Here is a 113,041-nt window from a genome sequence, read left to right on the forward strand (position 1 = left end):
GCGGAGCGGCTGCACCTGACGCCCTCACCGGTCAGCCGCTCCGTCAAGGAGCTCGAACGTGAGCTGGGCGTCGACCTGTTCGTCCGCCGCTACCACCAGGTGGAGCTGACCTCCGACGGAGCGGTCCTGGCGGGCCGGGTACGCGACATCCTGCAGCAGCTCGACGGCCTGAGAGACGTGATCAAGGAGGCTGCCAGGAGCCGGGTGGTGCGCGTGGGCGGCACGCACCTGTGCCCGCCGACGGTGATGGACCGTTTCCTGACGCTGGCCGAGCAGGCGCTCCCCTCCCACACGGTCGAGGCGACGGTGGCGCAGTCCGCCGAGCTGCTGCCGGCCCTGGAGCGTGGCGAGCTCGACGCGGCCCTCGTCCACCTGCCGCTGGACCGGCCCCGGCTCGACAGCCTGGTGGTGGCCCGCTACCTGTTCTGGGCGGCGATGCGGGCCGACGACCCGCTGGCCGCCGCGTCCGAGCTGACCTTGAAGGACCTGGCGCACCGCACCTTGACCATCACCCCGCCCACACCCCAGCCGGTGGCGGTCAACCTGTTCCACGAGCGGCTCAAGAAGGCCGGCATCACCTCGTTCCACCAGATGCCGGACAACGACGCCGTCATGCTGGCCAGCCACATTCGCCGCCACGGCGGGGTCACGCTGACGATCGACCCGCGCAACGGCGGCAGCGCCCGCGTCTACGACGACCCGGCCTTCGCGGTCGTCCCCCTCCGCGACGACCTGGACTTCCTGCTCGGCGTGGCCTGGAACCGGTCCCGGGCGCGGCAGGACGACGTCGTACGCGAGCTCGTCCGCGTGGCGCGCCAGGAGTGGGCCGGGCGTCGCCTGACCCTCTGACCTCGGGGCACGTTGCGCTTTCGCATACGTGCACGTGCGCGAAAGCGCAATGGTCACCGGCGGCGCGGCCTGCTTACGGTTCCACGCACACCGCTATGTGAGGCCTTTCACCGCCTTCACCCCGGCCGGTGTGAGGGCCGGCGTGAAGCATTCGCCGCCCGTGCCTGCCCTGACACCGCAGCGGTGCCTTTGCGCTACCCCCTAGGAGGCCATGATGTCTCAGACACCCCCCGACGCGCCCGCCCCGGAGCCCCCCTCGCCAGGGTCCGTGTCGGCCGGCAACGTCGATGCCCGCATCGACGCCATGGCGAAGGTCGGGCTCAGCCGTGCCGCGTGGTTCGCGCTCATGCTCTGCTTCTTCTTCGCCAACTATGACATCTCCGTCCTCACCATCACGTTGCCCTCCATGCGGGACGAGCTCGGGCTGGCGGGGGCCGCGCTGGGGTACCCGGTCACGTGGAACCTCGTCGGCTACTGCGTCGGCGCGTACGCGTTCGGGCACATCGCCGACCGGCACGGCCGGCAGAAGGGCCTCGCGCTGACCATCGCCGCGCTCGGCCTCGGCGGATTCCTCACGGCGTTCTCGTGGGACGTGTGGTCGCTGACGTTCTTCCGGTTCCTGACCGGCTGCGGCATGGGCGCCGTGCTCGCGCTCTGCTCGGCCTACATCGGCGAGCTGGCGCCCAAGCATCAGCGCGGCGGCTACCTGTCACGCCTCTACATGGTGGGCACCGTACTGCTCCTGGTGATCGGGTTCGCGTCGCTGCCGGTGCTGTCCGCCTCCTCCAGCGGGTGGCGGTACCTGCTGGCCTTCGGCGGGCTGGTGCTGCTGGTGCTGCCGCTGATCAACGACAGGGCGCTGGTGGAGTCGCCGCGCTGGCTGGTCGCGATGGGCCGTTCCGCCGAGGCCGATCGCATCGTCCGCCAGATGGAGTCCCGCGTCGGCCTGCCTCCCGGCGGCGCCGTCTCCGTCCCCGACGCCGCCGAAACCGCGACGGCCACTGACGGCAGGCTGCCGGCCCGGGCCCTGTTCCGGCCCCCGTACCAGAGCCGGATGCTCATCGTGCTCGGCTTCTGGTTCGCCTTCTACATCGCCATGTACGGCTACGCCAGCTACCTGCCGCTCATCCTCGAAGGCATCGGCATCTCGACCTCCGACGCGGTCCTGGTCAGCGTGTTCACCCGCGCCATGCCGCTGGTGTCCGGGCTCGCCGCCGTGCTGCTGGTGGAGCGGATGGAACGCCGCACGATGGTCATCATCGGCACGCTGGTGTTCGCGGCCTCGCTGCTGCTCATCACCCTCAACCTGGGCGAGACGGTCGCCACCGTCGGGGCGCTGTTCAGCTCGTTCGGCATCGCCTTCATGGCCACCCCCGCCTACACCTACACGGCTGAGGTGTTCCCCACCCGGGCGCGGGGCACGGCGTCGGCCATCGCGGACGGGGTCGGCCACCTGGGCGGCGCCGTCGCACCCCTCGTGGTGCTGCCCGTACTGACCTCCTTCGGGGCACGGCCGGCGTCGTTCGTGATGGTGGGCCTGCTCCTGATCGCGGCCGGCATCATCCGCCTCGGCGTCCGGACCCGGGACCGTTCGCTGACGGAGATCGCCTCCTGATCGCATCGTGTGAGTATTCGATTACTCCCCGTGCTTTCCGAGCAGGCCGCAGGCCCGCGAATTCCCGCCGGCCGGAACGGGAAACCTCTCCTACCGAAATCACCCAGGGCGGCTGTCATGAGTCTTAGGCCACTTTACTAATTACAGCAACAGGGCTTTTCAACTAAACGACGAACATGCCGACCACACCTTCTCCGATGCAGCGCATTTCACCTGCCACCTGAGCCAGTTTCACATACGGCCTGATTTCCATTTGAGTGCGCCCCGAGATGTCGGCATGCCGTCGTTTGTGATAGAAACGTGTTCTAGCCTTGCCTTGCCGTGTCGAATACTTAAAGCGATTTAAGTCTTAATCCGGACGCCAGGATTCGTTCATATCGTTTCACCTCGTTCCACTGCGTTTCATCTCGTTTCATCAAGTTTCATTGCGTTCCGTTTCCGGTTACCACTTGCTCCCGGCGAGGAATAATCCTCTAATAGCATCCGGGACGCGGAGAGCCGTCGACCTGCGGAACCCCCGTGTAGAGCAGGCGGCCCGCCCCAGCCTGAGGGGCCCAGACCCTACGCTCCAGCAGGCGCATGTACAATAAAATAGTTTCGAACTTGCAGTTCGGCGGTCTCCACCGGCTGCAAGCAGGGGTGGCTGGTGGAGCTGTTTCCCACCTGTTGGGGCAGCGCCGCCCGTCCCCGATTCCGAGGCGACTATCTGTTGAGTCCAGGTGGGCGTCGGAAGCAAGAAGAAGAGGTCTCCCGCGGCAACGGGAGGCCTCTTTTCTTTTTAGGCCCCTCCGGAGAGCGAACGCGCGGCCTTTGGACAAGGCTTCCCCTTGATCGGTCCACCTCTTCCGTGTCTACTGTCCCGAGAGACCGGCGACCTTGACCACAGTGTCGTGAGTGGCGCACAGCGGGGTGGAGGTGCCAGACTCTTACGGGGGAACTCTTGGGCCTCAGTTTGCCGACGGGGTTGTACGCGAGGGGTCTCTCCACAGGCCAGTGCCAAACGGCTGTTTTCTCGCCGTTCAGGTGCCCACCTGGACTCGACAGTTATGCACCCGGAATTTAGGAGGCCCTTAATGACTTCGTCGGCGTCTCCTCCCCCTGCCAGGGGCGCGAACCCCAGCAGAGGGAAGAAGCAGACTCAACGTCCGGCTCAGAGGAGGCCGACCCAACCTCCGGCCCAGCCCTCCGGCGGACAATCTCCCAGGGAACAGCAGGCTCTCTGGGTGATCGTGTTCGTCGGGGTGCTCGTGACATACGTGACCTATATGGTCCTGCTGCTCCCTCAGGGATATGACCTGTGGGTGGCCTTGGCCGGTGCGACGACGACGTGTGTCGTCGCCGGCCACGTCACCCGCACGATCGTGATGGTCTCCGTCGACCAGGGCATGGTCGGCGCGACGGTTCCCCGGTCGCTCGCAGGCCGGGTCGTGGCCTTCGCGCTCAGGGCCGCCATGGCGGACGCCCCCTCTCGGGATGCCCCGTGCCAGGGCCTGAGAGGGGGAGATGAGTCGTAATGAGTCCTGGTCCGCGCATCGCCGCCATCCCGCTGCCGGGCCCGCAGATGAGGACGATCTACGGGCTCATCAACCACGGTGCTCTCGATCTTTGCGCGACCTTCCTGGTTGAGCACACCTCCTTCCCGAAGAACCTGAAGGAGGCTCAGCACCTGGTCGACTCGCTCAAGGCCGGCAGGGAGTCCCTGGGCATGAAGCAGCCGCTCAGGGTTTCCGAGGCCACGATGGCGCCGATCCGCGAGTTCGTCTCCTCGGGCAAGCGGGTCGAGAGCGAGTTCACGTCGGCCTCCTTCGCAGTGGCGATGGAGGTGTCGATCTCGTTCGAGAGCGCGACTCAGGTCATCATGGAGATGATCGGCCAGAGCCACATCATGAGTCGAGAACGCACGACGGGTCAGTCCCCGGCGGTTGATCGGCAGGCACCGGCGCGGATCGCGGCGGCCGAGCAGAAGAGCGTGCCGGCTCTCCCCGTGGTGGCCGCGCCGTCCAGGACGGTCGCTCTGCCTCCTCCTGCCATGGACACGCCTGGAGGTGATTCTCGTGCGCATCTCGCGCGCGAGCTGGCACGCGCGCATATCCGAGCCGGTGCGCCGAAGTACAAGGACCTTCAGGTGCGGCTCGCCCCTCTCGCGGCATCGCCGGGCACACTGTCGGGGATCTTCAGGGGGCACCGGCATCCCCGGTGGGAGCTCATGGAAGGCCTGCTCGTCGTCTTCGGCGCCCGCCAGGACGACATCGACGAGCTGTGGCTCCCCCTGTGGCTGAGGGCGAGGGAGTGCGTCCACCCCGTCGGCGCGCTTCCGGCCGTGCGCTTGTCGGCGGTAGCCGACCGCTATCCGGACATGCCTCCCACCCGGGCTCTCCGGCAGGCCCCAGCGGCGGGCTAGAGCCGTGCCGTTCGCCGGTTTGCCGAGGGCTATGCCGCTCGCCGCCGAACCGGCCCGGTCGCTCTTCATGCGTGATCCGCCCTCGCGCGGGAACGCCCGGCGCGCCGTGGCACGCCGGGCGGAGGGGGCCCGTCTCAGACAGCGGCCGTCTCCTCTTCGGCCACGGGCAGGTCGGCGGCGGCCGGGGCAGGACGGCGCAGGACGGTGAGCGCCACGGCGAGCGCCGCGACCAGCAGCCCGGCGGAGATGCCGAACGCCAGCCGGTATCCCCCGGTCAGCGCGGCGGCCTGGCCCGCTCCGGCGACCAGGAGCTCACCGGTGCGCGAGGCGGCCATCGTGGACAGCACCGCCACGCCGATGGCCATCCCCACCTGCTGGGTGGTGTTGAAGAAGCCGGAGGCCAGCCCGGCGTCGCTCTCCTGGGCGCCGGACATGGCCAGCGTGACCAGCGCCGGGAGCACCAGCCCGCCGCCCGAGATCAGCACCATCGCCGGGAGCAGGTGGCTGACGTAACCGGCGTCCACCGTCACCCGGGTGAGCAGGAGCATCGCCGCGATGAGCAACACCAGGCCGGTGATCAGGACGGCACGGGCGCCGAAGCGGGCGCTGAGCCGGGCCGAGACGAACAGCGAGATCGAGCCGATGCCCACCGCGGCCGGGAGCATCGCCAGCCCGGTGTCCAGCGCCCCGTAGCCCAGGACCCGCTGCATGTAGAGCGCGACGAGGACCTGGAAGGCGAACATGCCCGACAGCGCCAGCATCTGGGCGAGGTTGGCGCCGGCCACGTTGCGCGAGCGCAGGATCCGCAGCGGCATGAGCGGGGCCTTGGCCCTGGCCTGCCGCACCACGAAGCCGGCGAGCAGGGCCAGCGACAGCGCGCCGAGGCCGAGGGTGTGGGCGGCGAGCCAGCCGTACTCCTCGACCTTGACGACGGTGTAGATGCCCAGCATCAGACCGGCGGTCACCAGCACGGCACCGGCGATGTCCGCGCCGGCGGCCAGGCCGATCCCGCGGTCGGCGGGCAGCGTCGGCAGGGCGAGCGCGATGGTGATCACGCCGATCGGCACATTGATGAAGAAGATCCACGGCCAGCTCAGGCCGTCGGTGAGCACTCCGCCCAGGACCTGGCCTATCGACGCCCCGGCCGCCCCGGTGAAGCTGAAGATCGCGATGGCCTTGCCCCGCTCCCTGGCGTCGGTGAACAGCGTCACCAGGATCCCCAGGACCACGGCCGAGGCCAGCGCGCTGCCCACGCCCTGCAGGAACCGGGCGGCGATCAGCAGGCCGGGCCCGTTGGCCGCGCCGGCCAGCACGGACGCGGCGGTGAAGATCGCGTTCCCGGCCAGGAACATCGTCCGGCGCCCGATCAGATCGCCCAGCCTCCCGGCCAGGAGCAGCAACCCGCCGAAGGGGATCAGATAGGCGTTGACGATCCAGCTCAGCTCGGCGCCCGAGAAGCCCAGGTCCTGCTGGATGGCGGGCATCGCCACCGTCACGATGCTGCCGTCGAGGACCGTCATCAGTCCCGTCGCGGACAGCACGCCCAGCGCGGTCCAGCGCGAGTTACGCACGTACGACATGGTCTCTCCTGTCTCAAGTCGACAAGAGAGACCGTAGCAGATAGTTCCGTAATAGACGATCCTCTTCAGATCTAATTTGTGCGCTCCCGGGCCCGGCGGGCCTGCTGGGGCCCTTCCGCGGGGGTGGCGAGATGTCCGCCGACCAGGCGGTTCAGGGCGCGCACCAGGACCTCGCGCTCGTCGTCGGGAAGCGCGCCGAGCGCCGCCCGGTGCACGCCGTCCACGATCTCCTGGCTGCGCCTGGCGACGGCCGCGCCCGCGTCCGTGACCGCGATGATCCGCGCCCGCCGGTCGGTGCTCGACGGGCGGCGCTCGGCGTAGCCGGCCTTCTCCAGCGCGTCCACGGTGACCACCATCGTGGTCTTGTCCATGTCGCCCAGCTCGGCGAGCTGGATCTGGGTGCGCTCCTCCTCCAGGGCGTGGACCAGGACGCAGTGCATGCGCGCCGTCAGCCCGATCTCGGCGAGCGCCGCCGTCATCTGGGTCCGCAGCACGTGGCCGGTGTGGTCGAGCAGGAAGGACAGGTCGGTTTCAGTACGTGCGGGAGCCATTGCCGTCATGCCGCCAGCCTACCCAAGTCGTCCTGGAACGGATTATCTGCGAAGCGACGATTAGGATCGAGCTTCTCCGAGGCTCGCGACGGCCTCGACCACGTCAGGAAACGCGTCGATGAACACGTCGACTCGGTGAGCGGCGAAATCCCGGCGCTTCCTGACGCCGCTCTGCAGGCAGGCGATGAAGCGTAAGCCGGCGCCGTTGGCCGCCTGCGCGTCGCCCGGCGAGTCGCCCACGTAAACGCATTCGTCCGGCCGCAGCCCCGCGGCGGCGAGGAGTTCGTCGAAGGCCCGGGGGTCGGGCTTCGTGAAGCGCGTGTTCCCCTCGTGGTAGGCCGCCGCGAGCCGGCCGGCGAGCACGTGGTCGGGAGCGAGCAGGTGCGCGACCTCGATCTCGGTACGCGACGTCAGCACCATGAGGCGGTGTCCGGCCACGGCGAGCCGATCGAGCGCGGCGAGGTTCTCCGGCACGATGACATCCAGCCGTCCGGCCTCCACATACTCCCGGAGCACGACGCGATGAACAGCCGCGAAGTCCGCCACGTCCACGCCGGGGGAACGCTCGGGCATCGCCTCGAGCAACGTCCTGCCCCACGTCGACAGGTGCACCGCCCGGGACATCGGCCGGCGCCCCATCCGCGCCAGCACCTCGTTCTCCATCTCGAAACAGGCCGCCTCGGTGAGGCAGAGCGTGTCGTCCACGTCGATCACCACTGCGCCGATCACATCGCCCAAAGTAGCGCGATTCGCGTGATGGACGGGCGCTCCCGGGGGCATCGACCGACACAGGGCTATGGGTGCGGCTCACATTGACCCGCGCCTGCGGATCGGGCGAACTTGGCTCATCCGAGCTTCGTGGGAGATCTGATGGGACGACGTTCGTGGACCCGAGTGGCCGTGGCCCTCGCGTTATCAACCGGAGCGCTCTTCACGACGCCCGCCGCCGCGACCGCGACGGCGTCGGTGACGCTGGAGGCCACCTACACCTCGGGCCTGGAGAACGGCTGGGCGCTGGTCGAGCGCCTCAAGGACAACTCCACCGGGTTCCAGGCCGAGACCTACCCGTCCGACGGGCGTGGTGATCAGACGGGGCAGACCAAGCGCCTGTTCGGCGACATCGCCCGGCCGCACTCCTCGCGGTTCCTGCTGTACCACGCGCCGGGCTGGCAGACAGGAACCAAGAGCACCCCCGTACTGCTGGTGCACGGCGCCAACCAGGACGCCGATCTGGCCTGGGCCAACCCCAACGCCAGAGGCTCGTACGGCTGCGGCCAGGCCTCCTGTCCCACCACGGGACTCATGCAGCACCTCACCGGGCAGGGCTACAAGGTGTTCGCGATCGGCTTCCCGCATGTCACAGGGGACGGCTACAACTGGGCGGAGCAGATCCACGACGCCGTCGCCAGGATCCGGGCGAAGACCGGCGCGGCGCAGGTGGACGTGATCGGCTGGTCGAAGGGCGCGTTCAACGCCCGCATGTACGTCTCGTCGCTGCGCAAGTCCTGGGGCACGGCCTACGCGGGCGATGTCAGGAAGCTGGTCCTCGTCGGCGGGCCGAACAAGGGCTTCGACTGGGGGTACCGGCACGGCTGGACCCACGATTTCGCCATATTTCCGGAATGTGGGGGGTCGCTGAACGCGCCCGCGCCCCACTCCCAGATGATCTGCTACGGCCTGTGGCGCAACCATCCCGAGCTGAGCTACGAGGGCGATGCCTACCCGGGCTCTGACGACATGCTCTATCGCTGGGACGACGTCTACCCGCTGCCCGCCGCCGAGCAGGACTGGTACACCACCTATTACGGCGGCACCGGCTTCTACACCGCCGGCCGCGGGATCCAGTGGGCCATCGACAAGGGCTCGCTGGTGCGGCCTCTCATCGACGCGGGCACTCCGTCCAGCGTGCCGGTCTACCAACTGTGCGGCAACATGCCGGACATGGCGCTGCTGCACAACGAGCACACGGGGCCGTCCGACGGCGCCGTCTTCGTGGCGAGTTGCGCCGCGGGCGACGGCATCGCGAACCGGGCCGCGACCGCGACTCTCGCACTCAACCACCTCAAACTCGGCTGGTCTTCGACCGCCATGACCCAGATCACCACCTGGCTCGGCTGAGCGTCTTCCCGCCGAGGTCGGCGTGCAGGGCCGTCCGGCGGCGCAGGTGCCGCCGGACGGCCGGTCGCCGTCCGGTTGCGCATGGCGCCGCGCCGGACGGCCGGTCGCCGGTTCACCTGGTCGAGCAGCAGATCGGACGTGACACGCCCGGCAGAAGCTGTTTACCTCCACACTCTCCGCATACTCTAAGTAGTCGGACACTCACTTTCGGAGATGGGAGAGTCGTGCAGCGTCGCCTCACCACCGCCCTGGCCGCCATGCCGCTCGCCGCGACCTTCGCGGCAACCGGGCCGGCAACCGCCTCCACGGCCGCCGCCACGGACGGCTGCGGGACCTCCCGCATCGACTGGGCCGGTCACTTCGTCCAGGCCGGCGGCAAGTCAGCCGACATCAGGGCGCTCTACCCCGCCACCGTCGAAGGCCGCGAGTATCACCTCGTGCTGGTGCGGCGAGGGGAGAGCATCACGCAGCGCATGGTCGGTAACGCGGGCTTCGGGCCGACGCTCAACCTCACGCCGCAGTGCGCCGACATCACCAAACCGTCGAAGGTCACCAGCTTCACGTACACCTACCAGGGCGGTGTCAGGACCTCCCAGCCGTTCATGCGTCAGGACACCGCCGCCGCGCCCTCCGGCAGGCGTTGCCGGGCCCGGGTGAAGGAGATAACAGGCGCGCAGCTCTATCGCTACCAGGACCACGGCCTGATGGCGGGCTTCGCGATGCGACCCATCTCGGCGAAGATCGGGTACGCCACCTGCCTGACCGACCTCGGCAAGACTCTGTCGGGAGACTTCCGCTACGACCGGCCCATCGGCGATGCGAGCTCCGCACCCTTCTACAACAGGGTCAGGTCGGGTGGTGGCAGCCGGCAGGTCTTCTACCGGCTGCTGGAAGCAGGCGAGCAGGGCTACAGGGAGAACAGGCTGTTCGTCCGGAGCGGCGACCTCGTACGCTGCCCCGGCGCCGAATGCGACAAGCTCGCCGCATGGGCCGCCAGGTACGGCCAGGGCTGACGACGCGCAGGACATCAGCTCGGGGACGGGGTGGAGCCGGGAGGGCCATGTTCCTCGACCTTGCCGCCGAGCTTCCTGCTCAATTCCTGCATGAAGGACTTGGACTTGGCCGACAGCGCCCATCGGTCGCCGACGAGGTAGAGGCCGCCGTACATCTCGGCGTAGTCAAGCCACTCACGCTGGCCTTCGGCCGTGACGAAATCGAGGAACACATAGGGGATCCCGTCGCTGGTGCATTCCCCTTTCCGGTAGTCCAGTGCCTTGAGGGTGATCTGGGCGGTGCAGCCGATGGCGGCCGCCAGTTGCTCGACGGTGTACGTGCGGGGTGCGTTTCCCGCAGTCGACTTCGACCCGCTGTCCGCCTCGGCCTGTACGCCGCATGCGGTGAGGGTGAGCGCCGAGGCGATGGCCAGCGACAGGACGATGCCGCCGCGATCGCGCCTCCTGGTGACGCCGGTCAGCCGCGCGGCGCCCTGAGCGCATCGCGGTCGGGAGAAGCCAGCCATGATGTTGCCCTTTCTCGCACCTGATTTGGCCTTACTCCTGACTCCTGGCGACGAGGACGGCGTGGCCAGTCTCCTGGCCACGCCGAACCTCTCTTCTGCCAAAGGGTCAGCGGCAGCGCCTGCCGCTGTTGATGCAGTCGACCACCTGTCCCATCTGCTGCTCGTTCATCAGGTTGATGAAGTCGCTGTGGTCGGTGACCGGCTTGTGCAGCTCTTCGGGAAAGGTGTCGACGGCGAAATTGGGTCCCTGCGGCACGTTGTAGACGAGCCGGTGCTCCAGCGCGGGAATGGGCTGGAAGCCCTGCGGGCAGCCGCCGTCGGCCTGCGGGAAAGTGACATGGGTGCGGTGGTTGGCGCTGTCGACGTTCTGGCCGTCCCAGCAGCTCTGGAAATCGAAGACCCGCACCAGCCTGCTGCCTCGCGGGCAGAGCGGGTACTTGTCCGTCAACTGGCGGTTCTCGAATCCGGTGCAGGTCCATCCGGCGTTGGCCTCGGCTCCGCCGACCCGGGCGTTGCCGGTGATGATGCGCAGGAACTGCGGAGCCGCCACCACCTTGCCGGTCGGGTTGCCCTTGAAGGTGATCTGCACCGAGACCGGGGTGAGGATTTTGCCGACGTTCAGGTCGAGCCCGCCACCTCGCCGGTTGGCGTCGAATTCCTGCTGCCCCAGGGCCCTCAGCACGGGCCAGTAGTGCGTGGACTTGTCGCCGTTGCGGCAGGTGGTGCTGGCCGCCAGCAGGCTCTCGTTGGTGGACTGATTGTTGGTGGACTCGTTCCCCACGTAGTCGTGCGTGTGCTGCGCGCCGTTGGACACGCCGGGGGCCACGATGACGTTGTCGGAGTTGAAGATCCGCTTCTCGTTGCGCCCGCAGTCCACGCTGAACGTTCCTCTGGAGCCGTTCTGCTGCGTGCGGGGTGTTCTCACGTTCGGTTGTACGGAACGGATGTCGACGAAGTCCTCCGGGACGGGCCCTCTGGCCTGGGCCCCGCCGTCTCCGCCGTCGCCGTTGTCGCCGTTGTTTCCGCCGTTTCCGTTGTTCCCGTCGCCGCCGTTTCCGTTGTTCCCGTCGCCGTTGTTGCCGTTGTTCCCGTCGCCGTTGTTGCCGTTGTTGCCGTTCCCGTTGTTGCCGTTGCCCGGGTTGCCGTTCCGCAGGTCACATGACGCCAGGGTGCGGAGGCTGGTCGGAGCCTGGGCGCCGGCGCGCTGGAAGGCGATCTGGATCCGTTCAAGGGTCGCCGTCCGCTTGTCCTTCAGCGGTCCGAGAATCGCATTCTGGACGAAGTTGGGGCCGCCCTGCCCCGCCGAACTCGCCAACCGCCGATTGGCCTCAGCGATCTGGCTCTCCAACTGCTGCAGATTCCGCTGAACTTCCGCCTGAGCGCGATCGGGCACTTGACCCAGCCTGTCCGCCACCTCGGGGCAGACGATCTGACCAGCGGCTCCACCGTTGTTCTGGTTGCCGTTGTTCTGGTTGCCGTCACCCTGGTCACCGTTGTTCTGGTCACCGTTGTTCTGGTCGCCATTGCCCTGGTCACCGTTGTTCTGGTCGCCATTGCCCTGGTCACCGTTGTTCTGGTTGCCGTCGCCCTGGTCGCCATTGTTCTGGTCGCCATTGTTCTGGTCGCCGTTGTTCTGGTCGCCGTTGTTGTTCCCGGTCCCGTCGTCCTGCACAGTGCAGGTGGCCAGGCCCCGGAGGCCGGTGGGTGCTTGGGCGCCGGCGCGCTGGAAGGCGATCTGGATCCGTTCGAGAACCGCCGTCCGCTTGTCCTTCAGCGGTCCGAGAATCGCATTCTGGACGAAGTTGGGGCCGCCCTGCCCCGCCGAACTCGCCAACCGCCGATTGGCCTCAGCGATCTGGCTCTCCAACTGCTGCAGATTCCGCTGAACTTCCGCCTGAGCGCGATCGGGCACCTGGTCCAGCCTGTCCGCAACGGAGGGGCAGGAGATGGCCGGCGCGAAGGCCGTGGTACCGGATGCCCCGCTTGTCGCCGCGTCCGCGGCGCCGGCCGTGAGGCCGCTGCTCAGGACGGCCAGGGCCGTGAGCATGCCCGCCGTCCTTCGTCGGACGCGGGAGCCATGTCGATGTCTCATAATCCCTCTCTCCGTCTGCGCATGCGGCCCGGTCTTGAGGACTCATCGGGCTGCCTCCGCAAAGGGGGTCGCGACCGTCGTCAGAACGAGATACGCGCGTCCGACGCCCAGAGTTCGACATCGCGTAGAAGTTTGTGCGGTGCATTTGCGCGTCAACGTTCCCCTATGCCGCCGATTCATGGAGAATGCACAGATTCACGCAAGTCAGAGGAGTTCACATGCGCATCACCTCGCGCCGAGGTGCGTTCCGTACCCTCAGCCTGGCCACAGCGCTCGCTTTACCCCTGGCGCTCGTCCCCGCCGCAGCGCAGGCGGAACCGGCACCAAGTCCCGCACAGAAGAAGCTGGTCGACTCCGTCACCGCGCCCGCCGTCAAGAAGCACCTGCAGGCGCTGCAGACGATCGCCAACGCCAACAACGGCAACCGGGCCGCCGGCACGAGCGGACACGCGGCCTCACGCGACTACGTCGTCGGCAAGCTCAAGAAGGCCGGCTACAACGTGACGGTGCAGCCGTTCGACTTCGCCTACTTCGAGGAGAAGTCGACCGCCCTGATGGAGCGGACCTCCCCCAACCCGCGGGTCTTCGCCCCGACCCCGCCCGACGGCTCCTCGGTCGGCGACTTCGCCACCATGAACTACTCCGGCTCCGGTGAGGTGACCGCGACCCTGCAGAACGTCGACCTGGTCCTGCCGCCCGGCCCGACGCCCAGCAGCTCCAACTCCGGCTGCGAGGCCGCCGACTTCGCCGGCTTCACCCCCGGCAACATCGCCCTGCTCCAGCGCGGCACCTGCGACTTCCTCGTCAAGGCGCAGAACGCCCAGGCCGCCGGAGCCGTCGCCGCGATCATCTTCAACGAGGGCCAGCCCGGCCGTACCGACACGCTGCTCGGCAACCTCGGCGAGCCCGTCTCGATCCCCGTCCTGGGCGCCAGCTTCGCCGTCGGCCAGGAGCTGGCCTCGGCCACCAGCGTGGTGCACCTCAAGACGGACACCGTCAGCGAGATCCGCACCACCTACAACGTGATCGCCGACTCCAAGTGGGGCGACCCGAACAAGGTCGTCATGTCCGGCGCCCACCTCGACTCCGTGCCGGCCGGGCCGGGCATCAACGACGACGGCTCCGGCAGCGCCGCGACGCTCGCGGTGGCCGAGGCGCTCGGCAAGGTCCCCACTCGCAACAAGCTGCGCTTCGCCTGGTGGAGCGCCGAGGAGCTGGGCCTGCTCGGCTCCACCTTCTATGTGGACAACCCGCCGGCCGCCAACCTGGCCAAGATCAAGCTGTACCTCAACTACGACATGATCGGCTCCCCCAACTACGCGTTCAAGATCTACGACGGTGACGACAGCGACGGCGTCGGCTCCCCCGCCGGCCCGCCCGGATCCGACGAGATCGAGAAGCTCTTCGAGAAGTACTTCGACACGCTGCGCCAGGGCCACAACGGCACCGACTTCGACGGCCGCTCCGACTACGGACCGTTCATCGCGGCCGGCATCCCGGCGGGCGGGCTGTTCACCGGCGCCGAGGGCATCAAGACCGCCGAAGAGGCCGCGCTGTTCGGCGGCACCGCGGGCGAGCCCTACGACCCCTGCTACCACCAGGCCTGCGACACCACGGCCAACATCAACGACAAGGCGCTCGCGCTGAACACCGGCGCCATCGCCACAGCCGCCGTGGTCTACGCCTTCTCCTCCGACCTCCCCGGCCCCGACACCCGCGCGGCGGCCACCGTCCGGCGCGCGGCCACCGACGCCGGCATCGACATCCACGGCAGAGCCAAGAACTAGCGAAAGAGGCCGTGCGCCCGCCATGCCTCATGGCGGGCGCACGGCCCCACGGCCGCCGTCTGTCTTCACATGTAGGTGGCTGGTCATCGTCAGTTCTCCACTGTTCTCCGAAGGGTCGGTGACCCTTCAACAGGTCGTCACATCGGATCGATGAACTCATGCGGATGTATGGCGCCCTTTGGAGAGGAACTAGCCCCGATGTCCGCTTCTGAGAATCCCGAACATGTGACGCGACGGCGGTTGCTGGCCGTGACCGGTGGTCTGGTCGGTGCCGTCGCCGTCGGCGGCCTGACCGGTCCGGCCTGGGCCGATGACCGGCGACCCGGTGGTGGCGGCGGTCGCCGCCGCTGGCTGCCCGGCGACCACCATGTGCACAGCGAGTTCAGTGTCGGCTACGACAACTCCACCACCCCGCCCAAGCCGATCATCGGCGGGGACGCGATCTACCCGCTTTCGGTCAACGCCACGCACGCGCAGCAGTTCGGGCTCGCCTGGATCGTCTCCACCGACCACGGCGGCCCGCTGCACTCCAAGCTGGACGCCGAGCAGCGCTACCCCAGCCTCCTGGAGGCGCGCCGGTCCGTGCCGAAGGTACTGCAGTTCTACGGCATGGAACTGGACACCCCCGCCGCCGACCACTCCAGCCTGATCATCCCGAAGGTGTCCACCGAGCGGGACATCCTGTTCCAGCTGGAGAGCAAGTTCTCCGCGCGCGACCCGTTCCCCGCCGACCCGAGCTTCAACACCGAGCAGAAGATGCTGGAGGCTCTGCGGGTGATGCAGCAGCTGCCGCACAAGCCGCTGCTGTTCGCCAACCACCCTGCCCGCTCCGCCACCGGGCTGGGCGTCTACGGTCAGGACACCCCGGCGGAGTTCCGCAACTGGAACGACACCGCGCCGGACATCGCCCACGGCTTCGAGGGCGCTCCCGGCCACCAGGCCGGCGCGCTCAACAAGGACGGCAGCATCAAGCCGACCGGCGCGCGCGGCGGTTACGGCAACCACCCCACGATGGGCGGTTTCGACCAGATGACCGCCCGGCTGGGCGGCCTGTGGGACTCGCTGCTCGGCGAGGGGCGTCGCTGGTGGATCACCTCCACGTCCGACTCCCACGTCCACTACACCGAGGGCGGCAGCGACTTCTGGCCGGGCGAGTACTCCAAGACGTACGTGCACGCGGGCTGGGACTACGCCGACATCCTCGACGGGCTGCGCAGCGGCCGGATCTTCGTCGTCATCGGTGACCTGATCGACCAGCTCGACCTGACGGTGTCCCGCACCGGGCACGCCCAGGGCGAGGCCAACGGCAACACCGTGAGCGTCGGCGAGACCCTCCAGCTGCGCGGCCGCGACCGTGACGCCGAGGTCGAGGTCCGCTTCCGCGTGCCGCGTACGGCCAACGCCAAGGGCGAGCGCCCCCAGGTGAACCGCGTCGACATCATCACCGGCCGCGTCACCGGCCCGGCCAAGGACCGTACCTCCGACACCAACTCGACCACCAAGGTCGAGGCCCGCTACGGCCCCAAGCAGTGGCGGCGCGAGGGTGACGAGATCGTCGTCCGCCACACCCTGCGCGACATCGACGGCCCCATGTACGTCCGCGTGCGTGGCACCAACACCGACGAGCTCGAGCCCCAGCCCGACCCGAAGGGCTCCGACCCGTGGGCGGACCTGTGGTTCTACTCCAACCCGGTGTTCATCGAGCGCTGACGGAGAAATCAGCCGACGGAGAAGGCAGCTGACCAGGCGCGGCACCAGGCCGCGCCCGGTCGGCGCCGTCCGCCCCCGACCCGGCGCGGGACTACGTGCCCGTCACGTGTTCCCGTCGCGTTCGGGGTGGATGGCGTCGGTGTGCTCGGTGTGGGCGAGCGCCAGGTCGAGCAGCATCCGTACGTGCGGGTCCTCCAGCCGATAGTAGGCCATCCGCCCGGCGCGGCGCGCGGCGACGATGCGGTGCGCCCGCAGCAACCGCAGCGCGTGGGAGACCGCGGACTCGCTCTGGCCGGTCACCGCGGCCAGATCGCACACGCACAACTCGCCGTCCAGCAGCGCGACCAGCAGGCGCAGCCGGTTCGGGTCCGACAGCAGCCCGAAGATGTCCGCGGTGTCGGTCAGGTCCTCGGCGGCCGGCATCCGATCGAGCACGGCGGCCACCCGTTCACCGTCGACCACCTTGACCGTGCAGCCGTCTATCGCCAACACACCATCACCTGAAGAACCGCTCACATGAGCAAGATATACGGCGTTGCCCGAACAGCCCGTCAAGGGTGCCGGTTTTGTCCGGAAATCGCGCGCAGCGCAGCCGCGAGCCGATCCATGTCGTCCGCGGAGGTGTACAGGGCAGGCGTGACGCGAACGGCGCCGCCGCCGGACAGGCCGGTCCTGGCGACGGTGAAGATCCGGTGTTCTTTCATCAGGCGGTCGGCGATGGCGGTGTTGTCGGCTTCCGTGGTGCGGCCGGTTATGCGGAACGCGGTGATGGCGCCGTACATGCCGGGCTCGTCCGGAGTGAGGACCTCCAGGTTCGCGACGTCGCGAAGCGCGTGAACCCAGCGGTCCCGCAGGTAGCACAGGCGGGCCTGCTTGGCGCCGGCGGTGAGGGATTCGTGGAAGTCCAGAGCGGCGTCGACGGTGAGGAACGGGGCGACGTTCATGGTGCCCGAGTGGACGCGGGAGCGGATGTCGGTGGCGGGATAGGTCTCGTCGGCGTAGAGGGGGTCGATGTCGGCCAGGCGACGCTTACGGATGTAGAGGAATCCGGCGCCCAGCGGCACGCCCATCCACTTGTGCAGCGAGAAGACGGCGAAGTCCGCGTCGAGGTCGGGGAGGGTGAAGTCGAGCTGGCCCCATGAGTGCGCCGCGTCCACGATCACGTCGACACCCCGCCGGCGGGCCATGGCCACGATCTCGCGGGCGGGCGTGACCAGGCCGGTGCGGTTGTTCATATGGCTGAGCAGGAGCAGCCTGACCTCAGGGTGCTCGCGCAGGGCGCGCTCGTAGGTGTCCAGCACCGCCTGGCGCGTGGCGGGCTCGGGGATGACGACGCGTACGACCTGGACCCCGCGACGGGAGCGGAGCCAGTTCATGGCGTACTGGCCGCTGTGATAGTCGAGGTCGGCGTACATGACGCCGTCGCCGGGGCGCAGGCGGCGGTAGCCGGAGACGAGGTTCTGCAGGGCCTCGGTGCCGCCGCGGGTGAGCGCGATCTCGTCCCTGGTCACCCCGAGGAGGCCGGCGATGCGGTCGCGGATCTGGTCGGCGTCGGCCTTGTACGTGGTGCGCAGCAGCTGGGAGTTCCGTTCGTTGAGCTGGTCGACATTGCGGTGGTAGGCCCGGCGGACGGGCTCGGGCATGACCCCGTAGTAGCCGTTCTCCAGGTTGACGAAGTCCGGGCTCACGCGGAACTGCCCGGCGACGGCAGCCCAGAACCCCTCGTCTCGGGCCAGCTCTCCCACGGCTGCGCCACCGGGCACGACCGGCACCACGCCGGCGACCGCCGGACCGGCGACCAACGACGCACCAAGGCCGGCGACGATCCGGCGCCTCGACAGGACCATATGGACACCACCTGGAAAAGTGAGAGATTCGGCAGTCATATTCCCGTATGGGTAATCCTCGCCGAACGAAACGACGTCCGCGCGGATGAGAACCCCCGACAGGGCGCAGCTTTACCGGAATCTTTGACTTCTCCGAGCGCGTCTCGCAATCGTACGGGCATTATCACTCGTGATGCTCACGACACGAACCGTCCGTTCCCGGCGACCGGCCACATCCGTCGCCGGCCGGTCGCTGGCGCATGCGGCGCTCGCGCTCATCGCCTTCATCGGCGTGATATTCGCCCACGGGGGCGCGTGTGCGGCCGTGGAGATGTCGGAGCACGCCGCCCACAGGGCTCACCTGGTGGCGAGCGCCGCGCACGGCGTCGACTGCCTGCATCGCAAGCTGCCGCCGCACCACCAGCACGGCACCGAACAGGACTGCTCGGCGACCGCCCCGTCGGGCACGCCGACCATGATGATGCCGGCCGCCATGTCCGTCCCCGCCCCGACGTCCGCCGGCGAGGCCCCGTCCGCTCAGGCGGGCGCCGACCGCTTGCACGGGCCCTGCCCGGAAAATCTCTGCGTGCTGCGCATATAGGATCCGCGACTCCATAAGCCGCAATTATCCGAGCAAATTCGCGGCCGGTCAGTCGTGCCCGCGAACTGCGTCTTTCACATCGGGGATTCACCAATGTCACCACAAGTTACTTTCGCGCGCCCGAAAGAGCTCACGGGCCGTTCTTCGCTCACCCTCGCCGTCGGCAACACCCCGCTGACATACATTTCCGGGCCCTTCGTACCGGGGGGAGGAGGATTCTGGGCCAAGCTCGAAGGATTCAACCCGGGCGGGATCAAGGACCGCCCCGCACTGCACATGGTCCGCCAGGCCAGGGCACGAGGAGAGCTGCTGCCCGGCGCGACGATCGTCGAGTCGACCAGCGGCACCCTGGGACTCGGCCTGGCCCTGGCCGGCATCGCCTACGGCCACCCGATCGTGCTGGTGGGGGATCCCGGGATGGAGCCCCTCATGTGCCGGCTGCTCTCCTCCTACGGCGTCCGCCTGGAGATCGTCGCCGAGCCGCACCCCGTCGGCGGCTGGCAGCAGGCCCGCCGCGAGCGGGTGCGGCGCCTGCTGGCCGACATTCCCGGCTCCTACTGCCCCGACCAGTACAACAACCCCGACAACGTCGACGCCTACGCCGGCCTGGCGCACGAGCTGCTGGGCCGGCTTCCCCACATCGACACGCTGGTGTGCTCGGTCGGCACCGGCGGCCACAGCGCGGGGATCCACCGCGTGCTCCACCGCCACTTCCCCGATCTGAAGCTGGTGGGCGTCGACACCGTGGGCTCGACCATCTTCGGGCAGCCCGCCCGTACCCGGCTGATGCGCGGGCTCGGCTCCAGCATCCACCCGCGCAACGTCGCCTACGACGCCTTCAGCGAGGTGCACTGGGTCAGCCCCGCCGAAGCGGTCTGGGCCTGCCGCGCCCTGGCCGCCCAGCACTACGTCTCGGGCGGCTGGAGCACCGGCGCCGTCACCCTGGTGGCCCGCTGGCTGGCCCGCGCCGCCCCCGACCGGACCATCGTGGCGATCTTCCCCGACGGACCGTGGCGGTACTGGAACACCATCTTCGACGACGACTACTGCCACGCCCAGGGCCTGCTCGGCACGGTCCCGGCCGAGGAACCGGACCGGCTGTACGCCCCCGCCGAGCGGGAGGTGCACCGCTGGACGCGCTGTGCCGACGTGACGGATCCGCTGGCAGGCCGGCGATGAGGGGCACGCTCCGGGAGTTCCGGTCGTTCGACCGGCCGATCCAGCTCCTCCAGATCAACCAGGCCGGCATCAACCTGGGCTTCTACATGCTCATGCCCTACCTCGCCCAGCACCTGTCGGCCGACGCCGGCCTGGCGGTCTGGACGATCGGGCTGATCCTGGGCCTGCGCAACCTGAGCCAGCAGGGCATGTTCCTGATCGGCGGCACCTTGGCGGACCGGCTCGGCCACAAACCGATGATCATGCTCGGATGCGCTCTGCGCACGGTCGGGTTCGCGCTGTTCGGGCTGACCACCGCGCTGCCGCTGCTGATCGCGGCGGCCGTCGTGACGGGTTTGGCGGGCGCGCTGTTCAACCCGGCCGCCCGCGCCTACCTGGCCCAGGAGGCCGGGGAGCGCAAAGTCGCGGCCTTCGCCGTGTTCAACGTGTTCTACCAGGGCGGCATCCTGCTCGGCCCGCTGGTCGGCCTCGCGCTGCTGAACTCCGGCTTCGGCGTCGTCTGCCTGTCCGCTTCGGCGATCTTCGCGGTGCTGACCGTCCTTCAGGGCCTGTGCCTGCCGGCCAGGCGGGGTCCCGTACGCAAGCATCAGCCCGTACTGCGTGACTGGCGGCAGGCGTTCGGGGACCGGGCCTTCGTCTCCTTCGCCGCGGCGATGATCGCCTCGTACGCGCTGTCGTACCAGATGTATCTGGCCCTGCCGCTTGAGGTCCAACGCCTCGGCGGGGGCCAGGCGGGCGTGATGGCCCTCTACGCCGTCTCGGCGCTGCTCGGCATCGCCGGACAGGTCCGCCTGACCGACTGGTGCTCGGCCCGGTGGAGTCGTGGCCAGGCGATCAGCCGGGGCCTGGCGCTCATGGGAGTCGCGTTCCTGCCGCCGGCCGCGGCGGCCGGGCTGCCGCTCCCGCCGATGTGGGCCATCATGCCGGTGGTCGCGTGCACGCTGCTCCTCACCATGGGGACGCTGATCGCCTTTCCGTTCGAGATGGCCACCATCGCCGACATGGCCGGAGACCGGTTGATCGGCACCTATTACGGGCTGTACAACCTGCTGTCCGGCATCGGCATCCTGGCCGGGAACCTGCTGTCCGGAGCCCTGGTCGACGTGGCCCGCTCCTCCGGGCTGGCCGCCCTGCCATGGGTGCTGCTGACCGTCGCGGGGCTGGCCTCCGCGACAGCCGTCGGGCGGTTGAGCCGGCGTGGCCGGCTCACCGCCACGGGTCAGCTGCCCGTGCCCGCCTGACGCGCGGATGCCCTGGCTCGCACCAGGGCATCCGCGATCCGTGGCTACCAGCCGAGCTCGTCGCAGCCGGTGTGGTTCGCGGGCTCGACCTGCAGGGTCGCGTGGGCCACGCCGTGGCGCCGGCGTAGCACCTCGCGGGCCTGGTCCAGCACCGAGTGGCTGTCGTTCTGATCGGCGGTGACGAGGTGGGCGGTGGCGACGTTCATGCCGGAGGTGAGGGTCCACAGGTGCAGGTCGTGGACGTCGCGTACGCCGTTGATGGCGGCCAGGTCCTGCGCGACCGTGGTCGCGTCCATACCCTCGGGCACGTGCTGGCCGAGCACCGCGAAGACCTGACGGCCGAGCGAGACCGCCCGTACGGCGACGAAGACGCCGATGGCGAGGGCGACGACGGTGTCCCAGAACGTCTGGCCGGTGGCCATGACGAGCCACCCCGCGACGATGACGCCGACGGATCCGGCCGTGTCGGCCACGACCTCCAGGTAGGCGCCCTTGACGTTGAGGCTCTCATTGGCGCCCGAGCGCAGCAGCAACAGGGCCACGACGTTCGCGGCCAGGCCGATGGCGCCCACGATGAGCATGGGGCCGGAGGAGACCTCGGCGGGCTCGCCGATGCGGCCGACGGCCTCGGCGACCACGTACAGGGCGACCCCGATCATCAGCACGACGGCCAGCAGGGACGCGAACACCTCGGCCCGGTACGAGCCGTAACTGCGGCGGCCTGTGGCGTCCGGCCTGGTGGCGATCCTGGTCGCGACCAGGGCCGCGCCGAGGGTGACGACGTCGGCGGCCATGTGGCCGGCGTCGGACATCAGCGCCAGCGAGCCGGAGATCAGGCCGTAGGCGAGCTCGACGACGAAGAAGGAGCCGATCAGGGCGAAGGAGACCGCCAGGCGCCAGCGGTGACGGCTGCCCGCGTGTCCATGTCCGTGCCCGGCGCCCATCAGGTGCTCCCATCATCAATATATGAAGAGATATTCATGTGTGCAGTTTGTCAGTATTGAGGCAAATGTCAACGGCGCCGTGCTCACGCAGACACCCACATGGACGACATCGCGACGGTAGCCTTCGGCCTTGAGTAGAAAACGGCAGGAGGGCCACGGTGCAGCTCGGCAACCTGGAGCGATCGGTCATGGAAGCCCTGTGGGAGCATCCGGAGGGCATGTTCGCCCACGTCCTCGCGGCAGACCTGCCGTCCCAGCCCGCCACCACGACGGTGCTGACCGTCTTGATGCGGCTCTCCAACAAGGGCATGGTCTCCCGTGAGCGCATCGGGCGAGCACACCTCTACAAGGCCACCGCGGACAAGGACGCCTTCGTCGCCGAGGCCATGCGCGCCGCCCTGGACGAGGCGGGCGACGTCGCGGCGGCCGTACAGCGCTTCGTGGGAACGGTGACGCCGGAGGTGGCCGCCGCCTTGCGCGAGGCGCTGGGCGACCGGGACGGATCGGCGTCGTGATCGCCTGGCTGATCGTGGCCGGAATCTCCCTGCTGCCGGTGGCGCTGGGCGACCGGGCCGCGCGCAGGCTGTCCGACGCGGCGTGGACGCACCGCTACCCGCGCGCGGCGCTGGCACTGTGGCAGGCGATCGGGGTGGCCGCCGGCCTGGGCGCGGTCGGTCTCGGGCTGGTGGCCGCGGTCGCACCCCTGGCCGCGATGTTCCCGCACGGAATGCACACGCTGGCGCTCCAGATCGTCAGCGGGCACGGCCTGGACGGGCTCGGGCCGGGGCACCTGCTGGCTCTCACGTGGTCGGCGGGCCTGATGGGCTGGCTGCTCATCCACACCGTACGCACCACCACCAAGACGATCCGGGAGCGGCGCCGCCAGCGCCTGCTGGTCGACGTGGTGGCCGACCACTCCCCGGCCCACGACGTCTACGTGCTGCCGGTGGCCGAACACGTCGCCTACTGCGTGCCCGGCAGGCAACGGCGCATCGTGCTCAGCCAGGGCACCCTGGACTCGCTGACCGCCCAGGAGCTCCAGACGGTTCTCGAACACGAGCGCGCGCACGCCCGCGGCCACCACGACCTGGCGCTGCTCCCCTTCGTCGCGCTGGAGCACGCGTTCCCGTGGCTCGCCTCCGCCCGCACCGCGCGGCAGACGGTGGCCGTCCTGCTGGAGATGATCGCCGACGACCACGCCAGCCAGGCGCACGGCGAGTTGCCGCTGGCCCGCGCGCTGGTCCGCATGGCGACCTGCGCACCCGGCCCCGGCCTGGGCTCGTTCGGGCTCGCGGACGCGGGCGTCGTCGAACGGCTGCAGCGGCTGCTCGGCGAACGCCGCCACGCCCGCTGGGTCCCCGCGGCGGCCTACTCGATGGCCGGCCTGCTGCTCAGCGGGCCGCTGGCCCTGCTGATCGCTCCCGTGGTGTGCATCACCGTCTGACCTCATATCGATAACCGCAAGACAGCCCCTTTCGGGCTGATTCTCCCCATAGACTCCCCTTTACTTCTACGTACGGTAGAAGAATTTGGAGAGGGGACGTGCGGGTGGCGGCTGGACGACTACGCACCTGCAGCCTCGTGGCGATCTCGCTCATGACGTCCGTGCTACTGGCGGCTCCGGCGGCCGCCGAGCCCAAGCCCACGGCGGAGCAGCTCCGCAAGGAGCTGAGCCGGCTCCAGAAGGACTTCGACGCCGCGGCCGCCGGCTACAACGGCAACCGGGTCGCCCTGGCCGCCGCCCAACGGGCGGAGAAGGCGGCCGCGGCCCGGCTGAAGACCGCCCAGGACGACTACGAGGCCGCCCGCGAACAACTGGTCAAGCTGGTGGCGCTCAGCTACCAGAGCCCACCGGTGAGCCAGAGCGTCCCGATGGGTGCCCAAGAGCCGCACTCCGCCCTGCACGCGGCCGCGATCCTGCAGGTGCAGACCCAGAACCAGCAGGCGATCATCAGCCGCTACGCCGCCGCGCGCGACGGGCGCCAACGCGCCCAGGAGGCGGCCGCCGCCAAGACGCGGGAGCTGCGCGATCGCGATGCCCGGCTGCGCGCCGACCGCCAGAAGGCCGACAGGCTCATCGCCCGGATCACCGACCGGATCGACCGCCTGATGGTCGCTCCGGGAGTGCGCAGGTCCGACGGGAGCTGGGCGCCGGAGCTGCCGGCAGGGGCCGACAACATCACCCCTCGCACCCGGATGGTGCGGGACCAGGTGAAACGCCGGTTCACGTTGCCCAGCATCGGGTGCTTCCGCTCGCTTCAGGACGGTGGCGAGCATCCACAGGGCCGCGCCTGCGACTTCATGATCACAAGGGGCGGCACGTGGCCGTCCCCCGCGCAGGCGGCCGAGGGGGACGCGCTGGCCGCATGGGCCATCAAGAACGCCTCCCGCCTGGGCATCAAATACGTGATCTACAAGCAGCGCATCTGGCAGGGCTCCAGTTGGAAGACCATGTCCGACCGCGGCGGCATCACCGCCAACCACCAGGACCATGTGCACATCTCGATGCACTAGCGGCTCAGGCCGACGGATCCGAGGAGAACCGGCATGACCGCGCGTGCGGCCCGCATGTTCATCGCCGCGGCAGGCACTGCCGCGGCGGCCCTGGCCATCGGCCTGGCGGCGGGAGGCGCGGCCACGGTCGTCGCGATCGCCGGGCTTCCCGACGCCGGGCTCGTCACGCGGTGGGGGTTGCCGCTGGTCAAGCTCGGCGCCGACCTGTCCGCCGTGACGACCGTGGGCATGCTGCTCATGGCGGCCGTCCTGCTCCCCTCCGACAAGGGCCTGCTGTCCGCCGAGGCTCGGGGATACGCGCGCGCGGCGTCGTGGGCCGCGCTGTCCTGGGCCGGGACGACCACGCTGACCATGGTGTTCACGCTGTCGGACCTCCTCGCGGCGCCGGCCACGCGGCTGACGCCCACCGAGCTGCTCAGCTTCGTCACCGCCGTCCCGCAGGGCACGGTGCTCCTGCTGGTGCTGATCCTGGCGGTCTGCGTCGCTGGGTTCGCCAGAGGTGTGGAAACCGTGCAAGGGGCCGGCGGCCAGCTGGCCGTCGCGCTGCTGGCGCTCCTGCCGCCGCTGCTGACCGGCCACTCGGCCAGCTCACCGAATCATTCGATGGCGATCACCGGGCTGGGGCTGCACCTGGTGACTCTGGCGTTGTGGGTCGGCGGCCTGGCCGCCGTCACCGTGCACGCCCTGCGCGGCCGGGCCGACCTGACGGTGGCCGCGCACAGGTTCTCCCGGCTGGCGCTGTGGTGCCTGGTGGGCGTGGCGGTCAGCGGCGTGGCCGGTGCGGCGGCCCGCCTGACCGAGGTGGGGCAGGTGGTGTCCTCCTCCTACGGGTGGCTCATCCTGGCCAAGGCGGCGATCCTGGTCATCCTCGGCGGGTTCGGCGGGCTGCACCGCCGCCACACGCTGGTGGCGCTGAAGGCGGGCACGCCGCGCGCCTTCACCCGGCTGGCGATCGGTGAGGTGCTGGTCATGGCCGCCGCGATCGGGCTGGCGGTGGCGCTGTCGCGGACCGCGCCGCCGCCGGCGGTGCTGCCGGTCGATCCCGTACGCGATCTGCTCGGCTATGCGATGCCGCCCGAGCTCACCGCGGGACGGCTGGCGTCCCTGTGGCGGCTGGACCTGTTCTTCGCCCTGCTGGCGCTGGTCGCCACCGCGGGGTACGCGGCCGGGGTCGTCCGGCTGCGCCGCCGGGGTGATTCCTGGCCGGTGGGCCGGAGCCTCGCGTGGACGACCGGGATCGTCCTCGTCGTGGTCTTCACCCAGAGCGGGATCGCCACGTACGCGCCCGTGCTGTTCAGCGTGCACATGATCCAGCACATGGGGCTGGCCATGCTGACCCCGATCTTCCTGGTCCTGGGCGCACCCGTGACCCTCGCCCTGCGGGCGCTGAAACCGGCCGCCAGGCGTGGTGACCGCGGCCCGCGCGAGTGGCTCGTGGCGGTGCTGCACAGCCGCCTCGCCGAGATCGCCTCCCATCCGGCACTGGCGATGGTCGTCTTCATCAGCGGCTCGTACGCGCTCTACTACACCTCGCTCTTCGAGAACGCCATGCGCCAGCCGGTCGGCCACATCCTCATGAACACCCACTTCCTGCTGTCCGGCGCGCTGTTCTTCTGGGTGGTCATCGGGGTGGACCCGACGCCGCGCCGCCTGCCGTACGTCGCCAAGCTCGGCACGCTCATGATGACCATGCCCTTCCACGCCTTCTTCGGCATCTCGATGATGATGATGGGCAAGTCGATCGCCTCCTCCTGGTACGACCAGCTCGCCCGCCCCTGGGGAGCAAGCGTGCTGGAGGACCAGAGCGTCGCCGGGGGCATGGCCTGGGCGTTCGGCGAGATCCCCACGATGATCGTCGTCATCACGATCGCCGCCCAGTGGGCGCGCAGCGACCATCGCCGATCCAGGCGGCTGGACCGCCGCGGCGACGGCGAACTGACCGCCTACAACGACTACCTGGCCCGGCTGAACAGGCGAGCCCGGGATCAGTAAACTTCTACGCATAGTAGAAGTTGTTCGCCCGCCACCGTCCCGAAGAGCGGAAGATGACGACGAACCTGAAAGTGACCCTCGGCATCGGCGCGATCACCGCCCTGATCCTCGCCCTGATCGTGACGGCGGTCGTGCTGCTCGGCCCCGAACGCGCCGACCCGCCGGCGACCGCCTCCGGCTCCCGCACCACACCGGCGGAGTTCCTGGTACGAGAGGACAGCCACCGGCTCTCGACCGCCGCCGACGGCAAGGTCACCCTGGTGGAGTTCCTCGACTTCGAGTGCGAGGCCTGCGGCGCAGCCTTCCCGCACATGGAGCGCATCCGCGCCGAGTACGCCGGACGGATCAACCTGGTCGTCCGCTACTTCCCGATGCCCGGCCACCGCAACGGGGACCTCGCCGCGCGCGCCGCCGAGGCCGCGGCCGGGCAGGGCAAGTTCGCGGCGATGTACGCCAAGCTGTTCCAGACGCAGGCGCAGTGGGGCGAGGCCACCGAATCCAAGCAGGCGTTCTTCCTCGACCTCGCCGAACAGGCCGGTCTTGACCTGGCCGCATTCAAGCGCGACCTCGACGCCGCCAAGACGGCCGAGCGGGTCGAGAAGGACCAGGGCGACGGGATGGCGCTCGGCGTCCAGGGGACACCGACGGTCTTCTTCAACGGCACGCTCCTGGACGTCGAGCCCAGCTACGACAACCTCAAGGCCAAGATCGACGCGGCCCTGCGCTCATGACGGCTGTATGTTTATTCTACGCAACATAGAAGTTAGGGGATGTCGTGTTCGAGATCGTGTCCGCCCTCGTCCCTCCCCTTGTGGTGGGCGGAGCATTCGTCGCCGGCGTCGTCGCCCTGGTGCGCTCCGAAGGCCGGGCCAAAGAGGCCGAGCGGAAAGAGGCGGAGAGCCGGACGCGGCCCGATTCATGACGCCGAGCGCCTGTCCAGAAATTGGCTGTTCGGGCCGCTGGGCGCGCCGGCGATCCTGACGAGTTCCTTCACCCTGACCATCGTGCTGTGCCTGCCGCAGACCCGCAGCATCTTCAAGTGGCTCCTCGAACCCCGCCTGACCTGGCTGTACAGACGCCAGGACCGCGGGCGCGGCTGACCCGGCCCGATGAATTTCTACATGTCATAGAAGTTTTTTGCCGCCTGCTCGAACCGTCGTACGCCCCTTCCCCGTATCCCCAGACATGGGTTGCCGCGCGGCAGTGAGGCGTATCGGATGTTCGTGAAGGCGTCAGCGCAGGTCAATGCGGGTTTGGTGGTGACCGCGGGCGTCGTGGTCCTGATCGCCGCAGTGGGGTTCGGCGGCGTGGGCGCGGAGCCGGAGATCGCCGGGCTGCCCACCGCGGGATCGCTCACCGACTGGGGCCTGCCGCTGGTCCGGTTCTGCTACAACCTGTGCGCCGTCGCCACGGTGGGAACGTTGCTGGCCGCCGTGGTCCTGGCCCCGGCCGGCTCGCCCGAGAAGGCGACCTGCGTGCGCGCGGCCCGTCGGTGGGCGCTGGGATGGATGCTCACCGCTGCCCTGAGCTACCCGCTGACCATGTCGAACATCCTCCCGCTGCCGGTCACGGACCTGCTCGCCGATCCCGGCCTGCTGCGCTTCGGCCTTACCATCCCGCAGTCGCGGGCCCTGCTGCCGGTGCTGGGCGCGGCCATGATGGTGGTGCTGGCGACGCGGCTGCCGCGCCTGCCCGGGTGGGTCCCCCTCCTGGTCGCCGTGTTCGCGCTGCTGCCGCCCGCCTACGTCGGCCACGCGGCCACCGCCTCCGACCACGACATCGCGGTCTCCGCCCTGACGGCCCATCTGATCACGGTGTCGCTCTGGGTCGGCGGCCTGGGCGCGGTGCTCGTTCACTTCCGCCGCTCCGAGGATCTGCAGGTGGTGCTGTCCCGGTTCAGCACGATCGCCCTGTGCTGTTTCGCGGGAGTGGCCGTCTCCGGCCTGGCCGGGGCATGGGTCCGCCTGGACGCCCTGCCGGACCTCTGGCGGAGTGAATACGGGCAGTTCCTGCTCGCCAAGACCGCCGCACTCGCGGTTCTCGCCCTGATCGGCTGGACCCACCGCCGGCGTACGGTCGCGCAGGTCGCCGACAGGAGCGTGCGCCACGTCTTCGTCCGGCTCGCGGTGGGCGAGATGATCGTGATCATGGTGGCGATGGCCCTGGCCGTCGGCTTGTCCCGCACCCCGCCACCGGCTCCCGGGGGCGACGGCGGGCACGATCGCCTGCTGGACTACGACCTGGCGCCCTTCTCGCCGGGCGCGCTGCTCACCGAGATCCGGCCGGATGCGATGATCATGCTGCTCCTGGCGCTGCCGGCCGTCGGCTACCTGGTCGGCCTGCGCCGGGTGGAAGGCTGGCCCCCGCACCGCACGCTCGCCTGGTACGCCGGTCTGGCGCTGATGGCGCTCGCCCTGCTCAGCGGGATAGGCGGCTATGCGCGTGCGATGTTGTCGGTCCACGCTCTGCAGCAGGTCATGCTCGCCGTCCTGGCCCCGCTCCTGCTCTGTCTCGGCGCCCCGCTCACTCTCGCCTCCCGCGCCACGACGCCCTCCTCCCAGTACGGCGACCTGGGCTCCTGGCTACAGGGACGCCGGTTGAGCTTCCTCACCTTCCTCCCGGCCGCGTACCTGGTGGCCTTTCCGCTCCTGTATCGCACGGGCTGGCTGTCCTGGTCCCTGGCCGGCCACGCCGTCCATCTGATCACCGAGTTCCTGCTGTTCGGCATCGGGGTGCTGGTCTTCTGGGTGCTGGTGGGCGCGGACCCGACCTCGCGGCCGATCTCCTGGATCGTGCGGGCCGGGCTGCTGGGCGGCGTGCTGCTGGCGCAGCTCGTGGTCGGGGCCTCCCTGCTGCTCGGCTCTCCGGTCGCGGCGGACTGGTTCTACCTGGTGGGCCCCGACGACGGGCCGGACCTCGCCGTTGACCAGCGGCTGGCCGGCGCCGTCTTCCTGCTCGTCCCGCTGCTCCCGCTCGCGCTCCTGGCCGTACGGCTGGTGCGGTCAAAGGCGATCGGCTTCCGGCCGGACCTGATCGCGCCGCCCACCACTTGACTCGATCCAGGCGGCGTACTCCTGGCCTGGTCTTTCTCTCCCTGGTACCCCTAGCTGTACCTCCGTTGGCCCGTAGGCGGGAGCGACCGGGAGGGCCCGTGACTGGTGTGCTGATCACTGTCGGTCAAGCGCTCCTCTAAGGAAAACGAAATGGCAGTCGACAGCCGGCCCGAGGCCGGGCAGCAACCAGGTCAGGGCGGACTTCGAGGCTTCATCCGCCGCCGTCCGCTGATCAGCTTCTTCGTCCTGGCCAACCTGATGAGCTGGATCGCCTGGACGCCCTACATCCTCTCGGCGACCGGCCTGGGCGTCTGGGACTTCACCTTCCCCTCGCTGCTCGGGACCACGCAGTTCGCCGGCGTCCTGCCCGGCGCCTATCTCGGCCCCATCTTCGGCGCCTTCATCGTGACCGCGGCCGCGGACGGCAGGGAAGGGGTCCGGCGGTGGATCGGCCGGATGACCAAGTGGCGGGTCAACTGGGTCTGGTACGTCGCGACCGCCGTCGGCGTTCCCGCCGCCATCATCATCTCGGCCGTCGCGGTGTCCGAGGAGGACATCCACCTGCCGCCCATCGCCATGCTGGTGGCCTACGTCCCCGGACTGCTGCTCCAGATGGTCACCACCGGTCTGGCCGAAGAGCCCGGCTGGCGTGACTTCGCCCTGCACCGTCTGCAGCGCAAGTTCGGCCCGCTGGGCGGCACCCTCGTCCTCGGACCGCTGTGGGGCCTCTGGCACGTGCCGCTGTACCTGAGCGAGTGGGGCGGGTGGCCGGACGTCACCTGGATGAGGATCGCGGAGTTCATCGCCTTCGCCAGCGTCTTCAGCGTGATCGTCACCTGGGTGTTCAACCGGACCGGCCAGAGCCTGCCCCTGGTCATGCTGTTGCACGTCAGCGTCAACAACTTCATGTCGCTCGCTTACTCGGACATGTTCCCGTCCATCGCCAGCCCCGAGCAGGCGTCTCACGTCACCCTGCTCGCGAGCACCACGGTGGCGATCGTGGTGCTCATCGCGACCCGAGGCCGCCTCGGCTACCGTCCGGCCGAGGAAGCCGCACATCAGAGCTGAACCGCTGAAAGCGGGCGTGGGACCGGTCCCACGCCCGCGCTGCGTCCCGCAGTGATGCGAATCACCGTCGCCGGCTCCTCGATCGACGTCACACCCCACGGCCCGATTTCGTCTTGTGGGTGAGGCACGGTTAGGGGGCCCAAATGCGTTCGTTGTCGGTCAAGCGCCGCTCGTTTCAGTTCTCCCACTGGTCGTTCATGTTCGCGGAGATCGCCGTCTGGTCGTTCGTCGTTCTGGCGGTGACCGGGGCGGTGCTCATGTTCTTCTACGACCCCGGCATGTCCCAGGTGACGTACAACGGCTCGTACGGCCCGCTGCGCGGACTCTTCGTCAGCAAGGCCTTCGACTCGACCATGCATCTGAGCCTGGAGGTGCGCGGTGGCCTGCTCATCCGCCAGGTCCACCACTGGGCGGCGCTCGTCTTCGTGGCGGCCGTCGTGCTGCAACTGCTGCGCATATTCCTCACCGGCGCGTTCCGCCGCCCGCGCACCGGGCAGTGGCTGATCTGGGTGGCGCTGCTGGCGCTGGGCATGTTCGCGGGCGAGACCGGCAACGCCCTGCCCGACGACCTGCTGTCGGGTGGGAGCCTGTGGCTGATGAAGTCGGTCGTGCAGTCCATCCCGGTGGTGGGCACCTGGGTGCTGTCGCTGATGTTCGGCCCGGACTTCCCCGGTGACAGGGTCATTCCGGTCATGTACGGGGGCCACCTGCTGCTCGCGGTCGTCATGGCCGGGCTGCTGATCGCCCGTGAACTGCTGGTGCGGCGGCACGGCCACTCCCGCTTCGTCGCCTCGCTGCCGGTGCGGCGGAGCGCACGCCCGATGATGGCGCTCACGACGGTCGGCATGCTGATCATCCTCGGGTTCGGGTTCCAGATCGCCCCCATCTGGCTGTACGGCCCCGCGACGCCGTCGCAGATCTCGGCGGGCTCGGTCCCCGACTGGTACATGGGGTTCCTCGACGGCGCCCTCCGGATCATGCCCGCCTGGGAGCTCCCCATCGGCGACTACACGCTCAGCCTCGCGGTCATCGTCCCCACGCTGGTGGTACCCGGGGTCTTCTTCACCGCCCTGGCCGCCTACCCGATGGCCGAGCGCTTCCTCCTGTCGCGGCGCGACCGCCGCGACGCGCTGGGCCGGCCCAAGACCACGAGCCGCATGGCCCGCGAGACGCCCGCGCGCAACCTGCTCGACCGGCCCCGCGAGGCGCCGGTGAAGACGGCCATCGCGGTCACCGGTGTCACGTTCTACGGCCTGCTGTGGGCGGCCGCGGCCAACGACCAGATCGCCCACCAGTTCCACTACACCGTCGACGCGGTGACGATCTTCTTCAGGTACGCCGTGGTCATCGGTCCCATCATCGCCTTCGCCGTCACCCGGTGGATCTGCCTGGCGCTTCAGCAGGCGGATCACCACGTGGCCGAGCACGGAGTGGAGACCGGGATCATCATGCGGTCCCCGGACGGCGGATTCCACGAACGGCTGACCCCGGCGCCGCAGGAACCGGCGGTCACCTCAGGGAGATGACAGCGGCCTCGCACCGGTCACGGCGACAAGACGGCGGGGGCCATGGGGGCGAGGCCAAGGTCGGCGAGCGTGGCCGCGCCGCGCTCGCCGTGGTCGCCGCCGGCGAGCACCCAGGTCCGTGCGGACTGGTAGCGGCAGCCGGCGGCCTCGAACACCTCCGCCGTGGCGAGCAGCGACTTCCGGTCGCCGTCGAGCAGGGCCGCGGCCCGCTCGACGATGGCACCGGCGACCGGGTTGCCCGTCACGATGGTCCCGGCCTCCACCAGCCGGTCGCGAGCGTCGGGGCTCCCGGCGAGCACCGCGGCCTCGGCGCGCAGCGCGACGTACCAGTGGAGCCAGATCCAGGTGACCCACTTCCACACCTGACCGGGCTCGGGGGCCGTCCGCGCCATGGCCTCCGCCGCCTGCCCGTGGTGCAGCAGCAGCATCGCGTCGAAGACCGCCCCGTAGCCGTAGGTGCTTTCCGGCGGGGTGTCGATCCGATCCAGGACCTCCTGCCATTCGCGCCGAGCGTCATGGTCGTCGCGGAAACCGTGGATCATCGCCACAGCGGCCACCGCCGGGCGGAGGAGCGGCCGGGCGGGGCTGCCTGCCCGCTGCCACGCATCGAGGAACCGGACGCTGCCGGTGAGCACCTCGTCGACGTTGCCCGCCAGCGCATCAACCATCAGCAGCCGGCACGTAGCGCGGTGACCGACCTCCGCCAGCGATGGATGGTCGGCCAGTTGGCGCGCCCATCGGCGTGCGCCTGGCACATCCCCCGCGCCGAGGCTGGCCTCGGTGGCTATACCGAGCGCGTCGATCAGTTCGTGGGTGCCGGTCGGCGAGATCGGCAGGGATGACAGGAGCGTGATCCGGCGCCGGGCCGTGGCCGCGGTGGCGAACGTGTCGCCGGCCCAGCTCTGAGCACCGGTGAGCGCGTCAAGTGCGGCCGACTCGGCGAGCGGGTCGCCGGTGCGACGGGCGAGTTCGACCGCCCGCTCGGCGCGCGCGAGCGTCTCGGGCACGGCGTTGTCAGCCGGGCCCTGAGCGGCGCCGAACGCGTCGGTGAGCACTCCGGCCTCGGCCAGCGCCAGCGCGGCCCGCGCGGCCGGGTCGTCGCCCGCCAGCTCCCGCGCTTCGGCGATCAGGGCGATCGCCTCCTCCTCGGGCGGGATCCGCGCGAACGTGGTCGAGAACCGGTACGCGGTGGTGGCGGCGGTCGCCAGGTCGCGGGCGGCGCCGGCGGTGTCCCCGGCCCGGCGGGCGGCGTCCGCGGCGGCGCGCTGGAGGCGGTACATGTCATCACCACGTGTCCGGCAGCCGGCCACGGCCGCGGCCTGCCGGAGCATCGGCGCGGTGGCGGCGGAGCCGTCGGCGAGCGCGGCCGCCTGCTCGTACCGCTGCTGGGATTCGCCGGTCAGGTTACGGGTGAAGGTCAGCTCCGCCAGGGTCCGGGCGAGTTCGCAGGCGTCCGTACGCTGCTCCGGCCGGTCGGCCGCCCACGCCAGGGCCGCGCGGAGGTCGTCGGCCACCAGGTCGAACCGGGCCCGCCAGCCCTCCCCCACCGCCGACAGGTCGGCGCCCTTGGCCAGGCACCAGCGAAGGTGCCGGGTACGAGTGTCGGCCAGTTCGCCGGCCTCGGTGAGCCGTTCGGTCCCGTACTGGCGGATGGTCTCCAGCGCCCGGTACGCGGTGCCGTTCGGGGACGCCGTCACCGCCAGCAGGCTCTGTTCGGCGAGCCGGGCCAGCCCGTCGGCGACGATGCCGATCTCGGCCCCGGCCACCTCCGCCGCCGCGGCGGCGGTGAACGGCGCCACGAACACCGACACCCGGCGCAGCAGCTCCCGGTCGGCCGGCTCCAGCAGGGCGTGGCTCCAGTCCAGCGCCGACCGCACCGAACGGTGCCGCTCGTCGGCGCGGGAGCCGCCGGTGAGCGTCCGCAGCGGGTGGGACAGGGCGGCGGTGATGCCGTCCAGCCCGAGCGTGGGATACCGGGCGGCGGCCAGCTCGATCGCCAGCGCCATTCCGTCCAGCCGCTCGCAGATCGCGGCGATCTGGTCGCGCAGTGGCGCATCCAGCGACCGGCCGACCGCCGCCGCCCGCTCCATGAACAGCGCGACCGCGTCCGACTCGCCATCGACGGCCAGCGACAGCGGCGGCACCGAATACACCCGTTCGAACGGCACCATCAGCCGGGCCCGGCTGGTCGCCAGCACCGTCAGGCGCGGGCACGTCGCCAGCAGCCGCTCCAGGAACAGCGCCACCCCGTCCGGCACCTGCTCGCAGTTGTCGAGCACCAGCAGCGCTTGGCGGTCGGCCAGCGCGGCGACCACGGACTCGGTCATGTCGCGTCCGGGCTGCTCGCCGAGGCCGAGCTCCCCGGCGACCGCGGTCGCGATCATGCCGGGATCGGTGACCGGGACCAGGTCGACGAACCACACCCCGTCGGAGTACGCGCCGGCTGCCGCCGTGGCCACCGCCAGTGCGAGCCGGGTCTTGCCCACTCCGCCGGGCCCGACCGCGGTCACCTGACGGTGCGCCCTGATCAGCTCGGTCAGCTCGGTCAGCTCACGCGCCCGGCCGACGAACGAGGTCAGCGGGGCCGGCAGGGCCGGTGCGGGAAGGGACCGATCGGCGCCGGTCGGCGCGGCCGCGCGCTGGGCGAGCGCCCGCCGGTCCGGCACCTCCAGCTTGCGCAGCAACGAGGAGACGTGGCTCTCCACGGTCCGCACCGAGATGAACAACCGCGCCGCGATCTCGGCGTTGCTGAGATGGGCCCCGACCAGTTCCCATACCTCGGCTTCCCGAGGTGAGATGTCCCCTTCTATTACCACCGTCACATTTTGCCGCACCCCCTCCGTACACGATCCGTGGTCCGTTCCGTGGTCACCACGGATGTGGCCCGACCCGGCCCCGAGCAAAGCTGTGAACACCTACCCACGACCACAGGAGTGACCGTGACCGGCTCTTCCACCCGGGGAATCAAGACCGTGCTGCACCCCGTGTCCGACCTGGCCAGGGCCAAGGCGGTGTACGCGGCCCTGCTCGGCGTCCCGCCGCAGACCGACTCCTCCTACTACGTCGGATTCGAGACCGAGGGCCAGCACATCGGACTGGTGCCGGGCGGCGGACCGCAGGGCATGACCGAGCCGGTGGCCTACTGGCACGTGGCAGACCTCGAGGCGAAACTCGCCGAGGTGACCGCCGCGGGGGCCGTCGTCAAGGAGGCCGCGCACGACGTGGGCGGCGGGCGCCTGGTGGCCACCGTCACCGACCCCGACGGCAACGTCCTCGGGCTCCTGCAGGACCGATGAACGCCGCCCCATCCCTGTCACGCCTCCCCAAAGGACCTGCCATGACCTCCTTCGCATCCCTCATCCTCGAAGTTCCCGACCCCATCGCCGCGGAAGCCTTCTACCAGGCCTTCGGCCTGGGCCCTTACGTGAGCGTGCGCGCCTCGCAGGCGCCGACGACCGGCTTCCGCGGGTTCGCGCTGTCGCTCGTGGCCGCCCAGCCGGGCAACGTCGACGCCCTCATCGACGCCGCCCTCGACGCCGGCGCCACCACGCTGAAGCCGGCCACGAAGGGGTTCTGGGGCTACGGCGGCGTCGTACGCGCTCCCGACGGGACGATCTGCAAGGTCGCGACCTCCAGCAAGAAGGACACCGGCCCCGCCGCCCGGCAGATCGACCAGGTCGCGCTCCTGCTCGGAGTGGCGGACGTCAAGGCGAGCAGGCGGTTCTACGTCGAGCGCGGCCTGGCCGTGGCCAAGAGCTTCGGCGGCAAGTACGTCGAGTTCAGCACCCCGTCGTCGGCCGTCACCCTGGCGCTCTACCCGCGCCACGCCCTCGCCAAGGACGCCGGCGTCCCCCGGGAGGGCACCGGGTCGCACCGGATCGTGATCGGCGGCGATGCCGGGCCCTTCACCGACCCGGACGGATTCGCCTGGGAGACTGCGTCGGTCTCCGCACACTGAGACATTCGAGGAGGAACTCTGCCATGAGCAGCACATACGAAGGATTCACGGCCGAAGAGCGGGCCGCGATGAAGGAGCACGCCCAAGAGGGGAAGAAGGCGGCGCGCCGCGGCTCTCCCGCGGACAAGGCGGCGGAGGCGGCGCGGGACGTCCTCGCGAAGATCGCCGAGATGGAGGACTCCGACCGGATCCTGGCCGAGCGCGTCCATGCCGTCATCCTGGCCGCCGCTCCGCACCTGGCGCCGAAGCTCTGGTACGGGATGCCCGCCTACGCGCTGGACGGCAAGATCGTCTGCTTCTTCCAGAGCGCGGCGAAGTTCAAGGCGCGCTACGCGACGCTCGGGTTCAGCGACCAGGCCAAGCTGGACGAGGGCACGATGTGGCCGGCCGCGTTCGCCCTGACCGAGGTGACGGACGAGGTCGAGGCGCGGATCAGCGCGCTGGTGGAGCGGGCGGTGAGCTGAGGCGGGCCCAGCCCGCCGGCCGCGCTCACCTTTCGATGAACGGGGCCAGCACCCCGGGCACCGCGGCCTCGGCGAGGGCCAGTCCCCCCGCCACGGACACGTCGCGCACCTTGTAGACGCCGTCTCCAGCGGACGTGGTGGCTCCGATGGTCAGCAGCCCGGCCCGGCGCTGGAAGGGCGATCGCGTGATGTTCCAGCCGATGATCCCTTCCCTCCGCAGGACGACGGTGCGACGGGCGAACGCCCCGCAGGCGATGGCGAGATATCGGCCGCGTACCCCGTGGCCGAGGGTGCGGTAGGCGTCGTACGCGAGCGCCACCAGGGCGACCGCAAGCGCCAGTCCGGTGATCCAGCCGATCGTGACCAGCGCGGGATCGAGCCAGAGCCCGAGACCGACGGGCACGGCGGCGATCGCGGCCGCCGCCATGAGCGCCTGGTTGATCCTCCTGCGCAGGGCGGCGCGGGGGTGCGGCGCCAGGCCGTCCCTGGTGAGCAGCTCCCTCTCCGCCGGCGAGGCGGCGGCCGGCAGCACCTCCGCGGCGATGCGCAGGGCCTCGTCGCGGGGGACCGGCGGGGTCAGGGCGCGGCGCCTGCGGTTCTCATCCCGGTCGCCCAGACCTCCCGCGACGGCGTTGAGCCTGGCGCCCTTGGCCCAGCGCAGCGGGATCGGCTCGATCAGCTCGACGCCGCGCAGCCGGTCCTCCTCGATGGTGACGGAGCGGGTGGCCAGCAGGCCACGGCGAATCCGCAGGACCCCCGCCTCCGCGCGGCGCAGCTCGTACCCGCTCCAGCCCTCGATGAAGGCGGCGGTCGAGCAGGCCACGCCGAGCGCGGCGACGGCGAGGACCGCCAGCAGGAGGCCGTACCAGAGCGGGACGGAGCCGAAGCGGCTCACCAGGTCCCGCACGACGCCGAGCTCAAGCGGGTCGATCTTCATCTCGCGCAGCGTGCGGTAGACGCTGCCCGCCGCGGCCAGCACGCTGCCGACGCCCCACACGGTGAGCGGGGCGTACTGGATCCACGACCGGTCCAGCTCGCTGACGAGGCCGTCGTCGACCGCGCTCCGGGCGTGGCCGCGCCGTTCGATGATCAGGCGTCGCAGGTCGGCGGCGTCCGCCCTGGTGAGGCCGTCCAGCGTGAGCCCGGCGGAGCCGCCCTGCCCGCCGGTGTCGATCCTGAGGGTGGTGAGGCCGAAGATCCGGTGCAGCGGGTTCGCGGTCAGGTCCACGGCCCGGATGCGGCTGATCGGGATCGCGCGGCGGCTGCGGAGGAACAGGCCCGAGCGGAGCTCGAACCGCTCGGCGGTCAGCCGGTAGCGGGTGGTCAGCCGGCGCGTCAGGCCGATGCCGCCGACGATCAGGCAGGCGAGGAGGAGCGCGCCCAGGGTGATGAGGACCTGAAGGTTCGGCTCCCCGCCGGTGACGAGCAGACCGGCCAGGAACAGGACCACGGGGCCGGCCGGGACGGCCAGGTTGACCAGGACGAGCCGGCCGCTCAGCCGCCCGTCGGAGGCGGCGCGGGCCGTACGCGGGAGAACGCCGTGGGAGCTCATGCCGCGTCTCCCTGCACCGCCTGCGTGGTGCGGGTCAGGTACGCCACGAGTTCGTCGCCGACCTGCTGGTCGAGCCCTTTGATGTGGACGGCGGAGGAGGAGGCGGTGGTCACGCTGACCCCGGAGAGCCCGAACAACTGCTGCAGCGGGCCGCGCACCGTGTCGACGGTCTGTACGCGGGACAGCGGGACGACCCGCCACTGCTGCCACAGCCAGCCGGAGGCCGCGTAGACCGCCTCGCCGGTGACCTCCCAGCGGTGCACCCGGTAGCGCCAGAACGGCATGACGGCCACGTAGAGCAGGCCGGGGACGAGCGAGATCAGGGTGAACCACATGAACAGCCCGCGGGTCGGCGGGATGGAGGCCCACAGGATGGCGAAGGTGAGAGGCAGGGGGAGAGCGAACAGTGCGGACTGCACGCTCCACCAGCCGATCGCACGGCTGGGTACGCGATTGCGCGGCGCCCGAAGCCTCATGGTGCTCTTACCTCTCGTGTCGGGTCTTATCGGGCGTTGGTCTCGGACAGCGGCGCTTCGACGGCCGCCGTGCCCTCGCCCTTCAGCTTGCGCGTCCTGGCCATGAGGGACGCCGTACGGGCCAGGACCATGGCCAGCGACATGAAGACGAACGCGTTGGCGTAGGTGTCCGCACCGCTGATCCTGTAGTCGATGGAGAAGCGGACCAGGCCCTCGGCGAACCAGTGCTCGGCTCCGTACGCGAACAGGACGCGCCCGAGGGACAGCACGATCCACACCAGCGCGTAGCCGAGGCCGCCGACGGTGTACAGCTCCCCCGACCGGCTCCGGTACGCGGGCAGCAGCGCGCCGGCGATCAGCCCGCAGATCAGCCCGGTGCCGACCCCGACGAGCTGCAACGACAGGTCGTTGCCCTGCGTCGGGAAGGAATGGACGAAGATCACTATGACGACCGCCACGGCGATCACCGACCGCAGCATCCGCATCGTCGTGACGCGGCGCCGTCCCAGGTCGGTCGCCAGGACGATGGCCAGAATGGTTCCGCTCGCGATGAGGGCAGCCAGAAATTGACTCATGACGGGGGTTCTCCACCTCGTACGGATGGGGTTCGCTTTCTGATCTCAACCGTAGGAACGCGGCGCCCGCCGCGAGACGACCGAACGGTGACTTCGGCTGTCAACCGATCGATGGACACGCTCCGCGGCCGTGGTACGACTGTTGGGTGCGAGACCGACATCAGACAGCACGGCAGCAATCCGGCGACCACCACGAAACCGGGTCCCGTGCCGGCTGGTTCGGCCTGTGGGACGGCTTCTTCGCCGCCTCCTACCTCATCACCTGCGTGCTGCTGTTCACCTCCGAGGCCACCCAGGCCCAGCGCTTCATCGCGATCGGCGCGCTGACGCTGATCGTGCCGTGGTACGCCGGGTTCGGCCGCCGCCTGATGATCAACCAGGTGTACGGGCCACGGAGCCTGGTCTTCGCGCTCGGCCTGGTGTTGCTGCTCTGCGTCATCACGATGTTCGGCTTCATGGGCTTCTTCGCGTTGTTCGCCGTGGCCCCCATGCTGATCATGAGCCTGCCGATGCGGCGGGCGGTCGCCCTGCTCGCGGTGTCCAACCTGTACCCCGTGGTGATGGTGTGGGCCAGGGACGACGCGGCGCCGGGGAGCCTGTGGGTCGTACTGCCCATCTCGCTGCTGAGCCTGACGCTGTCGGTCCTGCTCGGACTGTGGATCAAACGGGTCACGCGGCAGAGCAGGGACCGCGCCCGGCTCATCGAAGAGCTGCGGCGCAGCCGGGAACGAGTCGCCCGGCTCTCCCACGAGGCCGGCATCTCCGCCGAGCGGGAGCGGCTGGCCAGGGAGATCCACGACACCCTCGCCCAGAGCCTGACCAGCATCATCAGCCTGGTGCAGGCCGCGGAGTCGAAGCTGCGCGACGCCCCGGACCAGGCGAGCGGGCATCTGTCTCGGGCGGGGCAGGTGGCCAGGGAGTCACTCGCCGAGGCCCGCGAGTTCGTCGCGGCCCTGACCCCGCCCACGCTGCGCGGGGGCTCTCTGGTGCAGGCCGTACGCAGGCAGGCCGACGGCCTGGTGTCCGAGACCGGCCTGGAGGTGCGCGTCTCGATCCAGGGCGAGGAGGAGCCTCTCCCCATGCCCGTCAACGTCGTCCTGCTGCGTACGGCCCAGGAGGCGATCGCCAACGTACGCAAGCACGCCAGGCGGGCGCAGACCGTGGACGTGGTGGTGACGTTCGAACAGGACGCCGTGCGCCTGCTGGTCCGTGACGACGGCGAGGGATTCGCCCAGGACGGCGTGCGGGAGGGGTACGGGCTGCGCGGCATGCGGGCCCGGGTGGCGGAGATCGACGGCACGGTGACCGTCGGCAGCCGCCCGGGAGAGGGCACGTTCGTCGAGGTCAGCGTTCCCACGGCGGTGGAGATGGAGGAGGCGGCGAGTGTCTGACGGGAATGCGATCACGGTCCTGCTCGCCGACGACCACCCGGTGGTCAGGGAGGGCCTCATCGCCATGCTGGAGTCCGCCGACGGCATCACCGTCGTCGGCGAGGCCGGCTCCGGCGAGGAGGCGATCGTCCAGGCCGAGGCGCTCCGGCCGGACATCATCCTGCTGGACCTGCGCATGGGCGGCATCGACGGGGTCTCGGCCACCGAGCAGATCCGGCGGCGGCTGCCGGGCAGCAAGGTCGTCATCGTGACCACGTACGAGGAGGACACCGACATCCTGCGCGCGGTGGAGGCGGGCGCGGCCGGCTACCTGCTGAAGGGCAGCTCGCGGCAGGAGCTGATCGGCGCGGTGCAGAGCGCCGCCCGCGGCGAGACCGTGCTCACCCCCTCCCTCGCCGGCAAGCTCTTCCGTGCCCGGGGAAGCGGGGCCTCGCCGCTGTCCGAGCGCGAGTGCGAGGTGCTGCGCCTGGTCGGCCAGGGGCTGACCAACGCCGCGATCGGCGAACGGCTGTTCCTCAGCGAGGCCACCGTGAAGACGTACCTGCTGCGGTCCTTCAGGAAGCTCGGCGTCTCCGACCGCACGGCGGCGGTGATGACGGCGCTGGAACGCGGCCTGCTGTCCTGACCCCCGATCAGCGGCACCGTCCGGCCGGGAACGGGCTGACAAGATGGGCTGACGAAACTGATCATGAAGCAGTAATCTGCCCTGCGTCGTTTGCCGCTTTCGCCGGGGACGCCATGCCCCCGACGAGGCGGCGACGCTCCCTATAGAAGCCCCATCAACAAAGATGAGGAAGGCTCGTGATCCGACGTTCCAGGGCATTATTGCCCGCAGCGGCCCTCCTGCTCGTCTGCGCCGTCGCGCAGCCCGCCGCCGCCGAGGGTGCCGCACCCGTCGTACGACCGGTCTCGGGCATCAGCCCGCTGCCGGCAGACTGCGGACTTCCCCCGGCCGACGGCTACACCCTGAACCCCAACGCCGAAGTACTGCCCGCGCTGGCGCGGGACCCGAACCGGCCGTGGCACCTCGTCACCGTGTTCCAGCAGGACCGCTGGAACCGGTACGGCAGCAACGGCGCGGTCACCGCCGTGTCGGACGACTACGGCAAGACCTGGCAGCGGTCCGAGAACCTGCCGCCCTTCTCCCGCTGCAACGGCGGCACGGCCGCCAACGGCGGTGACTACGACGTCACGACCGACAACTGGGTCACGGTCACGCCGTCGGGCGCGGCGGTGGCCGCGTCGTTCTCGCTGTCCCGCGCCGGCGACGTGACCGCCATCCTGGTGTCCCGGTCCGCCGACGGCGGCAAGAACTGGGACGCGCCGGTCACCCTGCAGCGGGACGACAACCCGCGCTTCTTCAACGATCGCCCGACGGTGACCGCGGACCCGTACCACCCGGGCGTGGTCTACGCGGTGTGGGACCGCATCGACAGCACGGACGCGGGCTGGGTGCAGCCGGTCTACCTGGCGAAGTCGACCGACGACGGGCGCACCTGGACCACGAGCAAGGTCTACGACGTGCCCAACAACAGCGGCGTCATCGGCACCCAGCTGGTGCCGCTCGCGGACGGGACGCTGCTGATCGGCATGCACCACGAGACGGACACCGAAGGTGCGACCCAGGTCATCCGCTCGACCGACGGCGGCAAGACCTGGTCGGCGCCGACGCTGAACGTTCCGGCCCCGCTCGCGGTGGGCCCCCGCATCCCGGACCCGGACAACTCGGGTGACCCGATCCGCAACGCCTCCCTGCCGCTGCTGGCCGTCCAGCCGGGCACCAAGGTGGTGAACGCCGTCTGGCAGAGCCAGGAAGCCGACGGCACCTTCCACGTGGCCTACTCGCGCTCGGCGGACAGCGGGAAGACCTGGTCCAGCCCGGTCCGCGTGGACAAGACGCCCACCGGCTCCGCCGCGGTACCGGTCGTCGCCGCGTCCCGGACGGGCACCGTGGCGGTCACCTACTACGACTTCCGCAACAACACCTCCGACCCCGCGACCCTGCCCACCGACGTGTGGGCCGTCACCTGCTCCGACGACTGCACGCAGTCCGGGTCGTGGCGCGAGCAGCACATCGAGGGGCCGTTCGACGGGCGGAAGGTTCCGGCGACGAGCGTGGGACGCCTGATCGGCGACTACACCGGCCTGGTCTCGGTCGGCGCGACGTCCTTCACGAGCGTGTACGGCGTGACCACCGGCGACCCCGCCAACCCCGTGGACATCCACAGCGCGGCTTTCACCGGCTGAGCACCTGAACACCACCGGCGAGGCTCGGTCAGGAGCTCTCCGGCGCGCTGAGCCCGGCGCGGCCGGCTGACCGGCTGCGCCGCCGGTATTCGGTGGGTGTCAGCCCGACCAGCGCCCGGAAGCGGCGGGCGAAGTACGTCGGGTCGTCCCAGCCCACGGCGGCGCCGACCCGGGCGGCCGGCAGGGCCGAGTGTGCCAGCAACGTGGCGGCGCGCTCGGCCCGCAGCCGGGCCAGGAAGCCCAGCGGCGTCAACCCGACATACCGGACGAACAGCCGGCCGAGATAGGTGGGATCCAGGTTGACCGCCTGGGCGAGATCATCCAGCCGCCACGGATGGGCGGGCGCCTCCTCCATCCGGGCGATGGTCGCGGCGACCGCGGGGTGGACGGCGGACTCGAGCGTGTCCTGTACGGAGTCACGGCCGTCGGCCAGGATGCCGAGCACGGTGACCAGCCGGCCCAGCACCCGGCCCGGACGGCGCCGATCGGCCCCGAGATCCCGTTCGAGCAGGCCGATCTCCGCGATGGCCTCCTCGGCCGCGTCCGGATCGACGGCCGTCACCGCCACGCCGTGCGTGCCGGACGCCACCGGATCGGTCCACAGCAGCCGGCGCAGCATCGGGATGTCATACAGCAACGCCAGCTCGGCCCCGAGCGCCTGGGCGGACAGGCAGCAGTTGGCGACGGTCAGGTCGGCGCAGCCCCGGAACCCGTGCCAGGCGCCGGGGCGCAGCACCACGACCTCCCCGTGCCGCAGCGGGCGCTCGCCCTGGCTGGTCACGTGCCGGCCGTGACCGGCCCCGATCACGGCGATCTCCAGGAAGTCGTGCGCGTGCGGCTCGATGTCGGGGTTCAGGTGGTGGACGCCTGCCAGAACCGGGCTCCCGGCGAACAGCGCGTGCTCGTGCAGCGTGGCAGGCATGTCGGGATCGTACGACTACTTGCCGGGATCGGCCTAGCCCGTGGCGGCACGCAACGACGACTCTTGGAGTACCCAAACGGCAAGAACCCCGGAGGTCAGCAATGACAACGACCACGCACGAGCAGTCCGGCAGCGACGTCGGCACCGACGGCCAGGTGTCGGACGAGCTGGTGACGCAGTACCGCGAAAACGGTTTCGTCCGAGTAAGAGGCGTCTTCGGCCCCGACCAGGTCGAGCGCTTCCGGACCAGCGCCGAGGCGTTCCTGGAGGCGCATCGCGCGGAGAGCCTGGAGAAGCAGGGCGTCTTCAGCCAGCTGGTCAACGTCTGGCAGCGCGACCAGACGCTGCGGGAGCTCACGTTCGACCGGCGGCTCGGCCGGATCGCCGAGCAGCTCGCCGGGTTCCCGCTGCGGCTCTGGCACGACCAGATGCTGGTCAAGGAGCCGCACAACAACGCCGCCACGGAGTTTCACCAGGACCGTCCGTACTGGCCGCACGCGGGTGATCGGCTCCCGCTGTCGGCGTGGATCGCCCTGGTCGACGTCCCGCCGGAGCGGGGCTGCATGACCTTCCTGCCCGGCACCCAGGATCGCACCGGCCTGCGCCCGCAGGACCTCCACCACGAGGAGGACCTGTTCGAGATGGACCCGTCCCTGCGCTGGATCCCCCGGATCACCGTGCCGCTGCGCGCCGGCGACTGCACCTTCCACAGCGGCTACACCGGCCACATGGCGCTGCCCAACCGTACCGACCAGGCTCGGCTCGCCCACGTCACCATCTACATCGACGAGGCGACCCGCTACAGCGGGACCGAGCACGTCGTGACCGATCCCCTCGGTCTCACCGCGGGCGACCGGTTGGACGGCGACGCCTTCCCCCGCCCCTGGGCATAGCCGCTGCTGGTGCCCTGCGCACGCCCCGCCGACCGGCGGACGTGCGCGGCGCCCTCCGCGTCCCGCTCACGTACGTCAACGCCGGGCAGGCACAGCCCGCCCGGCGTTGCGGGATGACGGCCGTCACACCATCGACCGCGATTCCTCCGGCTCGGCGGCGTGGTCCGCCTTGGCCGGCAGGAGCAGGGCGGCGACGACCACGGCCACGGACAGCACCGCGCCGATGATGAAGGCCAGCCGCATGCCGGCGAGGTTGGCGAGCGCCTCGGGGACGTCCTCGGCCTTCAGGGCATCGGCCCGCGCGCTCATCACGGTGATCACGAGCGCGGTGCCGAAGGCCGCGGAGACCTGCTGCAACGTGCTCAGGATCGAGCTGCCGTGCGAGTAGAGATGCGGCGGAACCGCGCCGAGCCCGAGGGTGAACACCGGGGTGAAGGTCGCGGCCAGGCTCACCATCAGCAGCGCGTGCAGCCCGAGGATCTGCCAGTAGGGCATGGTCATCGTGACCTGGGTGAAGCCGGTGAGCGCGAGCATGATCCCGATCGCGCCGGGGATGACCAGCACCCGGCCGCCGTACTGGTCGAACAGGCGGCCGACGGTCGGGCCGAGCAGCCCCATCGCGAGGCCGCCCGGCATCACGAGGAGCCCGGTCTCAAGGGCGCTGAGCTGGCGGACGCTCTGCAGGTACAGCGGCAGCAGGATCATCGAGCCGAGCATCGCCATGAAGGCCACGGACATCAGGATCAGCGCGACGGTGTAGTTACGGTGCCGCAGCGTACGCAGGTCCATCAGCGGCACGCCCCGCTTCTGCAACGACAGCTGGCGGAAGACGAAGACGGCGATGGTCACCAGCCCGGCCGCCACGATCGCGGCGGCCACGCGGACGTCGCCGCCCTCGAACCGGCTGAGCCCGTAGACCAGGCCGCCGAAGCCCGCCGCCGCGGTCACCACGCTGAACCAGTCGATGCTGTTGAACTCGGGCTCGCCGACGTTCTTGAGCTGCTTCAGGCCGCGCCAGGAGATCAGGGCGGCGATGGGGAACACGACCGCGAACAGCAGCCGCCAGGACCCGAAGTGGAGGATCACTCCGGAGATCGCCGGGCCCATCGCGGGCGCGACCGAGATGGCCAGGGTGACGTTGCCCATCACCCGGCCGCGGTCCGACTCCGGCACCACCTGCATCAACGTGGTCATCAGCAGCGGCATCATCACGGCCGTCCCCGACGCCTGGATGATCCGGGCGCCCAGCAGCACCTCGAACGTCGGCGCGACGGCGGCCAGCGCCGTGCCGAGCAGGAACAGACTCATCGCGGTGGTGTACGCGCCGCGGGTGGACACCCGCTGCAGGAACCACCCGGTGATCGGGATGACCGCGGCCATGGTCAGCATGAAGGCGGTCGAGAGCCACTGAGCGGTCTGCTCGGTGATGCTCAACGCCTCCATCAACCGCGGGATCGCGTTGATCATGATGGTCTCGTTGAGGATGACCACGAACGTGGCCAGCACCAGCAGCCGGATCACGGCCGGCGTGCGGCCTGAAGCGGCGGCCGCGGGTTTGGCGGGTGAGTCAAGCTGTGGGGTGGGCACGGCACCTCGATCGGGGTTGTCGGGCATATCGCGGTCACGGCCGGCGTCGCAGCCTTCGGTCTCGCAAGTGGTCACTGTCATACACAGACTGACCACCCGCACCGACAAAACTCATCGACCACATCCAACATTCCGGCAAGTGATACGAAATGTCACCCGGTTTTCACCGAGGGCTAACGGCCGGCACGCTGCCGGCGGCGTGCCCACCCAGCGGGGCAGGCGACAACCCGGCGGGCGGCCACCTGGAAAGGACCGCCGCGCCGGATCGCCGACCTGCCGGTGGTCGCCACCACCAGTGCCTCGACCGCCGCTTCGCGGTCGCCCCCATGCACCACGTCGGTCTCGGTCGAGGCGTGTTCACCACAATAACAGAGCACACGCTCTATAATTGTGTATCGTTGACGCCGGGTCACCCCAAAAGTCAGGAGTTATGATGATCCGTAGGTCCCTGTTGATCTTGCTACCGATGGTCTCCGTCGTAGCCTTGCAAGTGGCCGGCTCCCCGCCGGCGAGCGCGGGCGCGTACGGCTGCACCGGATCACTGGTGAAAAGCTGGCCCGTGCCGCTGAAGGACGCGATAACGAAGAAGTACTACTACCTCAGTGACATCAAGCTCTACTACGACGCCCGTACCGGCTGGAACTGCGCCGTCCTCGCCAAGCGTCCCGGCAAGTCGAGGTACGGCGAGCGCACCCCGATGTCCATCAAGCTGTGGAACGACACGTGGCCGTCGGAAGTCGTCAAGAACAACGTCGCGGCGGACGACGGGCGCTTCAAGTACCACGCGGGTCCGGTGCGGGTCTACGGCAAGAACCACTGTGTGAGCGTCTTGGCCAAACATGGCGACTACTCGGGTCCTGACGGCCCCGGCGGTCCCGAGTACAACGGCAGGCGCCTGATCGAGGACGTGGCCTGCCGCTGATCCGCGCCGCTCACAGCCTCGCGGGGCGCGGACGGTCCCGTTCGGCCTGCTCCAGGAAGGCACGGACCTCCTCGGCCTCCGGGACGTCCAGCTCCGCGTAGAGCCCGAGCGCCACCCGCCCGTGCTCGTGTGCCTGCTCCGAGTGCCCGAGCGCGAGGTGGGCGCGCGCCAGCCCGTCGTGCGCACGCGCCTGCTCCGGCCGGTTGCGCGTCCGGTCGGCGAGCACGAGCGCGGCCGTGTGCTCCCCGACCGCCCTGGCCGGGTCGCCCGCCGCCTCGGCCAGCCCGTTGAGCGCGGCCGCCTCGTCGGTGGTGCTGCCCAGCTTGCGGTAGAGGGCCGCAGCCTGTTCGTGGCGGGTGCGTGCCTGGGCGAGCTCGCCCTGGTGCCGGAGGACGACGCCGAGGTGGTTGAGGGTCATCGCCTCCCCTGCCGGGTTGCCGAACCTGCGGTGCAGCGCCAGTGCCAGGTCCAGATGGCGCCGGGCCTCCTCGGGACGGCCGGCCCGGTCGAGGACGAGGGCGAGGATCCCGAGCACGTGGGCCTCGCCCCAGGTGTCGGCGCCGATCCGGGTGAGGTCGAGTGCCTGTTCGAGGTACTGCTCCGCCGTACTGTCCTGGCGGCGGCGCAGGGCCACGTTGCCCAGCGTGAGCAGTGCGCGGGCACGGTCGTACGCCTCCTCGCACGCGTCGAGGGCCTGGTGGGCGTGCTCCTCCGCGAGCTCGTACTCGCCGAGCCGCCAGTAGGTCCACGCCAGGTCGGTCAGCGCCCGCTCCTCGAACTCGCGGTGGCCGAGCTTGCGGCTGCGCTGCAGCGTCAGGGTGTGGAGCGTGAGCGCGTCGTCGTGATGCGCCTGCCCGTCGAGGAAGGGGCGCATCGTCAGGGCCAGCATGCCGAGGCAGATCTCGGGCCCGTGGACGGCGGTCGCGATGATGTTGGAGCGTTCGGCGTCGAGCCAGGCGATCGCCTCCGCGGCGTCGCGGACGGGCGCGATCGGGGCGGCCGGCTGGGGGATGCCCTCCCGCTGGCCCACGCTGTACGGGTAGAGCCGGTCCATCGCCGCTCGCGAGCGGTGCAGGTAGTAGGTGAGCAACCGCAGGACGGCCTCGTCGTCCTCGGCGATCGAGCGGGCATGCTCGCGGAGCAGGTCGTGGAAGGTGTAGCGACCGGGTTCGAACTGCAGGAGCATGTGGGCGTCGAGGAGGCCCTCCAGGAGCTCCTCCGCCTCGTCCTCCGAGATCCCCGCCAGCGCCGCCGCGCCGCAGGCGTCGATGTCGCGCCCCGGCGCCAGCCCGAGCAGGCGGAACATGCGCTGCTCGGCCTCGTGCAGCTGCTCGTAGGACAGGGTGAAGGCCGCCGACACCCCGTCCAGGAGCCGGCGATGGTCCCGCAGCCGCCCCGCCAGGTACGACACGGTCCAGCGCGGGCGGTGCTGGAGGCGGGCGGCGGAGATCCGGATGGCGAGCGGGAGGTGCCCGCACAGCCGCAGCACCTCGCGTACGGCGTCCGGCTCGTGGCGGGCGCGCTCGCCCACGATCCGCTCGAACAGCTCGGCGGCGTCCTCCTCCCCCAGCACGTCGACCGAGAGCGCCTGGGCGCCGTCCAGGTCGACCAGCCGCCGCCGGCTGGTGATCAGGACGAGGGTGTCGGAGTGCCCCGGCAGCAGGTGACGTACGTGCTCGGCGTCGAGGGCGTTGTCCAGCACGGCGAGCACGCGGCGTTCGGCCAGCTCGGCGCGCCAGAGGGCGCTCCGCTCGACGAGCGTGACCGGGATGCGGTCGGCGGGCAGCCCGAGCTGGCGGAGCAGCGCCTCCAGCGCGACGGCGGCGTCGATCGGCTCCCGTCCCGCGGTGTGGGCCTGCAGGTCGATGAAGAGCTGTCCGTCGGGATAGCGGGCGGCCAGCCGATGGGCCACGTGAACGGCGAGCGTGGTCTTGCCGATCCCGGCCATGCCGTCGATCGCGACGACCGCCGACCCGGGCCGCTCGCCCGCGAGCCGCTCCAGCTCGGCGGTCCTTCCGGAGAAGTCGGGAATGTCGTACGGCAGGAAGGTGGAGCGGCGCGGCGGGCCGGGAACGACCGGCGCCGTGCCGGCCAGGCGCAGCTCCGGATCGTCCGCCAGGACCGCCCGCTCCAGCTCGATGAAGGCGTGCCCGGGGTCGAGGCCCTGCTCGTCCGCGAGAGCCGTACGGTAAGAACGCGCCGCGGCCAGGGCGTCGGCCTGCCGCCCCGCCCGGTGCAGGGCCAGGACGAGGTGGCCGTTGAGCTTCTCGCGGAGCGGGTTGGCGCTCGCCTGGGCGGCGAGCTCGTCGAGCAGCTCGCCGTGCCGCCCGGCGGCGAGCTCGCCCTCGGCCAGCCGCTCGTACGCCGACAGCCGCCGGTCGTTCCAGAGCTCCCGGACGCCGGTGACGTAATGCGCGTGCACGTCCTCCAGCGCCTCGCCGCGCCACAGGTCCAGGGCCCCGCGCAGTTCACCGGCGGCCACCAGCTCGGTGAACTCCTGCGCATCGACCTGCCCGGGCTCCGGCTGCGCGACGTAGCCGCCGGCCCGCGTCTCAAGGAGCCGTACGGCCCCCGCGCCACGCAGCACCTTGCGGATCGCGGTGATCGAGGCATGGATCTGCGACCGGGCGGTGTCGGGCTGGTCGTAGCCCCACATCGCGTCGATCAGCCGCTCGATGCTGATCACCCGGCCGGCGTTGAGCAGGAGGTAGGCCAGCACAGCCCGGTGACGTGGGGCGATGCCCGTCAGCGGCGCCCCGTCGACGATCAGCTGGACGGGGCCGAGAAGGGTGAAGCGCAGCAATCGTCCCCCCATCACCTGCGCATCGTGCATGCATAGCGAATGTATCAATCCGGGCAGACATGCTGATCTCACACGAACCGAGACGGAAGGAAACACGATGGAAGCCCGGATGAAGAACCCCGCCACGCTCATCCCCGCCGCGATGAAGCCGATCATGGAGGTGATGAAGGCCGCTCAGTCGCAGGGTCTCCCCCAGGAGCTCATGGAGATGATCCACCTGCGGGTCAGCCAGATCAACGGCTGCAGCTTCTGCGTCGACGCCGGCCTGAAGAACCTGCGCAAGCTCGGCGAGAGCGACGAGCGCATCGGCCTGGTCGCCGCCTGGCGCGAGGCTCCGTACTACACCGACGACGAGCGGGCCGCGCTGGCGCTGGCCGAGGCCTCGACCCGGCTGTCCGAGAACCCCGACGGCGTCTCCGACGAGGTCTGGAACAACGCCGCCGACCACTTCGACGAGCAGCAACTGGCCTCGATCCTGCTGATGACCGCCGTCACCAACCTCTTCAACCGCCTGAACGCCCCGATCCGGCAGGTCGCAGGCACCTGGTAGGCCCCCGTCCCTCACGTACAGAAGGAGAAACCGACATGTCCGTCGTCCGCTCGCACCGCTACTCCGTCGCCGACGCCGACCTGGAGGAGTTCCTGGCCCGCCGGAGCTCGCTGATCGCCACTGTCCGAAAAGGACACCCCGGACTCACCCACGCCGTGCTGATCCAGCTCGAAGACGGCACCTACACCGACACCTGGCACTGGGAGAGCGCCGGGCAGATGGGCGCGGCGTTCGCCGCCATGCCCACCTTCCCGGAGGCGCCGCTGACCATGGCCCTCACCAAGGACGCCACCGCCCTGAACGGCCAGGTCGTCGACGAGCGCTGAGCCCCGGCATCCCGTCCTGCATGCGGCGGACGAGCCGCCTCGCACCGGCTCGTCATCCTGATGGCCGGCGGACCGCTCATCCAGCTGACCGGCGCGGACGCGCACAATCGACCCGGCAGACGCGGAGCCCTTCCCGAGCCCACACCACGGTCAACCTGGCAGACGCGCGACCAGCCGAGAGGACCCTCCCAAGAGCCCACACCACAGCCGGCCGGCTAACCCGGGCCCTGACGCGGCGTGACCAGGCCGGCTTCGTAGGCGGCGATGACGAGTTGGGCGCGGTCCCGGGCCTGGAGCTTGGCCAGCAGGCGGCCGATGTGCGTCTTCACGGTCCCGGGGCTCAGCTGGAGCCGGTCGCTGAGCTCGGCGTTGGACAGTCCGTGGGCGATGAGGGCGAGCACCTCGCGCTCCCGGTCCGTCAACGTGTCGAGCCCGCGGAAGACCTGCTGGGGCGGCCGCCGTACGAACTCCCCGATCAACCGCGTGGTGACGCTCGGCGCGAGCAACGTCTCGCCCGCCGCGACCACCCGGATCGCCTTCAGGAGATCGTCGGGAGGAGCGTCCTTCAGCAGGAACCCGCTGGCACCCGCCCGCAGCGCCGCATAGACGTACTCGTCGAGGTCGAACGTGGTCAGGATGAGGACCCGGGTGTCCCCGGCGATCTGCCTGGTCGCGGCGATGCCGTCCATCTCCGGCATCCTGACGTCCATGAGCACCACATCGGGCGACTCCGTCCGCGCGAGCGTCACCGCCTCGTGGCCGTCGGCCGCTTCCCCGACCACGACGAGATCGTCCTCCGAGTCGATCAGCAACCGGAAGCTGCCACGCAGCAGTGCCTGATCGTCGGCGACGAGCACTCGAATCAAGAGATCTCCCACAGCACACGTTCCGGTCTGCCCGCCTCTTGACCCTACGCACATCAGAGCAGACCCACAGCCTCCCGGACGGACACCGCCACCCTCGGCCCTCCGCACATCAGGGCGGGCCCGAGGACTCTCAGACGGACGCCGTCACGCACAGGGCTCTCCCGCAACCGCCGGTCCCGGAACCTCCCACGACGCATGCACGCCGAACCCGCCCCCAGGCAAGGGCCCGGCCTCGAAGGTGCCGCCGTACATCAGGGCCCGTTCACGCATCCCCGCCAGACCGTGCCCGCCCCCCTTGCCCGGCAGCACCCGCCGCCCCGGCCCGTCGTCGACCACGGAGATCTTCAGCATCCCGTCGACGACCGACACGCCGACCCGGCAATGGGCGGGCGCGGCGTGCCTGACGGTGTTGGTGATCGCCTCCTGCACGATGCGATAGACGGACAACCCCATGCTGTCGGGCACGGCCCCGCTCACCGAGAGGTCCACCCGCACGCCCGCCTCCGCCGCACGATGTGCCAGTGACGGCAGGTCGGTCAGGCCAGGCAGAGGCGTGCTTTCGGCCCCGCTGCCCGGGGCACGCAAGGTGCCGAGGAACTGGCGCATCTCCACCAGCGAGCCACGCCCGATCTCCTCGATGGCCCGCAGCGCCGCGCGCCCTTCCTCCGGGTGCTTGTCCAGGACCTTGGCCGCCACCCCCGCCTTGACGGTGATCATGCTCATCGCGTGGGCGACGACGTCGTGCAACTCGCGGGCGATCCGCAGGCGCTCGTCGACCACCGCCTTCTCGGCCCGCGTCTCGGCCTCGCGGGCGGCGGACTCCCGGCGGATGCGCGCCGCCGTACCGAGACTCCAGCTCGCCCCCACGACCAGCCAGGCCGTCCCGACGATGAAGACGGGATCCGGCCAGCCGTTCGTCTGCCGTGGCGCGTCCATCACCGAGACCAGCAGGGCGCCTCCGGTGACGAGCAGGCCCAGCGCGAGGGCGATCCCCGACCTCCGCCCCGGTTGACCGGTCGCCACCGGGTAGACGGTCAGGGCCACCACCGCGACCATCATCAGCCGATTCGCCTGCACGGCGAGCAGGAGGAGGCCGAGCAGGAGCGCACCGTAGTGTGCGGGCACCGGCCAGATCCGCCGCACCGCCACGGGCACCACGAGCAGCCAGCAGACCAGCACCGACGCGGTGCTCACGCTCAGGCCCGCCGGATCCGTCGTGGACGCCAGCGCGATCAGCGCCGCGACGACGGTGTCGGCGAGGATCAGCAGCCAGTGCGGAGGCCGCCGGGCGAGCAGGTTCACGTCCCGACGCTACCGAGGAACGACCGCGAGCGGATCGGAGCACGGGCCTTCAGACCACGGTCATACTCCGCTCCCGTACGCCTGCGCCGTATGACCCTGGTCTGATCCGCAAGACCGGATCTGGCTCCGATGTGCGGACCCGCCGCCGTCCAGGATCGTTGCCCGCATGGATCGACGTACCCTCATCGCCCTGTGCCTGGCCGCCTGCCTCGCCGTCCCTCTCGGCGGCATCGCGCTGGCCTCCGCGCAGACGCATCGCCTCTCCTGGAAAGACTGTGGTGACGGCTTGCGATGCGCCGAGCTGGTCGTCCCTGTGGACTGGGCCGACCCGGGCGGGCCCACGACCTCGGTGCACGTGGCCAAGCTGCCCGCCACGGGCAGGAGCCTGGGGCCGCTGGTCGTCAACTTCGGCGGCCCGGGCGTCAGCACGGCCATGCTCAGACCGCGAAACGATCCCGACACCCCGCCGGAGCTGCCGGGCCTGCTCAAGGAGCTGCGCAGCCGGTTCGACGTCGTCGCCCTCGACCCGCGCGGGCTGTCCGAGCCCGGGAGCGGCAAGATAGTGAGCTGTGAGGAGCCCGGGGCCTCCATTTATGGATTGATCCTCGCGCGGACGAAGCAAGACTGGGACGCTCACGCCGCCAAGAACGCGGCCCATCAGGCCAGCTGCCGCAAGACGGCCAGGTCGGCGTGGTACGGCATGACGGCGTGGAACGTGGCGCACGACCTCGACGCGCTGCGCGCCGCCCTCGGCCAGGAGAAGCTCCGCTACGCGGGCAACTCGTACGGCACCGTCTACGCCCAGGCCTATCTGGAGCTGTTCCCGCAGCGGGTGGGCCGGATGTATTTCGACGGGACCGCCGACCACACTCAGCAGGAGTTCGAGCCCTGGTTGCGTAACTACGCGCGGACGCAGGAGCGACATCTCACCCGCTTCCGTGACTGGTGCGCCCGCCGCGCGGACTGCGCCCTGCACGACAGGGATGCGGGCAAGGCCTGGGACGAGCTGACCGCGAGGGTGCGCCGCGCGCCGCTGCCGGCGTCGAGCGGCAGGACGGTGCACGAAGGGCAGCTGTACGCGGGCGCGGTCAAAGGCATGAGCCCGGCGCTCTGGCCGCAGTTCGCGACCGCCATCCGAAAGGCCCTCGACGGCGACGCCGCCGACTTTCTCACCAAGCTTGCGCCGGATCAGGGCGGCTCGTCCGTGAGCCAGGACTCCCTGTGCAACGACTTCATGCCGAAGCTGCCGACGTACGAGGAGTTCCAAGGCATCGAGGCCAGGCTGCGTGAGATCGCGCCGAGGTTCGGCTGGATCGAGGGGCGCTTCGAGCTCGGGCGATGCTGGGGGTTCAGCGCGGACGCATCCTGGGCGCCGCACCCGCTGCGCGTGAAAGACGTCCCGCCGATCCTGTTCGCGATCGGGGAGCTCGACAACAACACCAACTATCTCGGGCAGCAGCACGTGGCCGAGCAGATTCCGTCCGCGCGTGTCCTGTGGCACGGCGACGGCCACGCCTCGTGGGCGGGCAACTCCTGCCTGCGGCGGCATGTCGACGCTTATCTGACAACGGGGCAGTTGCCCGCGCCGGGCACGCGCTGCCCGGCCGAGCGGATCCAACGGGTGGGGAAATGATCGAGGTCGTAGATCTGACGAAGGCGTACGGTGCCATGCGGGCGGTCTCGGGGCTGACGTTCGACGTCAAACCGGGGCAGGTCACGGGCTTTCTCGGACACAACGGGGCCGGCAAGTCCACCACCATGCGGGTGATCCTCGGCCTGCACGCGCCCACCTCGGGCAAGGCGTTGATCAACGGCGTCCGCAAGCGCGACCTTCAGGACCCCATGCGTGAGGTCGGCGCGATGCTCGACGCCACCGAGGTGCAGGGCGGGCGCAGCGCGTTCGACCACCTCCAGGCGCTGGCGCACGCCGGTGGGATCGCGCGCCGCAGGGTCGTACAGGTTCTCGAGGAGGTCGGCCTGGCCGGGGCGGCGCGCAAGCGGATCGCCGGGTTCTCCCAGGGGATGCGCCAGCGCCTCGGCATCGCGGCGGCACTGCTCGGTGACCCGGGGGTGCTCATTCTCGACGAGCCGGTCAACGGCCTCGACCCCGACGGCATCCGCTGGCTCAGGGCGCTGCTGAGATCCCTGGCGGCCCAGGGGCGTACCGTCCTGCTGTCGAGCCACCTGATGACCGAGATGTCCCTCACCGCCGACCGGCTCATCATCATCGGCAACGGCCGCCTGATCGAGGACACCACCACGGCGGGACTGCTGGCCCGCTTCCAAGGCGACGTGCTGGTCCGATCGCCCCATGCGGCCCGCTTGGCCAGAGCACTCGAAACGGCCGGAGCAACCGTGCGCCACACGCAAAATCCAGCCACGTCCGCCGCGGACGACCCGGCCACGCCTTCGACGTCTCCCTCCCGGGCCGAAGAAGAGCTGCTGGTGACCGGCCTGTCCGCAGCCGCCGTAGGCGATGTCGCCCTGGCGAGCGGCTGCGCCGTCCACGAGCTGGCGCCGCGCCAGGTGTCGCTGGAAGACGCCTTCATGGAGCTGACCCAATGATCAACATCGTCGCATCGGAATGGCTCAAGCTGCGCTCGCTCCGATCCACCTACTACGTCTTGGCCTCCACGCTCTCGGCCCTGGCGCTCACCGGCTTCGCCGCCTTCTCGATCTCGCGCGGCTTCGACACCAAAGGCCCCGGTGGCGAGCCCGTCGGCACGGGGCTCGGCTTCAGCGCCGACATCAGTCCCGTGCTCTTCGGCATGCTGGGCGTGCTCGCCATCTCCGGCGAGTACAGCACCGGCATGATCAGGCTGACGCTGACCACGCTCCGGCGCCCATGGCTCCTCCCCCTGTCCAAGGCCACCGTGGTGGCCGCCGTGGCCACGATCGCGGGCCAGACGCAGGCATTCGCCACCTACTTCACCGCGCAGGCAGTGGTAGGCACCCGCCCGATCGGCGCCTCTCTCTCCGAACCGACCGCCCTATCCGAGGTCCTGACCACGGGCGCGGGCTGCGCCGTTGCCGCGGTGACGGGGTTGTGCCTGGCCACGCTCCTGCGCTCGACACCCGGAGCACTCATCGCACTGATCACCCTCCTGACGACCCCGACCGTACTCGAGCGCTTCCTCCCCGCCCCGTGGAACGACTGGATGGGCTCCCTGACGATCCCATCACTGACAAGGCAACTAGCCACCGCCCCCGACTCCGGCGCCTTCGGCCCCTTATCGGCCGCCGCCATCCTCGCCGGCTACGTCGCGATCTCCCTCGCCGCGTCAGCCCTCGCAATCACCCGTCGCGACGCCTGAGGCAACTCACCGAGATGAACATCGCCCGACGACACGACGACCCCCACCTCCATCACCCCTGCAGCCCTGGGAGATGCGCGAATCGTTCGGAGGCAGGCCGTAGGGAGGCGGGCGGCGCGGTCCGGCGGGGGCGGGTGTCAGCGGTACTTGTTGAGGGCGGTGGCGACGAGTTTGGCGGCTCGGTCGGCGGTGCCGAAGCCGGGTCGCCGGGCCCTGACGTTGATGGACACCGTGACATTCGACAGCCGGAAGGAGACCTTTGTCTCGTAGACCTGCGACGGCCAGCCGGGCACCGCCCGGGTGTAGCTGAACGCCTCGTCACCGACCTTCGGCCCCGTGCGGACCTTGGTCTTCTCGTTGCGCTTCGGCTCGTCCTTCATGAACTTGACCATCTGATCATGGATCATGTTGGCCGCCGAGGCGCTCGGCAGGCGAGACGCCGTGACGTTCAGAGAGGTCGTGTTCGTCCCGCTCCAGGTGCAGACGGAGTCGATCAGGAACTGGCGCTTCATCGGACCGCCGAACAGCGAGCGCGTCTGGGCGCTGGTCAGCAGATCGCACGCCTCGAAGTCGCGGGAGATGACCGGTGTGGCCTCCGGCGACGAGCTGAACCTCATCGACGGGGAGTAGGTATAGGCGACCCGGGGCGCGAGCATGGCGCCGAGTACGCGGATGACGTTCGGGAACAGGTAGGGCACGACCACCACCCCCGCCGCCACGAGCAGCACCACCGCGAGCAGGGCGCCCACGGCGACCTGGACGCCGCGGCGCCGCGGCGGGCGGCCCGTGCCCGGCATGGTGCGCATCCGTGGCGAGGTCGGGACGTTCGTGGTCTCGCCTCGCGAGATGGCCCTCAGCCAGTCGGCCACCTCGTCCGGGGAGCAGCGACGTACCGGGTCCTTCTCCAGGATCGCGGCCAGCACGGGCGCCAGCGGGCCGGCCAATCGGAACGGGGCGGGCTCCTGCATCAGGACGGCGGCCAGGACCGCGGCCTCGTTCGGGCGGGGGAAGGGCGGGCCGCCCTCCACCGCCGTGAAGAGTGTGGCGCCGAGCGACCACAGGTCGGCGAGGGGGCCGTCGGCCTCGCCACGCAGGCGTTCCGGGGCGATGTAGCCGGGCGAGCCGGTCAGCATCCCCGTCTGTGTGAGCCCCGTGTCCCCGGCGATCGTCGCGATGCCGAAGTCGGTGAGCAGGACCTGTCCGTCGTCGGTGAGCAGGACGTTGGCGGGTTTGACGTCCCGATGCAGGATGCCGGACGCGTGCGCGGCCGCGAGGGCGTCGAGCATCCGCAGGCCGATCTCGGCGACGCGGTGCGGCGGCAGCGGGCCGTCGTCGCGTACGACCCGGTCGAGGGAGCGACCGCGGACCAGCTCCATGATGATCCACGGCCGACCGTCGTCGAGGACCACGTCGTGCACGGTGACGATGGACGGATGGGAACGCAGCGTGGCCGCGGCACGCGCCTCGCGGAGCGTGCGTTCGGTCAGCTCGGCCCGCGACTCCTCGTCGAGATCGGACGGGAGCCTGACCTCCTTGACGGCCACTTCCTGCCGGAGGAGCTCGTCCGTCGCCCGCCAGACGGTGCCCATGCCACCCTGGCCGAGCTGCGCAAGCAGCCGATAGCGGCCTGAGAGGAGCGTCACCGTGCCATTACCGACGTCTCGGACTCCGCGACCATTCGTCGCCTCCTGTCGATATATGGCTTAGCACGGGCATATCAGATAGTAAGCGAACGGATCGCGAGCGTCAGGGAATGTCGATCAAAGGTCATATGACGCCCTTGAACACCTGGCCCAGGCCGCCCTCGAGCTGCTCTTCCTAGCTCCAGTCTCCCCTGCCCCGACCTCCCCCGCTCCGTTCTCCCTGCCCCGACCTCCCCCGCTCCGTTCTCCCTGCCCCGACCTCCCCCGCTCCGTTCTCCCAGCTCCGGCCTCCCAGCTCCGTGTTCTCCCAGCTCCGGTCTCTAGATCCGGTCGGCCCGACGGCGGTCCAGGGTCGCCAGGGGCGGGGAAGCCAGCCGACACCGGCGACCGCCGTTCGCCCAACGGCGGTCTAAGGCGGCCAGGCCGGGGAAGCGGCCAGACACCAGGGGCACCATTCACCCGACGGCGCTCCAAGAGGACCAGGAGCGGGGGAGCAGACGGACGCTGGCGGGCGCCGTTCGCCTGGCGGCGGTCCACGGCGGTCCGTTAGGGGTGCGGGGTTGGGGGAAGCGGTGGGACATCGGCCAGTGCCATTCGCCATCGGGTCGAGATCTTGCTCCAGATGGTCGTTGCCGCCGCCGACATCGCGGGGTGCGCGCTGAATTACCTCGACCTGGCGGCCTTTCTGCCGCCTGGCTCGATGGGCGGCTCCCCCTGGCCGATGTCCCTCGCGCTGTGATGGCTCCCCCGGGTGTGCACACCCCGCATCCGATTCGATGACGATCTGTGGCGGCCGGTGACCTGGCGGTTTACCAGTGGTGGGCGCCGTGGAGCTGGCCGCGGACCGCGCCGTCGGGGAACTCGGCGGTGTGCAGGTTGGCGTACCAGTTCTTCGGGTACTTCTTGATCCCGTTGAGCACGCTGGTGTCCTTGACGCGGACGGAGCCGGTGCTCGTGTTGCCGCGGGTGGTGCCGTTGGACAGCAGGTCGATGACAACGGGGCCGTTCTTGCCGGCCTTGCCCCGGTGAATGTGGAACGCGGTGGGCTTGGCGACCTTCTTCCACTGGACGAAGTAGTAGAGGCGGTCCCCCTTGATGCGGAACTTCGCCGCCGCCAGGCCGTTCCGGTCGTTGACCTTCTTGCCCGCCTCACGCACCTCGTTCTTGCCGAGGAGGACTGCGGAGAAGTAGTACGTCTTGGCCGCGCTGGTCACCTTGGCGGTGGTGAACGTGGCAGGGGCTGCGGCCACGGAGGTTGCGCCGGCCGGTGCCGAGATGACGGTCAGAGCCGCGGTGGCGGCCAGCGCCGCACCGGCCGCCACGCGCCGCCACTCGATACGGCCGTTGTTGATCTGCTTGAGGGTGTTCATCGGGACCTGCCTCCGGTTTGTCTTACGGATCTCTTCGGACACGGCAGGACGTTAGTGAGGATGCATCCGGTTTTCTGTGGACAAATCCGCATAGGTGGCAGGGGTGATCAGCGTCACAGACTCCGGTGAGGGCCGACCAGAACACGGCGGCGATGCGGCGATGGCGATCCCACGCATGGCTCGGACGGGGGCGGGCGGGCGGGCGAGTGTCTGTACGAGCCGGCGAGCGAATGACGGGCACGAGAGGTGGGTGGGCGAGAGGCGGTCGAGAGAGGTGGGCGGGGCGAGAGATGGCGCGAGAGGTGGGCGGGCGAAGGCCGGTCGAGAGGCGGGAGAAGGGGTGACAGCACCGGCTCTACGCGGGTGAAGCGCTGGGCAGGACGTTTCCCGGGTGGGCGGTGAGCGGCACGTTTCCGGGTGAGCGGTGGGTGACGTGTTGCCAGGGTGAGCGGTGGGTGACGTGTTGCCAGGGTGAGCGGTGAGGGATTTGTTTCCAGAGTGGGCGGGGAAGGGCGTGTTACTCGAGTTGGGCACCCGGCCAACGCGCTCCGGGATCGGGCGCCGAGCAATGCATATCCCAGGCGGGGCACCGAGCAGTGCGTTTTCCAGTGGGTGTCGAGCGACGCATGTCCCAGGTGGGGTGCCGATGTTGCCTGGGTCGCTCCTGGTGGGATGGCTGGCAGTTGGTGTGTGGGTTACTGGGTGACGTCGAGTTCCGCGCGCATTCCACCGGCATAATGGCCCGCGAAGTTGCACACCACTTCGTACCGTCCAGGCTTCAGGGTCAGCGTTACCCAACTGCTGAACACGGGTGCGATGCCCCCGCCTTTGCCCTCGCCGCAGTTGTGGGACGCCTCGCCGAGGGAGCCCGCCTCGCTCACGCGGTTGTCGGCTTCTACGGGGCGCTTTCCGATGGCCTGGCCCGCCGCGAGCGGCAGTACGACTACCTCGTGGGCGATTGTGCCGGTGTTGGACGCGCGGAGTGACACGGTGCCTGGTGGGACCTTGGCCGGTTTCACGGTCAGGCGCATGGGTGCTGCGCCCGTCGTATCGAACAGGTTCACGTCCACGATCTTGCCTGGCAGTGGTGGAGGGGTGCACTCTTGCGCGAGCCGCGCCCCAGCCGCCTGTCCTGTGGTCGTCGGCGTGCGGGTCAACGCCGCGAGAGTGCCTGTGCCGGTCAGTGCTGCTGGCGTGCCGGTCAGTGCTGCTGGCGTGCCGGTCAGCGTCGTCAGTGTGCTGGTGAACGCCGTCCGTGCGTCGGTCAGCGCCGTCGGCGTGCCGGTCAACGCCGTGGGTACGCCGGTCAGTGCTGTTGGTGTGCTGGTCAGCCTCGTTGGTGTGCTGGTGAACGTCGTTGGTGTGCTGGTGAAGAGTGTGGCTGTCATCGCGACTGCTGTGGTGCCTGCGAACCAGACGTCGTGAAGCCTCATTGGGCTCACCCCCCGAGTGCGCGTCTGCTCACCCGTCTCCCGCGTACTGGTCGCGAGCGACCGGCGAGCGTCCGTTCCCCTCTTCCAGGTTACGGGCACGGCCCATGGCCCACGAGCCCGTCAGGTGCCGCGGCGCTCACGAAACCCAGAGGGTCGGGGGTGTACGAGTCTCGGGATCCGATCTCGTAATCCTCGTTGGTGCCTCTTTGAGTGAGGGCCGGGTCGGCCTTGGAACGTGGGTTGAACATGTTTCGTCACGGGGGCCTCGGCTGTACATGGAGTTTCTTGTTGCTGCTGAAAGTTTCAGCGAACGCGTGGCTGTCGTCGCAGATGGGCGGGGCGCGCGGGGCGTGATGTTTGAGGTCCCGCTGTTTGGATGCCTACGGTGCTGGAGTCCGCACACGGTGATCCCCGGCAAGGAGTCCGTCATGCGCGCCCGTGTCGTACCGGCCCTGATCCTGACCCTGATCGCCCTCATCGTCAGCGCTCCAGAGGCACGCGCGCAGGTGGTCGGGGGCTTCGACTTCTCCCGGGCGGAGGTCTCCGTCACGGGCCTGCAGGTGCCGTGGGGGCTGGCGTTCCTGCCGGACGGCAGCGCGCTGGTCTCCGAGCGGAACACCGGGCGGATCCTCCAGGTACGGCCCGGCCAGACGCCCACCCAGGTCGCCACCGTCAACGGGGTGAGCGCCTCCGGCGAGAGCGGCCTGCTCGGCATCGCGGCAAGGGACGGCTGGGTGTACGCGTACTTCACCAGCACCGCCGGGGACAACCGCCTGGTCAGGTTCCAGTTGAGCGCCCCTCAGACGCAGACGGTGATCTTCTCCGGCGTTCCGAGCGCCACCATCCACGACGGCGGACGCCTCGCCTTCGGCCCGGACGGCATGCTCTACCTGGGAACCGGCGACGCCAGCAACACCAGCAACGCCCAGAACCTCAACAGCCCCGCAGGCAAGATCCTGCGCATGACACCCACCGGCGGGGTACCTTCGGACAATCCGTTCGCGGGATCCCGCGTCTGGAGCTACGGCCACCGCAACGTGCAGGGCCTGGCCTGGGACTCCCAAGGCAGGATGTACGCCGCCGAATTCGGCCAGAACACCTGGGACGAGATCAACCAGATCGTTGCGGGCGGCAACTACGGCTGGCCCACCTGCGAAGGCAACTGCGGCAACACCTCCTTCCGCAACCCCATCGTCACCTGGACGACCGCCGAGGCGTCGCCGAGCGGGCTCGCGTACGCGAACAACACGCTCTTCGCCGCGACCTTGCGCGGCCAGCGCCTCTGGACGGTGCCGCTGACCGGCAGCGGCACGCCCGGCACGCCGCTGGCCGAGCTCCAGTCGACGTACGGGCGACTCCGCGCGGTCGCGCTCGGACCGGACGGCTGGCTCTGGGTGACGACCAGCAACCGGGACGGCCGCGGCACACCGGTGGCCCAGGACGATCGCATCATCCGCATCCCGCCGGCCACCAGCGGCACCGATACGGCCCCGCCGACCGCCCCCGCCAACCTGGCCGCCTCCGCGACCACCTCCACCGGCACCACGCTGACGTGGACCGCCTCGACCGACAACGTCGGCGTGACCGGCTACGACGTCCTGCGCGCGCCAGGCTCGTCCGGTGGCGCCTTCACGCAGGTGGGGACCGCGACGACCGCCTCGTTCACCGACACCGGGCTGACCGCCGGCGCCGCCTACCGGTACCAGGTCCGCGCCCGCGACGCGGCCGGCAACTTGTCGCCGGTGTCCAACACGGTCGCTGTCACCACCGGCACAGGCGGGAGCACCAGCGGATGCACGGCCACGGCGGCCACCCAGACCCAGTGGAGCACCGGTTACGTGATCCAGCCGGTCACGGTGGCCAACACCGGCACCTCCGCCACCACCGGCTGGACGGTGACGTTCACGCTGCCCAGCGGGCACGCCGTCACCGGCTCCTGGAACGCCACGCTGTCCGTGAGCGGCCAGACCGTCACCGTTCGGAACGCCGGGCACAACGGCACGCTCGCGCCCGGCCAGAGCACCACGTTCGGCTTCCAGGCCAGCCGCCCCGACGGCAACACCCAGACTCCCTCGGGATACCAGTGCACCAGTTCCTGACCTGGTGGCCGGTCGGGCATGGTAGTTGGCGGTGCCGTGGCGTGGGACAACCGGGGTGTGGGGCTGACGGTGCCGTGGCACGTGACGCTCGATGGCGCGGCGGTGCCATGGCGCGTGGCGGCTGGCGGCGCGGCAGTTGAGGGGCCGTGGCGCGGGATGGCTGGCGGCCTGGCGGTGTTGTGGCGTGGGGCGGATGGCCGTGTGCTGGTGCGTTGGGGTTGACCAAAGATGTAAAGGCGTACATCGATCGATGTACGGCTCATTTCGCCCGGTGGGACGACGGCGGTGGGTTGTCGCGCCACCAGGCTTGATGGTGTGACCAGACGTATCGATGCGCTTGACGTGTTGCGTGGCGTGGCCATCATGGGGACGCTCGGCACGAACATCTGGATCTTCACCGCCCCGGGCGGGCCTGCCGAGTTCCTTCAGTTCGGCGGCAGCGCCGGTGTGGTGGAGACGTTCCTGCGGTTCTTGTCCAACGGCAAGTTCCTCGGGCTGCTGACGCTGCTCTTCGGGGTCGGCCTCGAACTGCAGTACCGAAGCGCCGTCCGGCGGGGCCTGCGGTGGCCGGGGAGGTATCTCTGGCGTGCGACGCTGCTGTTCGCGGAGGGGGCGCTGCACTACGTCCTGGTCTTCGAGTTCGACGTGCTGATGGGGTACGCGATCACCTCGATGATCGTGGCGTATCTGGTGGGCAGGAGTCGTCGCGCGGTCACCGCCTGGATGGTCGCGGCGGGAGCGCTGCACGTCACCGTGGTGGCCCTGGTCACGGCGGCTCTGATGGTGGGCCCGGGCGGCGGCGGCACCCTGAGCTACCCCCAGGACAGCTGGCTCGACCAGGTCGCCTTCCGCCTGCGGTACATCCCAGTCTTCCGTGCGGAGCTGGTGTTCATCATCCCCATGGGCATCGTCCTGTTCCTCCTTGGCGCCCGCCTGCTGCGCGCGGGCGTCTTCGAGGAGCACGGCGCGGGTCTGCGGAGAAGGCTGATCGTCGTCGGTCTCGGCGTCGGTGTGCCGCTGAATCTGGCCACCTCGTTCGCGGGCCCCGCCTGGTTCGCCGTCGACCGCTACCTCCTGGCGCCGCTGGTCGCCCTCGGCCTGCTGGGGCTGATCACCTCGATCGTGCTCGGCATGCGGAGTGCGCCGGGCGTGCTCAGGAGGGGGATCACGAACGTCGGGCGGACGGCGCTGTCCTGCTATGTCTTCCAGAACCTGGCGGCGAGCGTCCTCTGTTACGGCTGGGGCCTGGGGCTGGCGGGCCGGCTCGACGGGCTGCGGCCCTGGTGGGTGCCGGTGGCGTGGGCCGGGATCTGCGTGCTGTTCATGGTGCTGTCCTCGCTGTGGCTGCGCCGGTTCAGCCGCGGGCCGCTGGAGCTGGCCTGGCAATGGGCCTATCAGGCGCCGGGCCAGGGCCGGGGGGCAGCGCCTGTGACGGCTGAAGGCAAAGAGGCGCGACTGGTGGCCGAGGGGCGATCTGATGGCCGGGGGTGAGTTGGTGGCCCGGGGGGTGAGCTGGCGGCCGGGGGGCGCTGGCGGGGCCCGGCGGTGGCTTCAGCAGGGGGCGGCTCTGCCAAGGGACGGGGGCGGCTTCGGCTGGGTGGGGAGCACGTACGCTGGTCGCGAGCCCGGCACAGAAAGGCAGTCGGAGGATGCGTTACCGGCGAGCGGTGGAGAGGCTGCGCCAGCTCGCCCAGGCGTGCGAGCAGACAAGGCGCGTGCCGGCGGACGAGCCGTTCCTGCGCGCCGCGTACGTCTTCGGCGACCTGCTCGCGGGCGCCGACCCGATCGATCACCTCGAGATCGTCCTGGTGCTGAACCTCCCACCGGACGAGGTCACCTGGGGCTCCCACCCTCCTGGCACCGCGTGGCTGGTCGACTTCCTCCAGCTGGACAAGGGCGGAGTCGCCTACTGGTGGCGCTCGCACCTCGACCCGGTGGAGAACCATCGCATCCACGACCCGGTGCGGTTCTGGTCGCTGGACGGGCCCGATCGTGATGTGCTCGACGCGCTGGCCGAGCGCCGCTTCGACCGGGTGCACGAGATGGCACCCCGGCCTCAGGAGGGTGCCGCCCCATCCGCCGGGGAACTGCAGGGGGCGCTGGACCATCTGCGTGCCGTACGCGACTCGTACTGGGACAGGCAGTGGCGCCGGCGGCATCGCAGTCTGGGCCGTTACCCCGAGCACCACCTGTGGGAGGCCGTCGAGGGCTACCTGGACCTCCTCGACGCGCACGGGGAAATCCGGTTGCCGCCGAAATCCACGGAGGGCTAGGGTCGCGATCACCATCGCGTGACGGAGGAGTTGCTTTATGCGTGTCGATGAGCTGACCGTCCCGGTTATTCAGCCATCACACGTAAGGACTCACGACCTTGGATCTGTCACGTAGCTTCACCATCCGGGAGAGCAGTCACCGGATCATCAACCCGTTCACCCCTGAGAAGCTGGCCACGCTCGGCGCGGCGATCGGGCTGCGGCCCGGGGCCGCCGTGCTCGACCTGTGCTGCGGCAAGGGTGAGCTGTTGTGCACCTGGTCCCGCGACCACGGGATCACCGGCACCGGCGTCGACATCAGCACCGTCTTCCTCGCCGCCGCCCGCGAGCGGGCCGCCGAGCTCGGCGTCGGCGGGCGGGTGACGTTCACGCACGGGGACGCCGCCACGTACGTGGCCGGCGAGCCGGTCGACGTCGCGGCGTGCGTCGGGGCGACCTGGATCGGCGGCGGCACCGCCGGCACGGTCGCGCTGCTGGAGCGCAGCCTGCGCCCGGGCGGCACGATGCTGATCGGCGAGGTGTTCTGGCGTGCCGAGCCGCCCGGCCAGGAGGCCGTCGAGGCGTGCCACGCGACCTCGCGCGACGACTTCGGGACGTTGCCCGACCTGTTCGAGCTGTTCGACGGGCTCGGGTACGACGTCGTGGAGATGGTGCTCGCCGACGAGGACAGCTGGGACCGGTACGTCGCCGCCCAGTGGCGCAACCTGCGTACCTGGCTGGACGCCAACCCCGACGACGAGCTCGCGCCCGAGCTGCGCGCCGAGCTGTCGCGCGAGCCGCTGCGGTACGTCCGCTTCCAGCGGCGGCTGCTCGGCTGGGGCGTGTTCGCCCTCATGAAGCGCTGAGCTCCGCAGGCTCCGGCCCGGCTCGCGGAAGCGGCCGGGCCGGAGCCCTCCGGGCGGTCAGGTTTGAGAAGGGACGCTCGGAGAAGAGTTCCTCTTGACGAGGGGATCACCTCGTGGGGCTATCGTTGTTTATATGAATAGCTCTTCAGGTGAGCGCGGCTTGTCGGTGGACGGGTGCGCCGTCAGGGTGGCAGGGCTGCTGGTGGCGCTCCTGGACGGGGAGCTGTCGCGGTGACCGGCCAGAGCGAGTCCGGGCAGAGCCAGTCCGGGCAGAGCCAGTCCGGGGTGTCCCATTGATGGGCGCCGGGCACGGACACGGGCACGCGGGTGCCCGGCACCGGTGGCGGCTGGCGGCCTCCTTCGCCCTGATCGGCTCCTTCTTCGTGGTCGAGCTCGCCTACGGCCTGATCTCCGGCTCGCTGGCGCTGATGTCGGACGCCGGGCACATGGCCGCCGACGTCGTCACCCTGGGCGCCGCGCTGGTGGCCACCCGCATCGCCACCCGGCCCGACGCCACGGGAAGACGCAGCTACGGCTCCTACCGGGCCGAGGTGTTCGCGTCCCTGCTGGCCGTGATCGTGATGCTCGGCGTCTCCCTGTACGTGGTCGCCGAGGCCGTCGGCCGCATCGGCAGGCCGGCCGAGGTCTCCTCCGGTCCCATGCTCGTCGTCGGCGCCGTCGGCCTGGTCGTCAACCTCGTCGCCCTGTTGCTGCTGCGTGCCGGGGCCGCCGAGAGCCTCAACGTCAAGGGCGCCTACCTGGAGGTCGTGGCCGACACGGCCGGGTCCATCGGGGTCATCGTGGCCGGGTGGCTCATCATGGCCACCGGTCAGACGTTCTGGGACACCGTCGTCGCCCTCGTCATCGGCGTCTTCGTCGCCGTACGGGCGATCTCGCTCGGCCGTCAGGTCTTCGCGGTGCTCGGCCAGCACGTGCCCGAAGGCATGGACGCCGGAGCGGTCGCGCAGGACCTGGCCGCCATCAACGGCGTACGCGACGTCCACGACCTGCACCTGTGGACCCTCACCTCCGGCATGAACGTCGCCACCGCCCACCTCGTCACCATCGACCAGAACGACAGCCACGCCATCCTGGACCAGGCCCGCGACCTGCTGCTGCGCCGCCACGGCGTGGCCCACGCGACCCTCCAGGTCGAGCCCGCGAACCACACCGGCTGCGACGAGCTCGGCTGGTGATGTCCGCCCATCCCTGAGGGGCGCCTTCAGGGACGGCTCAGGGAACTCCCCGACGCCCCGGCAGGGCCCGGTGAACCACACTTAGGCCTCATGGGCATGAAGAGAGCGGGCATGATCGCAGGGCTGGTGGGGGTCGCCGCGGTGTTAGCCGGGTGCGGCCTCGGTGGCCCTCTCGATGAGGACACGAAGTCCTACGACGTCGGCGACAAGGTGGCCGGCATCAGGGTCCAGGCCGACTCCGGCAATGTCGAGGTGGTGGAGTCCGACCGCCAGGGCATCCACGTGACCGAGCATCTCGTCTGGCGCAAGAACAAGCCGGAGACCAGCCACGAGGTGCAGGGCGACACCCTCGCCCTGACCTACAAGTGCCCCCGCACCTGGGGGCTGGGGAGCGGGGCCGCGTCCTGCGACGTGAACTACAAGGTGGAGATCCCCAAGGGGCTCCGCGTCAAGGTCAGCACCGACTCCGGGGACATGACGCTGGAGGACCTGTCCGGCGAGGTGGACGTCCACAGCGACTCCGGGATGATCGCGGCCACCGGGCTGTCCGGCAAGCGGGTCGTCACGGAGACCGACTCGGGGGACACCGAGCTCGCGTTCACCGCGCAGCCGGACAAGGTCGTGGGCACCTCGGACTCGGGCGGGATCACGGTCCGCGTGCCGCAGGGGCCGTACAAGGTGGTCGCCAAGACCGACTCCGGCGACAAGAAGATCACGGCGGCCACCGACGCCTCGGCGCCGCGCACGATCGAGGTTTCCAGCGACTCCGGCGATCTGGAGGTCGCCACGCCGTAAGGTCGTGCGGCGGATCGAGGACGGCAGGCGCGCCGCCAAGGACCGCAGGCAGCGCGCCCGGTTCCAGCCGGGGCAGGACACCACCAGGATCCTCGTCGATCCGGCCGATGAGTTTCGCCGACGGCGGGAGTCATACCGGTGACGGTGAACGACTGGAGGTTTCCATGACGACCACGCACACCCTCGCCATCCCGGGTGGACGCCTGCGCTACGAGGTCCGCGGCTCCGGCCCGGTGCTGGTGATCACGGGGGCGCCGATGGCCGCGGCGGACTTCGCGCCGCTGGCCGAGGCGATGGCGGGCGACTACACGGTGGTCACCCACGACCCCCGGGGCATCTCGGGCAGCGTGCTCGACGACCCCACGCAGGACTCCACCCCCGAGCTGCGGGCCGACGACCTGGCGCTCCTCCTGGACGCCCTGGGCGCCGAGAGCGCCGACGTGTTCGGCAGCAGCGGCGGCGCGGTGACCGGGCTGGCGCTGGTGGCCCGGCATCCCGGCCGGGTCCGTACGCTCGTCGCGCACGAGCCGCCCTCGCTGGAGCTGCTCCCCGACGCCGCCGACCAGCGCGCCGGGACCGAGGACATCATCGCGACCTACCATCGGGACGGCGTCTGGGCGGCTTTCGCCAAGTTCATGGCCACCGCCGGGTTCGATGAGGGCGACGAGGGCGCCCCCGCCGGGCCTCCCGGGGAGCCGACGGAGCAGATGCTGGCCGACAGCGCCCGCTTCTTCGCCCACGAGCTGCGCGGCACCACCCGCTACGTGCCCGACGTCGCCGCGTTGAAGGCCGCTGCGGCCCGGGTCGTGGTGGGCATCGGCGACGAGTCGGGCGGGCTGGTCACGTACCGGACCTCCGTGGCGCTGGCCGAGCTGCTGGGCACGCCCCCGACGGAGTTCCCCGGCGACCACGGCGGCTTCATCGGGAGGACCGAGGAGTTCGCCGTGGTGCTGCGCAAGGTGCTCACCGGCTGAGCTCGGCGGAAGACACCCGCGGGCCCGGCGTGTTGGGGTGGAGGAAACCCTACGAGGAGGGCCTATGAGCAAGCGGGCGTTGGTGCTGGGCGGCGGCGGGGTCGCCGGGATCGCGTGGATGACGGGCGTGCTGGCGGCGCTCGCCGACGGCGGCGTGGACGTGACAGGGGCCGACCGCGTCGTCGGCACATCGGCCGGCTCGGCGGTCGCCGCCCAGATCACCAGCGGCCTGCCGCTCTCCGCGCTGCTCGAACGGCAGGTCGACCCCGCGCTCCAGACGCTCGAACTGCCCAGCGGGGTGCTGATGGAGGAGCTGTGGGCGAAGCTCCAGAAGATCTACGAGAGCACGCCCGACCCGGTCGAGCAGCGGCGGAGGGTCGGCGCGATGGCGCTGGCCGCCGACACGATCAGCGAGGCCAGGCGGCGCGAGGTCATCGAGGCCCGGCTGCCCGTGCACGAATGGCCGGGGCGCGACCTGGTGATCGTGGCGGTCGAGGCGGTCAGCGGCGAGCCCAGGCTGTTCGAGCCCGGGTCGGGGGTGGAGCTGGTGGACGCGGTGGCGGCCAGCTGCGCGGTGCCCGGTGTGTGGCCGTGCGTGACGATCGACGAGGTCCGCTACATGGACGGCGGCGTGCGTACGAGCACCAACTCCGACTTCGCGGCCGGGTTCGACAAGGTGCTGGTGCTGGCCCCGATGCCCGACCTCGGTGAGCCGTCCTGGGCCGCGCTCGACGGCCGGGTCGAGGTGATCGAGCCGGACGCCGACTCGCTGGCCGCCGTCGGCGCCGACCCCCTCGCCCCGGAGGTGCGCACGCCCAGCGCCCGGGCCGGATACGCCCAGGGCCGCTCCGCGGTCACCCAGGTGGCCGCACATTGGAAGTAATCGGCTCTTGAACCTCCCGCCACGGGAGGTTCTACCGTCAGGTGCGTGAGCGAAGACGCGCGTCGATGGACGATCGGGGAGCTGGCCAAGGCCTCCGGGGTGACCGTCAGGACGCTCTACCACTACGACGAGATCGGCCTCGTCAAGCCCGGTGAGCGGACGGCGTCCGGGCACCGTCGCTACACCGAGGCCGATCTGCGCAGGCTCTACCGGGTGCGCGCGCTGCGCGGCCTCGGGCTGTCCCTGGACGAGATCGCCGCGGTCCTGAGCGGGCCGGAGGACGATCTCGGGACCCTGCGTAACCTGCTCGGAGCGCAGCTCGCCGAGATCGAGATCCAGTCCGCCCGGCTGGGGCAGCTGAAACAGCAGATCAGCGGCCTCATGTGGCTGATGGACAAGTCGGTCATGCCCGATGCCGAGCAGTTCATGGCCGCGCTCGAAATGATCTCGGTCTACGAGACGTACTTCGCCCAGGAGCTCCGCGACCACCTGGCCAAGCGGCGGGTGGAGCTGGGCGACGAGCGGCTGACGGGCCTGCGGGCGGAGTGGATGGGGCTCGTCCGCGAGACCCGGGAGCTCCTCCTGGCGGGCACGCCCGTCGAGGACCCCCGGGTGCAGGAGATCTCCGCGCGCTGGGAGGCCATGTCCGCCGCGCTGCAGCCCGGCGACGAGCAGGTCAAGCAGCAGCTCACCGCCGCCGGCATGGCACTGTGGCGCGACAACAGCGCCGGGCTCAGCGAGGAGATCAGCCGCCAGGTCGACTGGCTGGAGGCGGGCGACCTGCCCGCCGTCATCGACTACCTCCAGCGCGCCAGGAACGCGCGCGAGAGCGGAGAGTGACGCATGCGCTATCCCGACACGCCGGTACGCCCAGAGCACAACGAGGTCGGCGGCCAGGTGTTCGACGACCCCTACCAGTGGCTGGAGGAGGACGGCGCGGACGTCCTGGCCTGGCAGGCGGCCCAGGACGAGCTGGCCAGGTCCTGGATCCACGGCTGGCCGCACCACGGCGCGCTCGCGGCCAGGGTCGGCGAGCTGGTCGAGCAGATGGACGCGCGCAACCTGGTGGTCCCCGTCCGCCATGGGCCCCGGTGGTTCAGCGGCCGGATCCCCGACGGGCGCGAGCTGATGGTCCTGGAGGTGGCCGACACGCCCGCCGGGCCCTGGCGTACCGTGATCGACCTCAACGAGCTGTCCGACGGCACGCCGCTGCGGATGTCCCCCAAGCCGTCGCCGGACGGGCGGCTCCTGGCGTACTCGCTGGACTCGGCGGGCCGCGAGTTGCCCGTGCTCAAGGTGATCGAGATCGACAGCGGGAAGGTGCTGCTCGACGGCGTGCCCCAGCCGCGGCCCGGCCTTGTGGCCTGGCTCCCCGACGGCAGCGGCTTCTTCTACATGGCGAACGAGACGGCCGCCGGGCCGCTGCGCTGGCGGCTGTTCTTCCACCGGCTCGGGACGGAGCCGCCCACCCAGCCGGAGCCGCTGGACATCCCGCACATGTTCGCCATCCCCAAGGTCTCCCGCGACGGCCGCTGGGCGGTGCTCCAGGTCGACCATCTCCGGCCCCGGCCGCACTTCCTGGCCCGGCTGGACGACTCAGGCTGGGAGTGGCGGGAGTTCGTCACCGACGCCGAGCACCTCTACAAGGGCGAGATCGTCGGCGACGCGTACGTGTGCGTCACCACGGCCGGCGCCCCGCGTGGCCGCCTGGTCCGCATCCCCCTCGACAGCCCCGGCGACCAGGACACCTGGACGGAGCTGGTGCCCGGCGGCGACGCGGTGCTGACCGGCGTGACCCCGGTGGGCGACCGGCTGGTGATCGGCGAGCTGGTGGACACGGTCTCCCGCGTCCGGATCCTCGACCCGGACGGCAAGGAGCTCGCCGAGGTCCCCCTGCCGGGCCCCGGCTCGGTCAGCTCGGTGGCGCAGGGAGTGGTCGCGCTCGGCGTGATGGACCAGGTCGTCGGCTGCGAGGACGCCGTCACCTTCGGCTTCACCTCCTACGCGCAGGTGCCCACCGTCTACCACTACGAGCTGGAGACGGGGACCATGACCGCCCTGCAGGGCGGCGGGCACACCATCCCCGGGCTGGTCACCGCCCGCGTGTGGGCCACCTCGAAGGACGGCACGCGCGTCCCCTGCACGCTGGTCCACCGGGCCGACCTGGACCGCGCGGAGCCGCGGCCGACGCTGATCCACGCGTACGGCGGCTTCAACATCGCGGAGCTGGCCTCGTACCTCGGGCCCCTGGCCGCGTTCGTCGAGGCGGGCGGGATCTACGCGCACGCCCACGTGCGCGGCGGCGGCGAGTTCGGCCTGGAGTGGTGGGAGGCCGGCCGGCTGCACGCCAAGCAGAACAGCTTCGACGACCTGTACGCCATCGCCGACCAGCTGATCGCCGACGGGGTCACCGCCCCCTACCGGCTGGCCTTCCAGGGTGCCTCGAACGGCGGGATGCTCGCGGGCGTGGCCGCCACCCAGCGCCCCGACCTGTGGCGGGCGGTCGCCTGCGTCGCTCCGAAGCTGGACCTGATGCGCGTGGTCCACGACCCGGTGGGGGCCGCCGCCACCCTCCCCGAGTACGGCGACCCGGCCGACCCTGCCGACGCGCCCGTGCTCATGGCCTACTCGCCCTACCACAACGTGCGGCCCGGCACGGCGTACCCGGCGATCCTGCTGGACGCGGGCGCCAACGACCCGCGCTGCCCGGCCTGGCACTCCCGCAAGTTCGCCGCCAGGGCGCAGGCCGCCACCACCGCCTCCCACCCGGTGCTCCTGCGCGTCTGGGCGGACGCCGGGCACGGGGGCACGAACTGGAGCACGATCGTCGCGCAGCAGACGGACTGGCTGGCCTTCGTCATGCGTGAGCTGGGCCTACGTCCAGAAGAACGCGGCGGCGGCGTCTAGCGGAGCCGTAGGGTCGTGGAGGCGCCCTCCTTGCCGGCCAGCCCGCCGAAGGTGAACGTCTCCCCCGCCCACGTGACGCTCAGCTCGTCGAGGTCGCGTCGGGGGTCCGACACGGTCAGCGTGCCGGCGCGCACCAGCACCGCGCACGGGGCCGAGGCGGTCAGGCCGCCCGCGGTCCCGGCGTCCCAGAAGTTCGCCGCGGTCAGGCCCAGCGAGGGCACGTGGACGGCCTGCAGGCGGTCGGTGTTGGCGAGCACGCGCACCCAGCCGGGGTCGGCGGCCCGCGCGCGGGTCTCCTCCTGCCCGGCGCCGGGCAGGAGCAGGTAGACGTACCCGGCCGAGCGCGGGTCGACGCCGTGGTCGAGCCAGAGCGTCACGTAGTCGCGGGTCACGCCGCCGCCGGTGCGGCTCTCGCGCAGCGTGCGCAGGGGCGCGCGCACGACGTAGCCGCCGTGCCCTTCGAGGTGGGCCCAGCCCTCCCGCACCGTCAGCGGGGCGCCGGTCCTGCGGTTGTCCACGACCGTCTCGACGGGCACGCCGTCCTCCGAGGTGAGGCCCGCGCCCAGGCACACGATCGCGTCGTCGAGGAAGAACCACGACCTGAACGCCTCCATCGTGCTCTCCAGGCCGTTCAGGTGCTGGCCGACGGTGGCGTACGTGCCGTCCGTGGCCCCGCCCACCCACCGCCCCGGCGGGCGGGTGTCGCCCCAGGCGCCGCCCGCGCCGTCGGGCAGCCTCTTGGTGGAGACGGTCGTCCCGGGCAGCCGGTAGGGGTCCACGGTGGGCCAGAAGTCGTCCGAATACTGGTCGCCGTGGCCCTCGGCCCACCAATAGAGCATCCCCGAGCCGGTGTGCCAGCCGCGCAGGTTCTCGCCGTTGCCGTGCTCGTAGTGGCCGATCCTGGAGGAGGCCATGCTGAGCGCCGCGCACCAGCCCGGCCTGCGGTGCACGGCCCTGGCGCTCATCGGCAGCAGCCGGTGCCCGACCGGCTCCTCCGCCGCCGGCACGGAGGCGTCGGCCATGACCGCGGCCAGCCGGGCGTGGAACGCGGGCTCGGGATGCGACAGCATCGGCCGATGCGTGTCGCGAACGGCCCAGCCCTTGACCATGGCCTGCCAGCGCGCCCGCTCGGCGGCCGGGGCGCCCTCCCCCAGCAGCAGGACCGCGGCGGCGATCTCCCGCCCCCGCTCGTGGTCGCCGAACGGCTTCCTGGCGACTCCCCTGCCGCGGACCAGGTCCATGCAGGCGCCGTCGCGGACGAAGGGGGCGAACGACCTCTCGACCATGTCGAACACGTTCTGGTCGGAGACCTCCCACGGCGTGCCCCGCAGCACCGCGAACAGCGTCGCCAGCCCCGACAGCAGCGTCACCCCGTAGGCCCCCTGGTAGGGCACGTGCGTGTGCTGGATGAACGACCCGTCCCGGTAGAACCCGTCGCCCTCGCCGACGACGCGGAAGACCGGCGTGAGCGCGGACACCGCCAGCGCCGCCTTGCCGTAGTCGGACCCGAGCATCGCCCGCAGCAGCATCACCAGGCACAGGTCCACGCGGTTGGCCGCGGTGCTGTTGCCCCGGTAGGCGCCGAGCCGGCGTTCCGGCACGAAGTGGTCGACCGCGTCCCGCAGCCTCGCGCCCTGCGGCTCGGGCAGCTCGACGAGCACCGCCGCGTCGAGCAGCGCCTTCGGCACGCCGATCTGCCAGTGCCACCAGTTGCCGGTCGCCTCGGCGCCGTCGGCGTACACGTTGCGCCGGTAGTGGTCCACGCCCTCCGCGACCGCCGCCGCCAGCCCCGCGTCGCCGGTCAGGCCGGTGCCCTCCAGCACGTACGCCTGAGCCATGGCCCGCAGCCGCCGCGGAGTGGCCACGAAGGAGGGGAACGCCTGGTCGGGCCAGAGCGAGGCGCGGCCCGGCGCCATGGTGTCGCGGTGGCGGGCCGCCGTCCCGCCCAGCTTCGCCAGCCAGGTCCGGTACGGCTCGGCGGCCGGGTCGTACCCTCCGCCCACCGTGACCTCCAGCCAGCGGCGGCGTAACCGCAGGAAGGAGTCGTCCGGGGTGAGCGCGGGGGCCGCGGGCACCAGCGCGCCCAGCGCCCCGGCCGCGGTCACCCCGCCGAGCTTGAGTAACGAGCGCCTGGTTGGCCGGTGCACGCCTCGATTATCGGCTCAGAGCACGGCCCCGAACCGCTTCACGGTCCTGATGATCGGCGCGGTCTCGATGTGCCCGATCGCGGGCAGCGTGCCCAGGCTCTCGGTCAGATAGCGGTAGAACGCCGCGTCGTCGCGGCACACGACGGTGGCGAACAGGTTGGAGGGGCCCGTGGTCGCGCCCACGAACGCGACCTCCGGATGCTCGGCCATCGCCTGCCCGGTCCTGGCCAGCTCGTACGGCGGGACCGACATCCACAGCTGTGCCTCCACCTGCCTGCCCAGCAGCGTGGGCAGCACGTCGAGGTGGAAGAAGAGCGCCCCCGCCCCGTAGAGCTGCTCCATGCGCCGCCGGACCGTCGACTCCGACCAGCCCGTCACCGCCGCCAGGTCCGCGTAGGGTGCCCGGCCGTCCCGCGCCAGCGCCTCCAGCAGGGCGTCGTCACCGGGGCCCAGCGTGATCGGCTCGTCCCCGCCGTGGCCGGGGAACGCCCGCCCCTCCTCGACGGCCGCCACCTGCTCGGGCGAGAGCGTGAACAGCCCGGCCCAGCCGACCCGCCCGCCCACGAACATGTGCAGCCTCCTGTGCGCCGTGACCGACAGCACGCGGTCCGTCCGCGCCAGCCTGCTCAGCAGCAGCGACTGGCGCTCCTTCGGCGTCCGCTGGATCGTGCTGCAGGAGATCTCGGTGCCGCCGGACAGAAGGTGCACCCAGAACGTGTCGGAGCGCCGTCCCAGCGCCTCGGCGATCGGGACCGCCGCGTCGGACGTGCACTGCAGCCTGATCACCCATGACTCGTAGCCGAGCCGCTGGGCGTCCACCGCGCCGACCACCCGTGCCGTGCCGGCGGCGCGCAGCCGCCGGTAGCGGCGGGCCACCCGCTGGTCGGACACGCCGAGCACCTCGCCGACGCGGCTGAACGAGACCCGCCCGTCCACCTGCAGCGCGTGCAGGAGCCCCCGGTCCAGCTCGTCCAGTGCGATGTTTTCCACCAGCACAGGCTAGCTCGCACGGAAATCCGTCAGATGTGCGGCTTTGACTGGCGATTATCCGCACCCGGGCCCGAACGTATTCGCCATGACCCAGACCCCCGTAGCGACGAGGACCGGCTGGTGGCCGCTGGTGGCCGCGTGCACCGGCGCTTTCATGCTCCTCGTCGACGTGACCATCGTCATGGTCGCGCTCCCCGACATCATCGACGACCTCCACCTGTCCTTCACCGGCACGCAGTGGCTGCTGGACGGCTACGCGCTGACCCTGGCCGCCCTGCTGCTGGCCGCCGGGTCCTTCGCCGACCACGTGGGACAGCGCAGGGTCTATCTGTGGGCGCTGATCGTGTTCGCGCTGGCCTCCCTGGCCTGCGGGCTCGCGCCCAGCGGCGGCGTGCTGCTGGCCGCCCGCGTGGTCCAGGGCGCGGGCGCGGCCGCCATGATGGCCACGACCCTGGCCCTGGTCAGCGCCACCTATCACGGCAGGCAGCGCGGCATCGCGTTCGGCGTGTGGGGCGGCGTCAGCGGGGCCGCCGCGGCCATCGCCCCCGTGCTCGGCGGCCTGCTCACCGAGCACCTGCACTGGCGGGCCATCTTCCTGGTGAACCTGCCCATCAGCCTGGGCGCCGTCTGGCTGACCCTGCGCACGGTCGAGGAGTCGCGCACGCCCGGCAGGGGGCGGCTCGACTGGCCGGGCATGGTGACGTTCACGGTGGCGGCGGGCGCGCTCACGTACGGGCTCATCGAGGTCGGGCAGCACGGCTGGGCCTCGGCCCAGACGCTCGTGCCGCTGGCCGGGGCGGCGGTGGCGTTCGCGGTGTTCGCCGTCATCGAGACCCGCGGCGAGCACCCCATGCTGGACCTCAGGCTCTTCGCGGACCGCTCGTTCAGCGGCATCATGACCGGGGCCACGCTGCTCGTGCCGGCCGCGTTCGCCTGCCTCGCCTTCACCTCGCTCTGGCTGCAGCAGGACCTCCGGCTCGGCCCCATGACGGCGGGGCTGGCGCTGTCGCCGATGGCCTTCGCCTCCCTGGTGACCTCGGTCGCCGCCGCCCGGCTCTTTCCCGGGCTGTCCCCGAGGGCGGCGGTCGGCGGCGGGTTGCTGCTGATCGGCGCGGGCGCGTTCCTCCAGGGCACGCTCGACCCGCACTCGTCGTGGACCGCGCTGGTGCCCGGCCTGATCGTGACGGGGGTGGGCGTGGGGCTGGCCATCCCGTCGCTGAGCTCGGCCGCCATGGCGTACGCGCCGCCGCGGCGGGCGGGCATGGCGGCGGGCACCGTCAACACGGTCAGGCAGCTCGGGTACGCGCTCGGCGTCGCCGTGTTCGGCATCCTGTACCAGGACGGCCTGGCCCCGTACGCCGCGCTCAACGACGTCTACCGGGCGAGCGCCGTCACCGGCCTGGCGGCGGGGCTCCTGGTCCTGGCCACCGTCCGCCCGGCGAAAGCGGCGTGAGCGTCAGAGCAGGCGGCGGATCTCACCGTACGCGCGGTAGAAGCCGCCCCGGCCGGCGGAGCGCACGCCGTCGACGAGGTAGCGGGCCCCGGCCTCCCGGACGTCCTTGGGGAACTGCACGTTCCACGACTCGTAGCCGGCGGTGACCACGCGGACCCGCAGCCGCTCGCCGTCCCTGACGCACTCCACCACCACGCCGTCGCCCGCGTCGGTGGTGGTCTCCAGCGTCACCGACGGCTCTACGACCTGCAGCGACGCGGCCGCCTTGACGTCGAGCGGCTGCGGCACGCTGCCCGCGCGGGCCGCGGCGATGGCCGCCTCGCTCGCGTCGATGCAGGCCAGCGAGCCGTCGGTGGTGACGATGTAGAGGCGGTCGTCCAGGAACTGCATGGAGAACGCGGAGCCGCAGCCGGTGCCGAGCTTCCACAGCCGCTCGCCCGAGGCGTCGAAGCAGTAGACCGACGAATGGTTGTCGCCGGCGAAGACGTGGCGGCCGCCCGGCGAGGTGGCGCAGGAGTAGACGGCGCCGTCGCACTGGTAGGCGGCCTCGATCCGGCCGTCGCCCTTGGCCAGGCGGACCACGCGGCCCACGGAGCCGCGGGCGGTGCCTGCGTAGACGGAGTGCGCCTCCTGCCAGCCGAACAGCACCTGCTCGCCGAGGGCGGTCTGCCAGACGGGCGTGCCGCCCTCGACCTCGTAGCGGGCGACGCCCTTCGAGTGCCCGTGGTAGACCGAGTCCTCGTCGCACCTGACCATCCAGGCCGAGTCGCCGGCGCCGTTGCGCGACCACTGGAACTCGTCCTCGTAGTCGATCGTGGTGACCCCGCCGGCGCGGTCGGAGACGCCGAGCACGCCGTCGTGGATGTCGAGCCAGTAGATGTCCACGTCGGCGGCGATCTCGTACGCGGACCTCGGCACCTTGCCGCTCAGGTCGTACACGCGGCCGTCGTCGCAGCCCGCGTAGATCCAGAAGTCGTCGGCCACGATGCACTTGACGCCGTCCGGGAGCCTGAAGCGGCCGGTCACGGTGCCGGAGTGGGTGACGGTGTAGACGTCGCCGCGCTGGTTGCCGACCCAGCAGCGCTCTCCGTCCACGAAGATGCCGAACGCCGACGCCCCGCTGTCGAAGCGCCACAGGACCGGCGCCTGCTGGGCGGTCGAGGTGCTGCTGGCGATGGCCCGGTGGGTGATGGCCCGGCGCTGGCGCACCCCGCGGACCGCCTGGGCGTACCCCTTGCGGGTCTTCTCGCCGATCTTCTTGGTGGCCGCGGCCTGGGCCTTGGCCGCGGTGGGGAAGTCGGTGACCTTGGTCTGGCCGGCCTCGCCGATGCGTCCGTACGTGATCGTGACGCGGGTGCCGGCCACGGTCACGTCGTAGAACTTGTGCGATCCGCCGCCGTCCTCTGACAACTCCAGATAGGTCATGTCCGCACTTCTCCTGATTTGCCGGGCCTGATCACTTGCCCCGGAGAGTAGAGGACGGCGGCGACAAACCGCAGGGACTTACTTGTCGTACTCGTAGGCCCCGGCGTCGACCGCGCCGTCGCTGCCGTCGATCGCCCGGCCGGTCACGTCGTTGTCGCTGAACTTGGTGATCCCGAGATCGATGGCCGGGCTCCCGGCACGCAGGCTCAGCGGGTTCTCGGTGTTCGTGAGGTCGAACTTCGGGTCGGCCGTGACGTTGTCGTGGCCGCCCATCTGGTGCTGCGCGGCGCCGAAGAACACGTTGTGGTGGCTGTCGGTGACGTTCGGGCCGTAGGCGGTCTTCTTCACGACCTGGATGACGTTCTGCGACATCGACAGGTGGGCGTTGGTGCAGCCCGCGTCGCAGACGACGCCCTGGGAGTCGGCCTGGGTCAGGTAGACGGAGTTGTTGCGGAACACGGTGCTCAGCACGGGCCCGTTCGGGTCGGGGTCCTCGCCGGGCTCCTGCGGGCCGCGGGTCACCAGGGCCGCGCCGGTCTTGGGGCCGGTGATCACGTTGTACTCGAAGACGTTGCCCGAGGTGCCGTCGGGGTCCGCGGGGTCGCCGTTCTCGTCGACGTCCTTGCTGGTGCCCAGCTCGGTGAAGGTCTCGTTGTCCACCGCGATGTTGTGGTGGATGCGGTTGTTGGAGCCGAGGAAGATCTCCACGGCCGCGCCGTCCAGCCCGTAGTCATAGCTGCTCGCGATCGAGCCGCGGATGTCGTTCCAGCCGATGTCGGTGTAGTCGCCCTGGACGAGCATCGCGAACGCGCCCGAGTCGTCGTTGCCCGGCTCCTCGGTGTTCTTGCTCATGAAGTTGTTGTCGACGAACTCGTTCGCCGTCACCGCGTTGTACTGCGCCTTCGGCGCGATGTAGACCCCGGCCGCGGCGCCCGTGATGTAGTTGCGCTCGACGACGTTGTGGTTGCCCGTCACCTTGACCCCGGCCCACTCACAGCGGCCGTCGTCCCGGGGCACGCCCACCTGCAGGTTGTAGACCTCGATATACGAGCCCTCCAGGCTCACGCACGCCTCGTTGTCCCCGGAGATGATCGGTTTGGCGGTGCTCGTGCCATATGTGTCCACGACGATCGGGGCCTGCGCGGTGCCCTTCTCGGTGATGGCGAGCTGCTGCCCCTTCCACGTGCTGCCGCGCTTCAGCAGCAGCTTGGCGCCGGCGGGCAGGTTCGCCGCCGTCGCCTTGGTGAGGGTCTTCCACGCGGTGGCCTCCGTGGTGCCTAAGGCGGAGTCGTTTCCGCTGACGGAGTCCACGTAGTAGACGGCGGCGGCCGCCGATGCGGTGCCCGTTGCCACGGTCGTGGCGAGCGTGGTGGCGACGAGCGCGAGTGCCGCCGTCGACGCGCCGGTCCGCAAGTTCCAGCCTGACATTCAGCCTCCAGAACTGCCGGGGCTTCGTCACGCAACGAAGATCATCCCCAGCTTGCGGCTGACACATTAACCGGATTTTGTCGGAAAGTCCCGATTTTTCCTGACTTAAATCTGTATGTTCACGTTCCTGCACGGAGCGGCACCACGTTGCCGGCCGCGCCGCTCCGCGGCAGCGCGAACCAGGTGGCCTTGCCGACGAGCTCGGGGTGGGTGACGTAGCGCTGGGGATGGCAGCCGTAGAAGCCGTCGGAGAGCCTGGCGATGATCCCCAGCCCGCGCCCGTGCTCGGCCCGCTCGTCCGGCTGGGCGGGCTCCGGCAGCAGCGGACTGCTGTCCAGGACCACGCACATGATCTCTCTCGCGTCGATGTGCAGGGCCAGTTCGTACGGGGCGTCACCGTACATCAAGGCATTGGTGATCAATTCGCTCACCATGAGGACGGCGTCGTCAATGAGGTCCGGACAAAGGGAGAGTTCCGACAATTCATCGCGGATGACCGCCCGCGCATGACCGACCGTCCGAACGTCCTCGCGCAGCGGCCAGACGTACTGCATCCGGCTCCGACGAGCTGATCGCAGCGTGGCCATGGCATCTCTTTCCTGTGTTTGCCGGGCTTCCGGGACAGAGGGGCAGCGAATGCGCGTTTCACTCAACAAGAGGACCTGCCTATGGGTTGACGTACACGGCCGTCGAAACCTGTACGCACGGGGAGGCCTTTTGGGTCGAATCTTCGGTGAGAAATCGCAATTCTTTTTAGCCGCCCGCCCGAAACGACGGGTATGGGCTCTGCCATGAGCACTGACGAGAACACGCCCGAGATCGACACCCAGCCCCCCGCCGCCGCCCCCCGAGCGGGCCGGCGGGGCGAGCCGCCGCCGAAACCCAAGCCCGCCGGGATGAAGGCGCTGGAGCAGGCGCTGTCGAGGGCGGGCATGGAGTTGAAGGACATCCTGGTGACCCGGCCATGACGACCGGCGCCTGAGGATCTTGTTCGCGTCGCCGCCGCCGCGGCCCGGCGACGCGACCCGGCTCAGCGGGCCTGCCCCGCCTCCCCCGCGAGCAGGGACCAGACGTAGGACGGGGTCAGGGGAACGTCGGTGACCCGGCCGGCGATCTCCGGGAGGGCGGCGGCCACGGCGTTGGCGATGGCGGCCGGTGGGCCGATCGTGCCCGACTCCCCCACTCCCTTCATCCCGCCGGGCGTCAGCGGCGACGGTGTCTCCAGCATCACGACCTCGATGTCCGGCACCTCCCGCGTGGTCGGCGGGAAGTAGTCGGTGATGGGCTGGCCCTCGGGGGTGTAGACGATCTCCTCGGTGAGCGCCTGGCCGATCCCCTGGGCCACGCCGCCGCAGATCTGACCCTCCACCACGGCCGGGTTGACCAGCACCCCGGCGTCGTTGACGACCCAGTAGCGCTCCACCTCGACGGCCCCCGTCTCCGGGTCCACGGCCACGGCGGCCGCGTGTGCCCCGTAGGCGAAGGTGTAGGCGTCGGGGTCGTAGGCGACCCGTACCTCCAGGCCCGGCTCGACCCCGTCCGGGAGGTCCCAGCCGCGCCACGCCGACGTGGCCAGCTCCCGCAGCGTGACGGACGCCGCCGGGTCGCCCTTCACCCGCACCGCGCCGTCGGCGATCTCCAGGTCGCCGGGCGCCGCCTCCAGGCGGTGCGCGGCCAGCGCCAGGAGCTTGCCGCGCAGCCGGGCGGCGGCCCTAGTGAGCGCCCCGCCGCCGACCACCAGCGACCGGCTGGCGATCGACCCGACCGACGAGTACGGCGTGGTCGCCGTGTCCCCCAGCACCACCCGCACCCGCTCGATCGGCACCCCCACCCGGTCGGCCGTGAGCTGGGCCAGCGCCGTCTCGATGCCCTGCCCGATCGACACCACCCCCGACGACACGACCACGGACGCGTCCTGCTCCATGCGCAGGAACACCGCCTCGTAGCCGCCCGCCTGGATGCCGGTGTCCCTGAGCTCCTTCGAGGGACCCAGGCCGGTGGTCTCCACATGGCAGGAGTAGCCGATGCCACGCCTGCGCCCGTCGGCCTTCTCGACGGGGGTGACCAGGTCGCGCAGGGTGCGCAGGGCGTGCGGGTAGTCGCCGGAGTCGTACCGCTGGTAGACGCGGTTCGAGTACGGCAGGTCGCCCGGCCCCAGCATGTTCCGCAGCCGCAGCTCGACCCGGTCGACGCCCAGCCGGCGCGCCGCCTCGTCGATCAGCCGCTCCCTGGTCAGGCTGCCCTCCGGCTGGCCGAACCCGCGGTAGGAGCCGGTCGGCGTGGTGTTCGTGACGACGCCGCGCACGCGGACCGCCACCCGGTCGAACCGGTACGGCCCCGGCAGCAGGGTGGCCGTCACCGCGGCCGTCGACGCGCCCACGTTCGAGGGATGCGCGCCGATGTCGCCGACCACGTCCACGTACAGCGCCACGAAGCGCCCGTCCCCGTCGAGCGCCAGCCGCGCCCGGTGTGTCGCGGCCCGCGCCGGCAGCGTGGCGACCAGCCGGTCGCCCGGCGACTCCGACCAGCTCACCGGGCGGCCCAGCCGCATCGAGGCCAGGCAGATGAGCGCCTCGTCGGGATAGACGTGCTCCTTGCCGCCGAACCCGCCGCCCGTGTCGCGGCTGATGACGCGCACCCGGTCCTGGTCGAGCCCGAACGCCCCCGCCAGGTGCTCGCGCACGTGGTGCGGCGCCTGCGAGGAGATGTGCACGGTCAGCTCGTCGTCCGCGTACGAGGCCACCACGCCGCGCGGCTCCATCGGGTACGGCGAGACCCGGCCCATCGTGAACGTCAGCTCCACGACGTGCGCCGCTCCCTCGACGAAGCCGGCGCAGTCCTCGTCGCCCATCGTGAAGTCGGTGAGCACGTTCGTGCCCCACTCCGGGTGGAGCAGCGGGGCCCCGTCCCGCATCGCCCGCTCCGTCCCGACCACCGCCGGCAGCTCGTCCAGCGAGAGGTCGACGAGCTCGGCGGCGTCCCTGGCGGCCTCGGGGGTGCGGGCGACGACGACCGCGAGCGGCTGGCCCGCGTACCTGACGGCGTCGTCCAGCACGCGGTAGGAGCTCATCTGCTGGCCGGGGGACAGGTGGACGCAGGGCAGGCGCAGGTCGGGGGCGTCTTGGGGGGTGATGACGTCGAGGACGCCCTCGACCGCCCAGGCCGCCTTGGCGTCGCAGCCGAGCAGCCGCCCGTGGGCGATGGGGCTGCGGACCACGTACGCGTGGACCGTTCCCGGCAGCCGCACCGCCCCGACGTACCTGCCTCGACCGGTCAGCAACCTGGCGTCTTCCCGCCGCGGCGTCCTGGCGCCGACATAAGGCTCACCCATGGTCCCGATTCTGAGCGCGCCCAGCCGGCCTGTCGATGACCCCCATGGCCAGGCACGGGGTAAAGGGTCTCAGACGACCTCGAAGGCCGCCATCATCGCCATGTCCTCGTGTTCGAGGTTGTGGCAGTGCAGCACGTACCTCCCCCGATAGTCGGTGAACCTGGTGACGATCTCAACGGTCTGGGCCTCGCGCAGCTCGACGGTGTCCTTCCACTCCGGCGGCCCCTGCGGCCGCTCCCCGTTCACCGTCAGCACCTGGAAGTGGTCGAGGTGCAGGTGCACGGGATGAGCGACGTCGCTGGTCAGCCGCCAGACCTCGACATCGCCCAGCCTGGGCCTGGCCTCCATCCGCTTGGGATCGAACGGCTTGCCGTTGATCAGCCAGCCCATGCCCCCGTCGCTGAACTCGAACTCCCGCGTCACCTTCGCCTTCCCCGGATCGAGCGCCTCGACCGTGGACAGCCGCGCGGGCACGGCCGAATCGTCGCTCCCGTCCCGATCCACGGCGAACCGCATGACCCTGCCCTGCGCCCCCTCCCCCGCCAGGTTCCGCAGCTCGACCTGCTGGCCCACCTTGTACGCGGAGAAATCGAGCACCACGTCCGCCCGCTCACCGGGCGCCAGCCGGAGCTGCCGCACCGTACGCGGCTGAGCCAGCAGCCCGCCGTCCGTGCCGATCTGAATCATCGGCCCGCCGGTCGCCAGCTCGTACGTCCGGGCGTTGGAGGCGTTGCACAGCCGCAGCCGGTACCGCGCCCTGGCCACCCGCAGCTCCGGCCACGGCGCCCCGTTCACCAGGATCACGTCCCCGAGCACGCCCCCCATGTACGCCTCCCGCACCCCCGGCCGGTCCCCCAGCCCCGGATACAGCATCGTTCCGTCGGCGGCGAACGACCGGTCGCAGATCAGCAGCGGCAGGTCGCGTTCCCCGGCGGGCAGCGGCAGCGCCTCCTCCTCCGCGTCCCGCACCAGGAACATCCCGGCCAGCCCGCGCCAGACCTGCGGCCCCGTGTAGTCCATCCGGTGGTCGTGGTACCAGAGCGTGGCGGCCCGCTGCTCCAGCGGGAACACGTACTCGCGGGACGCCCCCGGCCCCACCAGGTCGGTCGGGAAGCCGTCGGACTCGGGCGGGGTGTGCCCGCCGTGCAGGTGCATGACGGTCGGCTCGCCGAGCTGGTTGACCAGCTTCACGACGGTCCGCCGCCCGGCGCGGGCCTCGATGGTCGGGCCGGGGAACGTGCCCCCGTACCCCCAGATCCCGGTACGCAGGCCGGGCAGCACCTCCACCTCGGCCGCCCGCTCGGTCAGCTCGTAGAAGTCGGCCCCGCCCGCGCTGCGCACCGGCTTGGCCACCTCCGGGACGGGCAGCGGCACCGCGTACGGCTTGGGCAGCGGCGCCGCGCTCGCCAGGAGCTGCGGCTGCGGGGTGCCCGCGAGCAGCGAGCAGCCCGGAACGGCGGCCACCGCCACCGCGCCCAGCCCCAGCAGCCGCAGCGCGTCTCGTCGTGTAGGCGTCATGACCGGGAGGTGACCCTGACGAGCTGGACGACCCCGGCGCCGAACATCATCACCCCGAGCGGCACGTGCACGGCCTTCACGTGGGCCTCGCCGAGGATCGCCGTCACCACCGTGGCCACCAGCAGCGCCACGGCCGGAACGATGTACTTCGCGCTCCCCCCGCCCGGCCACCGGACCAGGATCGCCGCGACCACGTGCGCGAGCCCGACGGCGAGCAGGGCGACCGCCGAGGCCATGTGCAGCGCCCGGCCGCCGGGCGAGGAGAGCAGCAGGCCCGCCGTCACCGCCTGGAGCAGCAGCGCGACGACGTGCAGGGCCGCCACGGCCGTCAGCGTCCGCAGCTGCCAGGTCACGGGCCGGACGGCAAGGGTGTGTTGCGCGGTCATGATCGACCTCCTGTGAATGCTGAGCCGGTGATGAGGGTCTCCATGCGTTCCATGGCCGAGATGGCGCCGAAGGCGCAGAGCCGTACCAGGTCCCCGTCCGGCCGGGAGCCGCGCCAGGCGGCCACGTCGGCGTCGGTCACCCGGTACGGCGCGAGCGCGGTGAGCAGGGCCAGCCGGGCCCCGGCGCGTTCCCCGGCTGGGACCTCGGCGAGCGGCGCGTCCAGCCAGGCGCCGCCCATGGGCGGGTGCTCCCCGTCCCAGGCCGCGACGGTGCCCGCCACGGCGGCGCGGGCGGCATCCCCGAGCAGTTCGCCGCCGTCGGCTCCGGCGGCCCGCAGCGCGGCGTAGGCGGCGCCGACGGCCGTGCCGGCGCCCCAGGCGGGCTCCGGTCGTGCGGGCAGGTCCGCGATCAGGGGCAGGCTCTCTCCCGGCGGCAGCCGCCTGCGCACCGTGCGGGCCATCACCCGCCCGCCCAGGCTCCTGACCAGGCGCGATTTCTGGAGGTTCGCGGGCAGGAGGTTCTCGGTGAGCAGCGCAGAGGCCATGCGGTTGATGAAGTGGAAGGCCAGGGCCGTGCCGATGTGCTCCGGCCCTGCGCCGCCGCGCCGCGACGTGGCCCAGGCCAGCAGTGCGGCGTGCTCGGGGTCGTCGGGCGTGCCGCCGCGGGCGATGGTCTCCGCCAGCCGGTGGTCCCCGGTCGCGTGCAGCAGCGTCGTGTGCGCGGCCACGCAGAACGGGCACCGGTTCGCCATCGACACGCCCAGCGCCACGACCTCCTTGCCGGTCCTGGACGCGTCCCCGGCCAGCAGCGACTCGCGCAGCAGGGACCAGGTCGCGGCGAGCACCTCCGGCGCGGGCGACAGCGTCAGGAAGACCGCCATGCGCGCCATGCCGAAGTCGTCGGCGAGCTGCGCGTAGACCTGGGCCACCCGGCCGGTGGCGGCCCGCGGCTCCACCGGGATGACATAACGGAACTGTGTCTCCATAGCTGAACATCGTGATATTTCTCCTGCTCCAGGGCGTCGTGCCCTGGTCGACTCCTGCGCCTACCGCGTCGGGCGCACCTTCGTGCGGAGTACTTCGCCGGTAGTAGCCAGGAATTACACCCAGGCGCGGAGGATCGGGTCCCGGCCAAGGCTCTAATGTGCAGGAATGACCTCTCTGCACGGATGGCGGCCGCTCGCCCTGGACGGCGCGCTCGCCGCTGTCGTGGCCGCCATGCTCTCCGTCATCGTGCTGGTCACGCCGCAGGCAGGCGTCCTCGACCTCGCCGCCGTCCTGGTCGGCTCGCTCACCCTCGTCGCCTGGCGCCGCGCGCCCCTGGTGCCGCTGCTCGCCGGCACGGCCTGCATGCTCGTCTTCTCCGTGCACGCCCAGCCGGGCCCGCCGGCCGCCTTCCCCGTGATGGTGGCGGTCTTCAGCTCGGTATGGGCCGGACACCGGCTGCTGGCCGCGATGGCGAGCCTGGTGTTCCTGGGCGCCACCCTGACGGCGGACCTGGCCACCGTCACCGGGCAGAGCCCCAAGGACATCGTCCAGGGAACGATCTTGCTGCTCGGCTGGTTCCTGGCGTCGGGGGTGGCGGCGACCGTCACCCGGCACCGGCAGGCGTACCTGGAGCAGGCCGAGCAGCGGGCCGCCGAGGCCGAGCGCACCCGTGAGGAGGTCGCGCGCCGGCGCGCGGGCGAGGAGCGGCTCAGGATCGCCAGGGAGCTGCACGACTCGCTCACGCACAGCATTTCGGTCATCAAGGTTCAGGCGGGCGTGGCCGTGCACCTGGCCCGCAAGCGGGGCGAGGAGGTCCCCGGGTCGCTGCTGGCCATCCAGGAGGCCAGCGGGGACGCGATGCGCGAGCTGCGCGCCACGCTGGAGGTCCTGCGCGACCCCGGCGCCCCCGGCGACCCTGACGACGCCGGGGACTCAGACGACACCGGGCCGCTGGACAGCCGGCTCGACCGGCTCGACGACCTGGTGGATCGGGCCCGCTCGACCGGTCTGACGGCCACGGTGACGGTCTCGGGGGAACGGCACGAGCTGCCGCCCGAGGTGGACCGGGCCGCGTACCGGATCGTCCAGGAGGCGCTCACCAACGTCTCCAGGCACTCGGGCGGGGCGGCGGCGGCCGTACGCATCGACTTCGGCGGCGACGAGCTGGTCGTGCAGGTGGACGACGACGGCCGGGCGTGCGTGGACGCGCCGCCCGTGCCCGGCGTGGGCCTGCTCGGCATGCGCGAGCGCGTCACGGCGCTCGGCGGCCGCCTGCGGGCCGAGCCCCGCCCGGAGGGCGGCTTCACCGTACGCGCAGAGCTTCCACTGGGGGAACCGACGTGATCCGCGTGCTGCTCGTCGACGACCAGGCACTCATCCGCGGCGGCTTCCGCGCCCTGCTGGAGGCCGAGGACGACATCGAGGTCGTGGCCGAGGCCGCCAACGGCGAGCAGGCCCTCGCCCTCGCCCTCGAACACCTGCCCGACGTGGCGCTCGTCGACATCCAGATGCCGGTGATGGACGGCATCGAGGCGACCCGGCGCATCGCGGCCGACGAGCGGCTGAGCGGGGTCCACGTCGTGATCCTCACCAACTACGGCCTCGACGAGTACGTCTTCAACGCGCTCAGGGCGGGCGCGGGCGGGTTCCTGGTCAAGGACACCGAGCCGGCCGACCTGCTGCAGGGCGTCAGGGTCGCGGCCCGCGGCGACGCGCTGCTGTCCCCCGCCATCACGCGCCGCCTCATCGGCGAGTACGTGGCCCGCCGCCCCGAGCCGGAGACGCAGGGCCTGGAGGTGCTCACCAACCGCGAGCGCGAGGTGACCGCGCTGGTCGCCCGCGGCATGTCCAACGACGAGATCGCCGCGCACATGGTGATCAGCCCGACCACCGCGAAGACGCACGTCAGCAGGGCCATGACCAAGTTGCGGGCACGCGACCGGGCCCAGCTCGTGGTCTTCGCGTACGAGTCGGGCCTGGTCGCTCCGCGTAGGAGTTGACCCCATGATGGAATGAGGCGTGAACATCATTTCGCGCGGTTTCCACGGCCGGCACCGGCCGGGTGACCACCGCCTGCCACCGGGGCAGTACCTGGTGGACGACTTCCCCGTGCTGTCGGCCGGACCGACGCCGCGGGTGCCGCTGGACCGGTGGGAGTTCGCCATCGACACGGAGGGCGAGCAGACCCACCGCTGGTCGTGGCAGGAGTTCATGGCGCTGCCCAGCGAGACGCCGACGGTCGACATCCACTGCGTGACCAAGTGGACCAAACTGGACACCACCTGGGAGGGCGTCTCGCTCGACGTGCTCTTCGAGGACGTCGAGAGCGCCGCCGAATACGCGCTGGTCTACTCGTACGGCGGCTACACCACGAACCTCCCGCTCGAGGACCTGCTCGACGGCAAGGCGTGGATCGTGCACCGCTTCGACGGCGAGGAGCTGGAGCCGCGGCACGGCGGCCCGGCCCGGCTGATCGTGCCGCACCTCTACTTCTGGAAGTCGGCGAAGTGGGTGCGCGGCATCCGGCTGCTGAACGAGGACTGGCCCGGCTTCTGGGAGACCGCCGGATACCACAACTACGGCGACCCGTGGCGCGAGCAGCGCTACGAGGGCGACTGACGTGCGCCGCCTGGCCTGGCGGGCGGCCGAGCTCGCCGAGATCGTCACCGAGACCGCGACCGCGCGCACGCTGCGGTTCCGGGTGCCCGACTGGCCGGGGCACCTGGCGGGGCAGCACGTGGACGTCCGGCTGACGGCCGAGGACGGCTACACCGCGCAGCGCAGCTACTCGCTGGCCGGCCCCTCCGACGGCGACCTCGTCGAGCTGACCGTGGAGACCGCCCCGGACGGCGAGGTCTCGCCGTACCTGACCGAGGTCATCGAGGTCGGCGACCGGATCGAGCTCCGCGGCCCGGTGGGCGGCTGGTTCGTCTGGCGGCCGGAGAGCAAGGCGCCGGTGGTGCTGGTGGCCGGCGGTTCGGGGATCGTGCCGCTGATGGCGATGGTCAGGGCGCGCCGGCAGGCGGGCAGCCGGGTGCCGTTCCGCCTGCTCTACTCGCTGCGCGACCCGGGCCGCCGCTACTACGCCGAGGAGCTGCGCCGCCCCGATCCCGGGCTCGACATCGCCTACCTCTACACCAGGTCCGCGCCGCCGGGCACGTCCCGCCCCGCGAGCCGGATCATGCTGGACGACCTGGCCGAGGGCGGCTGGCCCGCGACCTTCGAGCCCGACTGCTACGTGTGCGGGCCGACGGGGTTCGTGGAGACGGCGGCCGATCTGCTGCTCGCGCTGGGCCACGCGCCCGAGCGCATCCGTACCGAACGTTTCGGATAGAGGGGAGAAACCGTCATGACCGCGGAACACCTCGACGGCAACGCGCTGGCGGACCCGCTCGGAGAGATCTTCGCCGTGGACGTCACCGCCGCCACCGGCCGCTGTGCGAGCTGCGGGCTCACGGGCCCGGTCGCCTCGCTCCGCGTGTACGGCCCCGACCCCGGGTTGGTGGCCCGGTGCCCCGGCTGCGAGGAGGTCATCCTCCGGCTGGTACGCGCCCCGGGCCGGGCCTGGCTCGACCTGCGCGGCACGGTTTCACTGCGCGTTAACCTGCCCGACTGACGACGTTGGGGACAGATCGTTCCTCATGAACGTGCCCGACTGAGTACACTCGGGCACGTTCAACCGGCCGAGATCTGTACGGCGAGGCTCTTGGCCATGGGCGGCGCCCTAGGCCCCGTCCCTCTGGAGTCACGTGAGCAGCGGGCTAGTCGACGCGCCCCCGTCCGAACCGAGCGCGCCACCCCGGCGTCGCCGCCGCTGGCTGCGCTGGACGATCGCGGTCACCGTGACCGTGGTCCTCCTGGTCGCGGGCGTCGCCGTCGGCGTCTACGCGAAGCTGACCGGCAACATCAAAAACATCGACGTCACCGCCGACGACCTCGGCGCCACGCGCCCGCCCAAGGTCGCGAGCACCGCCATGAACGTCCTCATCGTCGGCTCCGACCAGCGCGACGGCAAGAACGCCAAGTACGGGCACAACATCGCGGGCGAGCGCACCGACACGATCATGCTCGCGCACGTGTCGTCCAAGCGCGACAACGCCATGGTCGTCAGCTTCCCGCGCGACTCGCTCGTCCAGCTCCCCGCCTGCCGCGCCACCGGCGGCCTGCCCGGCCAGCGGCCCCACCTGGGCATGATCAACGAGTCGTTCAACTCCGGCGGCATCGCCTGCACCTGGAAGACGATCGAGTCGCTCACCCACATCCGCATCGACCACTTCGTGAAGGTCGACTTCACCGGCTTCAAGAGCATGGTGAACGCCGTCGGCGGCGTCCAGATCTGCCTGCCCGAGCCGGTGAACGACAAGAAGGCCCTGCTCCACCTGCCCGCCGGGCGGCAGACGCTCAACGGCGAGCAGGCGCTCGGCTACGTACGCGCCCGCTACAGCATGGGCGACGGCTCGGACATCGGGCGCATCCAGCGGCAGCAGATGTTCATCGCGTCCATGGTCAAGAAGATCATGAGCGGCGAGACGCTCACCGACCCCGCCAAGCTGCTGGGCATCCTCGACGCCGGCACCAAGGCGGTCACCACCGACCGCGGCCTGAGCATCGGCGTCATGAAGGACCTCGCGACCAGCCTCCAGGGCCTCAACGCCGGGCAGATCCGCTTCATCACCACCCCGTGGCACTACTCCCTCACCCAGCCGGGACGGGTCGAGTGGGTGCAGCCGCAGGCCGGCCACCTGTTCCAGATCGTGGCCAGGGACCAGAGCCTCCAGGGCGTCAAGGGCGGCCAGACCAAGGTGGGGCGGACGAAGATCCAGATCGAGCTCCGCAACGGCACCTGGCGCAGCGGCCTCGGCACCCAGGTGGCCGCCGCCCTGGAACAGCGCGGCTACCACATCACCAAGATCGGCGACTCGGCCCGCAAGCCGCAGCCCAAGACCACCCTCCTGTACGGCCTCAACGGCGAGACCCGCGTCCCCACCCTCACCAACGACCTCCAGACGTCCACGCTCAAGAAGGTCGCGGCGGCGCAGACCAACCGGCTGGTGCTGGTGATCGGCTCGGACTGGACGGGCCTGAAGCCCTTGCGCGCGGACGACACGGAGGCCATCAAGGGCTTCGACGCCACCCACGACACCTGCGCCACCTGACCGCCCCACCCGGCGCACCGCCGTACGAGAGCGCCGGGCCCCACCGCACCACACCCCACCGACGCGGCGCGCCAAGGGACCCGCGTGGGCGCGGCGAGCAACGTCGCAAGTGCGGCAAGCACCATCGCGGGCGCGACGGGCAGCGTCGCGGGCACGGCAAGCAGCGTCGTAGGCGCGGCGGGCAGCGTCGTAGGCGCGGCGGGCAGCGTCGCGGGTTGGGTGCGCGGCAGCCGGCCGGGGTGGGTTCGCGCGGGGGCGTGGGGGTCAGCGGGCTTCGGAGAGGCCGCCGCCGTCGATGGCGGTGAAGCCGGCGTCCTCGATGAGCGGCACCACCGCCTTCTTGGCCGCCTCGTCGTCCCCCCAGTAAGGCATGTCGGCCCGCGACCCGCCCCGCTGCCCCACCGTCCCCAGCGCCAGCAGTTCCTTGGGCCACTTGGTGTTGAACGTCCGCACCAGCCGGACCTCCGCCCCCAGCACGTGCTGCTGGTACTGCGGGCTGGTGAGCCCGCTGGGGACGGCGACCACCACGGACAGGCCGTCCCGTTCGGCGATCGGGTTGCTGGGGTCGACGACGATCTTGCCGGAGAGCGCCCCGTCGAGCTCCGCCGCCACGGTGGGGAACGTCTCCCACCCCACCGCCAGCACCACGACCTCGCCGAACCGCGCGGCCTCGGCCGGCGTGCCGCCCCTGGCCTCCCCGCCGGTCGCGCCCGTGGCCGCCGCCACGCGGGCGGGGTCGGCGTCGCTGAAGAACACCTCGTGTCCGCCCGTCGAGAACAAGCGGCCGAGAGGCACGCCCAGTCTTCCAGAACCCACGATTGCCACACGCATGTCTTGATCACCTCGTCACCGAAGGAACTCCCCGGACCCCGCCGTGAAACATTCCTCCCCAGGTCAGAGGCTTGCTACGCGATGAGCGACGAGAGAGCGGCGAGGGAGTCGACGACCTGGCGGGCGTTGGGCGTCGCGGCCGGGTCGAGCAGCCACTGCAGCAGCAGCCCATCGGTGATGGCCACCAGCACCGACACGAGGACCTCCGGCGCGACCGGCAGCTCGATGTCCAGCTGTGCGACGGCCCTGCGCACCATGTCGGCGCCCGCTCGGCGGCAGTGGGCGTACGACTCGGCCAGCCGCTCCCGCAGCGCGGACTCGCGCAGCGCCGCCGGATAGCCCTCGACGAAGACCACGAGCTGCGGCCGCAACTCCTCGAACGCGTCGACCAGCTCCGTCATGGCGCGCTCCAGCATCTCCCGCGCGCTGCCCGCCGCCGAGCTGAACATCGCCCGCTCGACCTGGGCGATCCACTGGTCGAAGAACTCGGCGATGGCCTCGTTCAGCAGCGCGTCCTTGCCGCCGAAGTGGTAGCCGATGGAGGCCAGGTTGGTGCCTGAGGCGGCGACCAGGTCTCGGGCCGTCGTACGGGCATAGCCCTTCTCCTGCAGGCAGCTCACCGCTCCTGCCAGCAGTCTCTCCCGGTATCCACCGGCCTCTGTCCGTGCCACGTGATCCATGCTACAGATGTATACAAGCGTCTATGACGTACGTACATATACAAGAGAGGTGCAAAATGATCCCTCCCGGGCCGAGACTCCCCTCAGCGGTGCAGACGGCGTGGTTCATCCGGGACGCACCGGGCATGCTCACCAGGCTCCGGCGCAGGTACGGGCCGATCTTCACGGTGCGCTTCACCGGCCTCCCGCCCGAGGTCTACGTGACCACCGGGGAGCTCGCCGAGCAGGTCTTCAGGACCGACCACGGCGGCGGGCGCGCGGGCGAGGCGAGGCGCGAGTTTCTCGCGCACATGGTGGGCGAGCACTCCGTCCTCACGCTCGACGGCGAGCCGTGGTGGCGGCACCGCAAGCTGCTCAACCCGCCGCTGCGCGCCAAGCAGGTCGCCGGCTACCGCGACGACATCGCGGCCATAGCGGCGGAGCGGATCGCGACCTGGCCGCTGGGCAGGCCGTTCGCGCTGCGCGACCGCATGCAGGACATCACGCTGGAGATCATCATCCGGTTGATCTTCGGGATCCGGGACGCCGGGCGCGTCGACCGGCTACGCGCGCTGCTGCCCCCGCTGATCGAGACCAGCGGGTCCCCGCTCATCCCCATGCTCCCGGAGATGTTCCGGCGGATCCCGTTCGGGCCCTACCCCCGGTTCGTACGGGTGAGCGCCGAGGTGGACGCGATCCTGTTCGACGAGATCCGCCGCCGCCGGGCCGCGCCAGGGGGCACCGACGTGCTCGGCCGCCTGCTGGACACCGAGCTGGACGACCAGGAGATCCGCGACGAGCTGATCACCATGCTCCTCGCCGGGCACGAGACCACCGCCACCGGCCTCGCCTGGGCCTTCGAGCGGCTCCTGCGCATGCCCGAGATCCTCGACCGGCTGCCCGACGACGAGCCCTACCTCGACGCGGTGGTCAAGGAGGTGCTGCGGGTCAGGCCGGTCGTCTACGAGGCGCCGAGGTTGCTCGACGCCCCGCTACGGCTGGGCGAGTACGAGATCCCGGCCGGATGGTACGCCGGACCGTTCATCCCGCTCGTGCACCACGACCCCGCCGCCTTCCCCGAGCCCGACGAGTTCCGCCCGGAGCGCTTCGTCGACGGACCCCAGAGCAGGGCCTGGATGCCGTTCGGCGGCGGGCGGCGCTTCTGCGTCGGCGCACAGTTGGCCCTGCTGGAGATGCGTGTCATCATCCGCGAGGTACTGCACCGCCTGGAGCTCACGGCACCCGATCAGGCACCGGAGGCCAGGCGGCTGAAGAACGTCACGCTCGCGCCCGCGAACCTGACCCGCGTCACTGCGCGCGCTCGGACTCCTGCTCGGACGCCGTAGACGGGTAGATCTCCTCGTGACGGTCATCGGCGCCCAGCTCCTCGCGAAGCCGGTCGTAGTCGATGTTGTGGTTGGTGTACTTCAGCTGGCGAGCGACCTTCGTCTGCTTCGCCTTGGCTCTTCCTCGGCCCATGGCTACTCCCTAGTCCCCGCTGTCATGCTATCCAACTACGTTACGACTTGAAGAATTATGCAACTGCGCTGGATTAGTCTGGGCTATATGCACGTGGAGGTCCACCAGGCCAAGGCCGACTTCTTCAGAACGCTCGGCCACCCCGCTCGCATCCGAGTGTTGGAGCTACTCCAGGAAGGGCCGCTTCCCGTCCGGGATCTGCTGGCCCAGATCGACATCGAGGCCTCGAGCCTCTCCCAGCAGCTCGCCGTCCTGCGCAGAGCGGGGATCGTGAGCGCGATTCGCGAGGGCAGCACCGTCGTCTACACCCTGGCCACTCCCGAGCTGGCCGACTTGCTTGGGGCTGCCCGCAGGATTCTCACCGACATGCTCGCCGACCAGGGCGAGCTGCTCGCGGAGCTGCGAGCGGAGGTCACCTAGCCGGCGCCCGCCGCACGTGCTTGGGATACCAGGCCGTGAAGCCGGCGGGCAGTACGAACGAGAGCACCTTGATGGCGATGACCAGCGTCGTCGCGTGAGGTGAGACGGACAGCACGAGGGTGAGGGAGACCGCGGCGACGGTGAAGGCCGCCGCCCAGACCGCGGTGATGATCGCGTTGACGCGGTAGAACTGCGGGGTCTCCCAGACCTCCTTCGGCACCATCGTGCGCGCGATGCCGAGCGTGAAGGGCCTGCGGATGGCCAGCGAGCCCCAGGCGGTGCCGGCCAGCCAGACGTTGACCAGCGCGGGTCCGTACGGCGTGAGCGGCGAGTGCGGGGCCACCAGCGACAGCGCCGTGAGGCAGGCGAAGAACAGCGCCGCGCTGCTCTCGATCACCATCTCGTCCCAGGCATTGCCCGCCCTGCGGTCGATGACGACGAGGGCGAGGGCGATGACGAGCCCGGTGACGGCGCCCCAGCGCCACTCGTCGCCGGTGGCGATGACCGCGTAGACGATCCAGGGCAGGAAGCCGAGCAGACCGCGCATGACGAGGTGTCCTTTCACATTCCTAAAGTGACATGTCGAAGCTAGAACTTCCTAAACCGATATGTCAATATAGGAATATGAGTCTTCGACACGCCCTGCTCGGGCTGCTCTCCGAGGGGCCCGCGAGCGGATACGACCTGCTGAAGATGTTCGACATCTCGCTGTCCAACGTGTGGCCGGCCACGCAGAGCCAGCTCTACTCGGAGCTGGGCAAGCTGGCGGAGGCGGGCCTGGTGGACGTGTCGGCGGAGGGCCCGCGCGGCCGCAAGGAGTACGCGATCACCGAGGAGGGCCTGGCCGAGCTGCGCCACTGGATCACCGACGTCGAGCCGACCAGGGTCCTGCGCAGCGACATGCTGCTCCGCGTGTTCTTCCTGGCCCAGGTCTCGCCCGAGCAGGCCCGCGCGTACCTCCGTGCCACCAACGAGCACGTACGCAAGCACGTGGAGCACCTGGAGGGCATCCGCGAGTTCCTGGAGAACCGCGAGGACAACCTCTCGGCGTACGGCCGGATCAGCCTCGAGTACGGCCTGCGCCTGGGCCGGGCCCAGCGGGAGTGGGCCGAATGGGCCGAAGGACAGATCCGTTAGGCTCTGCCGCATGGTCTCCGAACTGTTCGATCCCAAGGCGTGGCAGGCGGTCGAGGGATTCGACTTCACCGACATCACCTACCACCGGGCAGTCGACCAGGGCACGGTGCGGATCGCGTTCAACCGCCCCGAGGTGCGCAACGCGTTCCGCCCGCAGACCGTGGACGAGCTCTACCGCGCGCTCGACCACGCCAGGCAGACCACCGACGTCGGCTGCGTGCTGCTCACCGGCAACGGCCCCTCGCCCAAGGACGGCGGGTGGGCCTTCTGCTCCGGCGGCGACCAGCGCATCAGGGGCAAGGACGGCTACCAGTACGCCGACGGCTCGGCCTCCACCGGGCGGCTGCACATCCTGGAGGTGCAGCGGCTCATCCGGTTCATGCCCAAGATCGTGATCTGCGTGGTGCCCGGCTGGGCCGCGGGCGGCGGCCACAGCCTGCACGTCGTGGCCGATCTCACCCTGGCCAGCGCCGAGCACGCCCGCTTCAAGCAGACCGACGCCGACGTGGCCAGCTTCGACGGCGGCTTCGGCTCGGCCTATCTCGCACGGCAGGTCGGGCAGAAGTTCGCCCGCGAGATCTTCTTCCTCGGCGACACCTACACCGCGGCCGACGCGCACCGCATGGGCATGGTCAACGCCGTAGTCCCGCACGACGAGCTGGAGCGCACGGCCCTGGAGTGGGCGCGCAAGATCAACGGCAAGTCGCCGACGGCGCAGCGCATGCTCAAGTTCGCCTTCAACGCGATCGACGACGGGCTGGTCGGGCAGCAGGTGTTCGCGGGCGAGGCGACGCGGCTGGCCTACATGACGGAGGAGGCGGCCGAGGGCCGCGACTCGTTCCTGGAGAAGCGCGAGCCCGACTGGTCGCCGTTCCCCTGGCACTACTGAGCCGGCGTAATGCGGATCAAGGTGCCGGCGGCGTTGACCGCGTCTCACGTGAAACATGACGGGGAGGCCGGTCGCGTCTGGTCCGCGGGGCTGCCCGCGCTGGCCGAGCGTTACCTGGAGGAGTGGGAGCTGCGGCTCGACGGGGAGCCCAGGCACGGGGTGGTGTCGCTCGTGCTGCCCGTCGTACGCGAGGACGGCACGAAGGCGGCGCTCAAGCTCCAGCCCGTCACCGACGAGAACGCCACCGAGGCCCCCGGCCTGCGCACCTGGGCCGGTGACGGGTCGGTGCGGCTGCTCGACTCCGACCCCGGGACCGGCACCCTGCTGCTCGAACGGCTGGAGGCCGACCGGTCCCTGTCCGGCCTGCCGGACGACATGAAGGCCCTGGGCATCCTCGCGGACCTGCTGGCCCGCCTGGTGTCCTACCCGGCGCCCGAGGGGATGCGCCGCCTGGCCGACATCGCGCGGGCCATGCTGGACGACGTAGAGGGAGCCGTGGCGAAGCTGCCGCGCGAGAGCGACCGCCACTGGATGCGCTACTGCGCGGGCGCCGTTGGCGAGCTCGTCTCCGAGCCGGGCGACCGGCTGCTGCACTGGGACCTGCACTACGACAACGTGCTGGCCGCCGGCCGGGAGCCGTGGCTGAGCATCGACCCCAAGCCGCTGGCGGGCGACCCGGGGTTCGACCTGCTGCCCGCCCTGCACAACCGCTGGGACGACGTCGTCGCGAGCGGCGACGTGCGGCGGGCCGTGCTGCGCCGGTTCGACCTCATGGTGGACCGGCTCGGCCTCGACCCCCGGCGCTCGGCCGGCTGGACGCTCGGCCGGGTGCTGCAGAACGCTCTGTGGGACGTCGACAGCGGCCAGACCGAGCTCAACGAGATCGGCCTCGCCGTCGCCGAGGCCATGCGTCAGCGGATCTGAAGGACGATCTTGCCCCGGCCGTGGCCGGTCTCGATCTCCCGGTGCGCCTCCGCCGCGTCCTCCAGCCGGTACGTCCTCCGCACCGGGAACGTGAAGGCGCCCTCGGCGTGCAGGCGGGCGTAGCGCCCGAGCCGCTCGGCGGAGCGCTGCCCCTGGACCAGCCGCACGCCCAGCTCGGCCGCCTTGCCGTGCTCGACCAGCGTGACGATCCGGCTCCGGTCCTTGACCAGCTCGATCGAGACCTCCAGCGCGTGGCCGCCGGCCCCGTCCAGCGCGGCGTCCACACCGTTCGGGGCGAGCGCGCGTACCCGGTCGGCGAGCCCTTCGCCGTAGACCACCGGGACGGCCCCGAGCTCGCGCAGGTAGTCGTGGTTGGCCTCGCGGGCCGTGCCGATCACGGTGGCCCCGCGCCGCCGGGCGATCTGGACCGCCGCCGTGCCCACGGACCCGGCCGCGCCGTGCACGAGCAGCGTCTCGCCCTCCGCGAGGCCGATCCCGTCGATCGCCAGCTCGGCGGTCTGCACGCCCGAGGTCAGCCCGCCGGCGACCTCCCACGGCACCTCCGCGGGCTTGGGCGCCACGTTCGCGCCCGGCACCACGACGTACTCGGCGTACGCGTGCAGCACCGAGAACCCGAGCACCTCGTCCCCTGCGGACACCCCGCTCACCTCGTCGCCCACCTGGTCCACCACGCCCGCGAACTCGTTGCCCGGAATGCGGGGGAAGGGGGTCTCGGCGATGTACGCCGGCAGCCACCCGGCTCGTACGGCCGTGTCGAACGGCTGCACGCCGGCCGCGTGGACCCGCACCCGCACCTCGCCGGGACCCGCCTGCGGCGCGGGCAGCTCCATCACCTTCAGGACCTCCGGGCCGCCAGGCTCGGCGAAGGCCGCGGCTCTCATCACCTCAGTCATGAGCCCAAGCGTGCAACCTCAACCTAAGTGGAGGTCAAGTCGGAGAAACTTGCCAGACTGTTCGGGAACTTTCCGCTTTAGTCACGCTTTATCTGTATATAGTCCGTCAGGACATCAACGGGGGATGGGCACACGAGGCGGGATGACCGAGTTCTTAGACACCGCACTGAGCTTTCCGACAGTCATTTTCACTTTCCTTCTCGTCGTGGTCATCGGTTATTGGCTGACCGTGATCACCGGGCTGTTCGAACTGGAAGATGACGCCACCTGGCTGGGCCTCGGGGGAGTCCCGGCCGGAATCGTGCTTTCGCTGTTGATTGCCCTGGCCTGGTTGCTCTGCCTGACAGGCAGCGTGGTGGCGAGTGGCGGCCTGCTCATCGCCGTCCCCTTCGCCGCACTGGGCGGGGCCTGGCTGGCCGTCCGCGGCCTGCTGGGCCCGCTGCGCAGGCTGTTCCCCGCCGGGGACCGGCATTCGCGGGGCGACTTCGTCGGCCAGATGTGCGTGATCCGCACCGGTGCGGCCACCCCCGACTTCGGCCAGGCCGAGGTCACCGCCGCCGATGGCTCGTCCGCGGTCGTGCAGGTACGCACGACCGGCAAGGACCGGCTCGCCCGCGGCGACAACGCACTCATCTTCGAATACGACAAAGACGGCGAATTCTTCTGGGTCATGCCCTACGAAAGTGAGCACTGATGGACGTCATCTCAACCGGATTCGGCATATTCCTCGCCGTCATCCTGGTCATCGTGATTGGCCTGGTCGCCGTCATCGGCCGCCTTTTCCGCAAGGTGGAGCAGGGCAAGGCGCTGATCGTCTCCAAGGTCAACAAAGTGGACGTGACGTTCACGGGCGCCGTGGTCTTACCGGTCGTCCACAAGGCCGAGATCATGGACATCTCGGTCAAGACCATCGAGATCGAGCGGACCGGCCGCGAGGGGCTGATCTGCCAGGACAACATCAGGGCCGACATCAAGATCACGTTCTTCGTCCGCGTCAACAAGACCGCCGAGGACGTCATCAAGGTCGCCCAGGCCATCGGCACCGTACGCGCCAGTGACGAGTCCACGCTGCAGGAGCTGTTCAGCGCGAAGTTCTCCGAGGCGCTCAAGACGGCCGGCAAGCAGCTCGACTTCGTCGACCTCTACACCAAGCGCGACGAGTTCAGGGACGAGATCGTCCGGCTCATCGGCACCGACCTCAACGGCTACAGCCTTGAGGACGCCGCCATCGACTACCTCGAGCAGACCTCGCTGATGCAGCTCGACAAGAGCAACATCCTCGACGCGCAGGGCATCCGCAAGATCACCGAGCTGACGGCGATCGAGCACGTGCGAACGAACGAGTTCCAGCGCAACGAGGAGAAGGAGATCACCCGCCAGAACGTGGACGCCCGCGAGGCCATCCTCGAACTTCAGCGCCGCCAGACCGACGCCGAGCTGAAGCAGAAGCGCGAGATCGAGACCGTCAAGGCCCGCGAGGAGGCGGAGATCGCCCGCGTGCAGGCCGAGGAGCGGCTGCGTGCCCAGGCCGCGCACCTCAAGACCGACGAGCAGCTCGGCGTCCAGAACGAGAACCGCGCCCGCGAGATCGCCGTCGCCGAGAAGAACCGCGAGCGCGTGATCGCCATCGAGTCCGAGCGGATCGAGAAGGACCGCGTGCTGGAGGTCATCGCCCGCGAGCGGGAGACCGAGCTGTCGCGCATCGCCAAGGACAAAGAGGTCGAGACCGAGAAGCGGACCATCGCCGAGGTCATCCGCGAGCGCATCGCGGTCGACAAGACCGTGGCCGAGCAGGAGGAGAGCATCAAGCGGCTGCGCGTGGTCGAGGAGGCCGAGCGCACCCGTCAGGTCGTGATCATCGCCGCCGAGGCCGAGGCCCAGGAGAACCTGGTCAAGGACATCAAGGCGGCCGAGGCCGCGGAGGCCGCGTCCAAGTTCAAGGCGCGCGAGGAGCTGGTGCTCGCCGAGGCCAGGCAGCAGTCCGCCGAGCTGGAGACCCGGGCCAAGATCCGGCTGGCCGAGGGCATCCAGGCCGAGTCGGCCGCGGCCGGGCTGGCGCAGGTGCAGGTCAAGGAGCGCGACGCCGAGGCCATCGAGAAGGTGGGCCGCGCCGAGGCGCTGGTGCTGAAGGAGCGGCTGGCCGCCGAGGCCGACGGCGCCAGGTCCATGGCGCTGGTCGAAGGCGACCGGCTCAAGGCGCAGGCCGAGGGCGAGCAGGCCATGGCGCTGGCCGGGGCCGCCGCGGTGGGCGAGAAGCTCAAGGCCGAGGCCGAGGGTCTCACGCAGAAGGCGGCCGCGATGGCGGCGCTGGACGAGGCCAGCAGGGCGCACGAGGAGTACCGCCTGCGCCTGGAGGCCGACAAGGAGATCAGGCTCAAGCACATCGACGTGTCGCGGCATGTGGCGGAGTCGCAGGCGAGCGTGCTGGCCGCCGGTCTCGCCAAGGCGAACATCGACATCGTCGGCGGCGACACGATGTTCTTCGACAAGGTGGTCGGGTCCATCACCGCGGGCAAGGTGGTCGACGGCTTCGTGGGCCACTCCGAGGTCGCGGGCGCGCTGGTCAAGCCGTACGTGAACGGCTCGGCCAGCCTGGCGGCCGACCTGGCGGATGTGATCGGCGGCGTGCGTACCGAGGACATCAAGAACCTGACCGTCTCCGCCCTCCTCATGCGGCTCATCCAGGACGGCGGCCCGCAGTCGACGGCGCTCGGCGAGCTGCTGGAGACGGCCCGCAGGCTGGGCGTGGCCGACTCCCCGGTGGCGGCTCTTCGGTGAACGACCTGGAGGCAGGGACCTACGAGGTCCTCAGGAATCGGCTCCAGGCCCAGGCCAAGGCCCTGACGACGGCGGCCGAGGCGCTCAACGGGGCGCGGCTGAAGGTGTTCGGCGGCGCGGAGCTGCGCCTGCTGGGCACCGAGCGGATCCGCACGGAGAACAACTGCGTCCCCAGGGACATCGTCTCCCTGGGCGACGTGATGCTCTTCGGCTACAACGTCTTCATCGGCCTCAAGCCGGAGACGGCGGTGGCGGACGTGTTCGCGGTGCACCGGTTCTCCCGGGACGGCGACGCGTTCAGGTTCGACGCCGACAAGCTGGAGACGCTGGACGACCAGGCGTTCAAGAAGGACTTCTCCGAGCTGTACCGGTACTACAAGGAGACCAGGCTGCAGCAGCTCCGGCGGGTCGAGGGCAAGCTGCTGGCGGTGTTCCAGACGGGTCCGGCGGACCTGCGGGTGCTGCGGTGGACGGTTGACAACGGCGGAGTCCCGAAATATCTGGACAACCGGGGGGAGCGTGACCACGCCTTCCCCCCGTCCCACGACTTCGAGTGGACGCCGACCACACGCGACGACCACGTGCTCGGGCGGCACCCGCACATCTCGATCGGCGGCGAGGTGTTCGTCGAGACGGTCGGCGGCGACCTGACCATCAAGATCGAGAACAACACGGAGTCCGGCGCCGGAATCTACTCCGAGCCGGTCGCCGAACAGCTGCAGAGCCTGGCGGACGCCGACGTCGAGTACGCCAGGGTGGGCCCGCTCATCCTGATGCGCATCAGGCCGTACAAGGAGACCGATCGGCGCCACCTGGTCTTCAACACCCGCACCAAGGCCGTGATCAGGCTCGACGGCATCGGCCAGGCGTGCCAGCGCCTGCCCGAGGACCAGGGGCTGATCTTCCCCGGCGGCTACTACCTGACGACCGGGGTCAGCAAGACGTTCGACACGGACGTGACGGACCTGGAGTTCGAGCGGGTGGTCCGCTCGCCCAACGGCGAGGACGTCCTGTACGTCTTCCACGCCAGGGGCGACGGGCGGTCGCTGCTGCTGCCGTACAACGTGATCAGGAAGGAGGTCGCCAACCCCATCGTGTGCCACGGGTACTCGCTGTTCGACGACGGCACGATGGTGGTCTTCCGCGCGACCTCCGACGAGCCGACCCGGGTGCACCCGATGCAGGTCTGGCAGACGCCGTACGTCTCCGACACCTACGCCGCCGCCCAGCCCGCCGGGACGGGGCCGCTGGAGCGCATCGGCAACGCGGAGCTGGTGCGCGGCATCTCCGACTGCCTGTCCGTCTCGCGGATGGTCGAGGAGATGGCGGCTTCTGCGGGGACGTTCGAGGGGCTGATCGCGGCCTGCACGCGGACGTTCGACTCCTACCACTGGCTGGCGGAGCACGGCCTGAGCGGGCCGCTCGCCGACGTGCGGGCCACCGCCGAGCAGGTGCTGGACGAGTACGAGAACGTCGAGCTGCTCACCCGCCAGGCCGCCGACGCGCTCGCCGCCGCCGCCGAGGAGACCACCCATCTCGTACGCGAGGCGCGGGCCGACAGTCCGGCCACCGCGGACGCCTGGGTCGACCTGCTGGCCACGCTGCGCCGGGCCCAGGGGCGCCTGGTGACGTTGCGCGAGACGCGCTACATCGACCTGGCCGGCCTGGACGCGCTGTCCTCCTCCGTGACGGAGGAGCTCGCGTCCGTCGGCCGGCGGGCGGTCGGCTTCCTGCAGGGCACGGACGCGTTCACCGCCTACCACGCGGCCGTCGAGGAGCTCGCCACCGCCGCGGCGGCGATCGGCACCGTGGCGGAGGCCGCCCCCGTGGCGGACCGGCTGGCCGCGCAGGCGGAGGGGCTGGAGGTGGTGACGGAGGTCGTCGGCTCGCTGGACATCGCCGACGCCACCGTACGCACCTCCATCCTCGGCCGGATCGCCGAGGTCCTCGGCGGGGTGAACCGGGCCCGCGCCATCCTGGACGGGCGCCGGCGCGAGCTGCTGGGGGCGGAGGGGCGGGCCGCGTTCGCCGCCGAGTTCGCCCTGCTCGGCCAGGCCATCACGGGCGCGCTGGCCATGGCGGACACCCCGGCCAAGTGCGACGAACAGCTCGGCCGGCTGATGCTCCAGCTGGAGACCCTGGAGTCGCGCTTCGGGGAGTTCGACGACTTCGCGGCGCAGTTGTCGGCCAAGCGGGAGGACGTCTACGAGGCGTTCTCTGCCCGCAAGCAGACCCAGCTCGACGACCTCGCCCGGCGCGCCGACCGCGTCTTCGCCTCCGCGGAGCGCATCCTGGGCAGCATCACGCGCCGCCTCGGCTCCCTCGCCTCCCTGGACGAGGTCAACACGTACTTCGCCACCGACCCGATGGTGGCCAAGGTCCGCTCGGCCGCCACCGAGCTTCGCGCGCTCGGGGACGCCGTACGGGCGGAGGAGCTGGACGGGCGCGTCAAGTCCACCCAGCAGGAGGCTGGACGGGCCCTTCGCGACCGCCTCGACCTCTTCTCCGACGGCGGGGAGACGCTCCGGCTCGGCCACCACCGCTTCGCCGTCAACACCCAGCCCATCGACCTGACGCTGGTGCCGCACGACAACTCCGTGTACTTCGCGATCACCGGGACCGACTACCGCTCGCCGGTGCCCGCCTCCTTCGCCGACACCCGGCCCTTCTGGGACCAGCTCCTGGTGTCGGAGACGCCCGAGGTGTACCGAGGCGAGCACCTGGCCGCCTCGCTCCTGGACGCCCTCTCCCCCGGGGCCGCTCTTGAGGACGTGGTACGGCAGGCGGTGGAGTCGCGCTACGACGAGGGGTACGAGCGCGGGGTCCACGACCACGACGCCACGGCCATCCTGGACGTGCTGGTCCGGCTGCGGTCGGGGGCCGGGCTGCTGCGGTACCCGGCGGAGGTGCGGGCGGCGGCGCAGCTGTTCTGGGCCTTCGGGGTGGACGAGGTTTCACGTAAAACATTCACCACGCGGGCCGTGTCGCTCGCCCGCGCCCGCGCCGTCTTCGGTCCCACCGCCGCCCTGGACTCGCTGGCCGCCGAGCTGGGGACGTCGGTCACCCACTTCATGACGAGTCTCCGCACGAGCATAGGAACGGGGGTCGAGCTTCTCGCGGGTGAGTACCTCGTCGAGGAGCTCGGGAGCAGCCCGTTCGGGTTCGTGACCAGCAAGGCGGCGCGCGACCTCCTCGACGGGTTCAGGACGACCCTGGGCCCCGCCAAGGTGCGTGAGTTCGAGGAGGAGCTCAAGAGCGTGCCGCTCCCCGAACGCCTGCAACTCGCCCACGCCTGGATGGCCGCCTACCACCAGGGCCCCGAGGTGGCGGAGGCCCTCGCGGTGCAGCTGTGCGACGTCCCCCGCCACGACTCCAGCGCCGCCACCCAGGAAACCGTGGACGGCCTCCTGGGCTCCCATCCCCGCATCAAGGACCGCAAGCTCGGCCTCCGGCTGGACGAGATCCTCACCAGGACCCGCCACTTCCGGCAGGAGCGGGTCCCGGCGTACCGGGCGTACCAGCGGCGCAGGAGCGAACTGGTCGAGGCCGAGCGCCGGCGGCTGCGCCTGGACGAGTACAAGCCCAAGGTCATGAGCGCCTTCGTCCGCAACCGCCTCCTCGACGAGGTCTACCTGCCGCTGATCGGCGACAACCTGGCCAAGCAGCTCGGCGCGGCGGGCGCGGGCAAGCGGACGGATCAGATGGGCCTTCTCCTGCTCATCTCACCGCCCGGCTACGGCAAGACGACCCTGATGGAGTACGTGGCCAGCCGCCTGGGCCTGGTGTTCGTCAAGGTGAACGGCCCGGCCCTGGGCCACGAGGTGACCTCGCTGGACCCGGCGGACGCGCCCGACGCGACGGCCAGGCAGGAGGTGGAGAAGATCTCGTTCGCGTTGGAGACGGGCAACAACACGCTGCTCTACCTCGACGACATCCAGCACACCTCGCCGGAGCTGCTGCAGAAGTTCATCTCGCTCTGTGACGCCCAGCGCCGCATCGAGGGTGTCTGGAACGGCCGCACCCGCACGTACGACCTGCGCGGGAAGCGGTTCGCGGTGTGCATGGCGGGCAACCCGTACACCGAGTCCGGCCGGCGGTTCCGCATCCCCGACATGCTGGCCAACCGGGCCGACGTCTGGAACCTGGGCGACGTCCTGTCGGGCAAGGACGACCTGTTCGCGCTGAGCTACGTGGACAACGCGCTGACCTCCAACCCGGTGCTCGCGCCGCTCTCCGGCCGCGACCGCGCGGACGTCGAGCTCCTCGTACGGCTCGCCAAGGGCGACACGACCGTCCAGCCCGACCAGCTCCGCCACCCGTACAGCAAGCCGGAGCTCGACCAGATCCTCAGCGTGCTGGCCAAGCTGGTGCGCGTCCAGGAGATCGTGCTTGCCAACAACCAGGCCTACATCGCCTCGGCCGCCCAGTCCGACGCCGCCCGCACCGAGCCCCCGTACCGGCTGCAGGGCTCGTACCGCAACATGAACAAGCTGGCGGAGCGCATCGTCCCCGCCATGAACGACGCCGAGCTGGAAGCGGTGATCGACGACCACTACCTCGGGGAGGCCCAGACCCTGACCACGGACGCGGAGGCGAACCTGCTCAAGCTGGCCGAACTGCGCGGCCGCCTCACCCCGGCCCAGACCGAACGCTGGGCGGAGATCAAGACCGCCTACCTCAAGGCCAAGGCCCTGGGCGGCGCCGAGGACGACCCGATGACCCGGGCCGTCGGTGCCCTCGGCCTCCTGGCCGACCGCGTGAGCGAGGTCGGCACCGCCATCCGCCAATCCGACCGCTGACCACCACTTCCACCCCGGGCCTGGCTCCCACGGACCCGCCCGTCGGGCCTCTCCCCTCGGCCCCCGCCCGGCGCGCCTCGCCCTCGACTCACCTCACCTGCGGCGCGCCGCGTCGCCGGGGTGCCGTGCGGCGGGGCGCCTCCTACGTCGTCAGGTCGCGGGTGGCCGCGCGTTGGAGGGTGGTGGCGCGGGTGAGGTAGTCGAGGATCAGCTCCAGCTCCTCATCCGTGTACCGCTCGTACAGCTCCCCCAACGCCGCCACGAACGGCTCGAAGAGCTCGCTGAACCCGGCCAGCTGCTCATAGTTGATCTCCACGATCACCCGCCGCCGGTCCCGCGTGTCGCGCACCCGCCGCACCAGCCACTTCGACTCCAGCCGGTCGATCAGCCCGCTGACGGTCGCCGGGGCCAGCCCCGCGTGCTGGGCGAGCTCCCCCGCCGTCAGCGGCCCCATGCGCTGCAGCAGGTCGAGGGTCTTCTCCTCGGTCATGCCGAGGCCCAGCCGCTCGCCCATCGCGGTGTGGAACATCACCGCGGCGTTGCTGCTCTCCCGCCCCGCAGCGGAGAGCGCCCCCAGCAAATTCGTTCGATGATCCGAAATATCTCTGGACACAGGTAAAGCCTCCGCATATATTTCGTTCGACCGAACGAAAGGTTATCACCATGAAGGCTTTGATCATAGGCTGCGGCATCGGCGGTCCTGTCACCGCGATGGCACTGCGCGAGGTGGGTGTGGACGTCGAGATCTTCGAGGCGTACGGGCAGGGCGCGGAGGACGTGGGCTCGTTCCTGAACGTCGCCTCCAACGGCCTGGCCGCGCTCCGCGTGCTGGGCGCGCACCGCAAGATCCTGTCACGGGCCATCCCCACCCCGCGCATGGTCATGTGGAGCGGCAGCGGCAAGCGCCTGGGCGAGGTGGCCAACGGGCTGCGGCTCGACGACGGCACCGTGAGCCACACCGTCCTGCGGTCCGACCTCTACCGGACCATCCGCGACGAGGCCGCCCAGCGCGACATCAAGATCACGTACGGCAAGCGCCTGGTCTCGTACGACGAGAGCAGCAGGGGGGTGACGGCCAGGTTCGAGGACGGCACGGAGGCGACGGGCGACCTGCTGATCGCGTGCGACGGCGTGCACTCGCGCACCCGCGCGGTCCTCGACCCGCAGGCCCCGGCGCCCCGATACAGCGGCCTCTACAGTCTCGGCGGGATCGTGCGGGACACCAGCCTGCCCGGCGAGCCTGGCGTGTACAACATGGTCTTCGGCAAGCGCGCGTTCTTCGGCTACACGGTGGCCGAGTCGGGCGAGACCTGGTGGTTCGCGAACCTGCCCAGGCGGCTCGGCGACGTTCCTGACGACTGGAAGCCGGTGCTGATCAGGGCGTTCGAGGACGACGCGAACGCCTCCGCCGAGGTCATCCGGCGCAGCAACGTGCATCCGGGGTCGCCGATCTACGACCTGCCGCCGCTGCCCATATGGCACCGCGGCCGGGCCCTGCTGACCGGAGACGCCGCGCACGCCACCTCGCCCAGCTCCGGCCAGGGCGCCTCGCTGGCCATCGAGGACGCGGTCGTGCTGGCCAGGTGCCTACGCGACAGCGGGAGCCACACGAAGGCGTTCGCGCGGTTCGAGGCCGAGCGGCGGCCCAGGGTGGAGCGGGTGGTGGCGTACTCCAGGACGATCAGCAACAACAAGGCCGCGGGCCCGGTCGCCCGGGTCTTCCGCGACCTGATGCTGCCCTTCTTCCTGAAGAAGAGCGCGAGCCAGGAGTCACTGGCCTGGATGTACCGCTATCAGGCGAGCCTGTGAAACCGCCGCCTCGCCGGCCGGGACCAGCGGCAACCGCACGTCCGGGGTCGGGATCAGACCCTGGGCGTGCAGCACTCCCTTGATCACGGTGGGGTTCGGCTCGGCGAAGAGCGCGGCCGAGAGCCGGGCCAGCCGGTGCCCGAGCGCCCGCGCCCTGACCGCGTCACCCGCGTTCCAGGCGTCCACCAGTTCGACGTAGCTCCGGGTCTCCAGGTGGGCCGAGGCGAGGATCCCGCCGACGGCGCCCAGCGCGAGCAGCGGCGAGATGAACGCGTCGTCACCCCCCACCACCTCGAACCCCTCCGGCAGGTCCCCCAGGAGATCCACCGCGTCCTGGTCGATCCCGCCCGCCGCGTACTTCATACCCGCGATCATCGGGTGCGCGCCCAGGTGCCGGAACGTCGCGGCGCCGACCGCCTGACCGGTCCGGTAGGGAATGTGGTAGATCACCAGCGGCACCGGCGTCTCCTCCGCCAGCGCCTCGAAGTGCGCGATCACTCCGCGCTCGCCCGGCCGCAGGAAGTACGGCACCGTCACCAGCGCGGCGCCCACCCCGGAAGGCAGGCTCCGCAGAGCCCGGACCGTCGAACGCGTGTCGTTCCCCGTCACCCCCACCGTCAGCAGCGCCTGCCGCTCCGCGCACACCCGCGCGCACGTCTCGATCACCAGCGTCCGCTCGCCGGGGTCGAGCGCCGCCACCTCGCCCGTCGTACCCAGCGCGACCAGCCCGGCGGCCCCCTGGTCGAGGTAGTCCGAGGCCAGCTTCTCGATCGCGTCCACGGCCACCTCTCCCGACGAGGTGAACGGGGTGACCAGCGGTACGTGTAGTCCTCTCAGCATGCTTCGAGCCTGGCTTGTCAGAACCCGTTAGGTCCAGCGCGGATTTCTTCGTTTGAGATTAAGCTCAACTTATGCTCGATCCGCGCAAGCTCCACCTCCTCCGCGAACTCGCCAGGCGCGGCACCATCGCCGCCGTCGCGGAGGCGGCGACGTTCACGCCTTCGGCCGTCTCCCAGCAGCTCAGCGCCCTGGAGCGGGAGGCGGGCGTGCCGCTGCTTGAGCGCACCGGCCGCACCGTGGCGTTGACGCCCGCCGGGCACCTGCTGGTCGAGCACGCGCACGCCGTTCTGGAGCAGCTCGAACGCGCGTCGGCGGCGCTCGCCGCCGCGCGTGGCGGGCCCTCGGGGCCGCTGCGGATCGGCGCGTTCCCGACGGCGGCCCGCGTGCTCCTGCCTCCGGCGCTCGTCGGCCTGACCCGGGCGCACCCTGGGCTGGTGCCGATGGTCTCCGAGATCGACCCCGCCGACGTCTCGGCCGCGCTGCGGGCCGGCGAGCTGGACGTGGCGCTCGTGCACGAGTACGACTTCGTGCCGCCGGTGACCGACGCGTCCATCGAGACCGAGCCCTTGTACAGCGAGCCGATGTACCTGACCGACCGGCCCTCCGTCGCCGACGCCCGCGCCGACTCGTGGATCACCGACAGACCGGGCACGCTCTGCCACACCATGGCGATCCGGGCGTGCCAGGCCGCCGGCTTCGAACCACTCGTACGGCACCACATCGACGACTTCGACACCGTGCTCGCCTTCGTCGCCGCCGGGCAGGGGGTCGCGCTCGTACCGCACCTGGCGGCGATCCATCCGCCGGAAGGAGTGACGCTCACCCGCCTGCCGCTGAGCCGCCGCACGCTCGCGGCGTTCAGAAGGGGCAACGGCGGGCACCCGGCGATCAGGGCGGCCGTGGCCGCCTTCCACGCGGCGATCCCCCACCTGCCTCTCTAACGCAGCAGCCCCCTGACCAGGTCGGCGAAGCCGGCGGCGAGCCGTTCGTGCTGCCCGGCCCGAAGCTGGTCGGCGATCGGCTCCATGTGCAGCGTGCCGAGCAGCATGTGGGCGATCTGCTCGGCGTCCACGTCGGGCCGCCCCTGGGCGATCAGCCCGGACACGTGGCGGTGCCAGGACAGGTAGATCGGGTTCTCCTGCCTGGACTGCTCGCCATGGGCCTTCGTGGTGACCCGGGCGTGCTCGATGGCGCTCATGAGGTTCCCGTTACGCGCCGCCAGCACGGCCACCCCCGCGAAGAACGCGACCAGCCGCTCGACCGGCCCCACGCCCGGCCCCAGCGGCGGCGGCCCCTCGGTGAACGCCTGCTCGAACTCGCGCGCCCGCTCGCTCATCAGCTCGATCATGAGCCCCGTACGGCTCCCGAACCGGTGGAACACCGTCCCCTTGCCCACCCCGGCGGCGGCCGCGACCCGCTCGACCGAGACCTGCTCGGGCGGGTGGCGCCGCAGCAGTTCCTCGGCCGCCCGCAGGATGGCCTGCCTGTTGCGCGCGGCGTCGGCCCGCTCTCGACGTTCCATCCGGTCATTCTTTCCCATGGACAAACTTGACCAGCGGTCCATATATTAACTGGACCATCGGTTCAGTTAAAGGAGCTTCAAGCATGCGCGCAATCGTCCTGTCGGAGAAGGGCGGCCCTGAACGGCTCGAAGTCGCGGACCTGCCGCGCCCCCGTCCCGGCGAGGGCCAGGTCCTCATCCGGGCCCAGGCCGTCGGCGTCAGCTACGCCGAGACGCAGATCCGGGCGGGGACGCTGCCGTTCCCGCTGCCCCTGCCCGCCGTGATCGGCGCGGAGGCGGCCGGCGAGGTGGTCGAGGTGGGCGAGGGGGTGGACGCGAAGCTGCTCGGGAGCATGATCGTGGGGGTCACCGGCGGGCTCGGCTCGTACGCCGAGTACGTCGCGCTCCCGGCCGCCATGACGGTCCCGGTGCCGGACGGCGTCGCCCCGGCCCAGGCGCTGGCCGCGGGGGCGCCGGGCGCGATAGCCCTCGCCCTGCTGCACAGGGCACGCCTCGGCGGCGATGAGACCGTGCTGGTGGAAGGGGGCAGCGGCGCGGTGGGGACGTACCTGGTGCGGCACGCGAAGGAGTTCGGGGCCGGGCGGGTGATCGCCACCGCCGGCTCGCCCGCCAAACGGGACCGGACCGCCGGGATGGGCGCCGACCTCGTGCTCGACCACGGCCCGGCCGACTGGCCCGACGAGCTGCCGGACGTGGACGTGGTGTTCGAGGCCATGGGCGGCACGGTGGCCAGGCGGGTGCTCGACCACCTCACTCCCGGCACCGGCCGGATGCTCTACTACGGGCTGCTGACCGGGGAGCCCGCCGCCGTCACGGCCGCCGACCTCATGGAGCGCGGGGTCACGCTCACCGCGTGCAGCGGCCCCGGCTGGGGCGGGGAGGTGTTCGGGACGCACTATCCGGCGATGCTCGACCGGCTCGCGTCCGGGCGCAGCGCCGCCTACATCGACCGTACGCTGCCGCTGGAGGAGGCGGCGCAGGCCCACCGCCTCCTGGAGAGCCGCGCGGTCACCGGCCGCGTCCTGCTCGCTCCGTAAGCAGGCGTCAGGAGTCGAGGACCGCTTCGAGCACGGCCGTGCTGCTGTCCCCGCCCTGGTCGTAGTCGCCGGCCGTCAACGCCACGACCAGCTCCTCCTCGGGCAGGACGAGCAGGCGCTGCCCGCCGTTCCCGAGGCCGCCGACCCAGTGGCGGTCGCCGGTGTTCACGTACCACTGGTAGCCGTACTCGAACCCGGCCTCGATCACCACCCGCGGCCGCTGCAGCTCCCGGATCCACTCACCGGGCACGACGCCCCGGCCGCCGTCGAGCACCAATTGCCCGACGGCGGCCAGGTCGACCGGCCGCAGCCGCAGGCCGGCCGCGGCGCTCACCACGTCGTGGTATCCCTTGGACCACTCGAACGCGTCGATCCCGAGCGGACGGAACAGCGCGGTCGCGGCGTACTCCTCCAGCGGCCTGCCGGCCCCGCGGGCGATGAGGCCGCCGAGCAGGGCGGAGGCGCCGCCGCAGTAGTGCCACTGCTTTCCCGCCTCCTCGACGACGGGCCGCTCCAGCACGTACCGGTACCGGTCGGGAGCCAGCTCCATCGCGATCTCGCTGTTGGCCGGGCTGGTGTAGGGGGCGCTCTCGTCCCATTCGAGACCGAGCGTCATGGTCAGCGCGTGCTCGACGGTCAAATGAGCGCGTTCCCGATCGGCCACCAGATCCGGATATTCCGGAAATTGGGCCATCAGGGACGCCCCCGGCTCCGGCACGAGCCCTTCGCCCAGCGCGATGCCGTACAGCAGCGCGACCGCGCTCTTGGACACGGACCGCAGGTCGTGCAGCGTGTCCCGGTCGAACTCGACGTGCCCCAGCGAGTCGCCCAACCGATGGTCCGGCCCGGCGCCGTAGCGTTCGAGCACCGTCTTTCCGCCTCGCGTCACCACGAGACCGTGGAAGTTCGGCGCCTTGCCGGAGCGCAGGACCTCGTCGACCCGCTCAGCCATTGCCATGATGTTTCCTCCCGAAAGTCGGCACACCCTGGCATACCGCCTCACACGGTGTCAGGTGCAAGCTCTAGGACAGCTCCGACAGCGCGCGCTCCCAGGGGAAACGGTGGGCGCCGGCGTCCGGCTCGTCCGTCGCGAACTGCCCCGGCCCGCCGAACACGACCCGTACGCCGTCACGGCGCAGCAGGTCGATGCTGTGCAGGAAGGGCGTGCGGCCGGCCAGGGCGTTGTTGACGAACGGCAGCACGACGACGGGGATGCCGAGCCCGGGCGCCTCGGCCAGCAGGCCCAGCGCGTAGGTGTCGGCGATGCCCTGGGCGAACTTGTTGACCGTGTTGTAGGTCGCCGGCGCGACGATGATCGCGCCCGGCCGGGGAGGTTTGGGCTCGTGCGGCTTGCGATACCGGCTGCGGACGGGCCGTCCGGTCTGGGCCTCCAGGGCGGCCACGTCGATGAAGTCCAGGGCCGACGGCGTCGCGACGACCTGGACGGCCC

The 113,041-nt window shown here is 70.7% G+C and carries 102 protein-coding genes and 1 pseudogene (2 of these 103 only partly in view); 64 read left to right on the forward strand and 39 right to left on the reverse strand.

Annotated features, from left to right (window positions below; all coding sequences use genetic code 11):
* The 4 genes from ABZS69_RS04910 to ABZS69_RS04925 all read left to right on the forward strand — a co-directional run.
* Positions 1-849: the 3' portion of a LysR family transcriptional regulator gene (locus ABZS69_RS04910; RefSeq protein ID WP_355366555.1), read on the forward strand. The gene continues 63 nt to the left of window position 1, outside the view; 849 of the gene's 912 nt are visible here — the last part of the coding sequence; the start codon falls outside the window, past its left edge; its stop codon occupies positions 847-849.
* 211 nt (positions 850-1,060) lie between these two features.
* A complete protein-coding gene (locus ABZS69_RS04915; protein WP_355366558.1) occupies positions 1,061-2,464 on the forward strand; it encodes an MFS transporter in 1,404 nt (467 codons plus the stop codon).
* Positions 2,465-3,687: 1,223 nt separating this feature from the next.
* Positions 3,688-3,978: a hypothetical protein gene (locus ABZS69_RS04920; protein WP_355366561.1), complete on the forward strand. Its 291-nt coding sequence runs from the start codon at positions 3,688-3,690 to the stop codon at positions 3,976-3,978.
* Complete coding sequence (locus ABZS69_RS04925) at positions 3,978-4,865, forward strand: hypothetical protein (protein ID WP_355366564.1); 888 nt, start codon at positions 3,978-3,980, stop codon at positions 4,863-4,865. The genes ABZS69_RS04920 and ABZS69_RS04925 overlap by 1 nt, the downstream gene beginning before the upstream one ends.
* A gap of 134 nt (positions 4,866-4,999) precedes the next feature.
* On the opposite strand, the gene ABZS69_RS04930 is transcribed toward ABZS69_RS04925, so the two are convergent.
* From ABZS69_RS04930 to ABZS69_RS04940, 3 genes are all read right to left on the reverse strand, one after another.
* Positions 5,000-6,445 carry an MFS transporter gene (locus tag ABZS69_RS04930; protein WP_355366567.1) on the reverse strand — a complete coding sequence of 482 codons (1,446 nt, stop codon included), beginning with the start codon at positions 6,443-6,445 and terminating at the stop codon, positions 5,000-5,002.
* Positions 6,446-6,516: 71 nt separating this feature from the next.
* Positions 6,517-7,005, reverse strand: a complete 489-nt coding sequence (locus tag ABZS69_RS04935) for a MarR family winged helix-turn-helix transcriptional regulator (protein WP_355366570.1) — start codon at positions 7,003-7,005, stop codon at positions 6,517-6,519.
* A 51-nt stretch (positions 7,006-7,056) separates the two neighbouring features.
* Complete coding sequence (locus tag ABZS69_RS04940) at positions 7,057-7,725, reverse strand: HAD-IA family hydrolase (RefSeq protein WP_355366573.1); 669 nt, start codon at positions 7,723-7,725, stop codon at positions 7,057-7,059.
* Positions 7,726-7,866: 141 nt separating this feature from the next.
* On the opposite strand from ABZS69_RS04940, the gene ABZS69_RS04945 reads away from it, so the two are divergent.
* Together ABZS69_RS04945 and ABZS69_RS04950 are read left to right on the forward strand one after the other, a co-directional pair.
* Positions 7,867-9,114, forward strand: a complete 1,248-nt coding sequence (locus tag ABZS69_RS04945; RefSeq protein ID WP_355366576.1) for a hypothetical protein — start codon at positions 7,867-7,869, stop codon at positions 9,112-9,114.
* Between the two features lie 224 nt (positions 9,115-9,338).
* Positions 9,339-10,127 carry a hypothetical protein gene (locus tag ABZS69_RS04950; protein WP_355366579.1) on the forward strand — a complete coding sequence of 263 codons (789 nt, stop codon included), beginning with the start codon at positions 9,339-9,341 and terminating at the stop codon, positions 10,125-10,127.
* Between the two features lie 14 nt (positions 10,128-10,141).
* Here the strand turns inward: ABZS69_RS04950 and ABZS69_RS04955 are convergent, their stop codons facing one another.
* Both ABZS69_RS04955 and ABZS69_RS04960 read right to left on the reverse strand, forming a co-directional pair.
* Positions 10,142-10,633: a hypothetical protein gene (locus ABZS69_RS04955; protein WP_355366582.1), complete on the reverse strand. Its 492-nt coding sequence runs from the start codon at positions 10,631-10,633 to the stop codon at positions 10,142-10,144.
* Positions 10,634-10,739: 106 nt separating this feature from the next.
* Positions 10,740-12,680, reverse strand: a complete 1,941-nt coding sequence (locus ABZS69_RS04960; RefSeq protein ID WP_355366585.1) for a DUF1996 domain-containing protein — start codon at positions 12,678-12,680, stop codon at positions 10,740-10,742.
* A gap of 263 nt (positions 12,681-12,943) precedes the next feature.
* Here ABZS69_RS04960 and ABZS69_RS04965 point away from each other — a divergent pair, with 263 nt between their 5' ends.
* Positions 12,944-14,512: a M28 family metallopeptidase gene (locus tag ABZS69_RS04965; RefSeq protein WP_355366588.1), complete on the forward strand. Its 1,569-nt coding sequence runs from the start codon at positions 12,944-12,946 to the stop codon at positions 14,510-14,512.
* A gap of 198 nt (positions 14,513-14,710) precedes the next feature.
* The gene (locus ABZS69_RS04970) at positions 14,711-16,222 is read left to right on the forward strand and encodes a phosphoesterase (RefSeq protein WP_355366591.1); all 1,512 of its coding nucleotides are present in this window, start codon (positions 14,711-14,713) and stop codon (positions 16,220-16,222) included.
* Between the two features lie 102 nt (positions 16,223-16,324).
* Here ABZS69_RS04970 and ABZS69_RS04975 read toward each other — a convergent pair whose 3' ends face one another.
* Entirely contained in the window at positions 16,325-16,714 is a 390-nt protein-coding gene (locus tag ABZS69_RS04975; protein ID WP_355366594.1) for a metalloregulator ArsR/SmtB family transcription factor, read from the reverse strand.
* Positions 16,715-16,773: 59 nt separating this feature from the next.
* Positions 16,774-18,069, reverse strand: coding sequence for an aminotransferase class V-fold PLP-dependent enzyme (locus ABZS69_RS04980; RefSeq protein WP_355366597.1), 1,296 nt, complete (start codon positions 18,067-18,069; stop codon positions 16,774-16,776).
* 172 nt (positions 18,070-18,241) lie between these two features.
* Here ABZS69_RS04980 and ABZS69_RS04985 point away from each other — a divergent pair, with 172 nt between their 5' ends.
* From ABZS69_RS04985 to ABZS69_RS04995, 3 genes are all read left to right on the forward strand, one after another.
* On the forward strand, positions 18,242-18,649 hold the full coding sequence (locus tag ABZS69_RS04985; RefSeq protein WP_355366600.1) for a hypothetical protein: 408 nt from the start codon (positions 18,242-18,244) through the stop codon (positions 18,647-18,649).
* A gap of 93 nt (positions 18,650-18,742) precedes the next feature.
* Positions 18,743-19,828: a PLP-dependent cysteine synthase family protein gene (locus ABZS69_RS04990; protein ID WP_355366603.1), complete on the forward strand. Its 1,086-nt coding sequence runs from the start codon at positions 18,743-18,745 to the stop codon at positions 19,826-19,828.
* Positions 19,825-21,069: an MFS transporter gene (locus tag ABZS69_RS04995; protein WP_355366606.1), complete on the forward strand. Its 1,245-nt coding sequence runs from the start codon at positions 19,825-19,827 to the stop codon at positions 21,067-21,069. Before ABZS69_RS04990 ends, ABZS69_RS04995 begins: the two co-directional genes overlap by 4 nt.
* Before the next feature lie 44 nt (positions 21,070-21,113).
* On the opposite strand, the gene ABZS69_RS05000 is transcribed toward ABZS69_RS04995, so the two are convergent.
* Positions 21,114-22,013, reverse strand: coding sequence for a cation diffusion facilitator family transporter (locus tag ABZS69_RS05000; RefSeq protein WP_355366609.1), 900 nt, complete (start codon positions 22,011-22,013; stop codon positions 21,114-21,116).
* A gap of 158 nt (positions 22,014-22,171) precedes the next feature.
* On the opposite strand from ABZS69_RS05000, the gene ABZS69_RS05005 reads away from it, so the two are divergent.
* From ABZS69_RS05005 to ABZS69_RS05045, 9 genes are all read left to right on the forward strand, one after another.
* Positions 22,172-22,528 (forward strand): BlaI/MecI/CopY family transcriptional regulator, encoded by a 357-nt coding sequence (locus ABZS69_RS05005; protein WP_355366612.1) that lies wholly within the window; start codon positions 22,172-22,174, stop codon positions 22,526-22,528.
* Positions 22,525-23,457: a M56 family metallopeptidase gene (locus tag ABZS69_RS05010; protein ID WP_355366615.1), complete on the forward strand. Its 933-nt coding sequence runs from the start codon at positions 22,525-22,527 to the stop codon at positions 23,455-23,457. Before ABZS69_RS05005 ends, ABZS69_RS05010 begins: the two co-directional genes overlap by 4 nt.
* Positions 23,458-23,609: 152 nt before the next feature.
* On the forward strand, positions 23,610-24,527 hold the full coding sequence (locus ABZS69_RS05015; protein WP_355366618.1) for a hypothetical protein: 918 nt from the start codon (positions 23,610-23,612) through the stop codon (positions 24,525-24,527).
* Positions 24,528-24,560: 33 nt separating this feature from the next.
* The gene (locus tag ABZS69_RS05020; protein ID WP_355366620.1) at positions 24,561-26,519 is read left to right on the forward strand and encodes a cytochrome c oxidase assembly protein; all 1,959 of its coding nucleotides are present in this window, start codon (positions 24,561-24,563) and stop codon (positions 26,517-26,519) included.
* Between the two features lie 53 nt (positions 26,520-26,572).
* Complete coding sequence (locus ABZS69_RS05025) at positions 26,573-27,250, forward strand: thioredoxin domain-containing protein (RefSeq protein WP_355366623.1); 678 nt, start codon at positions 26,573-26,575, stop codon at positions 27,248-27,250.
* 44 nt (positions 27,251-27,294) lie between these two features.
* Positions 27,295-27,441 carry a hypothetical protein gene (locus ABZS69_RS05030; protein WP_355366626.1) on the forward strand — a complete coding sequence of 49 codons (147 nt, stop codon included), beginning with the start codon at positions 27,295-27,297 and terminating at the stop codon, positions 27,439-27,441.
* Between the two features lie 301 nt (positions 27,442-27,742).
* Positions 27,743-29,572 (forward strand): cytochrome c oxidase assembly protein, encoded by a 1,830-nt coding sequence (locus ABZS69_RS05035; protein ID WP_355366629.1) that lies wholly within the window; start codon positions 27,743-27,745, stop codon positions 29,570-29,572.
* A 150-nt stretch (positions 29,573-29,722) separates the two neighbouring features.
* On the forward strand, positions 29,723-30,640 hold the full coding sequence (locus tag ABZS69_RS05040; RefSeq protein WP_355366632.1) for a type II CAAX endopeptidase family protein: 918 nt from the start codon (positions 29,723-29,725) through the stop codon (positions 30,638-30,640).
* Positions 30,641-30,783: 143 nt separating this feature from the next.
* A complete protein-coding gene (locus ABZS69_RS05045; protein ID WP_355366635.1) occupies positions 30,784-32,166 on the forward strand; it encodes a cytochrome b N-terminal domain-containing protein in 1,383 nt (460 codons plus the stop codon).
* Positions 32,167-32,183: 17 nt separating this feature from the next.
* Here the strand turns inward: ABZS69_RS05045 and ABZS69_RS05050 are convergent, their stop codons facing one another.
* Positions 32,184-34,982, reverse strand: coding sequence for a LuxR C-terminal-related transcriptional regulator (locus tag ABZS69_RS05050; RefSeq protein WP_355366638.1), 2,799 nt, complete (start codon positions 34,980-34,982; stop codon positions 32,184-32,186).
* A gap of 123 nt (positions 34,983-35,105) precedes the next feature.
* Between ABZS69_RS05050 and ABZS69_RS05055 the strand changes: the two genes are divergently transcribed.
* From ABZS69_RS05055 to ABZS69_RS05065, 3 genes are read left to right on the forward strand one after another with little or no spacing between them, the layout of a single operon-like run.
* Positions 35,106-35,462 (forward strand): VOC family protein, encoded by a 357-nt coding sequence (locus tag ABZS69_RS05055; RefSeq protein ID WP_355366641.1) that lies wholly within the window; start codon positions 35,106-35,108, stop codon positions 35,460-35,462.
* A 41-nt stretch (positions 35,463-35,503) separates the two neighbouring features.
* Positions 35,504-36,124, forward strand: coding sequence for a glyoxalase (locus tag ABZS69_RS05060; protein ID WP_355366644.1), 621 nt, complete (start codon positions 35,504-35,506; stop codon positions 36,122-36,124).
* A gap of 23 nt (positions 36,125-36,147) precedes the next feature.
* Positions 36,148-36,588 carry a DUF1801 domain-containing protein gene (locus ABZS69_RS05065; RefSeq protein ID WP_355366647.1) on the forward strand — a complete coding sequence of 147 codons (441 nt, stop codon included), beginning with the start codon at positions 36,148-36,150 and terminating at the stop codon, positions 36,586-36,588.
* Positions 36,589-36,613: 25 nt separating this feature from the next.
* On the opposite strand, the gene ABZS69_RS05070 is transcribed toward ABZS69_RS05065, so the two are convergent.
* The 3 genes from ABZS69_RS05070 to ABZS69_RS05080 are packed head-to-tail and all read right to left on the reverse strand — an operon-like array spanning position 36,614 to position 39,191.
* Positions 36,614-38,140, reverse strand: a complete 1,527-nt coding sequence (locus tag ABZS69_RS05070; protein ID WP_355366650.1) for a PH domain-containing protein — start codon at positions 38,138-38,140, stop codon at positions 36,614-36,616.
* Positions 38,137-38,616 (reverse strand): PH domain-containing protein, encoded by a 480-nt coding sequence (locus ABZS69_RS05075; protein WP_355366653.1) that lies wholly within the window; start codon positions 38,614-38,616, stop codon positions 38,137-38,139. Before ABZS69_RS05075 ends, ABZS69_RS05070 begins: the two co-directional genes overlap by 4 nt.
* Before the next feature lie 26 nt (positions 38,617-38,642).
* Positions 38,643-39,191, reverse strand: a complete 549-nt coding sequence (locus ABZS69_RS05080; RefSeq protein WP_355366656.1) for a hypothetical protein — start codon at positions 39,189-39,191, stop codon at positions 38,643-38,645.
* Positions 39,192-39,337: 146 nt separating this feature from the next.
* On the opposite strand from ABZS69_RS05080, the gene ABZS69_RS05085 reads away from it, so the two are divergent.
* From ABZS69_RS05085 to ABZS69_RS05095, 3 genes are all read left to right on the forward strand, one after another.
* The gene (locus tag ABZS69_RS05085; RefSeq protein ID WP_355366659.1) at positions 39,338-40,582 is read left to right on the forward strand and encodes a sensor histidine kinase; all 1,245 of its coding nucleotides are present in this window, start codon (positions 39,338-39,340) and stop codon (positions 40,580-40,582) included.
* Complete coding sequence (locus ABZS69_RS05090) at positions 40,575-41,207, forward strand: response regulator transcription factor (RefSeq protein ID WP_355366662.1); 633 nt, start codon at positions 40,575-40,577, stop codon at positions 41,205-41,207. Before ABZS69_RS05085 ends, ABZS69_RS05090 begins: the two co-directional genes overlap by 8 nt.
* 176 nt (positions 41,208-41,383) lie before the next feature.
* The gene (locus ABZS69_RS05095) at positions 41,384-42,829 is read left to right on the forward strand and encodes a sialidase family protein (protein ID WP_355366665.1); all 1,446 of its coding nucleotides are present in this window, start codon (positions 41,384-41,386) and stop codon (positions 42,827-42,829) included.
* A gap of 28 nt (positions 42,830-42,857) precedes the next feature.
* On the opposite strand, the gene ABZS69_RS05100 is transcribed toward ABZS69_RS05095, so the two are convergent.
* The gene (locus ABZS69_RS05100) at positions 42,858-43,751 is read right to left on the reverse strand and encodes an AraC family transcriptional regulator (protein WP_355366668.1); all 894 of its coding nucleotides are present in this window, start codon (positions 43,749-43,751) and stop codon (positions 42,858-42,860) included.
* A 101-nt stretch (positions 43,752-43,852) separates the two neighbouring features.
* Here ABZS69_RS05100 and ABZS69_RS05105 point away from each other — a divergent pair, with 101 nt between their 5' ends.
* Positions 43,853-44,644 carry a phytanoyl-CoA dioxygenase family protein gene (locus ABZS69_RS05105; RefSeq protein ID WP_355366671.1) on the forward strand — a complete coding sequence of 264 codons (792 nt, stop codon included), beginning with the start codon at positions 43,853-43,855 and terminating at the stop codon, positions 44,642-44,644.
* 123 nt (positions 44,645-44,767) lie between these two features.
* Here the strand turns inward: ABZS69_RS05105 and ABZS69_RS05110 are convergent, their stop codons facing one another.
* Positions 44,768-46,231: an MDR family MFS transporter gene (locus ABZS69_RS05110; protein ID WP_355366674.1), complete on the reverse strand. Its 1,464-nt coding sequence runs from the start codon at positions 46,229-46,231 to the stop codon at positions 44,768-44,770.
* A gap of 466 nt (positions 46,232-46,697) precedes the next feature.
* On the opposite strand from ABZS69_RS05110, the gene ABZS69_RS05115 reads away from it, so the two are divergent.
* The gene (locus ABZS69_RS05115; RefSeq protein ID WP_355366677.1) at positions 46,698-47,153 is read left to right on the forward strand and encodes a hypothetical protein; all 456 of its coding nucleotides are present in this window, start codon (positions 46,698-46,700) and stop codon (positions 47,151-47,153) included.
* 10 nt (positions 47,154-47,163) lie between these two features.
* On the opposite strand, the gene ABZS69_RS05120 is transcribed toward ABZS69_RS05115, so the two are convergent.
* The gene (locus ABZS69_RS05120) at positions 47,164-49,986 is read right to left on the reverse strand and encodes a tetratricopeptide repeat protein (RefSeq protein WP_355366680.1); all 2,823 of its coding nucleotides are present in this window, start codon (positions 49,984-49,986) and stop codon (positions 47,164-47,166) included.
* A gap of 67 nt (positions 49,987-50,053) precedes the next feature.
* Between ABZS69_RS05120 and ABZS69_RS05125 the strand changes: the two genes are divergently transcribed.
* Together ABZS69_RS05125 and ABZS69_RS05130 are read left to right on the forward strand one after the other, a co-directional pair.
* A complete protein-coding gene (locus tag ABZS69_RS05125; RefSeq protein ID WP_355366683.1) occupies positions 50,054-50,506 on the forward strand; it encodes a carboxymuconolactone decarboxylase family protein in 453 nt (150 codons plus the stop codon).
* A gap of 35 nt (positions 50,507-50,541) precedes the next feature.
* Complete coding sequence (locus ABZS69_RS05130) at positions 50,542-50,832, forward strand: hypothetical protein (protein ID WP_355366686.1); 291 nt, start codon at positions 50,542-50,544, stop codon at positions 50,830-50,832.
* Positions 50,833-51,047: 215 nt separating this feature from the next.
* Here ABZS69_RS05130 and ABZS69_RS05135 read toward each other — a convergent pair whose 3' ends face one another.
* Both ABZS69_RS05135 and ABZS69_RS05140 read right to left on the reverse strand, forming a co-directional pair.
* Entirely contained in the window at positions 51,048-51,698 is a 651-nt protein-coding gene (locus ABZS69_RS05135; protein WP_355366689.1) for a response regulator transcription factor, read from the reverse strand.
* A gap of 144 nt (positions 51,699-51,842) precedes the next feature.
* Complete coding sequence (locus ABZS69_RS05140; protein ID WP_355366692.1) at positions 51,843-53,000, reverse strand: sensor histidine kinase; 1,158 nt, start codon at positions 52,998-53,000, stop codon at positions 51,843-51,845.
* A gap of 166 nt (positions 53,001-53,166) precedes the next feature.
* On the opposite strand from ABZS69_RS05140, the gene ABZS69_RS05145 reads away from it, so the two are divergent.
* Genes ABZS69_RS05145 through ABZS69_RS05155 form a run of 3 tightly spaced genes read left to right on the forward strand, consistent with a single transcriptional unit; the run spans position 53,167 to position 56,314 of the window.
* A complete protein-coding gene (locus ABZS69_RS05145; protein WP_355366695.1) occupies positions 53,167-54,633 on the forward strand; it encodes an alpha/beta fold hydrolase in 1,467 nt (488 codons plus the stop codon).
* On the forward strand, positions 54,630-55,565 hold the full coding sequence (locus ABZS69_RS05150; protein WP_355366698.1) for an ATP-binding cassette domain-containing protein: 936 nt from the start codon (positions 54,630-54,632) through the stop codon (positions 55,563-55,565). Before ABZS69_RS05145 ends, ABZS69_RS05150 begins: the two co-directional genes overlap by 4 nt.
* Positions 55,562-56,314 (forward strand): hypothetical protein, encoded by a 753-nt coding sequence (locus ABZS69_RS05155; protein WP_355366701.1) that lies wholly within the window; start codon positions 55,562-55,564, stop codon positions 56,312-56,314. The genes ABZS69_RS05150 and ABZS69_RS05155 overlap by 4 nt, the downstream gene beginning before the upstream one ends.
* A 137-nt stretch (positions 56,315-56,451) precedes the next feature.
* On the opposite strand, the gene ABZS69_RS05160 is transcribed toward ABZS69_RS05155, so the two are convergent.
* From ABZS69_RS05160 to ABZS69_RS05170, 3 genes are all read right to left on the reverse strand, one after another.
* Positions 56,452-57,957, reverse strand: coding sequence for a serine/threonine-protein kinase (locus tag ABZS69_RS05160; RefSeq protein WP_355366704.1), 1,506 nt, complete (start codon positions 57,955-57,957; stop codon positions 56,452-56,454).
* 809 nt (positions 57,958-58,766) lie between these two features.
* Positions 58,767-59,327 (reverse strand): CHRD domain-containing protein, encoded by a 561-nt coding sequence (locus tag ABZS69_RS05165; RefSeq protein WP_355366706.1) that lies wholly within the window; start codon positions 59,325-59,327, stop codon positions 58,767-58,769.
* 695 nt (positions 59,328-60,022) lie between these two features.
* Positions 60,023-60,391 (reverse strand): hypothetical protein, encoded by a 369-nt coding sequence (locus ABZS69_RS05170; RefSeq protein ID WP_355366708.1) that lies wholly within the window; start codon positions 60,389-60,391, stop codon positions 60,023-60,025.
* Between the two features lie 82 nt (positions 60,392-60,473).
* On the opposite strand from ABZS69_RS05170, the gene ABZS69_RS05175 reads away from it, so the two are divergent.
* The 12 genes from ABZS69_RS05175 to ABZS69_RS05230 all read left to right on the forward strand — a co-directional run bounded on the left by ABZS69_RS05175 (position 60,474) and on the right by ABZS69_RS05230 (position 72,732).
* The gene (locus ABZS69_RS05175; RefSeq protein WP_355366710.1) at positions 60,474-60,752 is read left to right on the forward strand and encodes a hypothetical protein; all 279 of its coding nucleotides are present in this window, start codon (positions 60,474-60,476) and stop codon (positions 60,750-60,752) included.
* Positions 60,753-61,188: 436 nt separating this feature from the next.
* Positions 61,189-62,859: a PQQ-dependent sugar dehydrogenase gene (locus ABZS69_RS05180; RefSeq protein ID WP_355366713.1), complete on the forward strand. Its 1,671-nt coding sequence runs from the start codon at positions 61,189-61,191 to the stop codon at positions 62,857-62,859.
* A gap of 315 nt (positions 62,860-63,174) precedes the next feature.
* On the forward strand, positions 63,175-64,350 hold the full coding sequence (locus tag ABZS69_RS05185) for a DUF418 domain-containing protein (protein WP_355366716.1): 1,176 nt from the start codon (positions 63,175-63,177) through the stop codon (positions 64,348-64,350).
* A 158-nt stretch (positions 64,351-64,508) separates the two neighbouring features.
* The gene (locus ABZS69_RS05190; RefSeq protein WP_355366719.1) at positions 64,509-65,132 is read left to right on the forward strand and encodes a hypothetical protein; all 624 of its coding nucleotides are present in this window, start codon (positions 64,509-64,511) and stop codon (positions 65,130-65,132) included.
* Between the two features lie 98 nt (positions 65,133-65,230).
* Positions 65,231-65,977, forward strand: coding sequence for a class I SAM-dependent methyltransferase (locus ABZS69_RS05195; protein ID WP_355366722.1), 747 nt, complete (start codon positions 65,231-65,233; stop codon positions 65,975-65,977).
* A gap of 296 nt (positions 65,978-66,273) precedes the next feature.
* The gene (locus ABZS69_RS05200) at positions 66,274-67,173 is read left to right on the forward strand and encodes a cation diffusion facilitator family transporter (RefSeq protein ID WP_355366725.1); all 900 of its coding nucleotides are present in this window, start codon (positions 66,274-66,276) and stop codon (positions 67,171-67,173) included.
* 90 nt (positions 67,174-67,263) lie between these two features.
* Positions 67,264-67,968 (forward strand): DUF4097 family beta strand repeat-containing protein, encoded by a 705-nt coding sequence (locus ABZS69_RS05205; protein ID WP_355366728.1) that lies wholly within the window; start codon positions 67,264-67,266, stop codon positions 67,966-67,968.
* Between the two features lie 4 nt (positions 67,969-67,972).
* Positions 67,973-68,110, forward strand: coding sequence for a hypothetical protein (locus ABZS69_RS05210; protein WP_355366731.1), 138 nt, complete (start codon positions 67,973-67,975; stop codon positions 68,108-68,110).
* Positions 68,111-68,132: 22 nt separating this feature from the next.
* On the forward strand, positions 68,133-68,942 hold the full coding sequence (locus ABZS69_RS05215) for an alpha/beta hydrolase (RefSeq protein ID WP_355366734.1): 810 nt from the start codon (positions 68,133-68,135) through the stop codon (positions 68,940-68,942).
* A 64-nt stretch (positions 68,943-69,006) separates the two neighbouring features.
* Positions 69,007-69,825: a patatin-like phospholipase family protein gene (locus tag ABZS69_RS05220; RefSeq protein ID WP_355366737.1), complete on the forward strand. Its 819-nt coding sequence runs from the start codon at positions 69,007-69,009 to the stop codon at positions 69,823-69,825.
* A 45-nt stretch (positions 69,826-69,870) separates the two neighbouring features.
* Positions 69,871-70,665, forward strand: a complete 795-nt coding sequence (locus tag ABZS69_RS05225) for a MerR family transcriptional regulator (RefSeq protein WP_355366740.1) — start codon at positions 69,871-69,873, stop codon at positions 70,663-70,665.
* Positions 70,666-70,668: 3 nt separating this feature from the next.
* Positions 70,669-72,732 (forward strand): prolyl oligopeptidase family serine peptidase, encoded by a 2,064-nt coding sequence (locus ABZS69_RS05230; RefSeq protein ID WP_355366743.1) that lies wholly within the window; start codon positions 70,669-70,671, stop codon positions 72,730-72,732.
* On the opposite strand, the gene ABZS69_RS05235 is transcribed toward ABZS69_RS05230, so the two are convergent.
* Both ABZS69_RS05235 and ABZS69_RS05240 read right to left on the reverse strand, forming a co-directional pair.
* Positions 72,729-74,879 (reverse strand): polysaccharide lyase 8 family protein, encoded by a 2,151-nt coding sequence (locus ABZS69_RS05235; RefSeq protein WP_355366746.1) that lies wholly within the window; start codon positions 74,877-74,879, stop codon positions 72,729-72,731. The two genes, ABZS69_RS05230 and ABZS69_RS05235, sit on opposite strands and share 4 nt — an antisense overlap.
* Before the next feature lie 15 nt (positions 74,880-74,894).
* Positions 74,895-75,869, reverse strand: coding sequence for an AsnC family transcriptional regulator (locus ABZS69_RS05240; RefSeq protein WP_355366749.1), 975 nt, complete (start codon positions 75,867-75,869; stop codon positions 74,895-74,897).
* Between the two features lie 85 nt (positions 75,870-75,954).
* On the opposite strand from ABZS69_RS05240, the gene ABZS69_RS05245 reads away from it, so the two are divergent.
* Positions 75,955-77,322 carry an MFS transporter gene (locus ABZS69_RS05245; RefSeq protein WP_355366752.1) on the forward strand — a complete coding sequence of 456 codons (1,368 nt, stop codon included), beginning with the start codon at positions 75,955-75,957 and terminating at the stop codon, positions 77,320-77,322.
* Between the two features lie 3 nt (positions 77,323-77,325).
* On the opposite strand, the gene ABZS69_RS05250 is transcribed toward ABZS69_RS05245, so the two are convergent.
* The 3 genes from ABZS69_RS05250 to ABZS69_RS05260 all read right to left on the reverse strand — a co-directional run bounded on the left by ABZS69_RS05250 (position 77,326) and on the right by ABZS69_RS05260 (position 80,762).
* Positions 77,326-78,747 (reverse strand): WGR domain-containing protein, encoded by a 1,422-nt coding sequence (locus tag ABZS69_RS05250; RefSeq protein WP_355366755.1) that lies wholly within the window; start codon positions 78,745-78,747, stop codon positions 77,326-77,328.
* A gap of 78 nt (positions 78,748-78,825) precedes the next feature.
* Positions 78,826-80,175 (reverse strand): choice-of-anchor Q domain-containing protein, encoded by a 1,350-nt coding sequence (locus tag ABZS69_RS05255; protein ID WP_355366758.1) that lies wholly within the window; start codon positions 80,173-80,175, stop codon positions 78,826-78,828.
* A gap of 119 nt (positions 80,176-80,294) precedes the next feature.
* Positions 80,295-80,762, reverse strand: a complete 468-nt coding sequence (locus tag ABZS69_RS05260) for an ATP-binding protein (protein ID WP_355366760.1) — start codon at positions 80,760-80,762, stop codon at positions 80,295-80,297.
* A 204-nt stretch (positions 80,763-80,966) separates the two neighbouring features.
* Between ABZS69_RS05260 and ABZS69_RS05265 the strand changes: the two genes are divergently transcribed.
* A complete protein-coding gene (locus tag ABZS69_RS05265; RefSeq protein WP_355366763.1) occupies positions 80,967-81,143 on the forward strand; it encodes a hypothetical protein in 177 nt (58 codons plus the stop codon).
* 62 nt (positions 81,144-81,205) lie between these two features.
* Here the strand turns inward: ABZS69_RS05265 and ABZS69_RS05270 are convergent, their stop codons facing one another.
* The 4 genes from ABZS69_RS05270 to ABZS69_RS05285 all read right to left on the reverse strand — a co-directional run bounded on the left by ABZS69_RS05270 (position 81,206) and on the right by ABZS69_RS05285 (position 86,396).
* Complete coding sequence (locus ABZS69_RS05270; protein ID WP_355366766.1) at positions 81,206-83,506, reverse strand: xanthine dehydrogenase family protein molybdopterin-binding subunit; 2,301 nt, start codon at positions 83,504-83,506, stop codon at positions 81,206-81,208.
* A 69-nt stretch (positions 83,507-83,575) separates the two neighbouring features.
* On the reverse strand, positions 83,576-85,024 hold the full coding sequence (locus ABZS69_RS05275; protein WP_355366769.1) for a multicopper oxidase family protein: 1,449 nt from the start codon (positions 85,022-85,024) through the stop codon (positions 83,576-83,578).
* Positions 85,021-85,410 carry a hypothetical protein gene (locus ABZS69_RS05280; protein ID WP_355366772.1) on the reverse strand — a complete coding sequence of 130 codons (390 nt, stop codon included), beginning with the start codon at positions 85,408-85,410 and terminating at the stop codon, positions 85,021-85,023. Before ABZS69_RS05280 ends, ABZS69_RS05275 begins: the two co-directional genes overlap by 4 nt.
* Positions 85,407-86,396, reverse strand: a complete 990-nt coding sequence (locus ABZS69_RS05285) for a carboxymuconolactone decarboxylase family protein (protein WP_355366775.1) — start codon at positions 86,394-86,396, stop codon at positions 85,407-85,409. Before ABZS69_RS05285 ends, ABZS69_RS05280 begins: the two co-directional genes overlap by 4 nt.
* Positions 86,397-86,562: 166 nt before the next feature.
* Here ABZS69_RS05285 and ABZS69_RS05290 point away from each other — a divergent pair, with 166 nt between their 5' ends.
* The 6 genes from ABZS69_RS05290 (at position 86,563) to ABZS69_RS05315 (ending at position 91,553) form a co-directional block, all read left to right on the forward strand.
* Entirely contained in the window at positions 86,563-87,741 is a 1,179-nt protein-coding gene (locus ABZS69_RS05290) for a sensor histidine kinase (protein ID WP_355366778.1), read from the forward strand.
* A complete protein-coding gene (locus tag ABZS69_RS05295) occupies positions 87,738-88,397 on the forward strand; it encodes a response regulator transcription factor (protein WP_355366781.1) in 660 nt (219 codons plus the stop codon). The genes ABZS69_RS05290 and ABZS69_RS05295 overlap by 4 nt, the downstream gene beginning before the upstream one ends.
* Before the next feature lie 19 nt (positions 88,398-88,416).
* A complete protein-coding gene (locus ABZS69_RS05300; RefSeq protein ID WP_355366784.1) occupies positions 88,417-89,016 on the forward strand; it encodes a sulfite oxidase-like oxidoreductase in 600 nt (199 codons plus the stop codon).
* 1 nt (position 89,017) lies between these two features.
* Complete coding sequence (locus ABZS69_RS05305) at positions 89,018-89,731, forward strand: ferredoxin reductase (RefSeq protein WP_355366788.1); 714 nt, start codon at positions 89,018-89,020, stop codon at positions 89,729-89,731.
* A gap of 15 nt (positions 89,732-89,746) precedes the next feature.
* Positions 89,747-90,013, forward strand: coding sequence for a DUF6510 family protein (locus ABZS69_RS05310; protein ID WP_355366791.1), 267 nt, complete (start codon positions 89,747-89,749; stop codon positions 90,011-90,013).
* A gap of 133 nt (positions 90,014-90,146) precedes the next feature.
* Complete coding sequence (locus ABZS69_RS05315; protein ID WP_355366794.1) at positions 90,147-91,553, forward strand: LCP family protein; 1,407 nt, start codon at positions 90,147-90,149, stop codon at positions 91,551-91,553.
* Positions 91,554-91,817: 264 nt separating this feature from the next.
* Here the strand turns inward: ABZS69_RS05315 and ABZS69_RS05320 are convergent, their stop codons facing one another.
* Positions 91,818-92,384 carry an NAD(P)-binding domain-containing protein gene (locus ABZS69_RS05320; protein ID WP_355366797.1) on the reverse strand — a complete coding sequence of 189 codons (567 nt, stop codon included), beginning with the start codon at positions 92,382-92,384 and terminating at the stop codon, positions 91,818-91,820.
* 74 nt (positions 92,385-92,458) lie between these two features.
* Complete coding sequence (locus ABZS69_RS05325) at positions 92,459-93,055, reverse strand: TetR family transcriptional regulator C-terminal domain-containing protein (RefSeq protein WP_355366800.1); 597 nt, start codon at positions 93,053-93,055, stop codon at positions 92,459-92,461.
* A 65-nt stretch (positions 93,056-93,120) separates the two neighbouring features.
* Between ABZS69_RS05325 and ABZS69_RS05330 the strand changes: the two genes are divergently transcribed.
* Positions 93,121-94,389 (forward strand): cytochrome P450, encoded by a 1,269-nt coding sequence (locus ABZS69_RS05330; protein WP_355366803.1) that lies wholly within the window; start codon positions 93,121-93,123, stop codon positions 94,387-94,389.
* Positions 94,390-94,420: 31 nt separating this feature from the next.
* On the opposite strand, the pseudogene ABZS69_RS05335 reads toward ABZS69_RS05330, so the two are convergent.
* Positions 94,421-94,522: pseudogene (locus tag ABZS69_RS05335) on the reverse strand (DUF3073 domain-containing protein); the annotation flags it as partial.
* 87 nt (positions 94,523-94,609) lie between these two features.
* Here ABZS69_RS05335 and ABZS69_RS05340 point away from each other — a divergent pair.
* Positions 94,610-94,942, forward strand: a complete 333-nt coding sequence (locus ABZS69_RS05340) for a metalloregulator ArsR/SmtB family transcription factor (RefSeq protein WP_090938046.1) — start codon at positions 94,610-94,612, stop codon at positions 94,940-94,942.
* On the opposite strand, the gene ABZS69_RS05345 is transcribed toward ABZS69_RS05340, so the two are convergent.
* Positions 94,935-95,489: a hypothetical protein gene (locus tag ABZS69_RS05345; RefSeq protein WP_355366807.1), complete on the reverse strand. Its 555-nt coding sequence runs from the start codon at positions 95,487-95,489 to the stop codon at positions 94,935-94,937. The genes ABZS69_RS05340 and ABZS69_RS05345 overlap by 8 nt on opposite strands.
* A gap of 77 nt (positions 95,490-95,566) precedes the next feature.
* On the opposite strand from ABZS69_RS05345, the gene ABZS69_RS05350 reads away from it, so the two are divergent.
* The 3 genes from ABZS69_RS05350 to ABZS69_RS05360 are packed head-to-tail and all read left to right on the forward strand — an operon-like array spanning position 95,567 to position 97,892.
* Complete coding sequence (locus ABZS69_RS05350; RefSeq protein ID WP_355366810.1) at positions 95,567-96,079, forward strand: PadR family transcriptional regulator; 513 nt, start codon at positions 95,567-95,569, stop codon at positions 96,077-96,079.
* A gap of 10 nt (positions 96,080-96,089) precedes the next feature.
* Positions 96,090-96,968, forward strand: coding sequence for a 1,4-dihydroxy-2-naphthoyl-CoA synthase (locus tag ABZS69_RS05355; RefSeq protein WP_355366813.1), 879 nt, complete (start codon positions 96,090-96,092; stop codon positions 96,966-96,968).
* 48 nt (positions 96,969-97,016) lie between these two features.
* The gene (locus ABZS69_RS05360) at positions 97,017-97,892 is read left to right on the forward strand and encodes an aminoglycoside phosphotransferase family protein (protein ID WP_355366816.1); all 876 of its coding nucleotides are present in this window, start codon (positions 97,017-97,019) and stop codon (positions 97,890-97,892) included.
* Here ABZS69_RS05360 and ABZS69_RS05365 read toward each other — a convergent pair.
* A complete protein-coding gene (locus tag ABZS69_RS05365; RefSeq protein ID WP_355366938.1) occupies positions 97,880-98,794 on the reverse strand; it encodes an NADP-dependent oxidoreductase in 915 nt (304 codons plus the stop codon). The two genes, ABZS69_RS05360 and ABZS69_RS05365, sit on opposite strands and share 13 nt — an antisense overlap.
* Positions 98,795-98,948: 154 nt before the next feature.
* Between ABZS69_RS05365 and ABZS69_RS05370 the strand changes: the two genes are divergently transcribed.
* From ABZS69_RS05370 to ABZS69_RS05380, 3 genes are read left to right on the forward strand one after another with little or no spacing between them, the layout of a single operon-like run.
* On the forward strand, positions 98,949-99,500 hold the full coding sequence (locus ABZS69_RS05370) for a hypothetical protein (protein WP_355366819.1): 552 nt from the start codon (positions 98,949-98,951) through the stop codon (positions 99,498-99,500).
* Entirely contained in the window at positions 99,500-101,584 is a 2,085-nt protein-coding gene (locus tag ABZS69_RS05375) for a flotillin family protein (protein WP_355366822.1), read from the forward strand. The genes ABZS69_RS05370 and ABZS69_RS05375 overlap by 1 nt, the downstream gene beginning before the upstream one ends.
* Entirely contained in the window at positions 101,581-106,383 is a 4,803-nt protein-coding gene (locus ABZS69_RS05380; protein ID WP_355366825.1) for a DNA repair ATPase, read from the forward strand. The genes ABZS69_RS05375 and ABZS69_RS05380 overlap by 4 nt, the downstream gene beginning before the upstream one ends.
* 142 nt (positions 106,384-106,525) lie before the next feature.
* On the opposite strand, the gene ABZS69_RS05385 is transcribed toward ABZS69_RS05380, so the two are convergent.
* Entirely contained in the window at positions 106,526-106,963 is a 438-nt protein-coding gene (locus tag ABZS69_RS05385) for a MarR family transcriptional regulator (RefSeq protein ID WP_355366828.1), read from the reverse strand.
* A gap of 83 nt (positions 106,964-107,046) precedes the next feature.
* On the opposite strand from ABZS69_RS05385, the gene ABZS69_RS05390 reads away from it, so the two are divergent.
* Positions 107,047-108,192: an FAD-dependent monooxygenase gene (locus tag ABZS69_RS05390; RefSeq protein ID WP_355366831.1), complete on the forward strand. Its 1,146-nt coding sequence runs from the start codon at positions 107,047-107,049 to the stop codon at positions 108,190-108,192.
* Here ABZS69_RS05390 and ABZS69_RS05395 read toward each other — a convergent pair.
* On the reverse strand, positions 108,154-109,032 hold the full coding sequence (locus ABZS69_RS05395) for a 4-hydroxy-tetrahydrodipicolinate synthase (protein WP_355366834.1): 879 nt from the start codon (positions 109,030-109,032) through the stop codon (positions 108,154-108,156). The genes ABZS69_RS05390 and ABZS69_RS05395 overlap by 39 nt on opposite strands.
* Positions 109,033-109,103: 71 nt before the next feature.
* Between ABZS69_RS05395 and ABZS69_RS05400 the strand changes: the two genes are divergently transcribed.
* Positions 109,104-109,973, forward strand: a complete 870-nt coding sequence (locus ABZS69_RS05400) for a LysR family transcriptional regulator (RefSeq protein ID WP_355366837.1) — start codon at positions 109,104-109,106, stop codon at positions 109,971-109,973.
* On the opposite strand, the gene ABZS69_RS05405 is transcribed toward ABZS69_RS05400, so the two are convergent.
* The gene (locus ABZS69_RS05405) at positions 109,970-110,554 is read right to left on the reverse strand and encodes a helix-turn-helix domain-containing protein (protein WP_355366840.1); all 585 of its coding nucleotides are present in this window, start codon (positions 110,552-110,554) and stop codon (positions 109,970-109,972) included. The genes ABZS69_RS05400 and ABZS69_RS05405 overlap by 4 nt on opposite strands.
* 83 nt (positions 110,555-110,637) lie before the next feature.
* On the opposite strand from ABZS69_RS05405, the gene ABZS69_RS05410 reads away from it, so the two are divergent.
* Complete coding sequence (locus ABZS69_RS05410) at positions 110,638-111,591, forward strand: zinc-binding dehydrogenase (RefSeq protein WP_355366843.1); 954 nt, start codon at positions 110,638-110,640, stop codon at positions 111,589-111,591.
* A 7-nt stretch (positions 111,592-111,598) separates the two neighbouring features.
* Here ABZS69_RS05410 and ABZS69_RS05415 read toward each other — a convergent pair whose 3' ends face one another.
* The gene (locus ABZS69_RS05415) at positions 111,599-112,549 is read right to left on the reverse strand and encodes a serine hydrolase (RefSeq protein ID WP_355366846.1); all 951 of its coding nucleotides are present in this window, start codon (positions 112,547-112,549) and stop codon (positions 111,599-111,601) included.
* A gap of 64 nt (positions 112,550-112,613) precedes the next feature.
* A protein-coding gene (locus tag ABZS69_RS05420; protein WP_355366849.1) for a flavoprotein crosses the window boundary here: on the reverse strand, positions 112,614-113,041 show its 3' portion. 100 nt of this gene lie beyond the right edge of the window; the window shows 428 of its 528 coding nt (coding positions 101-528); the start codon falls outside the window, past its right edge; it ends in the stop codon at positions 112,614-112,616.

The organism is Nonomuraea sp. NPDC005650 (assembly GCF_040605375.1).
GTDB lineage: Bacteria > Actinomycetota > Actinomycetes > Streptosporangiales > Streptosporangiaceae > Nonomuraea.

Excerpts from the sequence above, each read along its gene's own strand:
- ABZS69_RS05285 (WP_355366775.1), bottom strand. The coding sequence starts at position 86,396 with ATGGAGACACAGTTCCGTTATGTCATCCCGGTGGAGCCGCGGGCCGCC.
- ABZS69_RS05220 (WP_355366737.1), top strand. The coding sequence starts at position 69,007 with ATGAGCAAGCGGGCGTTGGTGCTGGGCGGCGGCGGGGTCGCCGGGATC.
- ABZS69_RS05395 (WP_355366834.1), bottom strand. The coding sequence starts at position 109,032 with ATGCTGAGAGGACTACACGTACCGCTGGTCACCCCGTTCACCTCGTCG.
- ABZS69_RS05125 (WP_355366683.1), top strand. The coding sequence starts at position 50,054 with ATGGAAGCCCGGATGAAGAACCCCGCCACGCTCATCCCCGCCGCGATG.
- ABZS69_RS05265 (WP_355366763.1), top strand. The coding sequence starts at position 80,967 with ATGAGCACTGACGAGAACACGCCCGAGATCGACACCCAGCCCCCCGCC.
- ABZS69_RS04930 (WP_355366567.1), bottom strand. The coding sequence starts at position 6,445 with ATGTCGTACGTGCGTAACTCGCGCTGGACCGCGCTGGGCGTGCTGTCC.
- ABZS69_RS05015 (WP_355366618.1), top strand. The coding sequence starts at position 23,610 with ATGACGTCCGTGCTACTGGCGGCTCCGGCGGCCGCCGAGCCCAAGCCC.
- ABZS69_RS05040 (WP_355366632.1), top strand. The coding sequence starts at position 29,723 with ATGGCAGTCGACAGCCGGCCCGAGGCCGGGCAGCAACCAGGTCAGGGC.
- ABZS69_RS05410 (WP_355366843.1), top strand. The coding sequence starts at position 110,638 with ATGCGCGCAATCGTCCTGTCGGAGAAGGGCGGCCCTGAACGGCTCGAA.
- ABZS69_RS04925 (WP_355366564.1), top strand. The coding sequence starts at position 3,978 with ATGAGTCCTGGTCCGCGCATCGCCGCCATCCCGCTGCCGGGCCCGCAG.
- ABZS69_RS05070 (WP_355366650.1), bottom strand. The coding sequence starts at position 38,140 with ATGAGCTCCCACGGCGTTCTCCCGCGTACGGCCCGCGCCGCCTCCGAC.
- ABZS69_RS05230 (WP_355366743.1), top strand. The coding sequence starts at position 70,669 with ATGCGCTATCCCGACACGCCGGTACGCCCAGAGCACAACGAGGTCGGC.
- ABZS69_RS05000 (WP_355366609.1), bottom strand. The coding sequence starts at position 22,013 with ATGGGCGCCGGGCACGGACATGGACACGCGGGCAGCCGTCACCGCTGG.
- ABZS69_RS05105 (WP_355366671.1), top strand. The coding sequence starts at position 43,853 with ATGACAACGACCACGCACGAGCAGTCCGGCAGCGACGTCGGCACCGAC.
- ABZS69_RS05120 (WP_355366680.1), bottom strand. The coding sequence starts at position 49,986 with ATGCACGATGCGCAGGTGATGGGGGGACGATTGCTGCGCTTCACCCTT.
- ABZS69_RS05280 (WP_355366772.1), bottom strand. The coding sequence starts at position 85,410 with ATGACCGCGCAACACACCCTTGCCGTCCGGCCCGTGACCTGGCAGCTG.
- ABZS69_RS05390 (WP_355366831.1), top strand. The coding sequence starts at position 107,047 with ATGAAGGCTTTGATCATAGGCTGCGGCATCGGCGGTCCTGTCACCGCG.
- ABZS69_RS05365 (WP_355366938.1), bottom strand. The coding sequence starts at position 98,794 with ATGAGAGCCGCGGCCTTCGCCGAGCCTGGCGGCCCGGAGGTCCTGAAG.
- ABZS69_RS04960 (WP_355366585.1), bottom strand. The coding sequence starts at position 12,680 with ATGCTCACGGCCCTGGCCGTCCTGAGCAGCGGCCTCACGGCCGGCGCC.
- ABZS69_RS05065 (WP_355366647.1), top strand. The coding sequence starts at position 36,148 with ATGAGCAGCACATACGAAGGATTCACGGCCGAAGAGCGGGCCGCGATG.
- ABZS69_RS04935 (WP_355366570.1), bottom strand. The coding sequence starts at position 7,005 with ATGACGGCAATGGCTCCCGCACGTACTGAAACCGACCTGTCCTTCCTG.
- ABZS69_RS04985 (WP_355366600.1), top strand. The coding sequence starts at position 18,242 with ATGCTCACGACACGAACCGTCCGTTCCCGGCGACCGGCCACATCCGTC.
- ABZS69_RS04955 (WP_355366582.1), bottom strand. The coding sequence starts at position 10,633 with ATGGCTGGCTTCTCCCGACCGCGATGCGCTCAGGGCGCCGCGCGGCTG.
- ABZS69_RS05155 (WP_355366701.1), top strand. The coding sequence starts at position 55,562 with ATGATCAACATCGTCGCATCGGAATGGCTCAAGCTGCGCTCGCTCCGA.
- ABZS69_RS04945 (WP_355366576.1), top strand. The coding sequence starts at position 7,867 with ATGGGACGACGTTCGTGGACCCGAGTGGCCGTGGCCCTCGCGTTATCA.
- ABZS69_RS05330 (WP_355366803.1), top strand. The coding sequence starts at position 93,121 with ATGATCCCTCCCGGGCCGAGACTCCCCTCAGCGGTGCAGACGGCGTGG.
- ABZS69_RS05060 (WP_355366644.1), top strand. The coding sequence starts at position 35,504 with ATGACCTCCTTCGCATCCCTCATCCTCGAAGTTCCCGACCCCATCGCC.
- ABZS69_RS05025 (WP_355366623.1), top strand. The coding sequence starts at position 26,573 with ATGACGACGAACCTGAAAGTGACCCTCGGCATCGGCGCGATCACCGCC.
- ABZS69_RS05115 (WP_355366677.1), top strand. The coding sequence starts at position 46,698 with ATGGTCTCCGTCGTAGCCTTGCAAGTGGCCGGCTCCCCGCCGGCGAGC.
- ABZS69_RS05180 (WP_355366713.1), top strand. The coding sequence starts at position 61,189 with ATGCGCGCCCGTGTCGTACCGGCCCTGATCCTGACCCTGATCGCCCTC.
- ABZS69_RS05355 (WP_355366813.1), top strand. The coding sequence starts at position 96,090 with ATGGTCTCCGAACTGTTCGATCCCAAGGCGTGGCAGGCGGTCGAGGGA.
- ABZS69_RS05260 (WP_355366760.1), bottom strand. The coding sequence starts at position 80,762 with ATGGCCACGCTGCGATCAGCTCGTCGGAGCCGGATGCAGTACGTCTGG.
- ABZS69_RS04990 (WP_355366603.1), top strand. The coding sequence starts at position 18,743 with ATGTCACCACAAGTTACTTTCGCGCGCCCGAAAGAGCTCACGGGCCGT.
- ABZS69_RS04915 (WP_355366558.1), top strand. The coding sequence starts at position 1,061 with ATGATGTCTCAGACACCCCCCGACGCGCCCGCCCCGGAGCCCCCCTCG.
- ABZS69_RS05340 (WP_090938046.1), top strand. The coding sequence starts at position 94,610 with ATGCACGTGGAGGTCCACCAGGCCAAGGCCGACTTCTTCAGAACGCTC.
- ABZS69_RS05150 (WP_355366698.1), top strand. The coding sequence starts at position 54,630 with ATGATCGAGGTCGTAGATCTGACGAAGGCGTACGGTGCCATGCGGGCG.
- ABZS69_RS05310 (WP_355366791.1), top strand. The coding sequence starts at position 89,747 with ATGACCGCGGAACACCTCGACGGCAACGCGCTGGCGGACCCGCTCGGA.
- ABZS69_RS05320 (WP_355366797.1), bottom strand. The coding sequence starts at position 92,384 with ATGCGTGTGGCAATCGTGGGTTCTGGAAGACTGGGCGTGCCTCTCGGC.
- ABZS69_RS05275 (WP_355366769.1), bottom strand. The coding sequence starts at position 85,024 with ATGACGCCTACACGACGAGACGCGCTGCGGCTGCTGGGGCTGGGCGCG.
- ABZS69_RS05370 (WP_355366819.1), top strand. The coding sequence starts at position 98,949 with ATGACCGAGTTCTTAGACACCGCACTGAGCTTTCCGACAGTCATTTTC.
- ABZS69_RS05045 (WP_355366635.1), top strand. The coding sequence starts at position 30,784 with ATGCGTTCGTTGTCGGTCAAGCGCCGCTCGTTTCAGTTCTCCCACTGG.
- ABZS69_RS05250 (WP_355366755.1), bottom strand. The coding sequence starts at position 78,747 with ATGACCTATCTGGAGTTGTCAGAGGACGGCGGCGGATCGCACAAGTTC.
- ABZS69_RS05245 (WP_355366752.1), top strand. The coding sequence starts at position 75,955 with ATGACCCAGACCCCCGTAGCGACGAGGACCGGCTGGTGGCCGCTGGTG.
- ABZS69_RS05290 (WP_355366778.1), top strand. The coding sequence starts at position 86,563 with ATGACCTCTCTGCACGGATGGCGGCCGCTCGCCCTGGACGGCGCGCTC.
- ABZS69_RS05400 (WP_355366837.1), top strand. The coding sequence starts at position 109,104 with ATGCTCGATCCGCGCAAGCTCCACCTCCTCCGCGAACTCGCCAGGCGC.
- ABZS69_RS05215 (WP_355366734.1), top strand. The coding sequence starts at position 68,133 with ATGACGACCACGCACACCCTCGCCATCCCGGGTGGACGCCTGCGCTAC.
- ABZS69_RS04980 (WP_355366597.1), bottom strand. The coding sequence starts at position 18,069 with ATGGTCCTGTCGAGGCGCCGGATCGTCGCCGGCCTTGGTGCGTCGTTG.
- ABZS69_RS05375 (WP_355366822.1), top strand. The coding sequence starts at position 99,500 with ATGGACGTCATCTCAACCGGATTCGGCATATTCCTCGCCGTCATCCTG.
- ABZS69_RS05130 (WP_355366686.1), top strand. The coding sequence starts at position 50,542 with ATGTCCGTCGTCCGCTCGCACCGCTACTCCGTCGCCGACGCCGACCTG.
- ABZS69_RS05190 (WP_355366719.1), top strand. The coding sequence starts at position 64,509 with ATGCGTTACCGGCGAGCGGTGGAGAGGCTGCGCCAGCTCGCCCAGGCG.
- ABZS69_RS05405 (WP_355366840.1), bottom strand. The coding sequence starts at position 110,554 with ATGGAACGTCGAGAGCGGGCCGACGCCGCGCGCAACAGGCAGGCCATC.
- ABZS69_RS05270 (WP_355366766.1), bottom strand. The coding sequence starts at position 83,506 with ATGGGTGAGCCTTATGTCGGCGCCAGGACGCCGCGGCGGGAAGACGCC.
- ABZS69_RS05255 (WP_355366758.1), bottom strand. The coding sequence starts at position 80,175 with ATGTCAGGCTGGAACTTGCGGACCGGCGCGTCGACGGCGGCACTCGCG.
- ABZS69_RS04965 (WP_355366588.1), top strand. The coding sequence starts at position 12,944 with ATGCGCATCACCTCGCGCCGAGGTGCGTTCCGTACCCTCAGCCTGGCC.
- ABZS69_RS05145 (WP_355366695.1), top strand. The coding sequence starts at position 53,167 with ATGGATCGACGTACCCTCATCGCCCTGTGCCTGGCCGCCTGCCTCGCC.
- ABZS69_RS05350 (WP_355366810.1), top strand. The coding sequence starts at position 95,567 with ATGAGTCTTCGACACGCCCTGCTCGGGCTGCTCTCCGAGGGGCCCGCG.
- ABZS69_RS05165 (WP_355366706.1), bottom strand. The coding sequence starts at position 59,327 with ATGAACACCCTCAAGCAGATCAACAACGGCCGTATCGAGTGGCGGCGC.
- ABZS69_RS04995 (WP_355366606.1), top strand. The coding sequence starts at position 19,825 with ATGAGGGGCACGCTCCGGGAGTTCCGGTCGTTCGACCGGCCGATCCAG.
- ABZS69_RS05020 (WP_355366620.1), top strand. The coding sequence starts at position 24,561 with ATGACCGCGCGTGCGGCCCGCATGTTCATCGCCGCGGCAGGCACTGCC.
- ABZS69_RS05100 (WP_355366668.1), bottom strand. The coding sequence starts at position 43,751 with ATGCCTGCCACGCTGCACGAGCACGCGCTGTTCGCCGGGAGCCCGGTT.
- ABZS69_RS05075 (WP_355366653.1), bottom strand. The coding sequence starts at position 38,616 with ATGAGGCTTCGGGCGCCGCGCAATCGCGTACCCAGCCGTGCGATCGGC.
- ABZS69_RS05205 (WP_355366728.1), top strand. The coding sequence starts at position 67,264 with ATGGGCATGAAGAGAGCGGGCATGATCGCAGGGCTGGTGGGGGTCGCC.
- ABZS69_RS05200 (WP_355366725.1), top strand. The coding sequence starts at position 66,274 with ATGGGCGCCGGGCACGGACACGGGCACGCGGGTGCCCGGCACCGGTGG.
- ABZS69_RS04970 (WP_355366591.1), top strand. The coding sequence starts at position 14,711 with ATGTCCGCTTCTGAGAATCCCGAACATGTGACGCGACGGCGGTTGCTG.
- ABZS69_RS05345 (WP_355366807.1), bottom strand. The coding sequence starts at position 95,489 with ATGCGCGGTCTGCTCGGCTTCCTGCCCTGGATCGTCTACGCGGTCATC.
- ABZS69_RS05080 (WP_355366656.1), bottom strand. The coding sequence starts at position 39,191 with ATGAGTCAATTTCTGGCTGCCCTCATCGCGAGCGGAACCATTCTGGCC.
- ABZS69_RS05415 (WP_355366846.1), bottom strand. The coding sequence starts at position 112,549 with ATGGCAATGGCTGAGCGGGTCGACGAGGTCCTGCGCTCCGGCAAGGCG.